We start from the raw sequence: 115343 nt of genomic DNA on the forward strand, positions 1-115343 counted from the left end.
ATTCGTGAACCGGAACAGATTCAATGACAGAAATGTATAGACCTTCTGCTTCTACGTCCGCTTTCAATTTTTCGATTCTTTCCAATGGCCACGGTTGACCAACCGGGATATCGTAGACTGCAGTCACGATTCCTTTCATGCCAGGAATTTGACGGATATTTTTCAAAGTAACAGGGTCCTCGTGACCGTACCATCTGAATGACATTTCCATTTCAAAAACACTTCCTCTTCTTTTTTTGTTTTTTATTTTTTAAAATCAAAGTATTCTACAGCGTTGTTGTAGCTGATGTTCGTGATCAGTTTTTCCAATAGCTTGGCATCATTCGGTATTTCTCCACGTTCCACGAGATCACCGATGAAATCGCAAAGGATACGGCGGAAATACTCATGACGCGTATAGGAGATGAAACTTCTTGAATCCGTCAGCATGCCGACGAAATTCATCAACAAACCTGCTTCGGATAAGGATTTCAATTGTTTCAGCATGCCGTACTTGGTGTCGTTGAACCACCAACCGGAACCCATCTGAACTTTGCTCTTGATGCCTTTATCGTTCGCTTGGAAGTTCGTGATTGCCGTTCCCACCAAGTCGAAATAAGTAGGGTCAAGGTTGTAAGCAATGAATTTAGGCAATTCATTCGTCAGGTCCATTGCACCAAGCAGGTTGTTCAAAGCATAGGATACGTTTGGTTGATCCTGGATGGAATCGAAGCCGGCATCCGCGCCTAATTTTGCAAACATGCGTTTGTTGTTGTTTCGGATAGCGCCGAAGTGCAATTGCATCACGAAGTCTTTGGCCGCATAGATTTTGCCCAGTTCCACCAACAAGCGTGTTTGGTATTTTGCGTATTCCGCTTCAGAAATGCTGTCACCAGCGATTGCTTTGGCGTAGATGGCTTCAATTTCTTCATCCGTGGCTTCAGCATAGTAGATTTGGGACAGGCCGTGGTCGGAAACGTTCGAACCATGATCCGCAAAATATTGGATCCGCTCTTCCATTCCTTCCAACAACTCAGCGAATGTCGCCATTTCCTTGCCGGTCGCCTCTTGCATTTTTCTGATGAACCCAGCAAACTTGGCTGCGTCCTGGATAGCGAAAGCTTCATCCGGACGGAAACCAGGAACGACTGCTACATCAAATGTCTCGTCTTCAGCGATTGCCTTGTGCCATTCCAACGTATCCGTAGGGTTGTCTGTCGTGCAAATGAAGGTGACTTTGGAATTTTTGATCAATTTACGCGCTGTAAGTTTTTCTTCCTTCAACACGCGGTTGCATTCCGCATAGATTTCCTTCCAGTTTGCGCTGGTAAGTGTTTCTTCTATATGGAAATACTTTTTCAATTCCAAGGCTGTCCAGTGGAACAACGGGTTCCCTACCGCATTTTCAGCCGTGTAGGCCCAAGCTTCAAATTTTTCTTCAGGGGAAGCACTACCGGTGATCTTTTCTTCCGGAATTCCCATTGCACGCATCGCGCGCCATTTATAATGATCTCCGCCCAACCATAGTTCGGTAATGTTTTCGAATTCATAATCTTCAGCGATCTGCTGTGGGACCAAATGGCAGTGGTAATCGAAGATGGGCATGTTTTCCGCATACTCGTGATAAAGTTTTTTGGCTGTTTCGGACTGTAACATAAAGTCGTCATGAATAAATGACATGTGAAGAAATCCCCTTCCGAGCTTTATTTTGAATATTATTGATTATTGCGCTTTGATTTCTGCCAAACGATCAGCAAATTCTTTAGCTGCAGCTGTTACACTGGCATAGCCGCCTTCTTTTAGGTTTCGTGTCAAGGCACTGCCGACACCGACTGACCAAGCTCCGTTTGCAATCCATTTGTCCATGTTCTCAATGCTTACGCCACCTGAAGGCATCACGTCAACCCAAGGAATAGGACCATGAACGTCTTTGATGAATCCAGGACCCAACAAACCACCCGGGAACAGCTTCACTACTTCGCAGCCAGTTTCCAAAGCCATCTGAATTTCTGTTACAGAACCGCATCCAGGCAAGTATGGAACAGTGTATAGGTTGCACATTCTTGAAATCTTTTCATTGAAGGAAGGGCTTACGATAAATTTTGCTCCGTTCATGATCGAAATTCTTGCAGCGACTTCATCCAAAACTGTACCTGCACCTACAACCATATCCGTACCTGCGAATTCATCGGACAGTTTACGCATAACGTTCTCAGCACCAGGTGTCGAAAAAGTCACCTCGATGTTCTTGATGCCTCCTTGATAAGCTGCTTTTGAAATCTCATAACCTGCTTCCTCGGAAGCTCCGCGCACTACTGCAAACAGGTAATTTTCTTGTAATTGAGCCAGGGTATCTCTCTTGACGCTCATTTGTCATCCTCCATTCGTGGTTTCGCATTGTGGAACTCAGTATCATAACTCGAGTTCATTATAGAATTTACCATCTTTTATGTCAACGAAATTCCATCAGAAATATAAAAATGAATGATAAATTGTGAAAAATTTGTGGCATACTGTTGAATACCTCCAAAAGAAAGAGAGTCTGACAAAAAAAACTCCCCATAAACCGCATTTATCATGCGTTTCGTGGGGAGTTCCGCTATATCGGCTTGAGATCGGAAAAGATCAAAAGTGACCGAGCAACTGTGAAATTTTTGTGGAATATTCCAAAATTTTTCCTGTATAGAATTCTTTATCAACCATGTCAGACAAGGGCAAGGATATGCTGATTGCACCTGCAGCAACTTCCCTAGCGCTCGAAAAGGCTGCAGCGATACAGACGATTCCTTCTTCAAACTCCTCATCATCGAGGGCATAACCATTCCTTCTGATTTCATCCAGTTCACTGATGAGATCTTCGTAAGTGGTAATCGTACGCCCGGTTTTTTGTTCCGGAACGATACTGTCCCAATATTCTCGGACGGCAGCGTTTTGACGGGTGCTCAAGAGCGCTTTCCCGACAGCGGTGCAATAAAGCGGCGCTTTTGTACCGATCTTTGATTGCATCCGTACACCGCGGGATTCACCATATTTATCGATATACAGCACTTCATCATTGTCCTCCACAACCAGATGCACGGTCTGCCTCGTATCATCCGACAATTGGCGGATCATGCTTTTAGCGACATTCAAGAAGTCGATGTTGTGGACACGCTTGTTTCCGAGATGGAACATCTTCAAGGAAATGCGATACTGTTTCGTATCAGGGTTGCGATCGATATAGCCGTTTTCCATTAAGGAATTCACCAAGCGATGCGTCGTTGCCTTGTGCAGATGGACTTTTTCGCTCAATTCCATCAGACTTAGACTAGGATGGTCTGCCAACGTTTCCAAAATAGCCAAAGCGCGGTCAATTGATTGTACTTTTGGACTTGTGTTTACTGCTTCTTTTTGTACCATTATTTTGCTCATCCTTTTCCGTTTTTAGTCTTATATTTCTTGAATTATTTGGATAATCATTCATTTTTATACGCTTTAGATCAAAAAAATACATTTTCATTCACCAAACGGGTAAACGTTTCACATTGTGATATTATAGCAAAAAAAATATAGCCTGATAACCCCCTTGAGCGGAATTATTTGTAAAATGTTTCCGTTTCCGCACTGAATCGAAACAATCCCCTGAATAAATCTCAAAAAAATAAAAATTCGTTTCATATTTGTTTACATTTCACTAAATCAAACATTTTTTTAATATTTACTCCACTCCTTTGACTTGTATACGTTTTCTGAATATACTAATATCAGATTACGAAAAGCAGTCTTACATTCTGATACATCACTCGCGCTATTATTTTCGTCCTTATGTTCAAAATATTAATTTTTTTTATGGGAGGTATCTTCTAAAAATGGCTAAGAATCATATAATCCACACAGCCAAACGTCCATTCGGATTCCGTGATATACTCGGATATTTTATGGGCGACTTCGGTTGCAACATGAGTTTCACGTTAATTTCCAGCTATATGTTCATTTTCTACACACAGTATATCGGGATTTCATTGGCTCACTACTCCATCATCATTCTGATTACGAAGATTTTTGATGGCATCAACGATCCAATTATCGGCGCTATCGTTGATCGGATGGGCGCAGATAAAAAGGGTGAAAAATTCAAACAATGGATTCTGCGAGGCTCTCCATTCCTTGCACTGGCAGCAACGGTCATCTTCATAGATGCGGCTGATTGGTCTTATGCCGCAAAACTCGGCTTGTGTATCGGTGGGTACATCTTATGGGATTTGACCTATACAGTCGTTAACGTACCTTACGGCGCTTTGAGTTCCGTCATGACTTCCAAGCCTTCCCAACGGGCTGCTTTATCCAACGCGCGTTCGTGGGGATACATCATCGCCGGCGTTCCACTAGGAATCCTGATTCCCTTGTTCGCCTATGAACAAGTCACGAAAAATGGTCAGACAGCCAGTATCTTTCGAGGCGAAAGAATGTTTCCGATCGCTATCATCCTGAGCATCATTTCGATTGTTGCCTTTGCGTTACTTTATCTGAATACGGAGGAACGTATCCAGCACACAGAAAGTGAAGGCGAAAAGGTTAAATTCAATTATTTCATAACATTAAAAGACTTTTTCCGCAATCGTGCGATTTTGGGTATTTCTCTTGCCTCTATCGCTCAGATCCTATTCATAATGGGCGGTAACCAATTGCATCAATTGACTTATCAGATGTACTTCCGAGACGGAACCTTGAGTTCTTACGCCATCCTGACTCAAATTATTCCACTATTCGTTGGTACAGCTCTCGGTGGATCTTTGGTAGGCAAACTGGGGAAAAAAGAATTGTCGACTTGGCCATTACTGGGAGCCATCGCTGTTTATGCCTTTCTTTATCTGGTCGAAATCAAAAACCCGATTCTTTGGATCACGATGCAGATCATCGCAAACAGCTTCGCCTTCGGTTTGGCGATCTACACTTGGGGGATGGTTGCGGATGCAATCGACTACCAAGAATGGAAGACCGGCATCCGAAATGAAGGTTCTGTGTACGCAACTTACTCTATGCTGCGTAAGATCGCACAGGGCTTCGGCCAGTCGTTCATTCCTGCAGCCATTGCTATCTTGATTCCGACACTGGATGTGAAAGATGCCTTCACCTGGACCTCAGAAAACGCGTTGGCCTTACGCGATATGGCTGTTCTATTCCCGTTGATCGGTTACATTATCATCTTCATCTGCTTCAAGTTCATCTTCAACTTGGACAGAAAAACAGTTGCAGAGATGCAAGTCGCTTTAGGCCGTGACGAAGAGTAATCACTCAGCAGCATTGCGCACGCAAAAAGAAGGTGAGCTATCTCCAATTTTGAGACAGCTCACCTTCTTTTTATTCGTATTCTGCAAAGATCTCTTCCGGTGTCTTCAGAACGCCACCGGTATTGGCTGATGTAACCAAAGCGGCGTAACGTGCCAACCAACCTGTCTTCACTTTCGATACAAAGCGTGTTTGCTTTTTCTTTCTTTCTTCAAGTACTTCGTCAGCAACGCTTACGTTGATCGTACGGTGCTCAAGATCAATGACGATTTCATCCCCGTCTTCAATCAAGCCGATCGGGCCGCCTGAAGCTGCTTCAGGAGAGATGTGTCCGATTGCGATACCGCGAGTGGCACCTGAGAAACGGCCATCCGTGATCAGTGCAACATCACGGCCTAAGCCGCGTCCTACGATGGAAGATGTCGGTGCCAGCATTTCCGGCATTCCGGGTCCACCTTTAGGTCCTTCATAGCGGATGACGACAACATGGCCTTTTTTGACGGTGCGGTTGTCGATTGCTTCCACCGCTTCATCATGGCTACTGAAGCAGATCGCTTTTCCGACGAATTTTTTGATGTCTGCATCCACGCCGCCGACTTTGATGACGCCGCCGAAAGGAGCGATATTACCGTTCAGGATGGACAACCCACCGACCGGAGAATAGGCATTTTCGTATTTATGGATGACTTCTTCGTTCTTGATTTCGTGTCCTGCGACATTTTCGCGGATCGTCTTGCTGGTGACAGTGATACGATCCGGATGCAGGTTGCCGTGTTTGATCAATTCATTCATGATTGCAGGGACACCGCCTGCTTCATGCACATCATGCATGGAGAAAGCAGATGATGGTGCGATTTTTGACAGGTACGGAGTTGTTTCCGCAATTTCGTTGATGCGGTTCATGTCATAGTCGATTCCGGCTTCTTTCGCCAAAGCCAATGTATGCAGCACTGTATTCGTCGAACCACCCATCGCCATATCCAAGGCGAAGGCATCATCGATTGCTTCAGCAGTGATGATGTCACGCGGTTTGATGTCTTTTTTGACTAAGTCCATCAATTTGAAAGCCGCTTCGCGGATCAGTTCTCTTCTCTCGTCACTGACTGCCAAAGCAGTACCGTTGTATGGCAATGCCAATCCCAATACTTCCATCAAACAGTTCATCGAGTTGGCGGTGAACATACCCGCACAAGAACCGCATGTTGGACAAGCATTGGCTTCCATATCGAAAAACTCTTCTTCTGTCATTTTGCCTTCTTTAAAAGTTCCGACCGCTTCAAACATGGATGACAATGTCAGAGCCTGTCCGGTAGCGGAAAGACCTGCCTTCATCGGGCCGCCTGAGCAGAAAATTGCTGGAACATTGGTACGGACAGCAGCCAACAGCATACCCGGTGTAATTTTATCGCAGTTTGGGATGTAGAAGACACCGTCGAACCAGTGTGCGTTGATGACCGTTTCAGCGGCATCAGCAATGATTTCGCGTGACGGCAACGAATAACGCATCCCGATGTGTCCCATCGCGATTCCGTCATCGACACCAATCGTGTTGAACTCAAAAGGAATCCCGCCGGCTTCACGGATCGCTTCTTTGGCGATATCGCCTAATTCTCTTAAATGCACGTGACCAGGCACGATATCTGTATAGGAATTGCAGACAGCTATGAACGGTTTGTCCATGTCTCCTTCTTCCCTGATTTGTCCGGTCGCTCGCAACAAGGAACGATGTGGCGCCTTATCTATTCCCTTTTTGATTTTATCACTACGCATTGCTGTCTCCCCTTTTTTCCGTATATTTATAAAAAAGAAGCCCTCATGTGATGTAGGGCTCCAGCTTACGTCGAGCCCTGATTCACTAAGAATAGGACTCAACTAATTGAATAGTTTGAATCCTAGGGCATAATAATGACTAATAAAGTGTTTACAGCATGGCAATCTGTTGTACGGTGCACGTTCATTCTTCTCATCATACTGCAACTCCTTCCATTATCTTTCTCTAAATATTAAATCCAAATTAGAAATAAGTCAATGATTTTATTTTCCTTTCATATTCCTGCCACTTTTCTCCCCACATCGTGTTACCGAAAGAGAGGAACCGGAGAGAAGTTTTCCGGAAAGTAAAGTTCCGCAGTGTCCGGATCGAGGGTTATTTTCATTTCAGATACCAACTCTTGCTGGTCCGCAGCCATGGATAGCTCATTGAATTGACTAAGAACCCCTTCATAAATGGGTATGCAGGGCAAAGCTTCCAAAACGTCCATCGGCCTCATCAGTGTCACGGGCTTATTGGACTGCATCACGCCTCCTTTAACTAATACAGATGACACAAAATGAGAACAGAAATAATAATTTTTCCTTTCCCACTCTTTATTGAACAGAGCAGGCACTAGGCCTAAAAGGTTATAACGATACTTTTCTTTGTCCTTTTCGAATGAAGAAACATACGCCCTCATTACCTTCGCCTGTTCCTCTGAAACCGTCAACGCATACACCGCACATTTTGCACGGCTGTAGAAATCGGATGTCACATCTTCGTGTATGAAGCCTCCTATAAAAGGATTATTGGCTTTTTTCCTGCCGAAACTGAAGGTATCCTCCAACACTGCATCAAACGCCAAGGATATGTGATTGTATTTTTTCCTCGTAAACAGTTTGATGGTCCGCGTCAAAATAGACCCTGTATCCGTCAACAATAAATAAATCTCCTGTTCTGACATCTTTGTACTCCTAAATTATTATTACAAAATCTGACTTTTACCCCTATCAGTACATTGAACGATAAGGCGGATCATACCGTTATGGAAAATGTAAAGTCGTTCTGCTTTCTATAGCTATCACTTGATTATACCAAAACAATCAGACTGCAAGTATTTTTTCAATAAATTATCTTTTGCTTCTTTCAGCACTCTCATGTGCACGCCCTCCCCTACCGACACTAGGATAGTCAGAGTATATCTGATAAAATAGAAGAAAAATCGAATAAAGGGAGCAAACCTATATGTACCATTGGTCTGAACTATCCAAAAACTATCCTGCATCCAGCATCCGAAAAATGGCAAAATTAGCCGCCCAATTCGATGACACGCTGATGCTGACGATGGGGGAACCGAATTTCGAAACACCGGAAGCCATCAAAAAAGCCGCACAGGATGCGATTGCCGCAAATCACACCCACTACGGACCGAATGTCGGCGAGCTTTCCTTCCAGCAAGCCGTAGCAAAAAAATATACGGATCAGACCGGTGTCCCCTTCAAACCGAATGAAGTCATGGCAACTTTCGGCGGAACGGAAGGTATCCTGCATGTGATGATGTCAATCCTGAATCCAGGCGATGAGGTGATCATCGCCGATCCGAGCTATCCGAATTATCTCGGCCAGATCATGCTGTTGGGTGCTAAAGTGGTCCCGGTACCCGTATACGAAGAAAATTCATTCAAGATGCAGGCTACAGACATCGAACACGTCCTCACCAACAAAACGCGTTTGATCATTTTGAATACCCCGAACAATCCGATGGGTTCTATTCTCGATCAGAGCGATATGGAGGCTATCGTGGCCTTGGCCGATCGCCATCAGGTTGCGATTCTGTCGGATGAAGTCTATGAAAGTCTTATTTATGACGGAAAAAAACATTTCAGCCTGTTCCAGATACCCGGCGCAAAAGAAAATCATTTCGTGGTGAACAGCTTATCCAAAACCTATGCGATGACGGGTTGGCGGATCGGCTACGTCGTAGGCAATCATGAAGCCATCGATCGCATGGCCGAGTTCAGGGAAGGTGTCGGATTCTGCGTACCTCCATTCATCCAAGAAGCCGCAATCGCTGCAATCACCGGACCGCAGGATGATGTTCAGTATTTTCTGGAACAATATGACCGTCGCCGCCATATCATCGTCGACGGATTGAACCAGATCCCTGGCTTCAAATGTCTGAGCACGGAAGGCGCCTTTTATGCCTTCCCGAACATCAAAGCATTCGGCAAATCTTCCTATGATTTTGCGATGGAAATCTTGACTGAAACCCATGTAGCACTTACGCCAGGCTCTGCTTTCGGGAAAATGGGTGAAGGCTACTTGAGGATTCCGTTTGCCGAATCCGAAGAAGTCCTTCAGGAAGCCGTAGATCGCATCAAAGCCTATGTCATAAAAGCTTATCCGCATTTATAGGAAAAGCTGAACGGGTTCGTTCAGCCCTGATTAAGGAAACACTGTGACCTAATCGGTCAAGTACTCTGATGTCACAGTGCGACATCAGAGGGCCTCACTGCGAGACCAGTTGGATGGCCTGATGACAGGAATAAGCGATTGAAATCGCAAGAGTCATGACAATTTAGGAAATCTGGCCTCGCAACGTTCCCTTCGGTCACCTTATACTGGGAGTCTAAGGGATGAATCCCTAAGTCTCCCATGCAAATGAGCATCGAAGAGCGCAATTGCTGAGAGACTTTCTGCGTCAGCAGATTAGTCGAACAGTATGTCTTGGCTCGCAGAGACAAGAGGTTCCTTATTCTTTTTTCCGAAGGGCTTACCCGTGAAGCTAGCCAACGCTATGGGATACATGGAACATTTTGAAACTCTGTAAAACACCTAAGGTGATGCACTTTTGAATACAATAAATTGTATCCTACACTACAAAAAAAACGACGAGTTTCCTCGTCGTTTTTTTGTTCATTGGTTATCGGTTTTAGCTGACTTATTTTTTTCCCATGCTTGCCAAACATGATAGGCATACTGGGAGAAAGTGAAAACAGCTAATCCCCCGACGAACAACTGCAGGTAGATCAATCCCGGCAGGCGGAACAAAGAAAGCAAGATCGTTGCAAAAATCAGAACGGTAGTGGCTTTTCCGAACACATTCGCCGGCACGATGATCTTCGGCTCGACATTCAGCAAAGCCACGCCCAGGAATATTTGCAGGCCATCTTTTATCAATACGATCAGGAAAAACCAGTTTTCGATATACCCGATGTCCATCAAAGTGTACAGAACCGAAAGCTGCATCACTTTATCCGCAAACGGGTCAGCCACCTGTCCGAATTTCGTGATGGCATCATATTTCCTGGCGATATAGCCATCGATGATGTCGGTAAGGCTGGCGACCAGAAAAATAATCATCGCCCACCGGACCGGATGCGCCGTATCGGAATAGAAGACCGTCAAATAAAATGGAATCAAAAATAGGCGAATCAGCGTCAAGATGTTCGGTACACGTTTCATATCATTTGCCTCCCAGCTACCATTGGCATTCTTCTTACCTATATTCTAATCTATAGCGGGTGCTTTAGCTATTTTTTAGCAGATTCGAACCCACACAAAAGTTCAAAAACCCAGCAACCGGATAGCTGCAGGGTTTTGAACAATACTTAATAATGCATCACGTTGTCTTGATAATGGATGCCTGTTCCCGCCAGGAAGACGATCTCATCAAAGAAATATTGCATTTTCTGGGAAGAGGCCAGCATAAACTCCGGATGCCACTGCACCGCGAAGATATTCTGGCTTCTTTCTTTTGCCTGGAAAGCCTCAATCAACCCGTCGGAGCTCCAAGCGATGGCCTCAAAAGGCTCCGCCAATTCTTTGACGCCTTGATGATGGAAAGAGTTGACGAGGTGTTTCTCCCCTAAAAAGGAACGCAAGAAATTATTCGGGGCAATCGAAATCGAATGGGAAGCATACTGGATGTTCGTTTTTTGGTCATGTTGGACATCATACTTTTCAAGCTGGCTGATATCCTGATGCAGGCTGCCACCAAAAGCAACATTGATCAACTGCATGCCGCGGCATACCGCAAAAATCGGTTTGCATTGATTGTATGCCTCTCTGGCCAATGCAATCTCAAAAGCATCCCTTGCCGGATGCGTGACACCCAAGCGATGTGTCGGTTCCTCATCATAAAGAATAGGAGATACGTCCTGACCGCCCGCCAAAATCAATCCATCCACGGCGTTTATATAGTGCTCTGCATCCATTGGATCGCTGATCGGAATCACAAGCGGAATTCCTCCTGCTACTTGTACACCATCAATAAATCCCTGCGGTGTATATGTTTTTTCCATCTGATTTCCGAGTTCAGTAGTCAGATGGTTGCCTCCAATTCCTATAATCGGTTTCACCCATTATTCCTCCCGTCACATTTTTTCTAATGAAGTGTGGCCATGCTTCACGGACACTTTCCAGGTACAAGCTTTCCTTTCCCGCAACATATATCTATATGATCATACAGCTGTAGATTCTTCTCATCCCACTGCTTATTTCATTACTTCCCAATACTTTTTTCATCAAATTCACATTTAAAAATAAATTAATGATATTGTAACGTGCTGTTGTCTCTCTGTCAATCGCGATTTGCGGCAGTTTTCAGTAGCCCTGTTCATTTTTATGCTCCGTTTATTATGATAAACCTTGATTTATCTTGCTTTTTGGTTATTTTTGCTCTAGGATTCAATATAGAAAATGAAATTAAAAAAAAATGAGAATGTCCGCATTTGCATGTAGCCTTATAAATAGGCAGCATTAAGAAGGGAGACCTACAAATAATTATGTTTAAGGCAAATAAACACCGCATCGAGAACCACATCGAGTCACTTGCACGTTTTACCTCAACTCCTGGGCACGGAACGACCAGACTTTCCTATAGTAAGGAAGATGCAGCAGCCCGCCATTACATCAAACAAGAAATGAATAACCTTGGCCTGGTTGTACGGGAAGATGCCGTCGGAAACATTTATGGAAGAATGGAAGGTGCCTTGAAAAATGCGCCTACGGTCATCATCGGTTCACATTTTGATAGTGTCCCGAATGGAGGCTCTTTCGATGGCCCTGCTGGCATCGTCACCGGACTCGAAGTAGCCGCTTTGTTCAGGGATTATGGCTTCGAACCTCAATACCCGCTCGAAGTCATTGCCATGATCGAAGAAGAAGGTTCTCGCTTCGGAGGCGGCGTGCTGGGTTCCCGCATGATAGCCGGCCAAATCACTCTTGCAGATTTGAACGAAATGAAGGACAATACCGGCCTTTCCGCAGCTGAAGCAATGGAAAAAATGGGTTTCAACGCTGCTGAAATCGGCTCGGCTCAGCGCACCGGAAAGGATGTAAAAGCCTTTCTGGAATTGCATATCGAACAGGGTCCTTTATTGGAAGCAGCAGCTCAGGATGTGGGTATCGTAGAGATGATTGTCGGTATGACCGAAATTCGCATCACAGTGACAGGGAAATCCGGCCATGCGGGAACGACTCCTATGGAAGGTCGTGCTGATGCCCTCGCGGGGGCGGTATCGATATTGAAGGAACTGCCGGGAATGGTATTGGATGAACCTGATAGGCCGGTTTTGACTGTCGGAAAACTGAACGTCCTCCCAAACGGAGCCAATGTCATCCCGAATCAGGTTACTTTTACGGTGGATATCCGTTCCGCCCATAGCGATACCATCCAGCGCATCCTGCAGAAAATCGAGCAGCTTGTGGCTGATGTGAAAATACCCGGCATCTCTTTCAGTACCGAGGAGTTACTCTATGCGGAGCCGGTCGAGATGTCAGCGGATATCCAAACCTTGCTGATCGAAAATTGCGAAAAAATGGGTCTGCGCTATCGGAAAATGGTCAGCGGTGCCGGTCATGACGCCATGATATTCGCGGATTTCACTGAAACAGGCTTGATTTTCGTTCCCAGCAAAGATGGCATCAGCCATACACCGGAAGAATGGACGGATTATGCGCAATTGCAAAAAGGGATTGAAGTTGCGTTCGAAACAATTGTACAATTGACGGAAGCAAAAGAAAAAAGCAGCAACACAGAAACGTACTAAAACACTATTAAAACAGCCAGGGATTGCAGTGTATTGATCCACCTAAAGTTAAGCACCCTGCCGAGGAGGAAATTATGGCAATTTGGTCAAATAATTATCACGGTTCCATGAATGAAAAGGCATTTGAATTCAATTCATCCATCGATGCGGATGCCCGTCTGGTCTATGCCGATATCGCCGGAAGTATCGCTCACGCAAAAATGTTGGGCAAAACCGAAATCATTCCCCGCGAAGAAGCGGATGCTCTCGTCAATGAACTGGGCAAAATGAATGATGAACTGCAGGATGGCGATCTGACCATCGATTTCTCGGAAGAAGATATCCACAGCTTCCTGGAAGCAGAACTGACGCGTCGCCTTGGCGCTATCGGCAAAAAAGTCCACACAGGAAGAAGCCGTAACGATCAAGTAGCGACTGCTTTGAAATTGTATTCTGTATCTGCGTTGGAGCACCTGTCCAGTCTTACTGCCAACGTTTCCCTCGCATTGAGCGAAAAAGCCGAAGAGCATCTGGAAACGATCATGCCAGGTTACACCCATCTGCAACGTGCACAACCGATCACTTTTGCCCATCACCTGATGGCATACACGGAGATGTTCCTGAGGGACAAGTCTCGTTTGGATGATGCCAAAGAACGGGTTCTGCATTATATGCCGCTGGGCAGTGCCGCGCTTGCGACTACAACTCTTCCGTTGGACCGCGCCTTCACTGCTGAAGCACTCGGATTCAAGGATTTTTCCCGGAATAGTTTGGATGGCGTATCCGATCGCGACCATTCCTTAGAAATGTTGGCGGATCTGTCGATCATCATGGTCCACATTTCCCGTCTGGCTGAAGAAGTCATCATCTGGTCATCACAGGAATTCGGCTTTGTGAAAATCCGGGATACGTTCTCTTCCGGCTCCAGCATCATGCCGCAGAAGAAAAATCCGGACATCGCGGAATTGTTGCGTGGAAAATCCGGCCGTGTCTTCGGCGATTTGATGGGCGTATTGACTTTGATGAAAGGTTTGCCGCTCGCATACAACAAAGACATGCAGGAAGAAAAAGAATTGCTGTTCGAAGCGATCGACACAGTGACCTTCTGTTTGGAAATCCTGCCTGCAATGTTGAACGATATGGACGTGATGGAAGCAGCCATGCTGACGGCTTCACAAAAAGGCTATCTGAATGCCACCGACTGCGCCGATTACCTTGTCGAAAAAGGTATCCCTTTCCGTGACGCTTACCAGATCACCGGAAACATCCTGAAAGAGTGTGAAGAACAGAACCTTACGCTGGAAAACTTCCCGTTGGAGATGTACAAAAAACACTCGGATGCTTTTGACGAAACCATCTATAAGAAGGTCGACCTGAAGGAATGCGTCATCCGCAGAAATGTAGCCGGCGGACCAGCACCGGAACGCGTGAAAGAGCATATCGAAGCAGTCAAGACAAAATTAGAAGACTACCAGATCATCTCGTGATCAATCATTGACAGAAAGAGGCAGCCTCGAAATGAGGCTGCCTCTTTCTGTGGTTTGGCGGTGGAATCTCTTAGTATAAATCCAATCCCAATACAAAAAACCGATCTACTCAGTGTTTTGCATTCAATCAGGTATGCGTTCGATTTTCATTAAATTGGTCGTGCCGCTTTCTCTTATCGGCGTCCCAGCAGTGATGACGATGGCGTCTCCAGGTTGCGCGAAGCCCTTTTCTTTCGCCAATGCGGTTACATTATTTAGCATATCGTCAACATTTTCAGGCTCTGCAATGACGAAAGCTTGCACACCCCAGACAAGCGTCAGCCCTCTCTGCACCCTTTCGCTGTAGGTTGCAGCCAAAATATTCGCTTTCGGGCGGTATTTTGAGATCATCCGGGCCGTATGCCCGGAGCTGGTTGCCGCTACGATGGTCTTGATGCCCAAATTCATGACCGTGCGGGCTGCAGCTTGGCTGATCGCTTCGGTAACGGAGGCCTTGTCGAACATAGACAATGCGGACAGGTTGCCGCCATTTGCCTCAAGAGCTTCTTCCGTCCGTTCCGCGATACGCGCCATCATCGCGACAGTTTCGACTGGGTACTGGCCGACAGCAGATTCGCCGGAAAGCATGACTGCGTCTGTTCCGTCAAATATGGCGTTCGCGACGTCGCTCGCTTCTGCCCTTGTCGGACGCGGATTCCATTGCATGGAGTCCAACATCTGCGTGGCGGTGATGACCTGTTTTCCTGCCAGATTGCATTTCCGGATCAGGTCTTTCTGTACGATTGGGACGTCGCCTCCGTTGATTTCCACACCCAAATCGCCGCGCGCCACCATCAGGCCGCTGCACACCTTGAGTATCTCTTCGGCATTCTGGACGCCTTCCTGGTTTTCGATTTTGGCGATGATCTGCGTGTCCGTCGCATCCATTTCTTCAAGGATTTCGATAATTTCCAGGATATCATCAGGTCTTCGGACAAAGCTTGCAGCGATGAAGTCCACTCCTTGCTGAACACCGAAGCGGATATCCGCAGCATCTTTTTCCGTCAGCCCCGGCATACTGAACTTGGCTTCCGGCACATTGATACCTTTTGAATTCTTCAGGGTACCGCCCACTTGGATAATCGCTATGATCTCTTTAGCTTCATAATCGATGTCCGTAACCTCCAGAACCAACAAGCCATCATCGATCAAAATATGCATGCCGATCGTCACATCATTGATCAGCTCAGGATAGGTGACAGAAAATTTTTCTTTTGTTCCCAGCACAGGTTTCATGCTGATGGTTACCGACTCCCCGGAAACCAAGGTAACGGCGTCATCGGTCATCTTATTTGTGCGGATTTTCTGGCCTTGGATATCCAGCATGATACCTATATTTTTGTTCGCCAATCGTGCAGCTTCCCTGACATTATTCAGGCTGATCATATGCGTATCGTGTGCACCGTGCGAAAAATTCAAACGTGCTACATTCATGCCGCTGTCCATCATCCTTACCAGCACATCGACGGAATCGCTGGCTGGTCCGATTGTGCAGACTATCTTCGTTTTTTTCACTATGATCCCCTCATTTCTGATTTGACCCTCTTCATAACCTGACATTTACCTATCTTCATTATAGAACAAATGCCTGTATTTAGAAATTATGACGCTATGGAATGCAAAAAACGTGATGCCAAAAAGCCTCACGTTTTCCTTGATATTCAGATATTCGGCTCGGTTTGGATAATCTCGCTTGCTTTTATCGGTTTTGTTTTCAACGTCAACAGGAATACGGTTGAAAGAATCAACACGATACCGACCAGATCCGTCCAGTGCAGACTGGTCCCTAACCAAAAAACGGAAAGGAACGTTGCAGAAAGCGGTTCGGCCGATGAAAGTAGGCTTCCGATTGTTGCGCCGATACGATGTACGCCCTCCAGATAGAGGCTGAAAGAAATCACCGTCCCAAAGATGATGATGACCAGCAATGCTGCAAATGCTGCAAGGTCCCAAGTACCGATGATCCGCCAAGGTTGATACACTAACGAAAGCAGAATGCCACCTATCAGCATCCCCCACCCCAACGACAGCAGCGTTCCATAAGTTTTGATGAGCCGGGCAGGCTGCAGATTGTAGATGACGACAGAAACAGCCGACAAGAGGCCGTAAATCAATGCCTCCTGTGATATGGCCAGACTATCAAATCGGCCATGTGTGGCCAACAGGAAAATGCCGGCGACCGCAAAGGTGATGGCTGTTAATTCAGCTGGCCGCGGTAATTTTCTGTTCTTGACGGAAAGGTAAATCATGATCAGAACCGGAGCCAAAAATTGCAGGACTGTAGCTGTTCCTGCGTTTGAATGACTGATTGTAGCAAAATACGTGTATTGGCAAAAGGACAGACCCAAAGACGCGAACAGGAACAAATCCCTGCGGTCCCGCTTATCTTTCCAGACCCGGAAGATAGCCTCTTTTTCTTTTTTGTAGCACAACATCAACAAAATCAAACCGGCCATCAGCATTCTGACAGCGACCAACCAGCCGGATGTCAACCCGCGCTGCTGCAGCAGAAACTGCCCACTGGTGCCCGAAATCCCCCACAACAAAGCACCCACAACGGTGAATAGCACCCCGGATTTATAGTGAGACATTCCATCCCTCCTTTCCTTTACTTTTTTTCAAATAACATCATTATATGCGATGGCCGGACAAATAGAAAGCTGATATTTTTACTTTGTCCGAAGAACGATTTTGTGGGATACTGATAAGCGTGAACGAAAACGGAGGTTGACAAAATTGATACGCATTAAAGAAGCCATTTTACACATTTTGGACATCAACACGAATGAACCGATTTTTTCCTATGCCGGCCTGGATACATCCGAACGCATGATGATCGAATATATCGAAGCCATGGTCGCAAAGGTCGAAGATTCAGACAGCATGAAGGACGGGATTTTGGAAGAGGACAATCAGATGACTGCCCTGATCAAGAATTGCCAAAGCGATTTCGTCGAAGGCACGAAAGCCTTGTCGGAAAAATTCTTCAATGTGACCAAATTGAATCCCGAAATCCCGCCCGCGGATCTGCTGATCGCGCATTTTGAATTGGATGAAGTGCCATGCCTTGGGGTATTCAAGCTGAATTACTCAGACAGCTATACGCACTTTGTTTCGTATGAAGGGGATATTCTGACCAACCAGATCATCCTGAACCGTGCCATCCTGCCTTCGCAAAGACAAGCTATCCAGGAAGGCCTTGTCGTGAATTTGGAGCAGATGGTATACCATGTCATCGAGAAAAAACACATGATCGCAGAACTCGGTGAAAAGGTGAACTACTTCACGGAAATGTTCCTGGAGGATACACCGAAACCGAGCCTGAAGGAGAACATCTCGATCATCAAAAAGGCTGTCCAAAAGACCAGCAAAGCCTTCAACGACGAAGAATTCCAAGTATTGGCCGAAACGAAGGAAGCCATCGTCACGAGCATGCAGGAAGATAATCTCATCGATAACGAAAAAATCGCTGAAGCCTTGTTCGGCGATAACTTCGCCAAGAAGCAGAAATATTTCGAGCAGGTCGAAGAATTGGGTTATGTCGATCGGGCCCCGGCGGAAGCTGCCGTCGCCGGCCCAAAATATTCCAAACAAAAATTCCGGCTCGATAACGGCATCGAGATCAGCATTCCACTGGAGCTTTACAAAGACCCGGATGTCGTGGAATTCATCAATAATCCTGATGGCACCACATCCGTCATCATCAAAAATATCGAGAAGATCAAAAATCTGTTTTAACCACAAAAGAACCGACAGCGCTCATTGAGAGGCCGTCGGTTCTTTGCTTATTTCGCTTTTCTGGATATGTTCAGGATGGACAGACCGTAAAGCAACAATGCGGTGGCGATCAGAATCAGCATACTGGTGAAGGGAGTCACTGCGGATTCCCCGAAGCGGATGGTATGGCCCATCATCAGTTTGAAGGCATCCAACGCTTCAACCGGAGCGCCTTCGAACGAGATTTTCAAAGGTTCCTCCATCATCACTTGCCTCATCAAAGAAGCCGAATAGGTCATCGGAAACAGTTTGATGATCGTCTGCACATTATCCGAGAACTGCCCAATCGGCACGTACACCCCGGCAAGGAAGCCGATGATGGTGCCAAGAATCGTGCTGGCAGTCGCGAAAGCGTTCTGGCTATTGAAGAAAGAGGTCAGAAAATAGACCATTGCACTACTCGTCAACACGGTGAGCAGGATCAGGCCGAGCATCTTCAGTATGGCGAGCGGAGCCAACAATTCCCCACCATTCAGGAAGATATAAGCTTCGGCCAACACGAACGTGACGAGACTCATGATGAAACCAACAACCACCGAACTCAGGATATAGGCTGCCGCCAATTTGCTCGAACGGATCGGTGATACCGTAAAATCCTTCAAAATTTTATTGGCCCGGTCATCGATCATGACGGCGAATGCCCCCATCGTCGTCGTCACACCGGAAACCGAGATGACACCGGACATGATCCAGCTATCCATGACGTACTGAGCACCTGGCGAATCCCCTAAACCACTAGTCAAATTCTTGCCCAGGAAAAAAACGTAGAGTCCGATGATGATCAGCACTGCCAACAAGGAAAAGAAGACATTCGCCTTGTCCCTGAAAAATATTTTGATGTTGCGTCCGACAATCGGTATCATTCCTGCACCTGCTTTCCTGTGATCGCAATGAAGGCATCATCCATCGAACCCGCCACCACTTCAAAATAAGTCAGATAAGTTTTGCATTGCTCCAGAATGGGTAACGCATCCAATGTTTTAGCTAATTTCACACGGAAAAGATCTTTTTGCAACTCATACTGCATCTGATGCGCATCCAAAATACGGCTCACTTCGGAAACTGTTCCGGTCCGCATCTTCAATACATCAGAGCTGTATCTTTCCCGCAACGCATCCGGAGTCCCTTCCGCGATGATTTCGCCTTCATCGATGATGACGACATAATCTGCGCTGGCCGCTTCCTCCATATAATGCGTCGTCAGAAAAATCGTCATCCCATGTTCCGCCTGGAGTTTCCGGATCGTATCCCAAACATTCTTACGGGTTTGGGGATCCAAGCCCGTCGTCGGTTCGTCCAAAAAGAGAATCTTTGGCGTGTTGATCAAAGCCCGCGCGATATCCGCTCGCCGCTTCTGCCCACCGGACAACTTTCCGTACGGCCTATCCAAAAACTCCGTTACTCCAGCAGCCTGAGTCGCTCGAAGAAAAGCCGGTTCCCATTCCGATTTGGACAGTCCGTAAAAACTCCCCCTCACCTCAAGGTTTTCCTTTACGGTCAACAGTTTATCCAATAAATTTGTTTGGAAAACGACGCCTATATCGGAGCGGATCGCAAAGTCATCCTTTCCCAAAGTATACCCGTTGATCCTGGCTTCCCCACTGTCGGCCTGCAGCAGTGTACAAATGACATCGATCGTCGTTGACTTGCCTGCTCCGTTCGGTCCCAAAAATGCAAAAAGCTGACCGGCATTCACATGGAAATCGATGTTCTTGACCGCCTGTACATCTCCGAAACGCTTTGATAAGCCTCTGACTTCTATGATTTTGTCCAACTGAAAACACCCTCTCTGATAGTGCAGCTATGTCCATCCAGAATATAAAAAAACTTCTTCATGTTCAGTGTATCAGAATGGGGAATGGAGACAAAATAATTGTGCGCAGGCATACGGAGTTTAGTGTTTTGCATGTGTACTCCGGTGAACGGAGGCTTCGCCGGAGTTCGGAAAACATTCTGTTTTTTTTCCTCCGATGGGAGAAGTTTGGCAGGAGGTGGGGCTGAAAGTTACCGGTATCCTCCGGCGGGTGGATCCTCGCCGGAGCTGAGGGTGCTTACCCAGAGGTTGTCCGATAATCCGACTGAATCGGACAACCAGAGCTCGCTATCATCGCTCTCCTCGCAAAAAGAGGGCTGGTCTCATATGAGACCAGCCCTCTCTTCTATTATTCGTCACGCGCTCTCGCAAATGCGTTCTGATTCCCAGAAATCTCCACCTAAGCTAATATTACGTCACGGCCAAAAAACGGCCGTTCTCGTAATATCCTCTTAGTGCTCGATTTCTACCCGGGATTTGTCATGGCTCTCGCGATTTTTAATCGCTTAGAGACATGATACACTTGGTCGCTCGCGACCACAGTGCATCCAAAGCTCTATCTGCTCTTCACAAGCAGATTGATTGCTTGTTGGACGCTTTCTTCTTTTGAGATGCCGTCCTTTTCCTGATCATTCACACAAGCGACGAGATTTTCCGCAACGATGATACCCATTGCGCGATCGATACTGGATCGGACTGCGGATAATTGGGTCACGACATCAGAACAGTCTTTGCCGTCCTCCATCATGGCGAGTATACCGCGCATTTGCCCTTCCGCACGCTTCATGCGATTGATTATATTTTTGTTGTATTGGTTCACACAACTTCACCCCTCCAGGCCGAAATGCCTCCCATTACGTTCGTTACTTTGTAGCCCTTTGAAGCAAGATATTGGCAAGCTGCAGTTGAGCGAGCACCGCTCAGGCACATAACATAGTAATTTTCGTCCTTATCCAGTTGGTCCGCAGTGTCTTCTAAACCGCTCAAAGGCATAGAGATGGCGCCATCAACGTGTGCATGTGCAAATTCGTCATCTTCACGTACGTCCACTAGTTTGACAGGAGTTTTTTTCCATAATTGTTCGAATTCCGGCATTGTAATTGATTGATACATTTTATTTTACCACCTTTTCTGGTCTGACGGTTGCATATAAGCTGAATGCACCATCTAAATTTTTGACTGTAAATCCATTTTGCTTCAAGATTCGTTCAGCGATATAGCTGCGCAGACCGCTGAGGCAGCTGACGATGATCGGTGTTTCTTTCGATAATTCCCCGATACGGGCACGCAAATCGTCGACAGGGATATTGATGGCCCCTTCCAAGGCACCGAGTCTGGCAATTTCGCTCTCGCCGCGGACGTCCAACAGTTGATAGCCTGCTTCCTGCAACTTTTCCAATTCATACCACTGGATGGATTCAGAAACGCCTTCGATGATGTTCATGGCTGCGTAGCCGGCCATATTGACTGGATCTTTGGCTGAACCGAACGGAGGTGCGTATGTGAATTCCAATTCTGGCAGATCGTGGACCGTTAAATTGCCTTTGATTGCTGTAGCGATGATGTCGATGCGTTTGTCTACGCCATCCGCACCGATAGCTTGCGCTCCGTAAATTTCACCGGTTGTCGGATGGAAAAGCAATTTCAGGACGATTGCTGATGCATTCGGATAGTAGCCGGCATGACTCTTTCCTTGGATGTGCACGACTGCATATTCTTTTCCTGACAGCTGCAATTGGCGTTCGTTCAGACCTGTGGAACCTCCGGCTAAGCCGAATACCCGGACGATTGCAGTTCCGATGCTGCCTTTATTTTTTCTGTTCAAGCCGCTGATGACATCGGCTACTTGGCGTCCTTGGCGGTTCGCAGGTGAAGCCAAAGCGATCATGGTGTCTTCACCGGTGATCTGTTGCTTCACGATGATTGCATCCCCGACTGCATAGATGTCTTTTTTGCTTGTTTCATAGTTCTCATCGACCAGGATACCGCCGCGCATGCCCGTTTCGATACCTGCAGCGATTGCCAGGCTGTTCTCAGGTTGGACGCCGACTGACATGATCGTCAAATCGCTTTCCAGTGTCACGCCATTTTCAAGAACAATCGTTTTACCTTCATTTTGGAAAGCCGTAGCGGCAACGCCTGTATACAGCGTAACACCATTTGCTCTCAACTCATCCGCCAGGTAGGCAGCCATTTCTTCATCGAAAGGAGGAAGGACATGCGGTGCTTTTTCGACGATTGTAACAGTCAAACCACGGTGGGCTAAGCTCTCAGCCATTTCAAGGCCTATAAATCCTGCTCCGATCACAACCGCTTTTTTCGGGTTATTTTCAAGGATGAATCCTGTGACAGCATCCACATCCGGTACATTGCGCATTGTAAAGACGTTTTTGGCCTCGGATAGGCCTTCTGCCGGTGGAACGAATGGTTTCGCACCTGGAGACAAAATGACTTTATCGTAAGCCAATTGATAATCGCCCTCTTTTGAACGCACTGTCACTTCTTTTTTATCCGCATCAATTGCGATTGCTTCGCTGAAAGGACGGACATCCAAGTCAAAACGTGCGCGCAGTTGTTCAGGAGTTTGAACCAAAAGATCGCTGCGTTCTTGGATATCACCCGAAATATAGTATGGTAAGCCGCAATTGGCAAAGGAAACGAAAGGTCCTTTTTCCAATACGATGATTTCTGCATCTTCATTCAATCTTCTCAACCGTGTTGCAGCGGACATCCCGCCCGCCACTCCACCGATAATAACAATTTTCATCATAGTTTTCCTCCTCTTGTAGGGCCTGACCATGCGGACATGCCGCCTTTGACATTGACTACATCGTAGCCTTTGGATTTTAAGATAGTCGCTGCACGTTTGCTGCGTGCACCTGATTGGCAGATTACGTACACCTTACCCTTGGGGGTATATGCCTCCATTTTTCTCAACGGAACATTTTTTGCTCCGGGAATATGTCCTCCGATGAATTCGTTCGGTTCACGCACATCGATTATTTGTGGTTTCTCGGTTAATTTAGCTTCCAATTCCTTAGTGGATATTGAAGGCAGACTGTTGAATAAATTAAATAGCATACTTGGCTCCTTTTTCGTAAGTAGTATCAATCGCTTATGGACCTATAATACCCCATAGGGTATATTTTGTAAACAGTTATTATTCAAAAATTTTGAAAATGTAAAAAAAGCCTGATACATGGCCATTCTTTCGATACTCAACAAAATAAACGCCTAAACCGCTCTCCCGCATAGTATAGAGAAAAAAGACCGCAAAAGTTGCGTACGAACGCAATTATGCAGTCTTTCTTCTTATTGGTTGCTTTTTTTCTCTGCACGTAGGCGTTCGATAAAGCTTTTTATATGTTCGAAAGCTTCTTTCAGCTCTTCGATTGAATAAGCGTAGGAAATACGGATGAAGCCCTCTCCGCTCTCTCCGAAGGCCGAGCCGGGCACAACAGCCACTTTCTCCTCAAGAACCAAACGGGTAGCGAATTCTTCCGAGCTCAATCCGAACTCGGTTATGTTCGGGAAGATATAAAAGGCACCATAAGGCACAAAACATGGCAATTCCAAATCTTTTAGGATTTTCATTAAGTAGCGGCGACGTTGATTGTAGCTTTCACGCATCTCCGCTACATTATCATCACAATTCCGCAACGCAACGATACCCGCGTATTGGCTTGTCGTCGGTGCAGCCATAATGGCAAATTGATGGATTTTGATCATCTGTTCCATGATGATCGGTGGAGCAGTTGCGTAGCCCAAACGCCAACCGGTCATCGCGTACCCTTTTGAGAAGCCGTTGATGTACACAGTCCGTTCCTTCATTCCCGGTAAGGATGCAATGCTGACGTGATGTCCATTGTAGGATAGTTCACTGTAGATTTCATCAGTGATGACGAAAAGATCGTGAGCGATGATGACTTCAGCGATTGCCTCCAAGTCCTCTTTGGACATAACGGCGCCGGTCGGATTATTGGGATAAGAAAGGATCAGTACTTTCGTTTTCGGAGTGATCGCTGCTTCCAGCTCTTCTTTCATCAAACGGAATTGGTTTTTCTCCTGCAGCGGGATGGCGACGGGAACCCCATCAGCCAGCACGATGCATGGCAGGTAGGAAACATAGCACGGTTCCGCATAGATGACTTCATCACCCGGATCCAACATGGCCCGTAAAGCCAAGTCGATGGCTTCGCTTCCGCCCACTGTAACAATGGTTTCATTCTCAGGAGAATAGTGAAGATTGTAGCGCCGTTCCAAATATCGGCAAATTTCCTGACGCAGTTCGGCCAAACCGGCATTGGCAGTATAAAAGGTGCGTCCTTTTTGAAGGGTGTACATGCCTTCATCACGCACAATCCAAGGGGTATCAAAGTCAGGCTCACCTACCCCCAACGAAATCACTCCGGGTATCTCATTCGCAATATCAAAAAATCTCCGGATGCCGGAAGGTTTGATTTCCCGCACCTTAGCATTTATCGGATTTCTCATGGAGTCAACACCATCCGTTTGTCGTCACCCTCATCCACGAACAACGTGCCATGATCTTTATAACGTTTCAATACGAAATGAGTAGTGGTTGATTGTACTTCGTCGATGACGGAAAGACGTTTCGCAACAAATAGTGCGATCTCTTTCATCGGAGCTTTCTTCAATTGCACCATAAAATCGAAGCCACCGGACATCAGGAAAACGGTCTCCACTTCTGGAAATTGGTAAACTTTTTCAGCGATACGGTCGAAGCCGGAGCCTCTTTGTGGGTTTACGCGTAACTCGATGATAGCAGAAACTTCGTCATCGCCCGTTTTGTCCCAATTGATCAAAGTATGGTAGCCGCAGATGATTTTGTCCGCTTCCAGTTCTTTCACAGCAATCGCCACTTCTTCTGTTTCAACACCTAGCATGACCGCCACTTCTTCATCAGTCAATTTGTTGTTCTTTTCGATAATCTTCAGAATCTTTTCCTTCAATTCGTTATTCATCGTGTTGCCTCCTCTGGCTTTACGCATTCGGGCCATTTTCAGGCTCTAGTATTCATTTTTGATAAATGAAATTTCTTTCATTTTATCACCCCTGACAAGCACTTGCAAATAAGTTTTCGGGAATGGTGATTGGCGGGATGGTGCATCAATACTGGAAAAAACGCAAAAAACTCCACAAGATCGCGTAGCGCGGACTTGTGAAGTTTTTTTCTTAACATATAGGGATTTATAAAATTTTTTCAACTCAAAAGTGCATCACCATACGTGTTTCACAAGTTTGTAACTTGTTTCATGCATCTAAAATGATGTCCAGCTTCACGGGTTAGCCCTTCGGAAATTAGATAAATCTGTCCTATTGCGCTCTTCGATGCTCAGTCGGACAGATTTCCTAAATTTCTTTCAGGGCTGAACGAACCCGTTCAGCTTTTCTTATCGGTTAATAGCGCGTATCTAAGAATCCGCAGAATGCATCAACTGGAGACACACCGGTGAATTCAGAACGACCGACCATTTTGTTGACAAGAGCTTGCAGTGTGAAGTCTTTTGAATCGTATGTATTGATGTATGTTTGTACTTGCGGCACGTCAGCCAAGTGATTCGGTGCTTGCACAGATACAAAGATTGTCGGGATCTCATGGACATAGAACGGAATGTCCGGTGTTCCTTTTGAAGCTGGCCATTGGATGCGTTGATCCGTATTCGGTTGTACCGAAGCTACGTTGATGACCAAATCGTAGGCCGCAATCAAATCTTTGATCGGACGTTTTTGAGCGTACACGTTCGCAACGGCAGCAGCTCTTTCTTCTTCCGGCAATTTGTTGATCCGCTCTTCCGTCGATTCCCAGATGGAGACTTCAAAGCCTTCAGCTTCCAAAATACCTTTCAATGTATCGACAGGACGAACAGCTTCTCCGCCGATCATTGCGCCGAAGCCGCCTTTATGGCCTTCAACGTTGACCAAAAGGACACGTTTCGTTTTATCCGGTGAGATCGGGAAGATGTTTTGGTTGTTTTTGACCAAAGTGATCGCTTTGTCGGCAACCTCAACTGCGATTGCTTTGTTTTCCGGCAAGCCGATTTTAGCCATCGCTTCTTCTTTGGACGGCAAGATTTCTGTTTTCGCTTTTTTGTGCAGACCTAAAGCAGCTTTTGTGCCCAAGATGCGCGTCAAAGCTTCTTCCAAACGCTCGTCCGTGATGACGCCGTTGTTGTATCCATCCAACATCCATTGGAAATCTTCGTCCGGATCGTTGAAGAACAAGAATAAGTCGGAACCTGCAGCGATAGCTGTCGGCAGCATATCTTGGCGTTTCATGGCGGAAGTCATCGCAACCATGTGGCTGGCATCGGTTACGACCAGGCCATTGAAGCCCATTTTGTCGCGCAACAGATCAGTCAGGATGTATTTGTTCAAAGTAGCCGGCATAATTTGTTCTTGTACGGTAGCTGCCGGGTTGAAGTATTTCACGTATTCAGGCAAGGAGATGTGACCAGCCATGATGGAAGGCAAACCAGCATCGAACAAAGTGCCGTACACTTTACCGAAAGTAGCATCCCATTCTTCAGTGGAATATGGGTTTACGCTGAATGACAAATGTTGGTCGCGTTCGTCGATTCCGTCCCCAGGGAAGTGTTTTGCAGCTGGTGCAATGCCGCTTTCCTGGATACCCTTCATGTATGCCAACGACATTGCGATGGTTTTGTCGACATCGCCGCTCCATGTACGGGTTGCGATGATCGGGTTGCGCCAGTTGCGGTTGATGTCCACGATCGGAGCGAAACTCCAGTTGCAGCCGATAGCAGCAGCTTCGACACCGGAAACGCGGCCCATTTCATAGGCGTACTTCGTGTCGTTCGTGGCAGCGATTTTCACTTCAACGCCGACATACGTACCGTCTTTACATGCGCCGTTGCCGCCTGCTTCGGTGTTGGCAGCGATCAATAACGGGATTTTGCTGTTTTCCTGCAGAATTTTGTTTTGTTCGTAAACTTCTTCCGCCATACCAGGATTGTAGCGGACTCCGCCGATGTGATAGTTGTTCAATACGCCAGTCAAATATTCCTCCGTGCGTTCTGAACCCATATTAATGAACAGTTGCCCGATTTTTTCTTCGACAGACATGCCTGCAATCGTATCTTTGACCCACTTGATTCCCTCGGCATCCAAGTTATAAGGTTTAGTAGTTAAATCGACTCTCATGATTTGTCCCCTCTCAAAATAGTTCTGGAACAGACAGTTGCACCGTCTTTCCTTCAAGAACAAGTATAGGCAGTTTATCAGAAAAATTGAAGGCACTTTCACCCTGTTTTGAAAGGTTCGGATTCTGTTCAAAATTGAATCATCGAACCATAACGGATAAAATAAGGCTTTCAAAACGCTTTGAAACCTCTCCATGAAGCCATTTCTTAAAATTATGAAATGATTCAGAAAGCCCCTGGACACTAAAAAGAAGCCTTGAAAATTTGTCACTTTTTTGTCACAGTATTCGTCCAAATAGAAAACGAGGCTGGGACAAAACCCCAGCCTCAAATTATATATCCGAATATTATTTGCCTAAACGTGCGCCAAAAAATCATTCGACAAACTCGCCTACGATCGGCAATCCCTCAAGTACCTGTTTGCCATGAGGCGAACTATTGATCTCCTCCGACAATTCATTGCCGGCAGTCAATCCCATTTGATGCTCCCCGTCTTTCCATGCTTCCACGTTTGTGACGTCATAAACTACCCCATCGACGGCAACATAACCAGGCTGGCCGTCCTTGCCGGTGTATTGGCTGAGTTCTTCAAGCGTGAAGGTTTGCATTTCCGCGGCCGAACTGCTGACCGATACGCTTTCGGAACTCGTTGTTTCGCTGTCTTCGACAGTGTCAGGCGCACATGCGACTAACAACAGGCCAGCTATCCCTGCTTGCAGCATCAGGCTCCATTTGCTTCTAGTCATTTTCGTTTCCTCCTTCATCATAAACCAAATGTTTCATAATGGATGCGATCTTTGGGAATACCTTTTTTAAGCAAAGCTGCTTCGACCGCATTCATGAATGGCGGTGGTCCGCACAACAAGTACTCGGCTGCCTCGTATCGGATTTCATTGTCCTTGAGTATCTTATCGATTTTTCCTTCATCGAGAAAGCCGCTCTCATTGGCAAAGAATGGCACCAAACGGAAATCCGGAAGCTTTTCCTTAAACGCCTGCAATTTTTCAGTGAAACCATACTCATTACGATCTTTCAGACTCCAGACCAGTACCGTCTTGTTCGGGAACTGAAGGTATGCACTGTTTTCCAATATCCCCAGCATCGGTGTGATCCCGATGCCTCCCGCAAACATGACCATACTCACCGTTTTATCGTGAATGCCTTCCTGGACATGCCACATACCGCCATGAGGGCCTTCAACCGACGCTTTGACTCCCGGTTGCAGCGTTTGGAAGCGGTGCGTGTAATCCCCGGAATCCTTGATGGCCAATGCGACCTTATCCCGATCCTGCGGAGCACTGATCAGCGAGAACGGATGCTCTTCCGGTGAATACTGTGGGTCATACAGGCGCAGAAAGACAAACTGCCCGGCTCGATAAGGGAATATTTCGCCACTATCCGGCTTCAGATGGACTTCCAGGACGTTGCCCTTTTCCGGTCTGGTGGCGGTGACGGTGTAAAGATTTTTTTTGAGTCTGATCGGCTTCAAGAATTTGTGGTTGATGTACAAGCTAAAAGCCAAAGCGAAGTAGCCTCCTAGGATGGCGGCGGCAAGATAGTCGCCCTGGACAATAATGGTCATGGTCAAGACATGGATAGCCAGAAAAGTGGCGGCGATTATGTTGAAATTATGGACGAATTTCATTTTCTCGTAGTTGGCGATGGGGTATTTTTTGAGGGTAGTTTTGGCCGTTTTGACGATTTTTTTTCGCCCGAACCAGTTCGTCATGACGAGAGCGGAAAGGACAGCGATGGTCAAAAAAAAGATGATGGCCAGGTCCCCGAAGATGGTCGAATAGCGGTATGCCCAGCCCCAGAGAAGCGTCACCCATAGTTTATGTGTGATTCCGATCGCCAGCGCAACGACGGCCATGATGGCGTGGAATCGATTCAGCTTGTCCAAGCTGAAGTAGTATTCAATGAACCTGGGACGGGATGCAATGATGACGCCCGTCAAAAGCCAAGTATAGGATACAATCCCAAGAAATGGCGGACCTGCGGAAAGGAAGCTCCTATTCCTGAGGGATACTGCGGCGATAAGCACAGGGAGAAGAATATAAGCGGCAACAATCAGCATGCGCATCAGTTTTCTGTTCATTGGCGAACCCTCTTTTCTTCTGCTGGTTTCGGCGGACAGATGCAAGCCGCATTCCTTTTCGGCAGAAATGCATCTCTTGTGTCCATTTTATAACGTTATGCAAACGGATACAAATCAGAACCCTCAGTCGAAAAATGCAAAAGCAATCGGAAGAAGCTTTCGAAGCCAAAAGCTGTGATACAATAAAAAAAATAATCCAAACAAGGAATGATGATATGAACCCTACAAAAAAAGAACTGTCATGCAACCAGACGCGGAACGTACGCACTGCTTTCGTGTCCTACAGCGAATTGAACGATAAAGATACCCTGTTTGGCGGCGAAATCATGTCGCACTTCGATTCAGCCTGCGGCAGGGCGGTGTTCAACTTCGTCAAGCGCCCTTCTTTCACCGCGACCGTAGATTTGATCGCTTTCATCCAGCCCGTCCAGAAAAATGAGGCCATCTATGTCGAGGCTTACGTTTCCGGCTGTGGAAACACATCCGTGGAAGCCTTCGCCAAACTTACTGCCACCGACGTCCGCACCAGTGAAAGCCGCATCTGCGCTTACGCCTTCCTGACATTCGTCATCACCGACAGCTCGGATCCGGACTTTGTGATGCCGCTGATCCAGCCCGAGTCGGAGGAAGAAAAGCTGATCTGTTCCGGATACGAGGAGCGCAGGACCAATAATCTGATCAAACGCAACCAGAACAGCCGCCTGCTTGCTGGCCTTTCAACCAAACAGATTTGGGATGCCCAGAAATAATCCAAAAAAGCTCCAAGCGCACCGATAAGGTAGGCTTGGAGCTTTTTGCATTTCAACTATTTAGATTACGTCGATGGAAACTTCGATTGTCTGTAATGGAACATCGTAGAATCTGTCTTCTCTGCGTCCAAGAAAGTCTTTTGCTTGTTGCGGGAACAAAGCGTACATCAAGACGTCTTCCGTGGATTTAGCGTATTGGCTGATCTCTTTTTCAAATTTAGGCATTTGCGGCAAGATCAGATCGGCAGGTCTCACAGTTGTGATGCCTTCGTTGCCGATGATTTTTTTCGTGATTTCTGCAGAAATCGCTACTGGCGGTTTGCCGTATTGACCTCTTACATATTCCTTGATTTCGTTAGGCACAAGTTTGTAGCGCTCGCCTGAGATGACGTTCATCAAGGCTTGCGTACCGACCATTTGCGATAACGGTGTAACCAATGGAGGATAGCCTAAGTCCGCACGCACTTTTGGAACTTCTGCCAATACAGCGTCGTATTTGTCCTGCAGGCCTTGTTCAGTCAGTTGGCTCAACAAGTTGGAAAGCATACCGCCTGGTACTTGATACAGCAATGTTTTCGGCTCGACGTCCTTCACTTTAGGGTTCAGGATGCCATCGTTGCGGAAACGATCCCGGATCGGTGCAAAGTGATCGGCGATTTCTGCAAGTTTGTTCCTATCAAGACCCGTGTTGTAACCCAGACCTTCCAACGCGATTGCGACGGATTCCGTAGCTGGTTGGCTTGTGCCGCCAGCAAATGGGGAAATGGCTGTGTCGATGATATCGGCACCGGCTTCAACAGCCTTCAGGTAGGTCATTTCAGCAATGCCGCTTGTCGCGTGTGTGTGGACTTCCAAAGGCAAATCAACGGCTGCTTTGATTTTGCTTACCAATTCGAAAGCGTCGGCTGGCGTCAAAACGCCGGCCATGTCCTTGATGCAGATGGAATCTGCGCCCATTTTAGCCATTTCCTTCGTCAAACCGACGAAATAGTCGACCGTGTGGAATTCGCTGGTTGTATAAGAGATGGCAGTTTGGCAATGTCCGCCAGCCTTTTTGGTGATATCGATGGCTGTCTTCAGGTTGCGCAGATCATTCAATGCATCGAAGACACGCACAACATCGATTCCGTTTTGGATCGATTTTTCGACGAATGCGCTGACGACATCATCGGAATAGTGTTTGTATCCCAATAAGTTTTGGCCACGCAAAAGCATCTGCAGTTTAGCATTTTTGACTTCTTTACGGATCGTACGCAGACGTTCCCAAGGATCCTCGTTCAAATAACGGATACAAGAATCAAAGGTAGCCCCTCCCCACATTTCGATGGAGTGGTAGCCGGCTTCATCCATGGTTTTGATGATCGGCAACATATCTGATAGTGGCATACGTGTTGCAATCAAACTTTGTTGACCATCACGCAAGACGGTTTCCATAAAACGGATTTCTTTAGTCATGTAATTGGTCACTTCCTTCTTGTATTATTTTAGAAATGGCATCTTGCATCTCTTCAATGGTGTGACGACGACTGCGTCCGCAATCTTTTGCATCACGATTGCAGATGAAGCAGCGTCTTGTATTCAGTCCTAACTCAGTCCGGCTGATGCTCTTCAGATCATTGCCTTCCATCCAAAGAACATCCAGGTCAAACAATCGGCCGAAAGGATGCGTTTCTTCAATCATCACCATTTTTTCCTTCAGTTGCGCAGGCGTCAATGGCGAAAGGATGTAATATTCCGCACCTGTCTTCAGATTCCGGTAAAGCGAAGCTTGCGGCAGATCATTGCCGAGCACTTCCTCTATGCGTTCCAGAACCGCAGTAAAGACAGCTTCCAACTGCTTATTGTTTTTTATCGGACCCGGAATATTCATGAGCGCCATCATGAGGCTGTCATCTTTCTGGCTGCTCAATAGTTCCCTTTGGATGGCGACACGTTTTTCACGCACCGCCAACATTTCTTCTAAATTAACGCGTTCTCCTTCGGTAAAAAGGGTTTGTTTAGACATTTTTTACCACATCGATTATCGTGCCATCACGGTATTCGATCAAGGCAACGACTTTGTCGCCGTATTCGATCGGATCAGGAGATCCAACGATGGAATACGCGATGTCCTTCAGTTGACCGATCGTGAATTGAGGCACATCCAATGTCTTGAAGTGTTTGATCAGGTCTTCTCTGGCAGGGTTGATGGCGATACCTAATTCGGTAACGACTACATCGACGCTTGAACCCGGTGTGACAACCGTATTGACCGTATCAACGATTGTAGGGATACGTCCACGGATCAGCGGGGAGATGACCAGGCTCATCTTGCAGGCAGCACTTGTATCGGAGTGACCGCCGGAAGCGCCACGGATGATGCCGTCGGAACCAGTGATAACGTTCACGTTGAAATCAGTATCAATTTCCAAAGCGGATAAGATAGCTGTATCCAATTGGTTGATGACAGAACCTTTGCTTAATGGAGAGGCGTACATTTCTGCATCGATTTCATAGTGGTTGGCATTTTTGCCTAATGAGATAGCGGATGGGTGGTCGAAATCCTGAACGTCAATGATTTTTTCGACAAGGCCTTCTTCAAGCAATTCGACCATTGCGTTCGTGATGCCGCCCAAAGCGAAGCTCGCTGTGATGCCGTCCTCAACCATGGCTTCCTTCAGGAAACGGGATACAGCCAATGAAGCACCACCAGTACCAGTTTGGAAAGAGAAACCTTGTTTGTAGTATGGCGAATTCGTGATCACTTTTGCTGCATATTCTGCAATCAAAAGCTCTTTAGGGTTTTTCGTGAAGCGGGTTGCTCCCTTAGCGATTCCTTCAGGGTCACCGATCGCATCAACTACAACCACATAATCCACATCCGTTTGAGGGATGCTGATCGGCGTGTTCGGGTAAGGCATCAATGAGTCAGTGATGACGACTACTTGATCCGCATACTTCGCATCCACCATTGCGTATCCCAATGATCCGCAAGCTGTTCTACCGTGGGAGCCGTTCACATTGCCGTATTCATCGGAACTTGGCGCGCCAAGGAAAGCGACGTCAATATGGATATCTCCGCGTACAATCGCTCTTGCGCGGCCGCCATGGGAACGGATGACAACAGGGTTGTCCAGAATGCCTTCAGAGATGGCAGCACCGACTTTGTCACGCAAACCACTTGATGTGATGTTTGTGACAACGCCTTTTTTGATGTGTCCGATCAACGGTTCGTGGATGTTGGCGATCGAACTTGGTGCAATCGTCAGGTTTTTGAAGCCCATTTTGGCGATTTCATCCATTACCATGTTGATGACGAAGTCGCCCTCACGGAAATGATGATGGAAAGAAATCGTCATGCCGTCTTTCAAGCCAGTTTTTTCGATTGCTTCGCGAAGGCTCCCAAGCAATTTTTTGTCGCGCGGTTTCACCGGATGGATTTTACGGGTGGATTCTTGGTAATCTTTGATGTTCGCTAATTCTCCATCGAAAACACCGTATTGCGCAGCATACATTTCAGGTATATCTTTACCAACTTTATTGACAGTCATGATTAAATATCCTCCTCGCTAATAAGTTTTGCGGCTTTAGCCAAAGCAATCACACGTTCAGCACGTTCAACGATCGGTTTATCGACCATCTTACCCTTCAAGGAAATGACGCCTGAACCTTTTTCTTCAGCTTCTCTGATAGCCCAAATAACTTCTTTAGCATGTTGAATTTCTTGTTCTGTTGGTGCATAGATATGGTTGACGATCGGAATTTGGCGTGGATTGATGACGGATTTTCCGTCGAAACCAAGCTGTTTGACAAGCTCAACTTCACGGGCGAATCCGCCCACATTCTCAACGTCAGAGTAGACCGTATCGATTGCTGCAATGCCGGCTGCACGGGCTGAATGGAGAATATAACTTCTTGCGAAGAACAATTCCTGACCGTCAGGGTAGCGTTTTGTTTTCATATTGGTTACGTAATCTTCCGCACCTAAAGCAATACCGATCAAGCGAGTGGACGCTTTAGCGATTTCCCGGGCGTTCAGTACGCCTTCAGCCGATTCGATGGCAGCCATCATTTTTGTTCTGCCGATTTCGATGCCGTATTTTGTTTCGACTTCAGTGATCGCTTCATCTACATCCACGATGTCTTGCGCTGTTTCCGTTTTTGGAAGACGGATAACATCCACGCCTGCCAAAACCATCGCTTCGATGTCCAATTTTCCGACTGTATCCAAGCTGTTGATACGTACGACTGTTTCTGATTTGCTGTAATCAAATGTTCTCAATGCGAAATGCACCAATGTACGGGCTGAATCTTTTTCTTTCAGAGAAACAGCATCCTCCAGGTCAAACATGATCGAATCAGCACCATATAGGGGTGCATCCCTAAGCATTGCAGCATTTGCGCCAGGGACAAACATCATAGTTCTTCTTAAACGTTCCATGTGTCCATCTCCTTCCAGTTGTAGTCGTCTTTTTCAGCAGCACGGTGAATGGCCGTTACTGTTCGTGCTTCAATCGTGCAATCCAAAGCACCTTTATCGACAGCGGATACTTTCGCGCTTGTGATGCCAAGATTTTTAAGTGTTGCGATGATGACTTCCTCGATACGATCGCCATATTGTTTTTCAACGCTTGAATTCAGTGTCACTGCAACTTCATTGTTATCGCTAGGTTCTACGACGATCATGATGTCACTTGATTCAGTCGTTCCAGCTACTGCATATTTTTTAATTTCCACTTTTTTCACCTCTAAATTTGTCTTTTCCATAATTTTCTGCCAAATAAATATAAGTTGTTGGTGGTACAAGTTTTTTAATTGTTTGAAAATCATCTTCTTTCAATGCTTTTCGTACACGTGTAGCACTGATGACCTGCCCATCCAGTTCGATCCGGGGAACGACTTTAAGGGCAAGCGTATCAGAAAAAATCTCACGCATACTCTCGTTATATACCTCTGTAACGGGGGATAATGGTTCTTCCCCTACAAAGCGCGTTTTGATTTGGAGAGCAGGCGCGATCCTCTCCTTGAACAAGGTTGCATCCAGCACAGCCTGTACGCGGGCTATGCTTTCTACCGCCTGATCCTTCAGAAAGTAGGATGGGAAAGTAGCGGATGACACTTGATAATCCCTTGTCGGGAGGATAACCACATTCGGAAGGTGCTGTGTGCCCGCCTCTACAAGCTTTGATCGCTCTTCCGTCGAAAATTCGGAGCGATCATCAGAGAGGACAAAAAGATAGAGAACATCAACTTGCGCAGCAGCCGTTTCGACTAAGTACAAATGACCTTTGGTGAATGGATTAGCATTCATTACGATGGCTCCCGCATGATCGGCATCCTTTTTGCGGCTCTCAAGCAAGGCCAAGTAATCCGAAAAATCGGGAGAACCTTGCTCCATAAAGAGAATCGTGTCTGTGCGGATGATTTCTTTGAAACCAAGAGATGCAAAGGAAACCGCCACGCAGGGCTTCGTATACAAAAAGAAGTGGATAATGCCCTCATCGTGAAGCTTGGAAGATAGAGCCATCACGATTTTTGTCAATAAATTTTCGCTTTGATACTCAGGATCGACAGCGACTAGTTTGATGATGTTTTGATAAGTCGATCCGGTAGCGACTAATTTGTTTCGGTCATAGAGACCTACTGTGTAGTCGACTTGCTCGTCCGGGACCAGTCCGCCTAAGACCAATAGATCTTCCCAAGCTTTTTTGTCCGCTGGAACACGCTTTATCCAGATTCTTTTTAGTTCGTACATAGGTGAGCCTTCTTTGTTTTATTTTTAGGCTGGAAAACGTTTGATCAACACAATCGATACAACATACAAAAGGAATAGCACCAGGAAGATGCCGCCCATACCGAAAATCATCAATTCAAATGCAATTTTTAAAGCTTCTGGATCAAAAACCATAATTATATCTCCTCTCAATGAACCTTCTTAGCTAAAGAAGGCAAGTACTAAACCACCAGCGATAACAGATGCAATTTGTCCGGATACGTTCGCACCGACAGCATACATCAAAATAAAGTTTTGAGGATCTTCGTCAGTAGCCATTTTTTGGATAACACGGCTTGACATTGGGAATGCGGAAATACCGGCACCACCGATCATCGGATTGATTTTTTCGGTTCTGAACAAGTTCAGCAATTTTGCGAACAATACGCCGCCGACTGTATCCATGATGAAGGCAACCAAACCGAAAGCGATGATCATCAATGTTTGCAGATTCAAGAACAGATCAGCCTGCATTTTGACGGAAATCGTAAGTCCCAACAGGATACTGATGATGTTGACCAATTCGTTTTGGGCAGTCAATGAAAGTCTGTCCAACACGCCACATTCGCGCAACAAGTTACCGAACATCAGGAAACCTACCAATGGAAGAGAAATTGGTGCGATAAAACCGGCAACGATCGTAATGATGATCGGGAAAAGAATTTTTGTCATTTTGGATACGCCTTCCGCTTTATAAGTCATGCGGATGCGACGTTCTGCTTTGGTTGTGACAGCTTTGATCGCGATCGGTTGGATGATCGGAACAAGCGCCATGTAAGAATAAGCGGCAACTGTGATCGGTCCCAGAAGATTAGGCGACAATTGGTTGGATACGAAGATGGCTGTCGGGCCATCAGCGGCACCGATGATACCGATTGAAGCAGCTTCTTTGATGTCGAATCCGAAGAAGATAGCGACTACGATTGTAAAGAAGATACCGAATTGAGCGGCTGCACCAAACAATAACATGAATGGGTTTTGCAATAGCGGTCCAAAATCGATCATGGCTCCGATACCGATGAAGATAAGCAATGGGAACAGCTCCGTGCTGATACCGGCTTTGAAGAGAACATCCAAAACACCCTCTGATTCAGATCCGTTGACCATTTGGGTCAGAACACCTGTCCCTGGGAAGTTGACCAAGATGGTACCCAGTCCCATAGGCACAAGTAATGTAGGTTCATACTCTTTTTTGATTCCTAAATATATCAGGACAGCCCCGATAAGCATCATTGCGATTTGGCCCATCGTAATGGATGTAATTCCTGCTAATAGTGTTTCCATTTATTCACTTCCTCCTAATAAAAAATTATGCGATGGTGATTAATGCATCGCCGGCATTTACGACTTGACCTTGGTTTACATGGATGCCAGCTACTTTACCAGCATGGTTTGCGACAACTTCATTTTCCATCTTCATTGCTTCAAGGATCATCAATGGTTGGTTTTCTTTTACTTCATCGCCGATGTTCACTAACACTTTCAGGATTGTTCCTGGCATCGGTGCTGTCATTGCGTCTCCTGAAGCTGCTGAAACTGGCGCTGCAACTGGTGCAGGTGCTGCTTGTTCTGCAGGTGCCGCTGCTGGTGCTGGTGCTGCCGGTGCTGCTGCAACTGGTGCTTGAACGGGCTGTTGTACGCCACCGATTTCTTCCATTTCCACTAAGTATTCTTTACCATCGATTGCAATCTTGAATTTTCTTAACATTTATAATTCCTCCTTATTATTTAACCTGACTTATTTTTTTTACGACAAATTTACTTTCAGGCATGGTGCCTGCCGCAATGCTTGCGGAAATCAGCGAAACAAGATGAGCCTCGGGATTACGCTTCATAATATTCTTTACCACAAACTGCGATTTAGGATGATCTCCTGCAGCGATTGCTGTCGCGATGACACTTACTAATTCATATTCATTCGGATCAGTGGGTACAAAAGCTGGAATTTCTATCAGATCATTCACGGGTGCATTTGCAGAGACAGTTGCTGATTGTACTGGCACTGGTACTATTGTGTCCTTCTTCCCAAAGAAACCTTTGAAAAAAAACATTTTCTCACGTCCTTTCTATGGATTTAATCCCATTATAGAAATTTCTCTCATTAAAAACAGACCATTACGCCTTTATTATTGTTTTTTTTATGTTCTCAAAAACCTTAAAACACCCAAAACGTTGCCAAATCAACGTTTTCACCCGTTTAAGACTTTTTTAATATTTGGTTAAGTCGCATTTAAGAAAGCGCTTCAAATAAGGTGTGTTTTTCGTGTTTTTTCAAAGTAACGGCTTTCAATTGACTTGCAAAGTAACTATTATTGCTCTTAGAGAGCCAGCCCTATCATATTTGGGATTTTTAAATTAGAAAAAATGTGAATAGGTTCACTTGATAGCATGAATACCGAAGTGATCGGGCCCTCTCAAAAAAACTTTTTTATAGTCGGAAGGAGAAAAAAATGTTACTTACAGTTTTATCTTATGCAATGATCGCGATCTTCATGTTCGTAATCATGAAAAAGAAATTGTCACCGTTTACCGCTTTAGTTATCATCCCGCTTGTTTTTACGCTCATCGCTATGGCAACGGGTGTTACCTCTGGAAATATCGGTGAATTTGTTTTGGAGGGTGTAACGACAACTTCTAAAACAGGTATCATGTTATTGTTTGCTATTCTTTACTTCTCTATCATGTTGGATACTGGTCTATTCGACCCTATCACTAAAAAAATGATTCACTTCGCTAAAGGCGATCCGATGAAGGTATTGATGGCAACTGCAGTCGTTGCAGCAACTGTATCTTTAAACGGTGATGGTACTACAACAACATTGATCTGCTGTTCAGCTTTTATTCCTATCTATAAGAAACTGAATATGAACTTGATGAACCTTGCTGTTTTGGTAATCCTGCAAAACACAATCATGAACTTGCTTCCATGGGGCGGTCCTACTGCTCGTGCAATGGCTGTTCTGGAAGTTGATGCAAGCATCCTTTCTTACCTTGCTCCTGGTATGGTATTGGCTTTACTGTATGTTACTTTCTGGGTTGCGCCGCACATGGGCCGCAAAGAACGCGCTCGCTTAGGTGTTAAAGTATTGACTGATGCAGAAATCGATGAAATGACTACTGTTACAGACCCTGAAACCCAAGAAATCCGTCGTCCGCAAAACTTCGTATTCAATGCCATCCTTACAGTCGGCCTGATCGCTTGGTTGGTTGCTGGATCATTTATCGAAGCTATCTCAATGCCACCATTGATGTTATTCTTGGTTGGTACATGTATCGCTTTGATGGTCAACTATCCTGCTCTTAAAGACCAATCTTCCCGTATCGGCGCAAACGGCGGCGACGCTGTTCAAGTAGTTATCCTAGTATTCGCAGCTGGCGTATTCATGGGCTTGTTCCAAGGTTCCGGAATGGCTACTGCCTTGGCAGAAAGCTTCGCAACAATCATTCCTAAACAATTGGCTGGTTTCTGGGGAATCATCATCGCCCTTATCTCTGCACCAGGTACTTTCTTCATCTCCAATGATGGCTTCTACTTCGGTGTCTTGCCTGTATTGGCGGAAGCTGGTCGCTCTTACGGATTCACAAACATGCAAATGGCTTTGGCTTCCCTGATGGGTCAAGCGTTCCACTTGTTGAGCCCATTGGTAGCATTCATCTACCTGTTGCTTCGTTTGACTGGATTGGATATGGGTGCTTGGCAGAAAGAATCTGCGAAATATGCACTAGGAATTTTCGTAATCTTCTTAGTGACAATCGTATTGTTCGGCCAAATGCCACTTTACATCCCGCAATAAAGACACGTATAATCCTTATAAGGACTGGAAGCCGGGCGACTCTGCTCGGCTTTTTAGTATAAAAGGAATCGTTCTCATTTAGAACTAACCAATAGTTAACCAAAAAATAATAGGATGAAGGGGAAAAAGATGAGCACTATAATCAAAGCAGTCAGCAAAAATTTAGACCTTAGCCAAAATATGCCGCTTAAAGACCTGATTTACGAGGCTTTCCGAAAAACTGTCATTTTGGGTGAAATTCCAGCTGGAGAACGCATCAATGAAAAAGAGTTCTCCGAGAACATGAACATCAGCCGCACACCTATCCGTTACGCTCTGAAAAAATTGACCGAAGAAGATTTAGTGAAACACGTCCCTGGAGTCGGCGTTGTCGTCAAAGGAATCAGCATCAAAGATGCGTACGAAATCTACGATATCCGCAAAGCGTTGGATACCCTTGCTACCACAACAGCCATGAAGCTGATGACAGCCGAAGATTTCAAAGCGATGCGCCTGCATTTGGAACATTGCGAAGTGCTGAATAAAGAGGATAAAGTAGAAGAATTGCAGCAGAAATTTTTGGAATTCAATGAATTCATATACGATAAAAGTCAGATGCAACGACTAAAATCCATCGTTTTGAAGCTTTCGGAATACTTGATGTACTTCAGGGACATCTCGATCAGTTCAAAAGAACGACGCGACTTTGCATTAGCAGAGCACTGGTTGATTTATCGTGGTATGAAGACGCAAGATGCCTTACAGATCCAACTCATAACGTATGAACATTTGGACCGCTCGCTGAAATTTATCGTCAAAGAAATGGAGAAACGTAAAATTGACTTTGAAACCAATGAATGAGTTGCTTATCGAAATTGCCGGACAAGCCGAGAAAGCACTCCTTTATGAAGTTGCATTGACTCCGAAACCCGGTCTGGTCGATCGCAACAACAACGGTGCCCACTCAGACATGGACTTCTTCACTTTTATGGACAGCATCGTCAGCCTGAGCCCTTACCTGTACCAATACGTAAAATTAGGCATGGAGCATGTAGGGACCGAAAAAGAGTTATTTCATAAAGTCCGCTCAATGGGTGTTCATGCTGAAAAAGCGATGCTGACCGCCACTAAAAACATCAACACGCACAAAGGGGCCAACTTCTCTTTCGCTGTACTTTTGGGGGCAACAGGTGCATGCATCGGTCGTGGTCTACAGCCTCCTTTCACACAAAATGATACACAAGAAGTGCTCTCCTATGCCAGAAAAATGAGTCGCGGCTTGGTTACGGATGATTTTGCCGATCTCGCTGCCAAAACCTCCTTGACCTATGGAGAAAAATTATACCTTAGCTATGGTATCACCGGCATCCGCGGCGAAGCCGAAGCCGGCTACCCTGCCTTGAGTGAACTGATTTTGCCTTTTTTAAGAGCAAATAAAGGTCAGCCCATTGAAACGCTGTTATTAAAGGCGCTGCTCCTGCTGATGAGTCAAGTCGAAGATGGCAATATCATCCACCGCGGAGGCATCAGCGCCTGGCAGACAGTCAAACTGGAAGCAAAACAACTCCTGCAAGATTCGCACGAGGGAAACCTGAAAGAGTTGCTGTACAGCTATGACCTGGTATTGATAGAAAGACACTTGAGCCCAGGCGGAGCTGCCGATCTTTTATCCTTAGGTATCTTCTTTGCAAAATTGGAGAATCTGTTCTGATTTCATTCGCCGTCCGGGCTGAATGTGTAGCCGATTCCCCAGACGGTCTTCAAATAACGCGGCTTTTTTGAGTCATCCTCGATTTTGTTGCGCAAGTAGCTGATGTATACCATGATCAGATTATTGTCTATTTCCCCATCATTCCAGACATTCGCATAAATCTGCTCCTTCGAAAAAACTTGATTCGGATTTTCCAGGAAAAACAGCATCAACTGGATTTCTTTGGATGACAGGGCGATATCCTGCCCCCTCTTCTGCAGTTGATACAAATTTTTGTCGAAAGTAAAATCGCCCACTTTGAGGACACGGCTGGTTGGATTTGTTTTTTGCGACTGGATGGTCTTCATTCTTTGCAACGTACTCAAGATTTGAGCCCGCAGAAGATTAGGCGAAAAAGGCTTCGTAATATAATAGTCCGCTCCCGTTTCGAGACCATTTATAATATCGGTCTCGCTTTTTTTGCCGCTTATAAATATAATAGGGGTCAACGGGTAGTCAGCGCGGATCAGTTGCGCCAGATGATAACCGTCGTTCTCATACTCCAGACTGATATCCAACAGAAAAAGATCAAAAGTCACACGGGTCATGATATCCAATGTTTTTTCGATGGAATCACTTTGGTAAATAAGAACGCCTGTTGATTGCAACGACTTCCAAATAAGGCGCCGGATTGAGATATCGTCATCAACGACGAGTATTTTTTGATTGTTCATATTTTTCCTCCTCAATGTTCTCTAGTTTCGCAAGCAGAACATTGTTTTGTCAAGTGGTTATTTTGCTACTATGCAGTTTTAAGAAAGGGCTTTTACGATGGAAAACAAACCGACGACCCGTATCATCAACATCATCCTGACAGGGTTATTCATCATCATCGCGATTACCTTGATCACGATCACGAGCAGCTTCTACACCGTGGAACAGAATGCCAAGAAAAGCGGTCAGGAACAACTGATGCAGACCTTGAATTATGTGACCAATAATCTGAAACTAGTCATCGAAAATCGTTCTTTATCGCTTCAGCAATTATCCCATGAGTTGGCTTCAGCAGACCAGCCGGAAACGCAGCTCGGCGAGTTCGACAAAAAAACACTCATCGCTGATTACTTGGGTTCTCATGAAGATCAAACAAATTTGTTGATCCAACTTGACAGCTTAGGCGCTTTCGCGAAAGCATGGCAAATCAAAGATGGCTTCGTTCAAGAGCTACCAGAAGATCGTGCTGAATCTTATCTGCAAGAGGACCCTTATATCGGATCTTTACGCGACAATGAGGCCTACATCCAAAACAGCAGTGAATATTTTTTGGAAAATCAATCCTTCGTCAATCTTTATTCTCCCGCCGTAGACTCAGATGGACAAGTCACGGGTTACTTCGTCTCACCCTTGAACCTGGAAAACATATTCAAGGCGGAAATATTCAGCGACACCAGCGACTATAGCGGCTATCCCTTGGTGAAGAATGCCGATATGAAAGTTGTCATCCATCCGGTCGAAAGCCAAGTCGGACTTGATATCATCTCCGACCGTCAGAAACAGTTTCCGGATCTGGATCTTTCCGATTTGAGGCGTCTGGAGGAAGCCCAACTCACTCAAGAAGAAGGAACACTCAGCTATTATTCCTACTGGTGGGATGAAGAAAATCCGACTAAGGTGCTGAAACTGGGTGCCTTTGAGTGGATCGACATCGGAGCAGCCCATTGGGTCATCGCCCTGAACTCGGATTTCTACGAGCACAACCGTGTTCCTATACAAAACAATTATATATTATTGAGCCTCTTATTACTGATTTCTTCTATAATTCTCATTTTCATTCTTCTGATCAGGGGCTACAACAAAAAGAATCAAGCCTACGAAGCAAGCCAACGTCTCATCGAAAAACAAAAATTTGAGAATGAGCGCCATCGATTGGAAAAGCGGATATTGAAAGAAAGTAAACTGGAAGCAATCGGGCTCTTGACAACGACCATCGTTCACGACATGAATAATTTCTTGACCCCTATCCTGGGAAATGCCCAGTTGCTGATGGAAGACTATGCCGAGAATGAAGAGTTAGTCAGCGAACTGAAAGAAATCTACCTTGCCGCGGAAAAAGGCAAGGATCTTTCCACGAACGTATTGCGTTTTTCCAAGGTCAGCGAAGGACAGCAAGATACTGTGCATGACCTTTCACAAGTGCTCAAAGACACCATTGCCGAAATCACGATCTTGACGCCGAAGAGCATCAAAGTCGTGAGTGACATCGATTCTGGCATCTTGGTTGAAGGCTTTGACAAGCAGGACTTGCAAGTGGTGCTGTATAACCTGCTCACAAATGCCTTCCAAGCGATCGACACGCGCCCAGGAAATGTCTCAATCAGGCTGAAAAAAGCGGATGCTGAATGCAATGCCGATTTGCAGAAGCGCTCGATTGTGACAAAAGAAAAAGAATATGTTGTCCTGTCCATCACAGACGATGGCCCTGGAATCGCGGAAGGTTTGGAAAGCAATAACCTGTTCGATCCCTTCTTCACCACAAAAGGCAACAACGGATCCGGATTAGGATTGTTTGTGGTTTCTTCCATCGCCGACAAATATGATTGGCAGGTCAGACTGGACAGATCCCAAAAAGGGTTGACCGTCCTCGTCAATATTCCCCTGCAGAAAATCTGACACGAAAACAAATAAAAACCAATAGCAATATTCCTGATTTGCATGGGAGTTGCTGTTGGTTTTTTCTTTTCATATAAAAGTACGCAATCGACCTGGCGGTATTTACAAAGATCGGACAATCTGATCGAATGCATGGATTGCTTCACCCGGAAGTGAAGAATCGGGATGTTCTTGGTTGAATGTCTGCAGGAACTCAATCCGCATCATCATCCGTTCTTTGACCAGCTTTTTGTAGCTCTCATCTTGCAATGGCGGTTCATAGCCCGGCACGTCCAAGTACGCCAAGCCGGTCCCGTCACCGAAAGGTTTGAATGTGGCTGTCTCTTCGACGATGCTCTCGATCACGCCGAGTGTGATGTCTTTGGTGATGTCCTTATTCAGGAAAGCGCCGGTGTTGATGATATAACAGTCAATCGCCTCTTTGCTCAGCAAGGCTTTAAAATCTTCGTAATCTTCGATCAACGGGTAGACGCGGAACGGATTGGCATAAGGCTCGATAACCAATCGGTCTCTGTCTTCACCCTTTCTTGCGGTTTCCGCAGTCGACCGTTTCGTCGCCAATGTTGCTCCGAAAGTGGCAGCAAGAATCGGATTTTCGATTTTGACGAGCGGCGGCAGAGAGTCATCTTTCATGATCCAGTAGATGCCCTCAATCGCCGAATGGAACTTGTCCACTCTGTCCGGCGTCACGTAACGGGACTTGACGGTACGGCCGTTGCCGTTGCGGATATCTTCCGTCACCAATACCCGTTTTCCGTCCACATCCTTCGTCACGCCTACGTTCTGTGCCGTCAGGAAATATTCCTGCTCCGGATGATCTGCTGGATAGTCTTGGGTCTTGTCGAAGTATGCCGGTTCCAATGCAATCGATGAACCGTCGAGCAGATCGATGATGAAGGCATCATCATGCAACACCTTCACTTTGTACTTTCCGTTGTGCTTCGAATGCGTCAGTGTCGACTTTCCTGAACCGGACAAGCCGAAGAAAGCAAAGACGCGCTTCTTGTCTTCCAACACAAATTTTTTCAGGCCGCCGTGGCAGGAAGCATAGCCGTTGCGATGCGCAGTACCCCAGGCAAGGGATAGCGTGCCTTTCTTGAATTCCCCAAAATACTGCATGCCCAAAATGCAGGCGACGTTATGATCGGGTTCAAAGTAGGCCAGACCCAGCGGATAATCGGGATGGCGCCAGTCGGGATCCGTATAGATATAAATATCCCCTTCTTCATATTTTTTTGAATGCGCGTACAATTCATTGTACGCGTCATTGGCCCACTGAAAATTCAACAACCAGGAGTAAAGATTGTTTTCGTTGCCTTCCGGAAATGCGATGTGCGCTTTGATGATGAATTCTTCATCCAAGCCGACATAGCCAGTAGTCTGGTGGTATTTCTTCGTGCGGTTCTGGTAGATGACGTCACGGACTATCGCAATCAATTGCTCGTCTTCCGCTCTGTCTTCGCCTACGATCCTTCTTGCTTTAGCGGTCCGTCCAACTATTTTGCCGCCGTTTTCGACAAGCACTTTGGCGTCTTCAGGCAGGCCCAACTTAGCAGTCTCTTTGATGGGAAGGTCGGTTACGATGACCCCTGGGGATGTTTTCGCCAATTCATAGGCTTCGGCAAGTGTCGTCACTTCATGCATATTGCTGCCGTAGAAAGCCGTTTCGACTGTTGTGCGTAATTTAGTTAACAATGGATTGGTTTTCTTCAATGCAGATCTTTGGTACGTTTCAATTGTTGCCATACTCGACCTCCGTAATTTTGATGACTTCATTATAGTATGCTTTTCTGTGTTTGTACCGAAATTGAGGTGTACTTATGATGTGCTTGATGTTTTGAACAACAAAAAAACACTTGCCTGATATATTAAGTTTTTCGTATCCGTTTAGTGTGTTTCCGCTGTACTATGTTTGGGAGTACACAAAAGAAACACCACATCCCGAAAACTTAATGCTACTATATAATCAACTAAACAAGTAACAACGGAGGGACAAAACATGCTTACCGTAGCCGAAGCAGTCAAAATACTCAGCAAAAAAAATATCACCCATTCAGAAGAAATGGTGCGCAGATGGATTCGCAAAGGGAAAATCAAGGATGCAGTGAAATTCAGCAATAAAGAGGGTTGGTTGATTCCTGAAGATTCATTGGAAGAAGTCATCGCTGCTAAAACTTACATGAACAGCGGCATCAAAGCGACTAAGGAATACCGCAAAGGATATCAGGATGCCTTGGCGTACATAAAGGAACGCGATTACGAACTCATCAAACAATCCCCTCCCGTTTATGAGAAGGAATTCACGATTTATCGGGATGATGCCTTGGACTTGGCGGAGAACATGCTGCCGGAAGAACAGTTGGTCAACCCTTTCAAAAAATTTGTGGATGATACGCTGTTCAAGTGCAGCCATGCAGAACCGCTGTCTTCCATCGTCGTGAAGGTATTGAACAATTGGGTGCTAGTGGAAGATACAAACGACATCTACAATATCGCAAAACTGCCGAATCTGAACGTGACATTTGAAGATCACCTGACGCGTGCCTTATTGCGTGATCAGTTCAACACATTCAAGAGAACGGGCATGGCGATCTGAGATTAGTTCCATTAGAATGTTGTCCGATAACCTATAAATATCGGACAACGCCAGTAGAACGCACCACAAAAAACCATGGAGCTGCCTCGAAAATGAGGCAGCTCCATGGTTTTTCTTATTATATTCTGTATCGCGACTCCGCGGAACCGACTGCATGATTACATTTCTGAAAGTCTGTCCTTCACGCTCTCGTATTCTTCCGGCGTGATGAGGCCTTCCGCCAATATTTCTTTTAAGCAGTTGATCTCCGCATCCAGATAATCCGGCAAAACGGGTTGCGAATTTGTTGAGGAGTTCTCTTTTTCATCCGGATGCAAGCCTTGGATTTTGTCCAGAACGACATGAAAGTGAGGCTCTTTTTTTGCGGCGGAGTGGGTGGACATTTCCACAAACCAGCCATCAAATTTCATCCTTAATTCCTCTTTTCGCATCTGCGTGTACTGGATGCTGAACACATCCTCTTTATGCTTGTCCTCAGCCTTGGCTTTGGATTTGATCAGATATATTTTTTCATCGGTCACCAATACATATTTTTTTGGATTCTCTTTCATCCCGAAATGAAGGTACTCCCCTTCAGAACAATACTGCTCAGCTAATTGCAGAATAACATCTTGGCACGTTACGGACACAATTGTCTTCTCACCAATTTTCACCATGTTACCACCCCTTCTGCTTAATCCCCCGGAAACATCCAATCACTCATTGGCTCGGCCTGTAGTCTACGCGAATCGGTATCTACGCCTGAAATCCTATACCTTTATTATCGCATCTGGGACAACAAAAGTGCTGTTCTTCCGGTGTGCTTCGCCAAAGTATTTCCGCCGCGGAACACTGCGCCATCCATCAAAAAAACAGCAGCGCAGAGGACCTGGAAAGGGCCTTCGCGCTGCTGTTCAATTTATAGTTTCTCATATCTGCATCGTTGGGGCTCACGATATGGAAAGACGATCGGCGCTTTCGCAGAACATCTTCCGCCGGTTCATTTCTGCTATGACCGCCGTCAAAAGATCCAAGCGTTGCACAATGGAATCCAGCTCCACATATTCGTGATCGGTATGGAAAGCGCCACCGATCAGACCGATGCTGCAGACCGTCGGAACACCGACACTGGTTGTGAAGTTGGCGTCGGATACGCCTCCCGATTTCTTGAACGAAACGAACGTGTCCATTTTCTTGCCGACTTCCTCGAAGACGCTCCGCAACGCTTTCGCACCCGGCACATCGACCATAGGCGGACGCTTGCCGATGACTTCGATGTTGATGCCGATCTCCATTTCGGTTGCATGACTCTGCAATTCCTCCAACATATCAAAGAAGGCCGTGACGTCCGCGGGATTTGAGTAACGGTAGTCCAATTCCATCTGGGCGTGCTCGGGGACGACATTCGGTACGCTGCCGCCTTGGATTGTGCCCGCATTGACAGACACACCGGCATCGTAATCAATCAAAGTATTCATGCGCACAATCCAATGAGCCAGTTCGTTGATGGCGCTGCGCCCTTCCTGGGGAGCGTCGCCGGCGTGGGAGGGCCGGCCCTTGAAATGGATCTTCAGTTTTTCGATGCCTTTCCTTTCCTTGATCATCGAACCGTCCGCTGAACTCGGCTCCATGACGAAGGCGAACTTGGACATTTTGGCTTTCTCGATGATCACTTCCCGGGAATAAAAGGAACTGATTTCCTCATCCGGATTGTGGATCACACAGATATTGAGGCTTTGCTTCAGTTTTCCAGGCAAGTTTTCAAGCAGATAGGCCGTCAACAGGCTGCAGCCTTTCATGTCATAGACGCCAGGCCCATAAAGCCGCTCTCCTTCTATCTTGAAAGGCCGTCTGCTCGCTTCGCCATCCAGGAACACAGTATCAGTGTGGCCGATGAAGAGCAGATCGATGGGTTCGTCTTGAGCATTCGTCGCCACCAATACCGGCCCCACCTCCGGACCGACCGAAACCAGCTCGGTCAGAAAACCTTGCTGTCTATATTTCTCTTCCAAAAACGCCGCCACTTCCCGTGTACCTGCAGGATTTCTGCTGCCACTGTCGATATTGACGATCGTCTCCAATTCACGTAAATACTGATTCCTATCAAAGCTCATGGCCATTCCCCCTTGGCGAAATTATAACATTCACTCCTGTCTAAAATATACCGTTTTTTAAAAGCGTTCTCAAATTAACCCTGACATCGATTGTCGCCATACATGACGAAACCAGATCCAATCGCATATTTGCAGACAAATTCCGGAATAATTCTTCCGTATCCCCTATCCATTTCTAAGCTATTTTGAATTTTCGAGCTATATCCTTTTACATCTGCCGCTGACTGCTCTAAACTGAATAATAGTAAACGTTATCATAACAGGAGGTTATTGAATGGCAAACAAAGATGTATTCACTTTTTATAATGGTGTGACGATTCCCTCCATCGGTTTCGGGACATGGCAAATCCCTAACGAAGAAGCCTACGCAGCGGTGACGATGGCTTTGAAGAATGGCTATACGCACATCGATACGGCGCATGCTTATCACAATGAGGAAAATGTCGGAAAAGCGATCCGCGACTTCGGGATTGCCCGCGAAGAAGTGTTCGTGACCAGCAAGCTGCCTGCGCAGGTAAAAGATTTCGAAGGCGCCTTGCAGCACTTTGAAGAAACCATGAATAATCTTGGCTTGGATTACCTAGATCTTTACTTAATCCATGCGCCATGGCCATGGGATGAGATCGGCAAGGATTGCACCGAAGGCAACATCCAAGTTTGGAAAGCCATGGAACAGCTCTATGACGAAGGCCGGATCCGCGCAATCGGGGTTTCGAACTTCTCCATCAAGGACTTGCAAGCGATCCTGGACAATTGCGACATCGTCCCGATGGCGAATCAGATTCCTTTCTACATCGGCCGCGACCAAAAAGGACTGCTCGCTTTCTGTCAAACACACAAAATCGTTGTCGAAGCCTATTCACCTTTAGCTACAGGTGCGATTCTGGATAGCCCGGAAATCAAGCAGATGGCTGAAAAATACGGCGTGACGTCGGCGCAATTATCCATCCGTTACTGTTTGGAGAAGGATACCTTGCCTTTACCGAAGTCCACGCACGAAGCGCGCATCATCGAGAATGCGCAGCTTGACTTTAACATTTCGCCGGAAGATGTGGCCGTTCTGGATGCCATGAAAGATGTACGCGCAAAATAAATCATCAAAAAAACCTTAAAATGGGTATAAACGCCCATTTTAAGGTTTTTTCTATTTTTACAGATGATAATTTTTACGAAAAATAGCAATCCATGCGAGTGCGCTGCTCCGGTGAGGCGCACACTCACCGAAGTTCTTCGGTAACTTCCAGCCGAAACTTCGGCGAGGCTGCGTTCATCGGATGATCCCAGCGGAATGTTGACCGATTTCCTGCGAAGGCACCGTTCACCGGAGTTAGAGTCGATGTATTCGATCATCAGCATACTTCTTCCCCCTAAATGATATTATCCTCCTTCTAAATCGTAGCGGTAAATATCCGAAAGTATACTAATCCGGACTGAAGCTGTTCAAAAGTACGCCTCTTTTGAACAGGTATCTCCTTTTGTACCAAAAATTCAGCACAAATTGTTCCAATTGTGTATTTACTATTGGAATATTAGTGGATTTTAGTAAAATTGAAAATAAATATTGTGAGAGTCGGTTTGGCCCTGTATAATTAAATGTAAGTTAACGTTTACATGATTTTATAAGCTTGAATTTACTTCCTTAAGACAAACAGCAATTTCCATATTTCATTTTCATTAATCAGTTTCAACACAATAAGATTGGGGGACACTTATGATACAGAAAAGACAGCCTACTATGAGTGGCGCAGAGGAACTCTCCGAGCGATTAAAATACGGTTTATTGGCCGGCTTCGCCTTATTGATGGGCGGAGTGGCTTTCTTATTCAACAGTCCAAGAGAAATTTATGAAGGCAACCTTACCATCTTGGCCTCTCCGGCTAACCTGTTGACGGACTATATGGCTTTGACGAACGTTGGATCGGCATTGTTCAACGTTTCACTCATGACGCTGCAAGCCATCTGGATCGTCCGAATGGCAGATGCAAAGATCAACGGTCCGGTCATAGCCGGTATTTTAACGATTGCGGGATTCGCTTTTTTTGGCAAAAACTTATTCAACTCCATGCCGATCAGCATCGGCGCTTTCACTTATGCAAGGGTCACAAAAGTACCGATACACAAATCTTTGCTGGCCGCCCTTTTCGGAACAGCCTTGGCACCGCTGGTCAGTGAGCTCTCCTTCAAACTAGGCATCGGTCAACCCTATGGTGTGTTTCTGGGGCTGGGCGCCGGTTTTGTTTCCGGCTTCCTGATTCCCCCACTGGCGCATCATTTTGTTACCTTCACAAGAGGATTCAGCCTCTATAACGTCGGCTTCACCTGCGGCATCATCGGAACGGTCTTCATCTCTATGATGCGCAATTTCGGCTTCGAAATCGAAACGGTAAATATCCTTGCCAGCGGCTATAACGGTCCATTTTCAGTGCTGTTGTATTCACTGTTCAGTTGCATGTTCCTGATTGGCCTGCAGATCAACGGATGGAGCTTCCATGGGCTGAAGCGCATCATGCGCCATTCGGGCCAATTGTCCACCGATTACCTGGAACTTGGCGGTTTAGGTGCGACGCTCATCAATATGGCATTGCTAGGATTCCTGGCTACGACTTATATTCTGTTGATGGGTGGAGAAATCAATGGTCCGGTCCTGGGTGGCATCTTTACTGTCATAGGCTTTGGCGCTTTCGGGAAAAACGTCAAGAATGTCCTGCCGATTCTGATCGGGGTCACTCTGATGGGCAGACTCAACTATCAGGACAATCAATCAACAATCGTCCTTATTTCAGCACTGTTCGGGACAACTTTGGCACCGTTGGCCGGCCGATACGGGAACATTGCGGGTATCATCGCCGGAGCCATGCATCTGACGTTAGTCATGAACATCGGTTATCTTCATGGTGGCGTAAACCTCTACAACAATGGATTTTCGGGTGGACTCGTCGCTTCGATACTGGTCCCCATCCTTGAAGCATTCCAACTTCACCGGACCAACCAACGCGCCTTGCGCAGACCAGTCGATCCGGCTGATGAAGTTGAAGTAGATCGCACTAATTAACAGAAATATCCAGTCAGATTTTTTAATCCAGAAAAAAGAGATACCTTACGAGGGGACTAAAGTCCATTCATAAGGTGTCTCTTTTTAAATGAACAGACGCATCGCCGCAATCGCGGTCATGATCATGATGATGCGCTTGTACCACACTTCGTTTATCTTCCGGACGAATCTGATGCCCATCCAACTCCCCAACGCGATAAAAGGAATCATCAGCAACATATACCGTAGTGTTCCCCAAGTGACGGTCCGCCACATAAAGATATGGAATGGCAACTTCACAATATTCATCAGCAGAAAAAACCAAGCCGTCGTTCCGATCATCTTATTCTTGGTGAGATCTTGTGAAAGCAAATAGACATTGAAAATGGGTCCTGCGGCATTGCCTACCATCGAAGAAAAACCGCTGACAGCCCCGACCATCCAATGGAAGATTGGATTTTTTGGAAGCGGCAAAACTCTTTTGGCGATCTCTCTGTAAATCAAAAGTCCTAAGCAAATCAATACAACTATGCCCAATAAGGCTTTGAACTGCTTGTCATCAAGATAATTACCCGTGATGGCGCCTATAGCGATACCCATTACGGCGGCAGGCAACAATTTCAGCACATCCCTGAATTTTCCCTGTTTGCCGTACTGAAATATGGCAATCAAATCCCCCAGCATCAGCATCGGCAACATGATTCCGGCTGACGCCTTCCCACCGAAAAGAATGGCAACGAGCGCCACCGCCGGAATTGTCGCGCCTTGTATGCCGGTTTTCGAAAAACCGATGATGATTGCCGCAATGATCAGTATCATCCATTCAATCCCATTTAAACCCAACATTCTGATATATGCCCCCTCCCGTGGTTCCTTTCATTTTACCGATTTTCTAATTAAATAACAATGACTCAGAGCCCACAATCCAGAAAACGCTTAACCTCTTGACCTCCTTGAAAAAAAGTGCGCGATATTTGGGTTAGGAGGTCATCCAAACCTCGCAATTGCCAGTGAAAAGTGTTAAAATATAACCAAAGACGTATGCCCGCAACGACTGATTCCCTCAACCATCGCTCTTTATTGAGCCCACCCTGTTTTAAACAACTATGTAAACGCATTCACCTCTAAGTTTCTGACTTCTATACAAGGTACTCCTGAGTCCAAGCGACTATCCGGAACACATTTTACCTTGCTCCAAAATAGCCCATCCTTGTATTTTTTTCAGATTCGTCATCTTTTTTTGCGCCCAAACCTCAAAAAAATCTGTAAAGGGTGTGACACACCATGATCGTCAACCGCAACACCATAAGGGAACAAAATGAGACCATCGTTTTGACAGCCATCATCAATCATCCCAATACTTCACGAGCGGCCATCTCTCATGATTCCGGACTCAACAAGGCAACCGTATCTGAAATTGTCAAAAAACTTCTTAAGGAAAAACTTGTCGTCGAACTCGGTACAGGTCAAAGTTCCATCGTTGGTGGGAGAAAACCGGTGTTGTTGAAGGTGAATGCAAATGGCGGATACGCGATGAGTTTGACCATTACACAAACAAAGATTTCTTCCCTCGTCTGCAATCTGCAAGGCAAGATCGTCGCCCAATATGATTTGGTCAGAAAAGTTGAGGCCAGCAATATCATCGACAGCATCGAAGAAGTCGTTCTCTATCATAGGAAGAACCTCAATAAAACACCGTTTCGCTTCGTAGGTATTGTAGTGTCAATCGACGGCTTCGTGCATGAAGATGAGATAGTAGCATCAACTAACAAAATGTTGGAGCATCTGACGGCCAAACATCTGGAAAGCGACGCTATCGACTGTCCGATCTATCTGGAAAATCAGAATAATCTGGCCGTAATTGCCGAAGCGGTATTCGCCCACTCTCCGGGGAACATCATCAGTATCGATCTGGACGAGGGCATCGGCTCCGGAATTTTGTTGCAGAACCGATTGTTCCGCAGCAAAAATAGTCTGGCCGGGAATCTGGGGCACACGATTCTCTATCCATTCGGAAAAGCTTGCGACTGCGGCAAACAGGGGTGCCTGAACCAATATTGCTCAACGGGAGCTTTGGTTGCGGAAATCAGAAACCTGAAGAACGATTCCTCACTGCATTTGACCGACCTGATTGCCCTGTACAAGACAGGCGATGAAGATGCCAAAAATGTTGTGGGACATCTCGTGCTGCATATGGGCGTCGCAATCAGCAATGTGGTCAGCCTGTTCGATCCTGAAAAAGTCTATCTGAATGGTGATCTATTCCGTGCATTACCGGAATGTGTGACAGAAATCCAAACGGAATTGAACCGAACATCCGGACATAACGTTCCGGTCAGTTTGTCCTCACTCGGAAAAAATGGAGCTCTTTTAGGCGGAATTGCATTAGCACTCCAGCATTTCTTCCAAGTTCCTCAGCTGCAGCTGCATTTTGATGAATGAAGTTTCGGATGAATGGAACGCAAATCAAAAAAGAATCAGCCTCTTTCTGACGTCACATCCTCACAGATGTGACGTTTTTTTTGACACACTATTGATTTTTGTTAATTATTAATATAACATTTTATATGTAGATACATGTATTCGGTTTCATGAAACGACAGTTCGTATTGTGGGATGCCTTTTCGTTATACGGAAATCTGACAAGAATCATCATTGACCTATTTGATGTAGAGAGGAATTATCATATGACCTTACGCCACTTTTTATCCTTCTTTTCTGCGGCCTTCTTGATCATGGCCATGTATATTGCCGGGAATGCCGTCGGTTTCTTCGTCGAGCCCATCACTTCGGAATTAGGCTTCACGCGCAGTGCCTTTTCGCTTTACATCAGCCTGTCGACTCTGACCGGCGTTTTCGTACTTCCTCTGATTGGACAATTTCTCCCTAAATTTGGGGCAAAGCGCTTGCTTATTGGAGGAGGACTCTGGGTTTCGCTTGGATTTGTGTGGCTGGCATTCGCCACTCGTTTATGGCAATTTTATCTGGGAGGCATCTTCCTCGGTTTGTTCATGATGCCGATCACTATGTTTCTGGCGATTTTGTTGATCAACAATTGGTTTACCGCCAAAAAAGGATTGATGATGGGCTTGTTGAATGCCTCTGGAGGACTTGCGGGAGCTATCATTTCGATGATCATGCCGACATTTCTGGATAACTTCGGTTGGCGCATGGGTTACTTTTTGATTGCAGGACTTTTCGCGCTTCTGACTGTCCCGAACGGACTCTTTTTGTTGGTGGAAAATCCCGGAACTGTAGGCCTGAACGCTTATGGTGACCAACTGCCCGCTTACAACGAAAGCAATCAACCTATACACGATCTATCCATCACTTATGAAGATGCCAGAAAGATGAAACCGTTTTATATCCTGTTCATCGGCATTTTCCTTTCAGCTTTCGGAGGCGGAATGATGCAACATTTACCAGCGCACTTCAGCGGGATGAACTTCACATCCGGACAGGTCGGCACATTGTTCTCGCTCGTCATGACCGGTATGATCATTGCCAACATTTCCGTCGGGGCCATCAATGACAAAATCGATTCGACCATCACGCTTACACTTATTGTTGTCTGCATGCTGATTGCCTTGTTTTTCCTTGCGACAACCCGATCGTTCCTGGCCTTGTCGATCGTCATGTTCATCCTCGCATTCGGGATAGGCGGGCCAGCGGTGTTGACCCCTTTGGTCGTGAGCGAAATCTTCGGTATCGCGGATTATCCGCGCATCTGGTCCATCCTCGGCATGGCGCCCTCCATCGGGATGTCCATCTCCGGCCCGCTTTGGGGAGCCGTTTACGACCTGACCGGTTCTTACGCAATCGGCATGTATGTGATGATGGGTCTGGCCATCCTTTACGGCATCTGCTATTTTTTCGCACTGAAAAGAGGCCCCTTAAAACAGCCTCTGAACATAACCAGCATCTAAAGTAATGTATGTAAGAAAAGCTGAACGGGTTCGTTCAGCCCTGAAAGAAATTTAGGAAATCTGTCCGCCTGAGCATCGAAGAGCGCAATAGGACAGATTTATCTAATTTCCGAAGGGCTAACCCGTAAAGCTGGACATCATTTTAGATGCATGAAACATTTTGCGAACTTGTGAAACACCTACGGTGATGCACTTTTGAGTTAAAAAAATTTTATAAATTCCTATCCCATTAAAAAACCGCACAGTCATGCGACTGTACGGTTTTTTTCTATTTTTTCAGTTACTTTCTCAACTGACTATTACTCTTCTTCAAATGGTCCGGTACTTCCTGGACTGCATTCAAATCAAGGTTACCTCTTCCCATGACATTTCCTACTGTCACTAAACGCAAACATACTTCGTTAGATGACGATCACGTTCCTCTGGTTATCTCCACCACACTTTGGGAAATGAAATAATACCCATACTCTCCCATGCGCTCCGGCGCGTCTTTCATACCATTCGTCACCCAAGAGTAGATCATCCCTTGATAGGCGAAGGCAACGGCTGTGATCCAGTGTTCATAAGGAATGACATTTTTTTTCGTCTGGACCTGTTGCTCCAGACGTCCTCTCAGATAGGTGTTGAATTTGAGCGGAAAGGAATAGCTGCTTCTTCCGTTGAAAAGAACGCTGAAGAAGCGTTCATTTTCTTTGATGTAACTGAAGATGTCCGTGAACGCTTCAACTGTTTTTTGTCTGAACTCCGTTTCCGTAGCATCGGACAAAGCCGTTTTCGTGATGGCTTTCCCTCTGTCCTGAAGTTCCTGGATCAGCGCATCGATATTTTTCTCCAATAAATCATGCTTGTCTTCATAGTGCAGATAAAAAGTTCCCCGATTCACTTTTGCACGTTTCGTAAGTTCCCTCACAGTCACTTCTTCGATGGATTTTTCTTCCAACAGTGTTATCAACGCATGCAAAAGATTTTTCTTTGTAGCTAAAACACGTTTGTCTTTAGATTGTTTATCAGGATTCATTATTAGCTCCTATTTTCAGAGTCTGGTCTGGAATTCTTTTCTGATATATACTTCCAAAATGCTAAGATTATTATAGTATAGCAACCCCAAGATAACAAGTGTAACGACTAGTCTCAAAAGGTTCATGGACCTAAAAAAACTGCTCCGGCCCGTTGAAATAGACCTAAGCAGTTTTTCAGGATGAAATTAGGACAATTAGCGTACCTAACGACTAATCGTCATTGTTTCCGCCACCGAAAAGCAAGAGCAGACGGAGCAGTTGCAAGAAACTCATGAAGGCAGCTGCGACATACGTCATGGCAGCTGCGACAAGAACTTTGCGTGCTTTCGGCACTTCTTGTGCATTCAGGATGCCACCATTCGAAAGAATTCTCAAAGCACGCCCGGATGCATTGAATTCGACTGGCAATGTGACCACTTGGAACAGGAAGCTGAACGAGAAGAAGAGGATCCCCAAATTGAGGAATGTCTGGTTCATGCCAGAGAAAACACCGATCATGATCATCGGCATGGAAAGTGTCTGACCAAAATTAGCGGCCGGAACCAGAGCGGCACGCAACCGCAACGGAATATAGTTTTTTTGGTCCTGGATTGCATGTCCGACTTCATGGGCAGCGACGCCGATGGCCGCGACCGAAGTCGAGTTGGCTGTCGTATCGGAAAGACGCAAAACTTTAGCGCGCGAGTCGTAGTGGTCCGTCAGATCTCCGCGGACGCGTTCGATCCGCACATCATGGATGCCCGATTGTTCGAGGATGAAGCGCGCTGCATCCGTAGCGGTGTATCCGTTTTGGCTTTTCACTTGGTTATAGGTATTGAAGGTACGCTTGACGAATCCCGAAGCAATCATGGAAACCGCGATGCCGAAGATGATCAATATATAGGTGCTATCGAAGAATGGATACAACATGTATCATCAACCTTTCTTTTTATTTATTCTACAGTATAGCATCCGATTGTGAAGAAAGGATGAAGGATGCTTACGTTGGGATAATTTTATAAAATTCTTTAGATATTATTGTTTGCAAAACCGGATTCCGCTTGGACGAAGTAAATCAGCTGAAGTGGGAGCAGCGCGCTGCTGTCCATGGGTTTCCACCAAAACTCTAGGGCTGCCTCGAAAAATCGAGACAGCCCTCAGTTTTTCTATTGATTTTGTGTCCGGTATTTTTTCATGACTGTTACCAAGCGCTCCATCGCTTCCATCAACGTTTTCGTAGGTGCCCCCAGACTGATCCGCTCATATCCTCGACCCTCGTCCCCGAAGATGTAGCCTTCATCCAGGAACACTTGCGCTTCCTGCTCCATGATTTCTTCCAACTGCTTGTGCGACAACCCAAAGGCACTGAAATCCGTCCATTGCAGGTAGGTGCCTTCCAGATCGAAGACAGTCACTTCCGGCAGTTCCTTCGCCAAGAACTTCTTCAGCGTCTCATGGTTGTGCCAGATCAAAGCTTTGAACGCCTCCAACCAGTCCTCGGCTGCCGTGTAGGCGATCTCTGTCGCCTTCAAGCCGATAACATTGGTTCCTCCGCCAATGCCGGTCATTTCCATATCCATCTTGAAAGCCGTGTGGAGCTCCGGATTCGAAATGATGACATTGGAATTGCGCAGGCCTGCGATATTGAAGGACTTGCTGGCGGCGGTTGCCGTGATGCAGATGTCCGCAGCTGATTCGGATATGGATGCCATCGGTGTGAAAACATGGCCGGGCATGATCAGATCATGGTGGATTTCATCCGCCAAAATCACAACATCATTGGCGGCACAGATGTCGACGACACGCTCCAATTCCGCTTTGGTCCAGACGCGGCCGACTGGATTATGCGGGTTGCTGAACAGCATCAGCTTTGTATTCGGTTCTTTGGCTTTCTCAGTCAAACCCTCAAAATCAATTTCATAACGATCACCGTTGCGGATCAAAGAATTGTTGATAAGCTTGCGTTTCGTATTTTTGATTGACTTCATGAACGGATAATAGACCGGCCCCATGTAAAGGACACCATCGCCTGGATCGGTATACGCCCGAATAGCGGAATAGAATGCCGCGATGATGCCTGGTGTACAGATGATCCATTCCTTCTTGATTTCCCAAGCATGGCGGTTTCCCATCCAATTGATGATTGCGCTGTAATAGTCTTCGGTCGGCAGATCATAGCCCATTACGGCTGTTTCAATGTATTCCTGCAAACCCTCGACGATCTCCGGCGCTGTCTTTATGTCCAAATCCGCAACAGAAAAAGGAAAAACATCCTTTCCCACATTCGGATTGCTTCTGTACATGGCTGCCCATTTTTCGGACCCTGTATTGCTCCGATTGACGGGTGTTTCGAAATCATACTTCATCTATTCATCCTCCCAACATTTTACTTACTTTTCATTTTATCACTCGTTTTCACAATTGCCACCCCTAATCAGATTTTAATCCAAAGAAAATGGAGAATCCATTTCGGAGATTCTCCATTTTTCTCACATACAATCAAAGACTCACCTTTTAGTTTTTTCTCTTCAGCATTATGAGGTAACTTTGATAATTTTTGTTGCCGCCTGAAAGGTTGTAGACTTCCTTGAAGCCTAAATTGATCAGGATATTCTGGGCGGCATTTCCGGTCACACCTTTGTTGCAGTAGGTAACTGTCGGGATATCTTTGGAAAGCTCACCGGCGCGTACGCGCAGTTCCCCTAACGGGACGTGGATCGCATCTTGGACGTGGCTCTTCTCGAAGTCTTTGGCGGAACGCGTGTCGATGACCTGGATAGATTCGCCTTTTTGCTGCATTTCAACCAGCCGGGCTGGCGTCATCAAAGGATTTCCGTGTAAGGCGTTATCCAATGCCATGCCTGTATAATGGATAGGGTCTTTTGTCGTTCCGAATGGCGGTGCATAGGCCAAATCCAGATGGAACAGGTCTTCCGCTTTCGCCTTGAAAGTGATGGCAGTGGCGAGGACATCGATCCGTTTGTCCACACCTTGCGATCCTAAAACTTGTGCGCCTAAGACTCGTCCGGTGGCTTTATCTGCCAATGCCTTGATGATCAGTTCCTTGCCGCCAAGGTATTCGGCGTGGTCCGGCTTGATATTGTATAGGACCTCCACGGCATAATCGGACGCCTTCGCTTCTTTTTCGGTCATGCCAGTCTGGCCAACATGCAGATCGAATACGCGGAAGATGCCGGTACCCAGCACCCCGCGATGTTCCAGATTTCCGCCTGTGATCACATCTCCGGCGATACGTCCCATCTTGTTGGCCGTAGAGCCTAATGGACGGTAAATCGGTTTGCCTGTAATGGCGGAGAAGCTTTCGGCCACATCACCGACCGCATATACATCCTGGATGTTCGTCTGCATTTTGCTGTTGACGGCAACCGCACCCGTCGCTCCGATCGTGACGCCGATTTCTTTAGCGAGCTCAGTGTTCGGTCGCACGCCGGCAGCCAGGATGACGATATCCGTTTCGATGGTGGCACCATATGTCGTCACTACTTTTTTGACGGTCCCCTTACCTTCGATGGTCTTGACCGTATCCCCGAGGTGCAAATGCACCCCGTTGGCCATCAGCACTTCTTCCACCCGGAAAGCCATATCCGCGTCCATCGGCGGCATCACTTGATTTTCCAGCTGCACGATAGTAACATCCCAGCCTTTATGCACGAGCTGTTCGGTCATTTCCAGACCGATGAACCCGGCACCGATGAGCAGCGCTTTTTTAGGTTGGTTCGTTTCCGAGTAACTTTCAATCTCACGAAGGTCCTGGATATTGCGGACGTGGAAGACATTATCGTATTCAGCCTGATCGAACGGTGGAGGCGTCAGCGGAGCCGCACCTGTCGCGAAAACCAACACATCATAAGCGTCCTCTTTGACTTCGCCGGTCTTCAGATCTTTAACTTGAATCTTTTTGGCTTCATGATCTACTTTCGTCACTCTGTGTTCTGTAAAGATGGAGACATCATATCTCTTTTTGAACCATTTCGCATCTCGTGGTGTCAGGCGATCCACTGAATCGACTTCCCCGCCAATTTTGTAGGGGATCCCGCAGACAGAATAGGAAATGTCCTTTCCTTGGTCATAGACGACAATCTCCGCTTCTTCTGTGTTTCTGCGCGCTTTGGCCGCAACGGAGGTACCCGCCGCTACCGAACCGATTACGATGATTTTCATAATTCATTCTCCTTTTCAGTTAAAAGATGGCTTATTTTACCGCCTTTACAGGATTCACTGCACTATTTTCTTTTTCCGGAAACCAATGTCTTGTTGAATTGGCGATTTTCACCAAAATCAGCATCACCGGCACTTCAGTCAAGACACCCACAACCGTCGCCAATGCTGCTGGAGAATCCATTCCGAACAACGCGATGGCAACCGCCACCGATAATTCAAAAAAGTTCGATGCGCCGATCATCCCGGCTGGCGCGGCGATTGCGTGTGGAAGCTTCAAGGCCTTGCTTGCAAAATAGGCAATGAAGAAAATCAGGAATGTCTGCAGGATCAAAGGTACTGCGATCATCAAAATGTGCAACGGGTTCTCCAGGATGACCTCTCCTTGGAAAGAGAACAATAAGACCAGCATCAACAACAACCCCGCTGTAGTTACGCCATCAAATTTCGAAAGAAAATCCTTCTCGAAATAAGTGACGCCTTTTTTCTTTGTGACGAAGATCCGCGTCAAAACACCACCGACCAACGGAATCACGACAAACAACACAACGGACAAAATCAAGGTATCCCAAGGCACCGTTACATTGCTGACGCCCAATAAAAATTTGACGATCGGAATGAAGGCAACCAGGATGATCAGATCATTGGTGGCTACTTGGACGACGGTGTACGCCGGATTGCCTTTTGTCAATTGACTCCAGACAAACACCATCGCTGTACAAGGTGCAGCTCCCAGCAGAATCGCACCGGCCAAATACTCCGTCGCCAACTCAGGCGTAATGAAATTCTTGAAGACGACAAAAAAGAAAAAAGCGGAAATGGCGTACATGCTGAACGGTTTGATCAACCAGTTCACTGCCCATGTGACATAGAGTCCTTTCGGATTTTTTCCGACATCCCGGACACTTTGGAAATCCACCTTCATCATCATCGGATAGATCATGACCCAGATCAACACGGCCGTCGGGATCGACACGTTCGCATATTCGAATTTACCGAAGAATTCAGGTATAGTCGGCAAATACTTGCCGATCAAAACCCCCACCACCATGCAACTGGCTACCCAGACGCTCAAATACTTATTGAAGAACGAAATGCTTGTTTGCTCTTTTCCACTCATTTTATTATACCCCCATTTATTGTTTTACGCTCTTTACAGCTCTATTTTTGCGTCACCTGATCAGCTCTTTTTTCTATTGCACACACCACTTTTGACCGTACAGGTTCGCAGATGCAGGCCGGTGTATCAGCCGTCAGTTCCGCTGTGTCCGTCTTGAATTTTTCAAAGGCGTTTTTATTCAGATCGTAATAATGCCACGTGCCGGATTTTTCCGTCGTCACCAATCCCGCCTTCACCAAAAGATTGATATGATGGGATAAAGTTGGCTGGGTAAAATCGAAATGTTCCAGTATGTCGCAGGCACACATGGCTCCGCAAGAAAGCATATCGACAATTTTGACGCGCTTCGGGTCGGCCAAAGCTTTTGCGACTTTTGCATAATTTTCATAATCCATGATTGCTGAATCCCCTTTTTACATAGAAGTTTTTCTATCTATCGTGGAAAAAGAAACTCGAGCCTAGGTAACCCGAGACACGAGTATTCTTTATTTTTGCTAGCAACAGCCGCCATTCCCACAACCGCACGAGCCCTTAGTTGCTTTTGCAGCTTCCTCATGTTTATGGTGATGATGGTGCCCCTGTCCACCGCAGCCACAGCCGCCTTTTTCGCCATGGCCACCGCAGCAACCGGATTCTTCTTTTTCTTCTTTTTCCGCTTCGGCAAATTCCTCCGAACCGCCACAACCACAGCCGCCGCAACCACATGAACCTTCCGTTTCTTCAATGAAGCGGACGCCGATGTAGCTTGTGATTTCATCGTTGGTCGGATAGTTGCCGCTTTTCACGATTGCTCCATCCACAACAGTGATCGGCAATACGCTATTGCCTTCCGCCTCGATTTTTTCTTTAACGGCCTTGTTGAGCGTGAATTGATCCGCATCATCGGTTAAATTAAAAAGCAATGCCTCGTAATTCTCCAGTCCCTCCAAGGCCTGCATTACTGCTGCAATGCGCATGGCATCCTGACTGCTGAACAAGCTGCTGCTTGTTTCCGGTTCAAAAATAGTGATGTTTGTCATTTTTCGTATCTCCTCATTCTCTTTCTATTTGAAGATGAATCTTGTATTGTTTTCATTTAAATATTGGTACTCTTATAATATAGATTTTCTTCTATCTATAGTCAATGCTGAATTCAACATGAAACAAAAAAAGTGCGGGGATAAATGTGTCTATTCCCGCACTTTTGGTAACTTGCTTATTTTTTCAACAATTCTGTAATTTCTTCCGTACTGGCGACTTTACCGTAGGAAACAACTTTTTCGTCGATGACCAATCCCGGAGTGCGCATGATGCCGTATTTTGCGATGTCCTTCATGTCGGTCACTTTTGTGATGGTTGCTTCCATCCCCAGTTCCTTCAATGCCTCTTCCGTGTTCTTAGCCAAATTCACGCAATTTTTGCAGCCTATACCCAAAATTTTGATTTCCATGATGATATTCCTCCTGTTTATTATTTTTTTGATCACATAAAAATAGGTCCCAAGAAATTGAACACATAGCCGATGATGATGATGCCGACTGCCACGATTCCGAAGAAAAGGCCCAACAATTTCGGTTTTACGACCTGTTTCAGCATGACCATCGACGGCAAGGACAATGCCGTCACGCCCATCATGAAGGAAAGTACGGTTCCCAATCCGACCCCTTTTGCGACAAGTGCTTCGGAAATGGGCAGCGTCCCGAAAATATCCGCATACATCGGAATCCCGACGAATGTTGCCACCAATACTGAATACCATTTATCCTGACCCAACAGAGCTGTGATGACGGATTCCGGAATCCAGTTGTGGATGGCCGCCCCGATACCGACCCCAAGGAGCACGTAAAGCCATACTTTTTGGACGACTTCCTTCACCTGATCAACTGCATAATCGACACGATCTCTCCTTGTCAACTCGGCTTCCTCAAGTTCAATTGTCGGGCTACCGAACACAAAGGATTCGACCTGGTCCTCCAGGTGCGCTTTCCCGATGAAAGTTCCGCCGACAACCGCAAGGATCAGTCCCACAACAACATAGGCGATGGCAATCTTCCAGTTGAAGATGCTGGCCAAGAGGATAATCGATGCCAAGTCAACAAGCGGTGAAGAAATCAGGAACGAAAACGTCACACCCAACGGCAGTCCCGAACCGGTGAAGCCGATGAAAAGCGGAATCGAAGAACAGGAACAGAATGGTGTGATCGTCCCCAGCAACGCCGCCAGAATATTGGCGGTGATCCCATCAAAACGTCCTAGAATTTTCTTCGTCCGCTCAGGCGGGAAAAAGCTTTGCACGTATGAAATCGAGAAAATCAGCACCGACAACAGAATGAAGATTTTGATGACGTCGTAGATGAAGAAATGGATGCTGCCGCCTACCCTACTGGCGAGGTCCAATCCGAAGACATCCCGGACAAGTATACCAACCAAATCGCTTAGCCACTGCATTTTTAATAACTGATCATTTAACCATTGAAAAATTCCCATAACGAATTGCACCTTCTAGTTTGTATTTTTACTACCCAAGACATTGATGTTTATCTATATATCAGTATACGCCCACACATAGATAAGTGTCAATGTGTTGTTTTTGGGTAGTGAAAGGCTTCAAAAAAGCTGCGATAATGCAGGAGCAGAACCCCAGTTTCGCAGCTTGTTCATTCAAGGATAGGCTTTTCTCTTTTTGTCACTTTTGCAACAGTTCTGCAATGTGTTTGGGCGTCAGGATACGCCCATATGAGACGACCTTTTCATTGATGACCAGCCCCGGAGTCTGCATAATGCCGTACTTTGCGATTTCTTTCGGGTCCTCAACTTTGATGATGGTTGCTTCCATGCCGATCTTTTTAAGCGCCTCGACTGCATTGACTTGCAATTTTTCGCAGTTCCGGCACCCCGGTCCCAATATTTTGATTTCCATTTCCATCCCCTGCTTTCGAATGAATTATACAGTGGTGTTTTGTTTTGCCATGGTCTGAAAAAAGTCCTTCAACTCATCCAACTTTTCATGATTCACGGAGTATTTGACCCAAATGCCGTCTTTCCTGCTGTCCACCAAGCCACAATCCTTCATCATTTTCATGTGATAGGATAAAGTCGGTTGTGTGATCGAAAACTGATCCAATAACGCACAGGCGCACATTTCCCCTTCCGACAGTAAATCCATGATTTCCAATCTTGTTTCGTCCGATAAGACTTTCAGGCATTTCGCGTAAATTTTGTATTCAATCGTCATATTCAGTTCCTCTTTTCCTGCTGTCTTTTGAGGCACTCCGGCCCGTTCTGTCGCCCTTAACGCCTTCATATAGACACCTATCTATATGAAGTATATACTCTCACGGTATGAATTGCAATTTCCTTCTTGAACAGAAAGAATCGAAATGAAAATACACCAAAATGAAAAATTAATTAAAAAAGGTTTGACTCATTCTTATTCGCTTGTTATTATATATATAAATTTCAAAATAAAATCACATTGAAAAGATAAGTACGGATGGACGAAATGCACAGAGAACCTCGGCAGTTGAGAAGAGGACAGGGATGCTATCCGGAAAATGGTCTTCGAGTGAGTGGACGGCGAACGCTCTTTTTAGAACCTTAGCTCTCCACGGGAATGCCCGTTACAGCATCACAGTATCCCGGAACAGCGATTTGTTGCGGCGTACTGGTTAAGGGGAAAATCGAGAGGTTTTTCTGAATCAAGGTGGTAACACGGTGAATCTTTCATACGTCCTTGCGCAGCACAGCGCAAGGACGTATTTTTTTACAAAAAAAACAAACGAGAGAAGGAAATTATCATGACAACCCAGACAACTTTAAACAGAACGAAAGCGCCTTTCCGCGCAGACCACGTAGGAAGTTTCTTGCGTCCCGAAAGCATCAAAAAAGCCCGCAAAGAGCTGGCTGAAGGCAAAATCACGAAGGAAGCCCTGCGCGAAATCGAAAATGTTGAAATCACGCGCATCGTCGACAAACAGATTGCGCTTGGCTACAAAGGCATCACCGACGGAGAGTTCCGACGCTCTTATTGGCATTTCGATTTCCTTGAGAACCTCTTGGGCTTTGAAGGTTACCTTGCGGCTCAAGGCAAACAATTCCACAACGTTGTGACCAGCGCCCACAGCGTCCGCAACATCGGCAAAATCGCCTTTAATCCGGAACATCCCTTCTTTGCGGACTATGCTTTCTTGGCTGAAGCAGTCGGCGATAGAGCCGTTGCGAAAGTATCGATCCCGAGCCCGAACCAATTGATCCGCCTCGGTTTCCGCAATGAAGAAATTTATCCTACATTGGAGGAGTATGCTGCCGATCTACAACAGGCATACCGCGACACCATCTTGCACTTCTACTCGTTGGGTAACCGTTACATCCAGATCGATGACACTTTCTGGGGCGACCTTTGCTCGGACAAAGCATTGGAAATCTTCGGTTCTCAGGAAACTTACGATGAATTGAAACGCGTCGCTACTGAAAACGTCAAAAATATCCAGATCGGTCTGCCTGAAGATCTGGTCGTCACGACGCATATCTGCCGCGGCAATTTCCGCTCGTCCTACTCGCAAGAAGGCGCTTATGAGCCTGTTGCGAAAGAATTGTTCGGCGAAACCGGCTTTGACGGCTTCTTTCTGGAATACGACACTGACCGTGCTGGTGGGTTCGAACCATTGCGCTACTACACAGGCGACGGCCAAATTATCCTAGGCTTGATCACTTCAAAAACACCGGAATTGGAAGATATCGCCGAAGTCAAAGCACGCATCACTGAAGCAACCAAGTATGTGCCGTTGGAGCAATTATGCCTGAGCCCGCAATGCGGCTTCGCTTCGACCGAAGAAGGAAACAATCTGACGGAAGAGCAACAGTGGGCGAAATTGGCTTTGGTCAAACAGATCGCTGACGAAGTCTGGGGCGACTGATAGTTCGCATAGTTTTTTTGGTCTAAGCACCCAAAAATCCCAATAGAAAAAAGGCATCGCCGCTCTGTAATTGAGCGGCGATGCCTTTTTTGCATTAATGTTTGTGCTCTTCTTTTTTATGAATCGGATGTTTTGGATTATACGCTTCTTCATGCGGCAGAACCAAGTTCAACGCAATACCGGTAATAGCGCTCAATGCTGTACCTGACAAGGTAACCACGCCTGCGATATCCAGAACCGCGCCGCCCAGTCCCAGCACTAGCATCGAGCTGGCGATGATCAGGTTGCGGACGTGGTTGAAATCGATTTGTTCTTCGATCAATACTTTCAGACCATTACTGGCGATGACACCATACAACAGAATGGACATCCCGCCCAATACAGATGTTGGGATGGTTGAAATCAGCGCAGTGAATTTTCCGAAGAAGCTCAAACCGATTGCGATGAAGGCAGCGTTACGGATGACGGAAACGGATGCGATGCGCGTCATCCCGATGACGCCGGTATTTTCACCGTAAGTCGTATTCGCCGGTCCACCGATGAAAGCTGAAACCGCAGTCGCTACACCATCGCCCATAAGCGTCCGGGAAAGACCCGGATCTTTCAGGAATTGACGGTTACAGATTTTGCCCAAAACAGTATGGTCACCGATATGTTCAGAAATCGTAACCAATGCGACTGGGATGATGGCCAATGTTTCCGGTCCGAAATACAGATCGTAAGAATTGAACCAAGGTGTTTCAAACGGTAGATAGAATCCCGGCAGTTCGAACCATTTCGCATCCAATACAGGTTGGAAATCGACCAGACCCATGAAAAGTGCGATTACGTATCCTCCGATGATTCCGATCAGGAAAGGTATGATTTTGAAAAAGCCTTTCCCTTTCGTGTTGATGAACGAAGTGATCAGGAACGTTGCAATCGCCACAATAATATGACGGATATCCCCATCCGCCACGAAGCCGGCATTGGTTACTGCAGACGAAGCCAGTCCCAATCCGATGACCATGATCATCGGTCCGATGACGATCGGAGGCAGCAATTTGTCGATCCATTTCGTACCCAGCATTTTGACAAGTCCAGCGATCAGGACGTAGACAAGCCCCACCATGATGACGCCTGTCTGTGCGGCCTTGATGTCCCCGCCCATTTGTTCAATGGCCACAGCCATTGCTGTAATGTAGGCGAACGAAGATCCCAGATAGACGGGAACTTTCGCTTTTGTTGCCACCTGATAAATCAGGGTGCCGATTCCGCTCGCGAACAAAGCGACCGAGACGGGCATCCCTAAAATTAACGGAACTAATATCGTTGCTCCGAACATTGCAAAAACGTGTTGAAAACTCAACAGAATGCCTTTCAGAACTTCCGGTTTTTCGTCCACGTCCAATAATAACGGTTTTTGGTTGATTGCCATACCTTTTCCTCCTAGTTTTTGGGCAAAAAAATACCCTTTTGACGTTTATTTGCAAAAGGACCTAAGGTATCAAATGTATGTGATTTGTTACCCTTCATGATCTCTCTGAATCATATTAAAGGACTTTGCTTTCACTATCTTATCAATTGTCAGTGGAATTTTCAATAGCAGTTTTCATGTGAATTTTCTCATTTGATACTATCCAAAATGTTAATCAGCTGTCATACTATATTCAGAGTATCACTGTATACTCTCTAGTTACTGAGAGAAACTACTCTTTTTCTTTGGATCTCCGAACCGGATCGGTGAAGCTGCAACTTCGCCGCCCACTTTCTAAAGAACTTTGTCCATCCAAGGACAGCAAAAAAACGCCATCCTAAAAGTGGCGTTTTTTTGCTATTCTGCTGTTTCCTTCCGGGCTTCCTTCCTATATATGGCGATCAGCTCGTCGCGGACCGCGATCCACTCGGGTCTGTGGTCTTTGAGATGGACCCGGTTCGAAAGCAGTATGAACGCTGTTTGCTGGTTCAGATCCAGTATCATAAACGTTCCGGTATAACCGGTGTGCCACAATACAAAATCTTCCCCTTCCTGAATCAGATTCCATCCCAAAGAGCGTGGCTGGCTCGGGACATTCCCCCAATCCCTCAGCAATGTACGGATACTCTCTTCACGCAAAATCCGTTGGCCTTCCCATTCCCCAAAATGCAGCATCATCCGGGAGAAGCGGATCAAATCTTTCATTGGTGCGAACAAGCCGGCACTCCCGCAATGTCCTTCCAAAGACAGCGCTTTGGGGTCATGCACAACGCCCCGGATTAAGCCTCTTGTCGGGTGGTTCTGCGTAGGAACACAGCGCATCGGATCGGTCGGATGGAAGGTACTTTCCGTCATGGCAAGAGGACGTTTGATGCGTTCTTCAAAATTTTTTTCCACCGATTTTCCGGTCAGCTTCTCGATGATGAAGCCCGCAAGGAGCAATCCGGTATCGGTATAGACCACATTTTTACCTAGGTTCTCTCCTGGCGTAAGGGCGATCAAGGCGGCAATGAGTTCATCGGCAGTCAACGCATCGCGGTTTTTGATATAGCCTTTCAGATCTGAAGTATGCGTCAGCAGATGGCGGATCGTCACCGCAGCAGAAGGGAACTCGGGCAGATACGCCTGCACCGGATCTTCGAAGTTGATTGCCCCTTCTTCTTGTAGCTGGAGCAGCAGCGTCGTCGTGACGATCACTTTTGTTAAAGATGCCACATCATAGAGCATGCCTTCCCGTAAGGATTCCCGTTCAGGCAGGATCGCCGCCGATCCGACCATTCGCGTTTCTGTTTTGTCCATGTCGATGAAGGTGTAGCTCACTCCTGGGAAAACATTGCCTTTCAGCATTTCAGCGATTTTCTTTTGGGTTTGTGGATACATCAGCAGACATCACCTTTCCGTTAGTATCGTTGTCTATCATTATAGCGCATCCCTAGCTTGATGCACGGCCGATTTCGAACGCTTTTTACAATTTTATGGAGAATTGGTGTGAGATTTGCGAAGCACTTTTCAAATTAAGAAAGAAACAGCTTTATCACCGGATCATGTGTTAGAATATTGTATACTAGTGAACTTATTGGGGGAATGTAATTCGATGGGGTATTTTAAGGAGCGTTTGTATCAGCAATATGTGATATTATTCATCTTCTACTTTATGTCCATGGCGGCTTTGTCATCATTGATCACCGTCTACATGCGCGACATAGGAAAAAACGGGTCGGAAATTTCATTCATCCTGATCCTTTCAAACATAATCGCACTCATCATCCAAGGACTGATCGGTTATTCAAACGAGCAATGGGGAACGCGTAAAACGGTGACCATCTACGTCCTGATCTCAGCCGTCATCAGCATGGGACTCTTTTTCTTCACAGGCAACTGGCTCTTTGGGCTCGTTTACGGATTGGCGAACGCCATCACCTTGGGACTCGCACCTCTGTTTGATGTGCTCGCGGCCAACAGTCCTTACAGATTCGGCCAAATTCGCCTCTGGGGAACAATCGGCTATGCGGCCGGGCAACAAATTTCAGGGATCATCTATGATTTTCTGTCTCCAAAATCCATTTTTATTCTCTATCTCGCCTGCTACTTCGCAAGCATCGTGTTCCTTTATACGTTGCCAAAACCGGAGCAACCGATTGTCTCTTCAGAACAGCCAGCCGAGAAGAAAGAAGAAATTTCCGGGGGGCATACAATCAGAAATATATTCCAGAACAAACTTTTCATCACTTATCTGCTTTTGGCGTTCATCATTTTCGGCACGAACACGGTCAACACCAGTTATCTTCCGCTGCTTTTGACCGATACGGGAGCCCCGGTCGCAATTGTCAGCACGACCTTGACCGTAGCCCTGTTTGCGGAAGTCATCGCGATGGCTTTTTCACACCGCTTCATGGACCATTTCACGAATAAACAGCTGCTTCTGGCCGTTTTGTTCCTTTCAGGAACGGAATATCTGATCAATTTCCTGTCGGATGACTTTTTAGTGCTTTCGATAGCGACCGTATTGACCAAGTTTTTCGCTTCCGGAACCTTCATCATGCTGAACCTCAAGATGGTCTCTACCTTGCTGAACCGGAAACTGATCGCTACAGGAACTGCAGTCGTCGCCATGCTTTCCAGGAACATCGGCACCATCTTCTTCCAATTGATGGCGGGTCCGGTAATCGATAATGTAGGGCTCAATTATCTCTACTTGATCCTTTTCGTCTTTACGGTTCTCGCTGCGGTGATTGCCTTGCTGTTCAAAGTACCGGCTCAGCCGAAAGAACGCCTTTTTTCTTGATGATAGCTTTAATCGCAAAAAACGACCAGGGAATCCAATTTCCCCGGCCGTTTTTTTTAATTTCAGGAATTCATCAGTTTCTGACTCGTTTGATGATCAGTTTCGTCGCTTCCATCAACGCGACGGCGGTCAAGGCCAGTCCTGCTGCTATCCCGAAATGCACCAAGCCGAAGTCGGCCGGTATCGAGAAGATGCCGCGCACCGCTGGCAACAAAGTCGCCGCATACAATGTGCTGCAGAAAGCTACAGCATAAAGGACATATTTATTCGAAAAGAAACCCGCTCCGATAGCGGTCTGGGAATTAGAACGCGCTGGAAACGTCTGTAAAGTACGCGCGATGATCAAAGTTGAGAAGGCCATCGCCACACTGATTTCGGCAGAATAAACCATACCGATGAATTGCGAAAGGATGACGGCTCCCCCGATCAGTATCCCTCGGTAGATGACAGAAACGAGCGTATCTCCGGAGAAAATGCCCTCGTTTGGATCCCTTGGTTTGCGACTCATCACATCAGGCTCGCCCTTCTCCATACCCAATGCAATCGCGGGAATCGAATCATTGACCAAGTTGATGAACAGCAGTTGCAGTGCTGTGAATGGATTTACCCAGTCCATCAGCAGCGCTGCGATGATGGCGATGATGGCCCCCAAGTTGCCCGAGAAGAGATAGGCGATGGCTTTCTTGATGTTGTCATAGACGTTGCGGCCTACTCCGACCGCGCTGACGATGGAAACGAAGTTATCGTCGGTCAGCACCATCGCTGCCGCCTCTTTGGCGACATCCGTTCCGCTGCCCATGGCGATGCCGATGTCTGCTTGCTTCAAAGCCGGAGCATCGTTCACCCCGTCACCCGTCATCGCAGTGACATGACCTTTCTTCTGCCACGCGCGGACAATCCGGATTTTGTTCTCAGGAGATACCCGAGCATAGACGGATACACGTTCCAAAACAGCATCCAATTCCGGATCGCTTAGGTTGTCCAGCTCCTGTCCGGTCAAAGCAAGGTCGTCCTCTCCCGAAATGCCGATATCGCGGGCAATCGCGCGCGCTGTCGTTTTATGGTCGCCAGTGATCATCACCGTTTTGATGCCTGCTTTCTTGGCTTCCGCAACAGCGCCATAAACCTCTTCGCGCGGTGGATCAATCATCGCCATAAGCCCGACCAGAATCAGATCATGCTCCGCATCGAAATCGAGCGCCTCTGCTGCCTCCATCGGCCGATAGGCGAAAGCCAATACGCGGAGGGCACGATCCGAAAAATGTTCATTCTTTTCCTTGATGTTTTCAAGGATTTCATTCGTCAACGGCACCACTTCTCCATCAATCAAAACTTTGGTACTGCGCCCGAAAACCACATCCGGGCCGCCTTTCGTCAGCAACAGATGCTCCCCGTTGATTGTGTGGACCGTCGACATCAGTTTGCGTTCCGAATCGAAAGGCAAGTCCGCCACACGCGGATAAGCTTTCCTTAGCTCATCGTATGGCTGATTCATTTTATTGCTGAAGGCGATCATGGCTACTTCCGTGGGGTCCCCCACCTCGTGTCCGTCCATATTGATGCTGGCATCATTAGCCAAGACGGCGACCTGCATCAAGCGCTGCTCATCGGATGACCAGGTCTGCGGATGAGCATTGAAACTACCGGATTGGCCGTTCACCAAATAATGGTCGACGATTGTCATCTTATTCTGGGTCAAAGTTCCTGTCTTATCGGTGGCTATGATGCTGGTCGATCCCAACGTTTCTACTGCAGACAATTTGCGGATGATCGCATGTTTCTTGGCCATCTTTTTCGTCCCGATCGAAAGGACAATCGTCACGATCGACTGCAGGGCTTCCGGAATCGCTGCAACCGCGACGGCGACAGCGAACATGAAGGCGCTCAGTACGCCGGACCCGATATCCGTCGTTCCCTCCGCCATCATACGGATGAACTGGATTCCGAAAATAAGTCCGGAAAGCATCAGGATGCCCACACCCAAATTTTTACTGAAATGCTCCAGATTCTTTTGCAGCGGCGTTTGCTTTGCCAACGCATTATCCAATAAGTTCGCCACCTTACCGATTTCGGTGTCGTTGGCGATGGCGGTGACGATGAATTCTCCCCGGCCGTACACAGCCAGCGTTCCGCTATGGACCATATTCGAGCGATCGCCCACCGGAACTGCTCCGTTGATATCCATCACTTCTTTATCGGCGGGGATGGACTCCCCGGTCAGCATCCCTTCATCCACCTTGAGCGAACTCGCTTCAAACAGTCGACCGTCTGCCGGGACATAATCACCAGCATCCAGGCTGACGATATCTCCGATGACCAATTCCCTAGCAGGAACGGTCAGCCTCATACCGGCCCTTTTAACTTTTGCCATCGGAGCGGACAAACTTTTCAATGCATCCAGCGAGCCTTCTGCTTTCCTTGTCTGGATGACGCTGACAATCGCATTGATCATCAGAACTGCAAAGATGATCAATGATTCTGCTGCATGCCCCATCACCATCTGAATGGTAGCAACAGCCAGCAACACCAGAACCATTGCATCCTTGAACGTCTCAACAAACAGCTTCAGGACCGAATCTCGTTCCTTCGTTTCCAATTCGTTGAACCCGTGCTCCGCTTGCTTCGTTTTGACGGACTGTTCATCGAGCCCTTCTTTAGTGCTGCCCGTTTCCGCAAAAATATTCTCCAAGCTTTTCTGGTATGCCGCCAAGGAATCCCCTCCAGGTTTGTTATTGTGCGGGTAGCCCGCATTCTTTTTTGCCGCTATCGTTTTCGTGGTTGTTCTTTCGTTTTCCATCTGAAATCCCCCTGTTATTGGATATCTATTTTTAACCAGCCGTTGCTCCCTTATCTGTTTCCTGCTTCAAGTTTTCGCCGCGCTTCCCTCCTTGTTTTCCGCAAATAACTAATAAAAAAGAGACTTATGCACTAACGTCTCTCTCAAGAAACGTTAGGCATAAGTCTCACTATTTAAGGCAACACCAGAAGACCCTCTCGGATCTACTTATTGTTGGCATTGCCACAGCAAAGCTGCTAGTTACTCCCTTACGGAAAAACTTTTATTCAGTTCTTAATCAATATAAACGGTAAGCCCGAAAAAAGCAAATCTTAAGCTTACACTTTTTCTATTTCTTTTTGCGGATCATATCGAAACGTTCAACCGCGAAAGGAACTTTCATCTTCACGATCATCATGGCATTGGGTGCACGGTCGATCGCTTCATCGTGTTCGTTCCAGATGGCTTCCACAGTCAGCTTATTGTGGCGCAGGCCGGGACCGTAAAATTCGATTTCGTCCCCGACACCGAAATTGTTCCGTTGCTGAATTGTGGCCATCTGCGTTTCCGGATCATATGCCATCACTTGGCCGACGAACCCGTAGCGCGGAATTTTGCGGCGTTGGCCGAAGAGCTGTTCATCCTCGGTAGGATCTTTGTAGAAGAAGCCGGTCGCCAATTCGCGTTGGGCGACTTTCCACAATTCATCCACCCATTCCTGCTTCAATTCGTAATGATCTGGATCGGCGCAATAAGCATCCACAGCTTTGCGGTAAACATTGACTACCGTAGACACGTAGTGGATCGATTTCATGCGCCCTTCTATCTTCAGGCTGTCTACGCCGCTCTCGATCAGGTCGGGCAGGTGTTCCAGCATCGACAGATCGACGGCACTCATGGAGAATTTCTCTTCGATGCCTTCTTCGCCGGCACCTACAGGGTTCTGTTGTCCCAACAACGGCATATCGAACAAGCCATATTTCCAACGGCAAGACTGCGCGCAGCCTCCGCGATTGGCATCACGGTTCGACATGTGGTTGGAGAGGACACAACGGCCCGAATAGGAGATGCACATCGCCCCGTGGACGAAGGCTTCGATTTCGACATCGGTCTTCTCATTCATTTCCTGGATTTCTGCCATCGATACTTCACGGGCCAAAACAACGCGTTCCAAGCCTTCGCTCGCCCAAAAATTGAGCGTCTGGTAATTGGTCGCGGAAGCCTGTGTCGACAAATGGATCGGCAAGCCGGGTGCATCGGTCACCGCAATTTCCATCAGTGCGGGATCCGAAATCAGCACCGCATCGATGCCGATATCGCGGATTGTGCGGAAGAATTCGCCTGCACCTTCCTCGTTGCCTTCATGGGTGACCATGTTCGCGGCGACATAGATCTTCGAACCGTGGCTATGTGCAAAAGCGACTGCTTCAGCCATTTCCTCATAGTCGAAATTGCCTGCGCGGCTGCGCAATCCATAAGCTTCTCCACCGATATAGACGGCATCAGCTCCGTAGTGGATGGCTGTCTTCAATTTTTCTAATGTTCCGCCCGGGGCCAAGACCTCGGGCTTCTTTGTTATTGTTCGCATGTGTGTGTACACTCTCTTTCTTTCAGTATCAAAGTATCAGACAACTTCGTTAGGATCCTTGGAATAGAATCCGCTATCCAGCTCACGGTTGGCGGGATGCAAAGCATGCAATTCGGCATCCAAACGTTCCGCCAATGCTTCCGTCCAGTTCCCTTCCGCCAAGGCTTCGCGCGCCTCAACGAACAGCTTCGCGATTGCGACAAAATTTTCTCCCGGTGTGAACAACCCGTCCAGCATCCATTGCGAGACACCGATAGCCGTCAGTTCGCCCAGATGAGGCATCAAATCAAGATCATTGTTGGCGAAGATGTGCGTTCCGTTGCGGTCCTGATAGATGGAATAATGGGAATCCACTTTTTTCGGCTCGGAAATGAACAACCCGCGCTCTTTGTTCACCGCTTCCTCTTTCTCGATGAAATTGAAGTAGTTTTCAAGCAAATTACGTTTTGATTGGTGGATGCAAGTAGCACCGTACACCAATACTTCGACCGGAACCAAAGCGCCCGGAATGAGTTTCTTCATTTCCTCGAAAGGCACTTCGCGGGCCAGCACGGAACCGACCGCTCCCCTTTTCGCCCAGAAATTGATCTGTCCGCTTGAAGTCACCATGACTTGTGCGTCATAACGGTAAGGGATGAACAAATCCTGTTCCCGCATGACCTGCACGACGCCGGGGTCGCCCAACGTGATGCTGTCGACTTCCGCTTCACGCAGGAAAGCCAGATATTCGGCCACCTGGTTGATCCGATCGTTATGGAAGATCGCGTTCACCGCGGCACTGACTTGCGCGCCTTTCTCATGCGCATAGGCAATGACCTCACGTTGTTCCTCTCTGGTGAAGGAATACGGCAAACGAAGGCCGTACTCATCCTCTCCTATATATAGTATATCTACACCGCAATCCACCAATTCCTTGGCTTGCGCTACTGACTCGGCTGTTGCAATCAGCTCGATCATCCTACATTCCTCCCTTATTCGAGTTCCTTGATAAGATTATCACATTACTTATAAAAAGTGAATGACTGTTTTCCCTAAGTTTTTAGAAATTTACTGTGCAAAAGTGCTGTGGCTTGTTAAGACAATCATTAGATTCCGCCTATATATAGCTATATCAGGCTCCCCGTATTCTTTCCAGCACTAAGAATGGTATAATAGCAAATGTGAAAATGGAATGACATCCATCAACGTTCAGGAGGAATATTTAATGAAAAAACTTGTCAACAGCCAACAGATGAAGAAAATCGACGCCTTTACGATCGATGAAATCGGCATCCCAGCCATGGTGCTGATGGAAAATGCAGCGAATGAGGTCGTCGCAGCCATGGAAGAACGCATATCAGGAGAGGATATCATCCTCGTGATCTGCGGTTCAGGCAACAACGGCGGCGACGGAATGGCGGCAGCCCGCATTTTGTTGAACCACGGCTTCCAGGTGGATGTATTCCTGATCGGTGAACGTGACAAATTATCGCCTGAGTCCAGAAAACAACTCGATATCATCGAAAACCTGGAAATGGTCATCTGGGATGACATCAGCGAAATCAATTTCAAAGGCTACACCGTCTTGGTCGATGCGATTTTCGGCATCGGGTTGGACAGGCCGGCAGAAGGAAAATACGCGGAGACGATCCAACTCATGAACGCGTTCCAAGGATATGTCTTTGCCGTCGACATCCCATCCGGCATCTCAGCCGACAATGGACAAGTGCTCGGGACCGCTGTCCGGGCGGATGTGACCATCACTTTCGGGATCGAAAAAATCGGCCAGCTGCTTTACCCAGGTTCTTTGCACACCGGAAAATTGATCGTCAGCGACATCGGTTTCCCGCCAAGCGCCATGGATGTCATTTCTTCGAATGTGCTGTTCTATGAAGAGAGCGATCTTTTTTCGCTTCCGAGACGCGCGGCCTATTCGAACAAAGGCACTTACGGCCGGGTCGTGATCATCGCCGGATCCGCAAACATGAGCGGGGCTGCCTTCTTGGCGGCAAAAGCCGCCTACCGTTCCGGCGCAGGTCTTGTCCAGATCATCACACCGGATGAGAACCGCGCCATCCTTCAGATGCAGCTGCCTGAAGCCATCCTGACGACTTACCAGCCGGATGGATTGGATCAGGAGAGCGAACGCCTGAAAATCATCGACGCAGTGTCCAGCGCCGATGCGATTGTTGTCGGACCTGGAATCGGGAGGTCCGATGCAGCCCGCACTGTAGTTGATTTGGTTCTCGAAAACAGCCAGATCCCTTTGATCATCGATGCGGATGCTTTGAATATCCTTTCCGATCGTTTCAACGACGCAGCTTTACCGGAGAACGATTCCCGTGCCCGTATCAGCGCAGTGGCGCAGGCCGTTCCAGCGGGGAGCATCCTTACCCCGCATTTGAAAGAACTGGCGCGTCTTTTGGCTGAGGACTTGGTGGAAATAAAAGCGGACCTCCTGGGGTCTGCGGCGTTCTGCACGGCTGATTCAGATTTGACCTTTGTCATGAAGGATGCCCGGACTGTGGTTGCCCATCAGGATGAGCATTACATCAACGCGAGCGGCAACAACGGCATGGCGACAGGCGGTTCTGGTGATGTCCTGACCGGCATCATCGCCGGCTTGTTGGCTCAAGGTTTGGCCCCTTCCGAGGCGGCTAAATTGGGCGTCTACATCCACGGTTTGGCAGGGGATATCGCAGCCCAAGAAAAATCCGAATACAGCTTGATGGCTTCCGATCTCATCGAAGCTTTGCCGGCGGTATTACGCTGATTTTTTAACTTGCTACAAGTAAAACGCACAATGATACCGGCCGTCTGTGGCTGGTGTCATTGTGCGTTTTTGATTTGATTCATGTGTGACTATTCTTTCGTGGGCTGTGGCCGGAGGAAAAACCTGGCCTTGGCCGCCTCCTTTATTCCGTTTTCTTCTTGGAATTGCCCGCTTCACCGGAAATACGGAATACTTTTTCACTGCGCTCGTATGGCACGTCAGGAACGCCTTTGCGGGCATTGGCGACCCGGGCCACGACAAACAGATAATCAGAAAGCCGGTTGATGAACTTCAGGACGAACGGATTCACTTCTTCCGGCTCTTGCTCCATGAAGGTGACGATCCGGCGTTCCGCGTCGCGGGTCGTCGTCCGCAAAATGTGGAACCAGCTGGCCAGTTCCGTTCCGCCCGGTATGATGAAGTACTGAGTCTCCTCCGGCTCTTCGCTGTAGCCATCGATTTTCTTCTCCAACCAGTCGATGTGATCCTGTGCGATCTTGTACTCCCGGTGCCCTTTAGGGATCGACAGATCTGAGGAACAATCGAACAGGAACTGTTGGATGAGCGCCATGTCCTCCTGGATGTCCTCGCCGCAATCATTTTTCGTACCGACTAGCCCGAACCATGAGTTCAGACCGTCCAGCGCGCCGAAAGCTTCGATCCTCTCGGCGTTTTTCGGAAGAGCTTTGCCACCTCCGATACGTGTGTTGCCTTTATCGCCTGTGCGTGTATAGATGCTGTATTTCATTTGTTGCCGTCCTCCTCTGGTGTTGTTTTTTGTTCTGTCATTTTAACACATTTCATTCCGGGACCACTCAAACGAGCAATCGTATGACAGAATTTCCCGGAAATAGGACCTTTGCAGTATGGATTTCAAAGGGAACTCTGGTAAACTAAAAATAGAAACCCGCTAAGCCGCTATACGGGCCAAATCCGGATACGGCATAAGAAAGGACAGCATATGCAAAAGAAAGAAACGAAAATAACAATACCCGAAGATACGCGCCTCATCTCCTTTTTGGGCGGCAAGACAATCATCTATATCCTGTCCGCCCTGATTCTGATCGGCATACTCATCTTCACGATGGATACCATCTCCTTCATCTTCAAACCGCTGCAGATCATGTTTTCAACAGTCGTAGCACCCGTGATTTTAGCAATCGTCTTCTATTATATCTTCAATCCGCTGGTGACCTTCCTCGAAAGAAGGAAAATCAACCGGGGAATGGCGACATCGCTCGTCTTCGTCCTCTTCATTTTTATGTTGGTCTACGGATTTGTGCTTTTGGTTCCGATTTTATCGAATCAGCTGACGAATCTGGTCAATGAATTTCCTACCTATATCGAACAGATGAATGCCTATTTCGACAGACTGCTCGCAAACAGCACCTTCAAGGATTATTATGAACAAGCGCAAAATTGGTTGGACAGCACCGTGGGCAGCATCCCTGAAATGATTCTGGCCTGGATCGGCAACTCAAGCGAAAAAATTATGAACATCTTTTCCACAATTTCGAGCGTAGTGGTCGTGACTGTCACTTTCCCGGTCATCCTTTTTTTCATGCTGAAGGACCAAGGGAAGTTCAAACCATTTGTCATGAAGAACGTCCCGCCTGTTTTCCGTGATGATGTCGAAAAAATATCCAGACAGATGTCGCTTCAGGTCGGATCCTATGTCCAAGGCCAGTTGCTAGTTGCCTTGAGTCTGGGCGCTTTGCTGATAGTCGGATACTTGATCATCGGTTTGGATTACGCCTTCGTCCTTGCCCTGATCGCTACCTTGACAGCGGTCATTCCTTTCATCGGCGCCACCATTGGCGTTATACCGGCCTTGTTCGTTGCAGCCTTCACCTCACCAGCCATGCTCCTGAAAATGGCCGTCGTCTGGGCATTGGCACAGTTCATCCAAGGCAACATCATCGAACCGAGCATCATGGGTCGAAATTTGAAAATGCATCCGTTGACGATCATCATCGTTTTGTTGATTATGGGCAATCTTCTGGGTTTAATCGGTATGATTCTGGGCGTGCCATTGTTCGCGATGCTGAAAATACTGCTAGAGCATGTACTCGAAAAGTTCAAGATTCGGTACAATCGTTATTTTGGTGAAGTGGCGGGTCCTTTCGAGCTGGAAGAGGAAGAGCCTGTCTTGGTGAACGGCTCCACCCCCGTTAAGGATTTCGCGACCGTTGCTGTGGTCCAGGATGCTCCTGATAATGATAACGAAAACGGTACAGAAGAACGATAACCAAAAAGGTTCGCGATCCCCGCGGGGATCGCGAACCTTTTTTCTATAGAAAATAGTTCCATATCAAATACACGAGATAGAAAAAAATCAAAATCCGCCCTTCTTTTCTGCTGATTACTTCCCGTTTATTGTTGTAGGAAAAGTACCCCAAAACTGCCAGGAGAATAGCCAAAGCCGGAAAATGGATCTGATAGAAATCCGAACTGACGACCATTCCTCCCGGTGTCAATCCTAATGCCACACCAAGAACGAACAAAGTATTCAACAGATTGGACCCCATGATGTTCCCCATCGCCAATGCGCCGTAGCCTTTTTTTACGGAAACAATCGTCGTACTTATTTCCGGCAGTCCGGTTCCGAAGGCAACGACCGTGGAAGCGATGACCGATTCAGGGATACCAATCCGGAAAGCTCCGATTTCAACCGTACTCACCAAAACAGAGGCACTCGCAATCACAAACCCCGCACTGATGAGCAATTTAATCAATTTGACCAGAATCGACAGGTCTTTCTCCTTGTCTTCTTCTATGATAGCCTCTTGATCCGACTTCTTTCCTTCCCGCACTGTCCAGTAGAAATAAACCGGAGTGAGCATAAGGAAAACTATGCCCAGCCACTGTGGTATCTTGCCTTGTCCATCCGCATGAAAAATCGGCAAGGAAGAGAGAATCAACAAGAGCGAAAGCGCCGACAAAACAGTATGTTTATATGCCGTCTTCCGGTTGACGGGTATGCTACCATAAAGCGCGCCGATCCCCAGAATGAAGCTGGTATTCACGATCGTCGAACCAATGACATTACCCAAAGAAAGAATCCCGTTGCCCTTCAAGGACGAAGAAATCGACACCGCTAATTCCGGTAGGGAGGTTCCCAAAGAAACAATCGTTGCGCCGATGACCAGTTCGGACATCCCCCACTCCAAAGACAATGAAATGGCCTCATCAACTAAAATATCCGTCGCCTTGGACAATACCAAAATACAGAGGACTAGTACTGCAACCAGCACATATCCGTTCATTTGTTCCAATAGCAGCTGCATAGTCCCCTCCTCCTTAACATGATAATCTGATCTTACCATCTAACTAATAAGTCACTTGCTGATAATCCGCTGGTATTTCAAAAGCATCCTCCGAAACATTATCTGACAATTCGAGAATTTCCATAATCGATTCAAAGGACTCATCAATCGTCTTGATTTTTTTCAGGTCGGAGCCATCAAAATAATAGAATATCTGAGTTCCGCCCTCAGTGCGGTATTCCTCGTACACCAGACCGTCTTCCTCACCGCTGCCGATGTACTCGATGTCATCCACCTCGACCGGCTCGCTTGATTCCGGCATTTCCGGTAGAGTCTCATCACCCTCAGCCGTTGTCTGGGGCATAACAATCACCGTTTTACTGACGTGGTCGATCATATAGATATTGCCGTCCATCATCACCATTGCAGTTTCGGTGTCTGCGGATTTTGATTGCATCGCGGTTCTGTCGCCCGAAACAGTCATCATCGTTTCGGATTCCATCATTTCACCTTCAAATGTTGTAGTGGAACGAAAAGCCATATAGTAATTGCCGCTTTCCATAATTTCTATGTAGCTTTTTGAAAGTTTACCCAAACGGTCGCCGATTTCAGTGGATTCTGCCGATGAGTTTTCCTTGTCGCTGCTCGTGGTATCTGCCGCCGAACTGCTCTGCGCTGTCGCTTGAGTTGAACTTTCGTCTTCAGCTGTTTCCTGTGTTTGGTTGCAACTTGCCAAAAAAAGACTGGCCAACAGTACTGCCCAATATTTTTTTCTATCTTTCAGCATCTTAAAACAACTCCTTCGAATAGTGTTGATCCTTTCGCTGCAATTCCGATTGGCGTGATGCTATTTCCTTTATCCTTATTATAGCTCATATCCTGCGCGTTTTGAAATTTGGCATAAGCGTTCGAGCATCCGACAAAAGACCTTACACAACGCGATTTTTCATTTCAGCCTAACGTTCGGTGCGTGTTATACTTGTGAAAACAAGATCATCTTACTGGGGGAATAACTATGTGTCTGATTTCGATACAACTCAGTCAACATGCGGTGTACAAATTGGTGCTCGTGGCCAATAGGGACGAGCAATATGACCGGCCTGCCTTGCCTGCGCACTTCTGGCTGGATCATCCCGATCTGTTGGCCGGGAAAGATTTGAGCGCTCGCGGCACTTGGCTTGGGATCACCAAACAAGGCAGAATAGCCGCCGTGACCAACAGTTATTTGATAACCACTCAGGAATCCGATCAAAAATTGTCCCGCGGCAACTTGGTGATGGATTACTTGACTGGCAACATTGGACCCGAGGGCTACCTGGAGCAGATCAGGCAACAGCGGACCGACTACAACGGCTTCAACCTGTTAATCGGTTCAAGCGACAGTCTTCATCATTACAACAATATTTTGGACGAAATCAGCATCATTCAAACAGGCAGCCATGCCGTCAGCAACGCTACGCTCGATACACCATGGCCAAAAGTCACCCTCACCAAAGCGGCAATGGCCGAACTGGCTTCTTCATCCGAGTTGGACGAAGAGGCAATCTTCCGCATCATGGCGGACCGGACGCCCCCGTCGGATGATCAACTGCCGGATTTGCCGCTGCCGTTGCCGATTTTGCGCGCCGTCTCCGCCAATTTCATCCAGACGGAACGCTACGGCACTCGCTCCACCACCTTGATACTCATCGACCATTGCGATCAGGTTACTTTTGTGGAAAGATCATATCTGCCGGACGGAACCAGCAGCGAGGTACGCTTCAGCTTTCAGTTGATGGCTGAAGAAAAATGATACAACAAAAGATGCGGCCGAGATTCCGATTCCTGGCCGCATCTTTTTTGTTAAAGATAGTATTTCCTGATAATCGTCAGGTCATCATTCAATTCATAGACCAACGGTTGCCCGGTAGGAATTTCCAAGGCCATGATCTCATCATCGGGTATTTCTTCGATATATTTGATCAAAGCCCGCAACGAGTTTCCGTGGGCCGCCACCAAAATCGTCTTGCGGTCCAATACCGCCGGAGCGATCTGGTCTTCCCAGAATGGGATGACGCGGTCCAAAGTGGTTTCCAGATTTTCCCCCATCGGAATGACCCGTTTCTGCAGATTGGCATAGCGGCGATCCCTGACCGGTGACAGCGGATTATCCGGATCCATCAGCGGCGGCAACGTATTGTAGGAGCGTCGCCATTTCAGGACTTGGTCTTCTCCATATTTTTCGGCCGTTTCCTGTTTGTTCAGTCCTTGCAGATCGCCATAGTGCCGTTCATTGAGCCGCCAACTCTTCACTTCCGGTATCCATAATTGATCCATTTCATCCAGAACAATATGGCACGTTTTGATCGCCCGCTGCAACACGGACGTGAACGCCATATCAAATTCAATCCCGGCTTCCTTGAGTTTCCGTCCGGCTTCTCTCGCTTCCCTAACGCCCTGTTCACTCAAATCGACATCCGTCCAGCCCGTAAACAGGTTCAATAAATTCCACTCGCTTGCGCCATGACGAATCAAAATGATTTTCCTCATCACCATCACTACTTTCCGCCTGTATTTTTCTTTCATTATACTGCTACAAGCGGTCTGGTTCACGTTTAAGGACTTCAGTTACCGCTGCGGATGGCCCCCACCATTTCCGCCACGAAGGCTCCGACCGGTTTGGGCGAATCCTTCCCGTACTGTTCCATGATGTTGATGATTGCGGAACCGATGATGACGCCATCACCGACTTCGCTCATGGCTTTGGCTTGTTGCGCGTTGGAAATCCCGAAGCCGATGGCGCAAGGGATGTCGCTGATTTTGCGGATTTCCGCCAAAATGCTGCCGATATCGGTCGTGATGTCGCTGCGGACACCGGTGACTCCTAAGGAAGAAACGACGTACAGGAAGCCTTCCGCTTCCTTTGCGATCATGGCGATCCGTTCCGCAGAGGAAGGTGCCACCATGGAAATGTAAGTGATGCCATGATCCCGGCAGGCTTCCTGGATGAAGCCCTTCTCCTCGAACGGAACGTCCGGGATGATGACGCCGTCGACGCCGGTCTCTTTGCAGCGCGCCATGAATTTATCGATGCCGTAGACGAACACCGGATTGATGTAGGTCATGAAGACGAAAGGCGTATCGATTTCGGTGCGCAATTCAGTCACCATTTGGAAAATATCGTCGGTATTGATGCCGTTCGCCAAAGCCCGCTCATCGGCTTTTTGGATGGCCGGGCCTTCCGCAACGGGATCGGAGAACGGGATGCCGATTTCGACGATGTCCGCTCCGTTCGCAACGATTTCCCTGATGATTGTTTTCGTGGTTTCCAAGTCTGGATCCCCTGCAGTAATGAAAGGGATGAATGCTTTATGCTTAAAGGCTGCTGTGATCTTATTCATGGATGTCAACTCCCTTGTATCTTGCGATTGCTGCAACGTCCTTATCGCCACGGCCCGACAAACAAATAACGATGATTTTTTCGGGATCCAGCGTCGGTGCCAAAACCATAGCGTGCGCGATTGCATGTGAACTTTCGATTGCCGGGATGATGCCTTCCATCCGCGCCAGGTATTCAAAGGCGGCGACAGCTTCGTCATCCGTCACTGAAACATACTCAGCGCGGCCCCGGTCATAGAGGTCCGCATGCTCAGGCCCGATGCCCGGATAGTCCAGTCCAGCCGATATCGAATAAACAGGAGCGATCTGACCGTATTCATCCTGGCAGAAATAGGATTTCATGCCGTGGAAAATGCCCGGCGTACCGGTCGCGATTGTCGCAGCCGTATCTTGGGTGTGGATGCCTCTGCCGGCAGCTTCGCAGCCGATCAAGCGCACGCTTTCGTCGCCGATGAAGTCATAGAAAGTCCCGATCGCATTCGAGCCACCGCCAACGCAAGCCATCACGACATCCGGCAGCTTGCCTTCCGCCTTGGCCATCTGAGTTTTTGTCTCTTCCCCGATGATTTTCTGGAAATCGCGGACCATGGTCGGGAATGGATGCGGCCCCATGACCGAGCCGATGCAGTAATGCGACTCTTCGAACGTTGAAGCCCAATCCTTCATCGCTTCGTTGACCGCGTCCTTAAGCGTGGCAGTGCCGCTTGTCACAGGAATCACTTTCGTGCCCAACAATTCCATTCGGAACACGTTCAAGGCTTGGCGCTGGGTGTCCTCTTCGCCCATGTAGACGACGCACTCCATGTCCAAAAGCGCAGCTGCTGTTGCCGTCGCCACGCCGTGCTGGCCGGCGCCGGTCTCAGCGATAATGCGTTTCTTGCCCATCTTTTTGGCCAACAATACTTGGCCGAGCGCATTGTTGATCTTATGCGAGCCCGTGTGGTTCAGGTCTTCGCGTTTCAGGTAGACTTTTGCTCCGCCGAGGTTCTTTGTCATCTTTTCCGCGTAATAGAGGCGGGATGGCCGGCCTGCGTAGGTGTCCAACAGATCGTTCAATTCTTTTTTGAAGTCCGGATCCTCTTTGAGTCGGAAAAAAGCCTCCGATAGTTCCAAACAAGCGTTCATCAAGGTTTCGGGAATGAACTGTCCCCCATGTGCTCCAAAATAACTTGTCATTTTTTTGACCTCCCAATGATTTCCATTACTGCTCTGATTTTTTCAAAATCCTTCACGCCGTCCGTTTCGACGCCGCTCGAGATGTCCACTGCGTATGGCTGCATCTGCTTGATGGCCCCCTCAAGATTGCCGGCGTGCAGGCCGCCCGCCAGGAAGAATGGCTGAGTTGCTTCCTTCAGCAAATCCCAGTTGAATGTCTTTCCGGTTCCACCTGCCACACCGCTTTGGTACGTGTCATAGAGGAGAAAATCGGCAGTGTATGCCTTCTTGACATCAGCGGCGTCCTTGACCGCAACCGCTTTGATGATCGGAAGTGTGATCCGCTTGCCCAACTCTTCTATATAAGCGTTATCCTCATCGCCGTGGAGCTGCACAATCTGGATTGCCCGGCTCTCCACGATTGCGACGATGTTTTCGATCGGTTCGTTGACGAAGACGCCGACTGCCGGAATGGCTTCGTCTAGGGCGGCCCTGATTTCCAGCGCCTGTTCCAACGAAACCTGGCGCTTGCTGGGAGCGAAGATGAAGCCTGCAAAATCCGGGCGTAGCTCGTTCAGCATTTCAGCATCCTCGACTCGTTTCAGACCGCAGATTTTTACTTTAACCATCAGCCGATTCCCCGAAGGCGATCGAGCATGCCTTTTTTGTCCGGCGAGACCATCATCGTTTCGCCGATCAGGATGGCATCGACATTGCCCTCTTCCAATTCGATGACTTGCTGTCTTTCCGAGATGCCGCTCTCGGCCACGAAAAGGATGTCATCAGGCACCAGTGCGCGCAGCCTGATGGACTGTTGGATATCCACTTTGAAGGTCTTCAAGTCCCTGTTGTTGACGCCGATCATTTTTGGGTTCGTCCGCAACGCTTTCAGGAGCTCTTCTTCGGTGTGGGCCTCCACCAGGGCCGAAAGCCCCAGTTCGCGGGCCAAGCGTTGGAAAGCATCCAACTCTTCTTCCGTCAGGATGGTCGCGATCAACAGTACGGCATCCGCGCCGATGACCTTCGCCTCATAGATCTGATAGGCATCGATGATGAAATCTTTGCGGATGATTGGAAGGGATACTGCCTGTTTTATTTCCGTCAGGAAGCGGTTTTCGCCTTGGAAAAAATCGGGCTCCGTCAATACCGAAATTGCGGATGCGCCTGCTGCTTCGTAGGCTTTGGCGATTTCGAGGTATGGGAAATCCTCCACGATCACGCCTTTCGAAGGGGATGCCTTTTTGCATTCGCAGATGAAGCGGATCCCTTCACCGGTCAGCGCCTGCTCGAATGGGAAATCCTGATTGATCGGCATCGCCAAGGCGGCTTGCTTCATTTCTTCCAATGGGATTGCCTGTTTGGCTTTTTCCACGCGTATTTTTGTCGCTGCTATGATCTCGTCCAATATCATTTTGTCGCCTCCTGTGATGCAGTGATGAATTGCTTTAATTTCCCCAGTGCCGCTCCGCTGTCGATGAGTTCGGCTGCACGTTTGATGCCGTCAGCGATCGTATAATCGTCGTTGGCCAGATAAATGGCCATGCCGGCGTTCAACAGCACTGTATCGCGCTTCGGTCCTTTTTCGCCACTTAGGATAGCCAAGGCGATTGCGGCATTTTCAGCCGGTTCCCCGCCAACCAGATCTTCGTTGGTGCAGTACTCGAAGCCGTAATCTTTCGGATCGAATGTGAAGTGGGTGACCTTGCCGTCGCGGAGCTCCGCTACTTCCGATGTTGTGGTCAAAGTTATTTCATCCAGACCGTCATTGCCACCGAACACCAAAGCTCTTTCCATCTGCAATTGGTTCAGCACTTCAGCCATCGTGTCCACCAGCGCGACATCATACACGCCGAGCAACTGCATATTCGCATTGGCTGGGTTCGCCAATGGCCCCAGGACGTTGAAGATTGTCCGGACACCCATTTCTTTCCTGACGGGTGCCGCGTGTTTCATTGAAGGATGGTATTTTTGGGCGTACATGAAGCACATCCCGATTTCTTCCAGCATCGCTTCGCTTCGCTGTGCGCTGGCTTCGATGTTCACACCTAATTCTTCCAGCACATCTGCGCTGCCGCATTTGCTTGAGGAGCTGCGGTTGCCGTGTTTCGCCACCGGAATCCCTGCGGCTGCGATGACAAAAGAAGAGACGGTTGAGATATTGAAAGTGAAGGCTTGATCGCCGCCGGTTCCGACGATGTCCAATGCCGTTGTTTTCGTCTGCACCTTATTTGAAAAATCACGCATCACTTCAGCGGAAGCACTGATTTCTCCGGCCGTCTCGCCTTTCATCCGCATAGCAGTCAGGTAAGATGCAATCTGGACCGGACTGGCTTGACCGCTCATAATCTGGTGCATGATGGTCTTCGTCAACTGCGGGGAAAGCTCTTCTTTTTTCACTAGTTTATCGATAGCGGCTTTCATGCTGTCTTGCGGGAGAATTTCTTCGGTCTGTTTCGTCTCTTTTATCTCTAGCATTTCATTCACCTCATCATTTTTTGTGTACAAAAAAAGCCCTTGTCCCCCTTTAAAGGGACAAGAGCTTGCATTCTCCTGCGATACCACCCAAATTGACGATAATAATCGCCCACTCGTTCACATACCAACATATGTGCCTGTCTGTTAACGGATCAGGTTCCCCGTTTGCCCCTACTCTTTTCAAGGCAACCCTCTCAAGTCCATTCGGCATCCCCTTCGCTATCGCACTCTCACTGGCGGCGACTCTCTGGAAACAAGGTATGATGCGTACTCCTCTTGATTATCGGTTTTATTAGATGGAAATGATTTTTCTAACGATTTCTTAATGTTGGGATTATTTTAACGCATCGCTATGCTTCCGTCAACTGTTTTATTTATATAACTTGGCAAGCTCGAATGTTTCCTGCTCCAGCACGGTTTTGGTAGAATGGATGCACAATAACCTTGAAAGGGTGTGTTCCGACTGAAACAATCCGACAAACTTTACTCGATGGCACCCGTCATCGATCCGGACGCCAAGGTCCTGATTCTGGGATCGATGCCCGGCGCGAAGTCGCTGGAAGCACAGCACTACTACGGGAATCCCAGGAACCATTTCTGGGAAATCATTTTCTCCCTGCTAGGGAAAGAGGATCCGGTCACCTACGAGGATCGCCTTTCGCTTCTGAAAAAGCATCATATCGCCCTTTGGGATGTCATCCACTCCTGTTACCGTGAAGGCAGCCTCGATTCGGCCATCAAAGAGGAACAGCCGAACGACTTGAAGACCCTGCTGCGCGAACATCCCCAGATCAAAGCCATCGCCTTCAACGGCGGAAAAGCTTACCGCAGCTACAAAAAGCACTTCGGACTGGATGAGCACTCCGGACTTGTTTACCTGCCGCTCCCCTCGACCAGCCCCATGCGCGGCAAGCATGTTAAATCGTTGCCGGAAAAATTGGAAGCTTGGTCGGTGCTGAATGAGTATCTTTGAGGCATACGGAATTCAGAAGATGTCCGATATCGCTGATGAATCGGACAACCGCCGTTTGGTTTGGGCACTCGTTGTCCGATTAATGTCCCCCAGAAAAAAGCCGGTCTGTCAGAATTTGGGTTCTGACAGACCGGCTTTCGCATGTTTTAGATTTGTTCGAAAGCTTGATCCAAGTCGGCGATGATGTCATCGGCATTTTCGATTCCGATGGACAGACGGATCATGTCTCCAGAAACACCCGCAGCAATGAGGTCTTCGTCGCTCAATTGCGCGTGGGTCGTGCTGGCCGGATGGATGACCAGCGATTTCGCATCGGCAACATTCGCAAGCAGCGAGAACAATTCCAACTTGTCGATCCACTCGATGCCGGCTTGCTTGCCGCCCTTGATGCCGAAAGTGAAGATCGAGCCGGCGCCTTTAGGGAAGTATTTGTCAGCAAGCGCCTTGTATTTGCTATCCGGCAGTTCCGGATAATTCACCCAGGAAACTTTCGGGTGGTTCGCCAGATAAGCGACAACCTTGCGGGTATTTTCGACATGGCGTTCGACGCGCAATGACAAAGTTTCGATTCCCTGCAGCAACAGGAAGGAATCGATCGGGCCGATACAGGCTCCCGTATCACGCAGCACTTGCACACGGATTTTGGTCGTGAACGCGCCCGGTCCCAGATCCGTATAGACCAATCCGTTGTAATGCGCATCCGGTGTTGTGAAGCCAGGGTATCTTCCGCTGGCCGCAAAATCGAATTTACCGGATTCGACGATGACACCGCCCATAGTTGTGCCATGCCCACCCAGGAATTTAGTGGCGGAGTGGACCACCACATCGGCACCGAATTCGAATGGACGGATCAGGTAAGGCGTGCCGAACGTGTTATCCACGATCAAGATGATGCCATGCTTATGCGCAATTTCAGCGACTTTTTCGATATCAATCAGATTGGTGCTTGGGTTTCCGATCGATTCGATGAAGATGGCTTTCGTCTTTTCCGTGATGGCTGCTTCGAAGTTAGCCGTATCTTCAGGATCAATGAAAGTAGTTTTGATGCCCAAATTTGGCAAAGTCGCGCTGAAAAGATTGTAGGTGCCGCCGTAAAGCGTGCTGGCAGCGACGATCTCGTCACCCGCATGCGCAACATTCAGGATAGCGTACGTGATCGCAGCAGAACCTGAAGCGACCGTAACCGCTGATGTTCCGCCCTCAAGCGCCGCAACGCGTGCATCCACGACTGCGGTCGTAGGATTCGTCAAACGGGTATAGACATTCCCGGCATCCGTCAAAGCGAAACGGCCGGCAGCCTGTTCGGCGCTATCAAAAACGAAAGCGGTAGTTTGGTAAATCGGCACTGCACGGGCTCCGGTAACGGGGTCCGGTACTTGGCCTGCATGTACTTGCAACGTTTCAAAACTGTAATTTTTCTCTGTCATTTGTCATCTTTCCCTTCTGGTTTTGGATATATTCTTGCATGGCAGTTGCTCTTCTGGGTCATTTCCGATTTGCCGAGGTTGCTTCTTCTGTTCATTTCTCTGATTTTGCAAAAAGTAAAAAAGCCCTCGTCCCTATATTCCAACTGATTGAAATACAGGGACGAAAGCTCTTCGTGTTACCACCCATGTTCGTAGGGACCTCGCGATCCATACCTTAAAAAGTACGCAAGCTCACGCTTGTTATACTCTTGTGCGCTATCGTGCACAAACCGAAACAACACTATCCGCATTGCTTTGCTCCGAGACCATCTTCGCTTTTTTCATCATACCCCTTTTCACCTACCGGGGCTCTCTGGAATGACGATCGAAAGGTACTCTTCTCTTCATCGCTCTTCTATTAAAATTTAATTAAATATAACATCCGATTCTCACCTTGTCAAACATTTTGTTGATATGAGCATATCCGATCTGATTCACGTTGTCATGCTCTATAATGAAAGGCAAGAGGTGATTTAAATTGAAATTGACATTCACAGAAAATGCCATACAACGACTGGAAAAATTGGGAATGATCGAGGACCTTTCTTTGCATATGAGTACCATCTACGGCTGCGGCGGACCGGACAGCAGCATGTTCACGATCCGAGCGTATGATGCGGAAAACCTGAACTATGACACTTTTCTGGACTCTAACTTTGGCAAGATAAAAGCCACCGAGGACAGCCTGCAACAACTGGATGAGGACAACATCATCGACTTCAACGACAGCAGCTTCTCTTTCGTCCTGAAAAGCAATCGCGGACTTCTGAACCCGCACATGAACTACGAAAATATGAAGTTGAAAGATTAAAAAAACGGCAACAGATTAAGTGCGCATTCCTTCTGGCAGAAATTCCCGGCGAATCCTGATTTCGCCGGGAATTTTTTGGATAAATCAAATCCAAAAAAACTGCCCCCACATTTTGGAGAGCAGTCTATGAAACTATTTAACTATTTTTGTGTCGGTTGTAGGCGGCCGGTACGTGCGGGAAACGTTTGTAAACATCGTCAAGATACTCTTCCTGAATCGCCATTTCCTTCAGTAAAGTTGGAAAATCAATTGCATCCACCATCTTATTAAGCAGTACCAGTCCTTCTTCTGCCATTCGGTCTCGTGTTTCAACATCAGGTATGGCAGAAGTTGCCATATGGTCCGAATGTTCCTTGAAATAATAACCGGTTGCTCCGGATTGAAAGGCTTGGGCACTCAGGTTACCGAAAACCGCTGGTGTCTGGGTAACCGGCTCTGCATAATCAGATGTCAGCAAAATATCATCCAAACGATTACGCAGCTTGTAAGCCCCAAGAATCATCTTATCCAAATTGAGCATCATCACTTTCGGATCTGAAAAGACACCGGATTTCTGCGCTGTTATCATGCCGTCGATATAGAGAATGGCGATCCCGGTTTCATCAAAGAAATCCCGGACAACTGGGTTTATTGAGATATGGGCTGGGCCATGCAAACTGATATAGATCTGTTTTTTGAAGCCTGACCGCAGTAAGGAATGTGCAAGACCTTGCAACATATCAGCACTTTCCCTAACGGTTAATTGGATGGTTCCCTTACCTGAAGCGGTTGCCCCAGAATAAACATACGGTACATGCGGAAGGACAAGTGAGTTTGTCCTTTGGGCCATCAATAAGGCCATCCCTTCAGCCAAGATCGTTTCGCAATCCAATGGTAGGCCGCCATGGAGTTCGGTTGGTCCAAAAGGCACGATGATAACATCGTTCTCCTTTAAGTAAGCCTCCACTTCATCATTGATCAATACATTTAATAAGTGACTTCTTAATTTCATCAGCGCACCCCTCTATTAAGCTTGTGACTCATCCTGTTTCTCAGCAAATTCATCAAGTCTTGCTTGACGAGCTGAAGTCATCTCCGCACGAGTTTCATCCGTAATGTTCCAAATGAATTTGAAGGAAGCCCATGATAATAAGGCACATACTGCAGGACCAATAAGATTCAATAGCATCAGTCCTTCAACCGTTTCAGCTGTTTGTGCTTGGCCGTTTTGAACTGCCTGTTGGCTATAACCAATCCAACCGATCATCAAGACAACAAGTGATTGCGCCAACATTTGACCAACACGTCTTGTCAGTGAGAAGTTCCCATAGATTGAACCTTCTGAACGTTTTCCTGTGATGTATTCGTTGTAGTCAATGGATTCTGAAACAAGACCCCATTGCAGTTGAACGGACATCATCATGAAAGCGATCCCTAAGCTGGCACCAATCATATAGAAGACTGGCGATAAGTCGCCAACTAATTTCCAAACGTACAAACCAACAAAAATAACAACACTCAGCAATAAATATGTACGGATTACCTTAACAGTCGATCCAATTAATGTTACCAATTTTGGAGCGATAAGCAACAACACTACTGGTAAACCCATACCGATTGCAGAAGCGGATGCCATCAAGCCCAGATCACCAAATACATCGCCGTAAATGTAAGGAAGTGTTGCATTGAATAGGTTTTGACCGAAAACGATTACAATGGAGTGCAAGCAAAGCGACAGGAAAGCTTTATTTTTGGCTAATGTAACAAAAATATCAGTAACTTTTGTCGGCTCGGCTTGTTCCTCTGCGGCAAGTTTTGCTGCAACATTCCGTTCCTCCGTTCCCCAATAGTGGAAGAAGACCAGCAAACCACCTAATACAGCTGCGAAGATACCTGCAACCATATAACCTGTTGTATTTTCGCCTAAACGCGCAAGAATCACCGGTAAAGCCATGGAACCGATCAGACCACCGAGCGTTGATCCCATACCACGAGCTGAAGATAAAGTCGTTCTCTCTTTATCATTTAAGGCCATCACCCCAAGAACGGATCCCATAGCAATATTCATCATGGTGTAACCTAACTCGTAAATAATTTTCAATAGAAAAATTGCTACCAAACGCATGGTTCCTTCAAACATTGAAGGTACAGAGAAGAATGCAATAAGGCCTATCACAATTAGCGGGATAGAGCGCAACATCCAAGGACGGAACTTATCTTTTTTGCCCTGTACCTTAGAGAAAGACTTATCCATAAAAGTCCCCATCATTGGATCGTTGACCATATCCCAAATATTCCAAACAAGCAACAATACAGATAGCGTCGCAAATGATACGCCCAATATATTTGTAATATATCGGTTCATGAACGTTCCGATCAGCACAAGGGTAACAACCCCACCGGCATCTCCGGCTCCATAAGCTAATCTATGCTTCAGGGTTAAGTTACTTTTCATATCGTTTGCTGGATTTTGCTGCTTAACAACTTTTTCTTCTGCCATAAGATTTTCCTCTTTTCTCTACAATGGTTAGTGAACTATTAAGAGAAGATGACCCCGATAGCTTATCATCATCATCTTCTCGGGCTTTATAATACAGTTATTTTTGTTATCCGGTGTAGGCCGGCTCCCTCCGTAACCGCTAACATTATTGTCCTTGCCTTGCTCAAAAATGAAAAATCGTAGCTTTAGTCATTTACTGCAGGGATTGCATTAGGGATCGCTTGAGGCATTTCTGCTTCATTATCGTGATCACTTGGGTCTGCTTGTTTCATTGCTGCAATTTTAATTTGAACACTTTCCATCGTTTCTTTATCCAATGGGTAGAATTTCATGAACATTAATGCAATAAGTGTACCGACTAAAGGCAAAACTGAAATCATTACAATACCAGCCAGGCGCAATTGTGGCGAAAGCGGTGTGTCAGCCGTTGGATAAGCTTGCGCAAATCCTACAGCGGCTAAGATCCACCCGATCGACATTGGAGCGAACGATGATGCTACAGAGTCAGTCAATGAGAACATGGTGCTCAACATACCGGAAACATAACGCCCGGAAACACTTGTTTCATAGTCAGAGACATCAGCTGCCATCGTCAAGGCCAAGCCTGATGGTGTGGATGTGAAACCTTTCGCACAGGCAAAAATGATTGTGAAGGCAACTGTCCATAACGTTACATTAGAGAAGCTTAAGTCTCCTGGATTTGCAAAGAAAAGCAAGCCGCCTAATAGGGCCAATGAAACAACGGCACCCTGCAAGTAACGAACGTAGGAGTAACGCAATCCTCTTTTTTGAGCAATGGTTGCCGCAAAGGTTGTGAATAAAAGGTTAGGCAAAATCAGCACTAACGAGATTGTTCCTGACAAACCAAAGTTACCGAAAATAATACCGAACAGGATCATCAATACAACTTGGTCTCCGAACATTTGTGCATTGAATTTCACAAAAGCTGCTGCCATGGTCAACATTTGCAAAGGTCTGTTGCCTTTGATGATTGCCCAGTAATCTTTGAATGATGTTTTGGTTGTTTTTTCACCGATACCGAAGTATTGTTTGTTGTCTTTTTCCGCAATACCAATGATTGCCAAAATTCCTAGAACAGCTGAAATGATCATGACTCCTGGAATAAATACTTTGAAGAATTCCGGAGTAAAACCGCCGTATTTCGGCACTAGGAAGTTTGCGACAACAATTTGACCACCCGTAAACAATAATGTCGTTACCCAACCATCAACGATATTGAAGATAGGACGCTGTTTCGGATCGCTTGTCAACGCTGCTTGGCCGGCTTTTGTAACCGTTGCTTGCAAGGAGTAGCCGATTTTATGCACGACTAATGCAAGTAAGAAAATCGGAATTTTCATTCCTTCGCCCAGACCATGAATATTAAATAATACCAAGAAGGAAATAACAGTAATAAGATTGCCCAAAACCATAATAGGACGATACTTGCCGAATTTAGTATCTGTTTTGTCAATCAAAACTCCAATAGCCGGATCGATTACACCATCAAAGATACGGATATACCCCATAATTTGACTGACGAACAACGCGGTTAAGCCTACAAGCCCTGTGGAATAGTAGACGACAAAACCAAAGGCGAACAAGTAAATATTTGTTGATGAGTTATTCAAAGTGAATAACACGATCTGCCATAGCTTGGCTCGATTGAGTTTCGTTTCGTTCAGAACCGTTGAATCCTTTTTTGACATATAATTCCCCTCCAAATTAAAAATCCAGAACTTATAAACAGGTTTTTATTATCACATTGTGAAACTTAGTTGCTTCAGAAAGAATTCGCAACGTATTTAATAAAACCTGGTTGTAAGACCTAAGGAAAGAATATCACCGAAAGGTAACCGGTTACAACTCTTTTATTATTAACAATTTGTGAACGCTATCATCCTTAATGGGATAAATGCGCAACGCGAGGATTCCTCAAAGGTTTAGACTCTTCTTGCGGATGCTCTCATTTCCATTTGGTGACTTTTCAATATTTTTTTTCATATCCGGTATTGACAAATCCGCTTTCACAATTATTCTTTGGCAAATGGACAAAAAAATAAAGAAGATGATCCCGATTGCGGCTTGGGATCATCTTCTTTAGACTGCATGATGCAGTTTTATTGTCATAATAGAGAACTTTTATAGAATCAAAAGTGCATCACCGTTGGTGTTTTATAGAGTTTCAAAATATTCTATGCATCCCAAAGCATTGGCTAGCTGCACGGGTTAGCCCTTCGGAAAAAAGAATAAGGAACCTCTTGTCTCTGCGAGCCAAGACATACTGTTCGACTAATCTGCTGACGCAGAAAGTCTCTCAGCAATTGCGCTCTACGATGCTCATTTGCATGGGACTCTTAGGGATTCATCCCTTAGAGTCCCAGTACAAGGTGACCGTAGGGAACGTTGCGAGGCCAGATTTCCTAAATTGTCATGACTCTTGCGATTTCAATCGCTTAGAGGCATGATACACTTGACCGATTAGGTCACAGTGTTTCCTTAATCAGGGCTGAGCGAACCCGTTTCGCTTTTCTTATACTTCTTCGCCTTCGTCGAATTGGCTGTTGTAGAGTTCGGCGTAGAAGCCGCCATTCGCCAGCAATTCTTCGTGGGTTCCTTGTTCGACGATGTCCCCGTTGTTCATGCAGAGGATCAGGTCGGCATTTTTGATGGTCGACAGACGATGCGCGATGATGAAGCTCGTCCTGCCGTGCATCAGCGTGTCCATCGCTTTCTGGATCAGCACTTCCGTCCGCGTATCGACCGAACTCGTCGCTTCATCCAGGATCATGATCTGCGGATCGGCAAGGATGGCGCGCGCGATCGTCAACAATTGCTTCTCTCCCTGAGAAACGTTGTTGGCTTCCTCGTTCAGGACCATGTCATAACCATCCGGCAATGTCCGGACAAAGTGATCCACTTGCGCAGCTTTCGCGGCAGCGATGACTTCCTCATCCGTCGCATCCAGTTTCCCGTAGCGGATGTTTTCCATAATGGTGCCGTTGTATAGCCATGTATCCTGCAGCACCATCCCGAATTCCGTCCGCAGATCGCTGCGCGTGAAATCGGTAAGTTTGTGGTTGTCGATGTAGATGGCTCCACCCGTCAAATCGTAGAAACGCATCAGCAATTTCACCATCGTCGTCTTGCCGGCACCGGTAGGACCAACGAGCGCGACTTTTTGTCCTTCTTTGATATCAGCGGAGAAGTCCTTGATGACCAGATGATCCGGTTCATAACCGAACTTGACATGCTCGAAACGGACATTCCCTTTCACATCAGCGGTCGCCATTTCGATTTTTGCTTCGGTCACTGTCTCTTCTTCCTCTTCCAGGAATTCGAAGATTCGTTCAGAGGCAGCCACCATCCGTTGCAATTGACTCCCCACTTGCGCGACTTGCGTCAAAGGTTGGGTGAAGTTGCGCACGTACTGTAGGAAGGCTTGGATATCCCCGATCGTCATATTTCCGGCAGCCGCCATCGCACCACCCATGATGCAGACTACGACATACCCAAGATTTCCGATCAGGCTCAACAAGGGCATCATCAAACCGGAAAGGAATTCAGCTTTGAATCCGGCTTCGATCAATTGATCATTCTCTTTATCGAAAGCGGCAACCGATTTTGCTTCCCCGTTGAAGGCTTTCATAACCACATGTCCGCCATACATCTCTTCAACATGGCCATTGACCGCACCCAAGTATTTTTGCTGATTAGCGAAGTGCTTCTGCGACTTCGACATGATCAGCATCAGGAGCATCATGGACACAATCAGCACGCCAAGGATGACAAGTGTCAGCGACCAACTGATCGTCAGCATCATGATGAAAACACCTACCAGTGTTGTGATCGACGTGATGATTTGGGTGAGGCTCTGGTTCAGACTGGTATTCAGCGTATCCACATCATTCGTGATCCTGGAAAGCACGTCCCCTTGGCTGTTCTTGTGGAAATAAGCCAGCGGCAATTTGTTGATTTTCTCCATGATGTCTTTGCGCAGTTTATAGGAAACTTTTGCGGAGACACCCGACATCAGAAACCCTTGCAGATAAGAGAAAGTGGCACTCAGCACGTACAAGCCCAAAAGCCCCAACAGTACGGTACCGATGTAATCGAAATCGATTTCGCCGGATCCGCCAGTGAATTTCAGCATGATGCCGGCGACCAATTTATCGATGGCCAAAGCCATGATTTTTGGTCCGACAATCCCGAATAGAGAGGACGAAATCGCCAAAATGAAGACAACTGCCATCAGCCATTTGAACGGCGACAGATACGCGGCCAATTTTTTGAATCCGCCTTTGAAGTCCTTCGCTTTCACCACCGGAGCGCTCATCCCACCCATGGGACCATGGCCTCCGCCCGGTCCGCCTTGCGTTCTTCTTTGTTTCATTTCGCTCATGCTAATTCCTCCTCCGAAAGCTGAGATTTAGCAATTTCTTGATAAGTCTCACAGTTTTTCATCAACGCATCGTGAGTCCCTATCCCAACGATCCTGCCTTTATCTAGAACGATGATCTGTTCCGCATCCATTATCGTGCTGATCCGCTGCGCCACGATCAGGACAGTTGCGTTATCCGTGTAGGCATCCAAAGCCGAACGTAAAGCCGCATCCGTTTTGAAGTCCAACGCCGAGAAACTATCGTCAAAAATATAGATCGGCGCTTTTTTAACCAATGCACGCGCAATGGACAAGCGCTGTTTCTGCCCACCGCTGACGTTGCCGCCGCCTTGTGCAATAGCCGTTTCGATGCCGTCTTCCATCTCAGAAACAAAGTTTTTCGCTTGGGCGACTTCGAGTGCTTTCATGATTTCATCCGTCGAAGCATCATCTTTTCCATACGCTATGTTGGATACAATATTCCCGGAGAAAAGCATCCCCTTCTGCGGGACATAGCCAATGTTAGCGCGCAGATCGGCTTGTGTCATTTTGCGGATGTCGATGCCGTCGATTTCGATGGCGCCGTCCGTCACATCATAGAAGCGCGGAATCAGATTGATCAATGTCGATTTACCAGAACCGGTCGAACCGATGATTGCCGTCGTTTCGCCTGGTCTAGCGGTAAAGGAAATGTTGTTCAACACGTTCTCGCTCGCCTTCGGATAATGATAAGAAACATCCTTGAAGGTGATGAGGCCTTCATTCTTTAAGCTCGGTTGCGCGTCGTTTGGATCCGTGATGCTCAAATCCGTATCCAACACTTCCCCGATCCGTGTTGCCGATACAGAAGCACGCGGCAAGAAGATGAACATCATTGAAATCATCAAGAAGGCCATGATGATCTGCATCACATATTGGATATAGGCCATCATATCCCCGATCTGCAGGGCAGAATCAGCGACTTGCTGGCTTCCGAACCAGATGATCAGCAGCGAAACACCGTTCATGACGAGCATCATGGCAGGCATCAACAGCGACATCAAACGCTGCACAAAGCGGTTTGTATAGGTGTAATCTTCATTGGCGTCGTTGAATCGGTTCTCTTCAAATGGTTCATTCCCGAAAGCGCGGATGACCATCATGCCGGAAAGATTCTCACGGCTGACCAGATTCAATCTGTCCGTCAAGCTTTGCAGCACTTTGAACTTCGGCATCGCGATCGACAGGATCGACATCATGATACCGATAAGGGCAATAACCGCAACGGCGATCGTCCACGCCAGCGAAACGCTCTTGTCTATTGCCATGATCAGACCACCAGTAGCCAAAATCGGTGCATAGCACAGCATGCGGATACCTATAGTGATCAGCTGCTGGATTTGCTGCACGTCATTGGTTGTGCGCGTAATCAAGGATGCTGTTGAAAAATTATCGAACTCAGTGTTGGAAAAACTTTCGACTTTGGCGAAGACATCCCTTCTCATCCGACCGGACACTTTCGCGGCGATACGCGAAGAGAAATACGCGACCGCTACGGAAGCAACAGACACCGCAACTGCGATGGCGAGCATCTGTGCGCCTTTCGTCATGATGTATTGGTTTTGGAGCGCATCCATATCCGCTCCTAGATCTTGATAGAATAGTTTCGTGAACAGGATCCCGATTTGGCTGTAGAGCATCGGCTCGGCAGCATCGGCAACATCCATCGATTCAGTGAACGCTTCCTGTGGCAGCTGTTGCAGTTGCGGCACCAACGCGTACAGTTGATCCAAATCGACATTCTCGAAGCCGCTCTCGGCATCGACTGCCGCGGTACCGCCTTGCTGTCCGCCCATTTCCTGCATAAACGTCACGAAGCTGTAGCTTGCCTTGCTGAAGATGCTCTCCAACGAGATCAGTTGTTCCGGATCGGTTTCATCCAGCACGTAGAAATCCGTTTCCTGGCTTTCCGGAAATTCTGCGTTGTAGGCCTCGGCTTCCGCCGATCCACCCTCGATCAGCTCATAGCTTTCCTGGAACGTTTCCTTATCCTCTTCATCCATGAACAATGTCATAAGCGCGAAACCTTCCGCCGGCAGTGCTTCAGGCGCTTCCTGTTCGACGCCTCCGTTCTGGATGCCCGTGTTGACGATGTCACTCATCAGATTCGGCAGGCTCAATTCGCCGATCGCCTGACCGAACAAAATCAGCAAGCTGACCAGTATCGTACCGGCAAAAGGTTTTAAGTACTTCATTATCACTTTCATATGCTTTCCCTATTCTTTCCTAAATTTAGTTGCTTTCTTTTTTATGCACATGCCCGTGTCCATGTCCATGTTGGTGGCTGCAGCCGCCTTCCAGGTTGTGCAGCATCCTTATGAAGCATTCTTCCAACACGTCCAGCTCCTCTTCATTAAAGCCTTCGAAAACTTTTTTATTGGCTTCATGCATAGCCCGCTTCATCTCTTCTGAGGCGGCGATGCTTTTTTCGGTCAGATGAATGCTCTTGGAGCGGGCATCCTTCGAACTGACCGTGCGTGTGACGAAACCCTTCGCTTCCAGCCGTTTGATGATTCCGGTCACGGTCGGATTAGTAAGATTGAAAGTCTCCTCGATGTCTTTTTGAATCACTTCCTCGTCACCACGGCTCTTCAGATAGAAAAGCACATGAATCTGGGAAGTGGTCAGATCGATTTTACCCACCAGGAGGTTCATCTGTTCCTTGAATTGGTTATGAAGCATCGGGATATAGGCCCCCATCATCTCGCGTGATATCAAAATGTCTCCTCCTTTCCGAACAGTTATACATAGCACGCTATCTATTATCGCATTATCCATCCATATGTCAATAGATTCGATCCGATGCGAGCCATTTTCGGAAAAATTGAATATAATGGAGATAGCATCAAATGAATTGGAAAGGAGATCAGCATGGAAGAAACAATTTCTGTCCGGGATCGGCTTATTGCCCTTTGCCAAGAACACGCGCATGTCATCGAAGATTATCCGTTCGGCGACTCAGAATGGACCGTCATGCGCCACGAAGGCAACCGGAAAACTTTCGCTTACATCTATGAACGGAACGGTGAAGTTTGGCTGAACGTAAAGAATACTCCCGAGCGGAACGACTTTCTGCGCGAGACGATTCCGGAAATCATGCCCGCCTATCATATGAACAAGACCCATTGGATCACCTTGCGGATCGTCTCCGAAGAACTCTTCCCGGTCGCTGACCGGATCATCACGGAAAGCTACCGGTTGACGCAGACCAAACCGAGGAAAAAAACAGGTGTACAGGATCTGCATTGAACATGAGTCAGCTTCTTCTTTCTTGTTTGCTGATATGATTGTCTGATCTTGGGTTCGCGTTTATGATTGTAAGCGAGATTCCCCGCCAAAATGGTTTTGATGGGGAGTCTCGTATTGTCCGCGGACGTTTTTCCCCGCCAAGGTTGTTTTGGCGGGTTTTCTGACTGTAGTTTGAGTTGTTTTCCCCCGCCTGACCGCTTTTGGCGGGTTATTACTGAGCAGTCATTCATTTCCCAAATAGAAGGGGCTGTATAAAACCAGAATAGTGCTTTCTGGTTTTATACAGCCCCTTGATTTGCCTTCTTTCTAGCGGAAATACGGCTTCAGTTGTTCCAATTCCGCTTCGTTGAGCGGCCGGTAGCTGCCCGGCGGAATCGATTCATCCAATTCGATCGGTCCCATCGTCAGGCGTTTCAGGTAAGTGACCTTTTTGCCGACCGAAAGAAACATCTTCTTCACTTGGTGGAATTTCCCTTCGCTGATGTCCAGCAGCACGCGGCTTTCGTCGTCTCCGTGGCTGAGGATGGTCAACCGGGCAGGTTTGCAGGTCGTCCCTCCGTGGAAGACGATTCCTTCAGCGAAGGCTTCCTGATCGGCGGTGGTCACGCGCTCGTTCACGACGACTTCATAGCGCTTCATCACTTTTTTATGCGGCAGCAACAGCTGATAGCCCAGCTGCCCATTGTCCGTGATCAGCAGTAGCCCTTCCGTGTCCTTGTCCAGCCGTCCCACAGGATAGAGACCCGGTCTGCGGTCGGACGGATCGATCAGATCGATGACGGTGCGGTTGCCTTCATCGGATACCGCCGTCACAACGCCAGCCGGTTTGTGCAGCATATAGTAGACATTGGTGCGATTCGTCAGCGTTTTCCCCGAAACAATGACCGTCTGTAGTTGCGGATCAACATTGCGGTTTTCCGCCAGCACGATTTCCCCGTCGATGCTGACTTGTTTGCTTCTGATCAATTTTTTCACTTGTCCTCGCGAACCGTAGCCGCATTCGCTGAGCAGTTTGTCCAATCGCATCCAGCCTCTTCCTTTCTGTCCTTATTGCAGTCCTTTTATTCTAAGCGGAAAAGATACTTGACGCAAGTTCTCGCAAAAAACCAGAACGTGAATCCATTATTCCCATATGCTCAGATTTTTTTCCACATTATTTTCTAATCTTTTCCTTACACTTTCCAGCCAGTTCTGCTATACTATCCACTATATAAAAATAAGCTGTATTTATTATAAATGAAAGAAGGTAGCGCCCATGTTCATCCAAGCCAGAAAATTATCGATTGCCCGCGGTTTCTCGGAAGCCGCTGTAAATAAATTCAAGACCAGTACCTTACTGCCTCAACAACCCGGTTTCGACAGCATTGAGACCTATGTCCGATCCGTCAACAAAGAGAGCGAAGAAGTGCTCGTCCTGATCAAATGGGGCACAAAAAAAGATTGGCAGAACTGGGAAAAGAGCGATGTCCATAAAGCCGGTCATCGCATTAAGAAAGAGCGTCCTGAGTATATCTTGGGTATGGAAATGAGCTACTACGAAAGTTTTTGACAATAGTCTTCAATACTTTCTTTTTTGAAATATTGCCTGTTGTACTTGCGTGTCGATTGCTTGTGGGTTGCTTGGAGGTTGTCCGTTTCTTCGCGGTTATTGGACAATCTCCAAGTCGCTTGCGCTCCGGTTGTCCGATTCTTCGTTGTTATCGGACAACCAGCAGATCAAACACTCATACGTAACAAGCCCCGCGCAAGTTTATTCTGCGCGGGGCTTGTTACGTATGGAATTCACATCATTTTCTCCTGCCAGCTCCGTCGGGATTTCCATCAACGCCGCGTTCAAAGGCTGCCAAATGCTTTTCGGATGCGGTCATCAAGCGTTCAAAGACGCTTCTGACATCATCCGGCAAATCTTCGGCCCCAAGAAATTGCCCATAAACAGAGATGTTTTCGATTTCACCGGCCACGCCTTTTTCAAAGCTTTCCGCCAAAGACGCAGGCAACTCAATTCGAGCTTCCGCTTCATTTTCCGGAACTTCAAATCCATAAGTTTCGAACAGTGGTAACAATAAGGAAATGTGTGTGCCTTCCGCTTTGGCGATGCTCGTGAATGGCTTGATTGTTCCGTATGCATCCATGATTGCAAGATAGGACGCTTCAGCCATGTATTCATCCTGGATGGCGTAAACCAACATTTCTTCTATTGTATACGTTTCGCCTTCGCTCACCGCTGCTGCCCCATATAACTCTTCGTCCTCGGATGCCATGACGCCGGTGCCGCTGAACAATAAGACTGCCAAAGTCCCGCCTACAATTCCGTTCCGCCATTTTTTCATTTTGATTCGCTCCCTTTTTTGTATGTTTCATGATCCTCTTTTCTACAGGTTCAGTATAGAAAAGAAGTATGTCGAAAGCATGGCAAAAGCGGGGCGAAAAGTGAGCGTTGTCATTTTCCCGAGAAGATGGACCAAGAAATCAATCCAACTCTTCTGAATTGGTGCTTTTGATTTCCCAATGGATGACGACCGTCAGCACGACCCGCAGGATGACGATGGCTGAGAGCACGATGAATTCGTCGATTGTCTGGATGATGACCGTCTTCAGTATTTCCGCGGCCAGTTTGAACTCCAGACTGAACGCCAGCGCTTTGGCCAACTCGAGTTTCGGTTGGTTGTTGCTCAGATTAAGCCTGTCAATTATGAACAGATACAACGACTTGACGCATCCATAGAGGATGATCAGGACACCGATGCCTTCGATCAGACTCGCCAATGTCGGGATGACTTCGGTTAAGACAGCATGCAAATTCATGAACATCCCTCCTTTTTCCATATTCAAATTTGGTAACAAATCCGTTCTTTTTATTTTTCTTATTTCTTTTTCTCCCTTGCTTCTTCGACCCGGAAGCGGACGATCCGGCGCACAAGCTCGTATGGGATAGGTTTCGTCAGCGGGAATTGGATGGCGCCTTTCGAGGTCTTGTATTCCGTCAATTCTTCTTTGAAAGCCGCAACGCCGCTTGGTGCCGGATAGAAACCGATATGATTTTTCTGCACAGCAAAATGCACCAGGTTCCCGTTCAGGTAGAAGGTTGGCATCTGATAGCTGATTTTTTCTGTCGCATCGGGTGCTTCTTCCTTTATCACCCGACGGAGCTCCTTCAGGATTGGCTGAACAACCTCATCATAGCTGCTGATGTATGCATCGATTGTTTCATTTTTTATAGTTGTTTCTCCCATTTTAAATCACCTCGGTAGTCTGGATTTTCCGTTGTTTATGTCCCTGCAAATAGTATATCATACACTGATGAAAGTGTTTGCAGGCTAAATGGACTGACGATCACTTTCATCGGGAATTCCGGGCATTTGAAGTGCTTTTTCTCTCCCTTTCACTTCTTTTACGGAAGTCATTTCTTTTTGAAAAAAATATGTTATGATATGGATTGAAAATTTGTACGGTAAAGAAAGGAAAGTAAAATGAATACACCTTCTATTTATGGATTGACTTTGGATCAGCTGGAAGCTTGGCTGTTGGAACAAGGCCAGAAAAAATTCCGCGCCCAACAGATCTGGGATTGGCTATATATCAAACGCGTCCTGGACTTTTCGGAAATGACAAACTTGTCAAAAGATTTGGTTGCCCTTCTCTCCGACACCTTCTTGCTGCAGCCCCTGAATCAAGTGGTCGTCCAAGAATCAGCGGACGGCACAACGAAATATCTTTTCCAACTGGAAGATAAACTGATGATCGAAACCGTTCTGATGCGTCAGGAATACGGCCTGTCCGTCTGCGTTACGACCCAAGTCGGCTGCGATATCGGCTGCACGTTCTGCGCAAGCGGCCTGAAACGCAAACAACGCGATCTGACTGCCGGCGAAATCGTTGCACAGATCATGCAGATCCAGCACTACTTGGATCAAAAAGGCAATGGCGAACGTGTCAGCCATATCGTCGTGATGGGCATCGGCGAACCGTTCGACAACTACGACAATGTCATCGCCTTCCTGAACATCGTCAACCACGCCAAAGGTTTGGCAATCGGCGCGCGCCACATCACCGTTTCCACCAGCGGATTGGCTCCGAAAATTCGCGAATTCGCAGAAAACGGACTGCAAGTCAACTTGGCTTTGTCCCTACACGCGCCGAACGACGAAATCCGCAGCCGCATGATGCGCATCAACCGTAAACATCCTCTGAAGGAAGTCATGGCTGCCATCGACGAATATCTGGAAAAGACTAACCGCCGCATCACTTTCGAATACATCATGATTTCTGGTGTGAACGACAGACCGGAGCAGGCGCACGAATTGGTTGCCTTGTTGAAGGACAAGCGTCACCTTTCCTACGTGAACCTGATCCCTTACAATCCGGTTGCCGAACACATCAAATACGAACGCAGCACCAAAAAGGATATTTTGGCATTCTATGATATCCTCAAAAAGAACAACATCAACTGCGTCATCCGCAAAGAGCACGGCACCGACATCGATGCTGCCTGCGGCCAACTACGCAGCAAGCATCTGGAAAAAGCAACCAAATAATTGACCTCAGCAGAGGCCGTCTCAAAATAAAATGAGCCGGCCTCTGTTTTTTTGCTCGTTTCTGATTTTATTGGTGTTGTTGACCTTAGCTTGGTGGGTGGTCGGGCTGATTTTTATTCCTCGTCAGGCGCGGTCTCCTGCACCCAACCTTTGAATCCGCAATGCGGGCAAGTCAACCGTTTGCCTTGCTTGCCTCCGTTCAAAGACAGCAGATCCTTCAGGAAGCTGATTTTGAATTTCCGGCGGCACTGAGGGCAGCTGTACGCATTCACGCGCGAATGGTAGTAGACAATCGCAAACAGAACTGCGATTCCCGCCAAAATCAGCAGCGCCGGATAGAAGCCGCCTGCTTTCTCGGCCGCGGGAAAGCCGATCACCAAGAACAACACATACCCCGCAACCGCAAGCATCGTAACGCGATCCGATTTCCGGTTTTTACCTCTCTTATCCATGCCTCATTCTTCCCTTCCTGGTTCTGATGCCATCATAACACTTTTTGGTCGGGCACTAAAAGTGTGGTATATTGGAACCAACAAATTAAGTCCATTGGCAATAATATATTTGACCATTGGAGACGGAGGAATAACATGAGCAGAGTAATCCTTACGACTGAAAGCGGCGCGGATATCCCTACTGAGTTGACAAAGAAACACACTATCCGGATTGTCCCGATGCACGTCATCATGGATGATGTCGATCATCTTGATGGCTCTTTTCCGGTCACAGATCTGTATGATTATTACGAGCGAACCAAAAAAACCCCTTCCACGACCGCAACCAATCCGAACGAATATACCGCCTTTTTCGAAAAAATCCGCTCTGAGCATCCCGAAAGCAGCATCGTGCATATCGGCTATACCTCCAAGGCGTCCTCCTCATTTCAGAGTGCTGTGTTGGCGGCGGAAGATTTCGAGAACATTTACCTCATCGATGCCCTGAACGTATCCGGCGGTTTGGCCGCGATCGTGCTTTATGCTGCCGATTTGCTTGAAAAGGAGCCGGATATAGCAGTCGAAAAACTGGTTGCCGCCATCGAAGCTGTAGTGCCGCGTACGCACTTCTCGTTCATGCCATCCGGCCTCGAGTTCCTGAGGGCAGGCGGCCGCGTCTCCAACACAGCCTATTTAGGCGCATCGCTCCTGAAGATAAAACCGACGATTGAATTGATCGACGGCAAATTGGTTTCCACAAAAAAATACCGCGGCAAGATGAGCCGCGTCGTTGTCGATTTTTTTGATGACTACCTGAAGGCTTACGCAATTGACGACAACAAGCTGTACCTCATCCATTCGCTCGGTTTGGATGAAGAAATCATGACCCAAATGGAAAACTACGCGAAGGAAAACGGCTTCCGGGATGTCACTTGGGTCCAGACCGGCGGCGTCATCACTTCCCATGGCGGTCCCGGCGCTTTCGGGATTGCTGGGATCGAAAAATCAGGAAATACTGAATAAGACAAAAAACTTCTGCCCTCGGAATAATTCCGTATGCAGAAGTTTTTTATCTAACTATTCTCTTCGATATCCTCCAGCAGGATCGTGAACAAGTCCGCGTCCTCATCTTCGGCCAAGCGGTTGCTTTGGTGCAGCTTCGCCTTCTCGAAGAGGCTCCTGGCTGTGCGGGCGTTGCCGAAATGGCTGTCGCGTGTTGTATAGGACTGCACGAACAGATTCTTCACTTTCTCCTGGGCTTCCTCCGTCAGCACAAAACCTTGCTGAGAGGCGGCCATGTGGAAAATTTCTGTCAGTTCTTCACTATCGTAATCCGGGAAATCGACCGTGTAGGCGATACGGCTGCGGATGCCGGAGTTCATACTGAGCATCTGCTCCATCTCGCTCGGATAGCCCGCCATGATGACGACCAATTTGTCGCGGTTGTCCTCCATCTCCTTGATCAAGGTGCTGATGGCTTCATAACCGAAGTCGTTTTCGGAAGCGGAATAAAGGGAATAGGCCTCATCGATGAACAAGACGCCGCCGTACGCTTCCTTGATTTTCTCCAATGTCTTCGGTCCGGTCTGGCCGACGTACTGTCCGACCAAATCTTCCCTCGTGACTTCGATCATGTGTCCGCGCTTCAGCACACCGATGGATTTCAGGATTTGGCTGATCAATCGCGCGATGGTCGTCTTACCTGTGCCGGGGTTGCCGGTGAAGACCATGTGCAAGGACAAATCGTTCATCGGATGCCCCATCTTTTCGCGGCGTTTCTCGGCGCGCACGTAGTTCATGATCGAGCTGACTTGTTTTTTGACATCCTTCAATCCGACCAGATTACGCAGCTGCGCCATCAAGTCTTCGATATTATCCCCGAACAGCTGGTTCGGGTCGATGCCGAAATCGAGCGGCTCAAGGATGATCAAATCATCCTTCGTCACGGACTTTTCGCTCAGACGGAAAGCCCGTTCGCGCATCGCTTCTTCCATGATGTTTCGGACGGCACGGGCATTGGCGAACTGCGGGACGACTTTTTCCTGATTGATTTTTACCTTGAAGGCCTGCTCCGCTTCCTCTGTCAGCGTATAATGGTTATCCTTGGCTTGCGCCTTGGCGATTTCCAGCAGTTCCTGGTCGGAAAAATCTTCGAAATCAATCTGCATATTGATCCGGCTCGACAGGCCAGGATTCGATTTCAGCAACTGCTTCATGCCGGTGTCATAACCCGCAAGGATCACGATAAAGTCATTGCGGTGATCTTCCATCGCTTTGATCAACGTATCGATGGCTTCAGATCCGTAATCGAGCGAATCGCTGTCCGAGGACGCCAAAGAATAGGCTTCATCGATGAACAGCACCCCGCCCATGGCCGATTCGATGACGGCTTTGGTCTTCTGGGCAGTCTGGCCGACGTAGCCGCCGACCAGGTCCGAGCGATCCACTTCCACCAATTGACCTGATTCGAGGATGCCCAAAGAATAGAAGATGTCCCCCAAAATCCTGGCTACCGTCGTTTTTCCTGTGCCCGGATTGCCGGAAAAGGCGAAATGATAGGAAGGCTGTTCATTTTTCTCGATCGACAGCATATAGGCCCGTTTTTTGTCGTATTCGACCAGCTTCACGATCCGGTTGATGGTCTCCTTCACTTCCGTCAGACCTATCAGATCACTCAGCTCGGCCAGGGACTCTTCCAAAGAAACTTTGACTTTTCGGTTGGAATGGGCGGCATCCATATGAAAGTAGTCGGCATGAGGGGCCCTTCTTGCCAGCCTGCTCGACTGCATGGTCGCGATCAGCTTGCCGACTTTTTCGGTGCTGTGCGAAAGCGGCCGCGTCCGTTCCAATTCCTTGTGGATACGGCGGCATTCGTCGAAACGGCCGTGGATATAGTAGGCATAAACGCGGTCGTATTCGATGGCATCGTCATAGCCGTATTTCTCGGATTCTTCGATGGATGCCAGAATCGTATCAAGCTCCTCTTCCTGCTGCAGGTAGACTTTCGATTTCAAGCGCAATGCCGCGAAAGATTTCGGCGTATGCTTGAGTACCTGATCGACGAGTTCCAACGCCCGCGGGAGGTCGTTCTTTTCGAAGGCCATTTTCGCCAGCACAAGTGCCGCTTCCCAATTGGCGGGGTTGCGGGCGAAGGCGGCTTGCGCATAGCTCTCCGCTGCCTTGTCATCGCCGTCCTCCGCATACAGCTTCGCCAGCAGTGTCAAATAGGCATCGCCGGTGCCATCCAATTCCACCGCCCGCAGTGCGTAGTGCATCGCTTTTTCGAGATTGCGGTTCTTGTAGTGGCTGAGCCCCAACAAGTAATTCACATGTGGATGATCTGGATGCGTCCGGATGGCTTCCATCAAGACCGGGACGCTGCTCAAGGACATGTTTTTCCTGATGTTGTTTTCAATTCCTTTTAGCCTCTCATCTATGTTTTCGTTAATGTTATCCTCTGTCATCCGAAGCTTCTTCCTTCCCGTTCGTATATTCTATTTATCTAAAATGGACCTTTTCACGATGCCCTTTATTTTAGCACAATTCCGTCCCTTTTCATGCGTTTACGCTCACCGATTTTCTCGTTCATAGCTGGGAGCCTGCGCAAAAAGGCTATCTTTTGAGTTTGCCTGCCGACAGGGTTATACTTTGGTTGAAAGCGAAAGAACTGCGTGCCATCCCAGACTGGAGGAATTATATATGATTTACACGATCACACTGAATCCGACCATCGATTATATCGTCACTGTCCCTCAATTGACTTTGGGCCATTCCCATCATATGCAGAATGAACTGATCACGCCCGGTGGGAAAGGCATCATGGTTTCGCGCGTCCTGAAAGCTCTCGGAATCCCTTCGATTGCGCTAGGATTCCGTGGCGGCTTCACCGGTGACTTTGTGCGCGACTACATGGAGGAACTGAATATCCTCAACCAGTTCACCGTGATCAAGGAGCGCACCCGCATCAATCTCGTCCTGAAGTCGGACCAGGATACCGAAATCAGCGACTACGGTCCCAGCGCAACCGATGAGGAAGTCGCCCGTTTCATGAAAGGTTTTGAGGACATCTCAACGCAGGACTTTGTAGTGATGTCGGGCAGCAAGCTCCCTTCCATGCCGAAGGATTTTTATGAACAGCTGATCCGCTCCCTTCATAAAGAAGGCGTGCCTTTTGCTTGCGACATCACTAAGGAGGAATTGCGGAACAGTCTGCAGTACCATCCCTTGGTTGTGAAACCCAACCAGAAGGAAGTAGGCGAATTATTCGGCCGGACTTTCGCCACTTGGCAAGAGGTTATTCCTTACGGCAAGCAATTGGTTGAATTGGGTGCCCAGCATGCCATCGTTTCACTCGGCGGCGACGGCGCACTGCTCTTCACACCGCAGGAAGTCATCTATGCGCCGCCGTTATCCGGTGAAGTCGCCAATCCGGTCGGCTCCGGGGATTCCATGGTGGCCGGGTTTGTAGGGACCTTTATCCGTACTGGGGACCCCTTGGAAGCTTTCCGGGTAGCCGTCGCTTGCGGGACTGCCACAGCCTTCTCACCCGATATCGCCACCGCCGATGAGATTGAAGTGCAGTTGGACCGCGTTATTTTGGAAAAAATCGAATAAGTCCACAATCTTAAAAAGCGTTGGATAATCCCGGTCTCCGGAGGTTATCCAACGCTTTTTCCCATTTTTCTTTATCAGCCTTCTGCTTCGGCCATTTCTTCCGCTAAGTTATGGTAGTCGATTTCTTTGTCCATAAAATCATCGGATTGGACGGCGAAGTGTTGTGTGATGCTTTCGATAGTTTGGATTTCGCATTTTGCTTCATCAACGATGTAATCAAGGATATGCCCACCGAACTTGCGGTCGTCACTGATGAAATGACAATGAAAGCCTCCTTTGGCGACTCCATCGAACAATTCCGGCGTATAGATGCCGATTGCTGTCCCCTGCATGTCATAGGTCTCGAACTCCGGCTGGACACGCGTCGCTTCGATCAAGCGCGGATAAGGCTTCTGTTGCTTCGGCACTGCCCGCGTATGCATATATTCGAAATGACCCGTTATTTTGACGACCGAGAACACATTCCGGCTGCGCACGCGCTTGACGATGTCCGAGCGTACTTTTCTCAACGTCATCGGCCTGTCGATAGCGTATTCGCGGTCCGGTTCGAAAAATGTCACCGCCGCATGCGGTGTTGTCTGGGATGGATCGACTTTCGAAATCGATCCGTCCGCCTTCGCTTGATAGGCGATGCCGTCAAGCAGGATCAGTTCCCCTTCAAAATCATGGAAAGTCCCGATGCCGATATCCCCATGCTTCAACAGTTCTTCGAATGTCAGAGTTCCGTCGAATACCCCCGCCATCAAATCACCCAGCGTCTGATGCTGATACAATGTACTTTCGCCCATCTGCTTCCGCCCTTCTGTGCCTTTGTGCAATCATTTATTTTTCTATCTGACCATGATAGCCCATTATATCATAGCCAGAAGGCGGCAAACAATCGCGTCTTCATGGGTATCAGGTGCTGGGCGACCAGAATAGGGCCGCCCCGAAAATCGGGACAGCCCTCCATTCATAATATATTACGCTAGTTTAGTCTCCAGGTAATCAACCAAAACATCTTTCGGATGGTACCCTGTCAGTTTCTCAACCGGTTGTCCGTCTTTGAACAACACCATTGTCGGAATGCTCATGATACCGAATTGAGAAGCTGTCATTTGGTTCTCGTCGATATTCAGTTTGACAATTTTCACTTTATTGTCCATCTCATCTTCGATTTCTTCCAAAACTGGTCCTAGCATGCGGCAAGGTCCGCACCAAGGCGCCCAAAAATCCATCAATGTCAAGCCTTCTTGTACTTCACTCTGCCATGTTGCGTCTGTTACTTGTGTGCTCATTTTTTATCTGTCCTTCCTTAAACTGTATATTTTTGCTTTATTTTCTTATCAACAAAACATATTATACCCCACCCGGTATTATTAGTAAATAAAAAAGATTTAAAAGTAAGCAAGATGATTGACAATCCATTGTAACAGGCATAATATAGTTAGGGCACGAACTATATGGGTGGTGAAAAATAATGAGCAATACAGACCTGCTGGGATTCCGGATCAGATCGCTTTGGCAACAAATAAAGCGTCTCATGAACAGGCATTTGAACGAAAATGATGGTTATGGCCTGACCGGCATGCAATTCGCGATCGTTTCCTTCATCGCTAAAGAATCCACAGAGCGAGACGTCTTTCAGAAAGATCTCGAGCAGAAATTCGACATCCGCAAATCGACCGTCACAGGCATCCTGAATACGATGGAAAGGGATGGCTTGCTGCTGCGGGAAACCGTTCCATACGACGCCAGACTGCGGAAAATGATACTGACGGATAAGGCTTTGCAAGCAAAAAAAAATTCAGAACAAGTGATTGATACCGTGGAGAACCAATTATCCAAAGGTTTAACTGAAGAAGAAATCGCCACTTTTTTGACGATTCTCGAAAAAATCTCGAAAAATGCAGAAGGCTGATTGTCTCATCCTTGAAAAAAAACACCCAATCACTATTTACGGAAAGGATTAACGTTATGCTAAAAAAACTTTTGGGCAGTATACGAGAGTATAAAAAGGATTCAATCCTCGCCCCTATATATGTCACCCTGGAAGTCGTCCTTGAAGTGCTCATACCATTTCTGATGTCTATGATCATCGACCGAGGCGTCGGCGAAGGAGATATGCCCTTCATTATCCGCATCGGACTTATTTTGATCGTCTCAACCCTCTTCTCACTAATTTTTGGAGCCCTATCAGGATTGCATGCGGCCAAAGCTTCCGCCGGATTCGCAAAAAATCTACGCAAGGATATGTACTATAATATCCAAGATTTCTCATTTTCGAATATCGATCAGTTTTCGACATCCAGTCTGATCACCCGTTTGACGACAGATATCACCAATGTCCAGAACTCTTACCAGATGATTATCAGGATCATGGTCCGAGCGCCGCTGATGCTCGTGTTCTCATTGATGATGGCTTTGAACATCAATAGTGAACTTGGGATGGTCTTCCTTGGAGCGATCCCGTTCCTTGGTATCGGTCTCTACCTGATCATGTCACAAGCCTTCCCGATTTTCCAGAGAGTGTTCCGGACCTATGACAAACTGAATCGTGTCGTCCAGGAAAATCTTTATGGCATCCGGGTCGTCAAGTCCTATGTCCGTGAAGAGCACGAAACTGAAAAATTCAAATCCGTCTCCAAGAAAATCTACACTGATTTCACAAAGGCTGAAAAAATATTGGCGTTCAACAGTCCTTTGATGCAGTTCACGATGTATGCAAGCATTTTGACATTGTCTCTACTCGGTGCGCGTATGATCGTCTCCGGTTCGATGACGACAGGCCAGTTGATGAGCCTCATCACTTACGCTTCCCAAATTCTGATGAGTCTGATGATGATTTCGATGGTATTCGTCATGGTCACGATTTCCCGTGCTTCAGCGGAACGGATTGTGGAAGTGCTGAGCGAAGAGAGCGATCTGAAAAACAGCGATAATCCTGTTATGGTCATTCCCGATGGATCTGTCTCCTTCGAAAATGTGAGTTTCAGTTATAGCAAAGATTCGAATAAGCTTGCTTTGAAGGATGTCAGTTTTTCCGTCAAAGCAGGAGAAACCATAGGCATCATCGGAGGGACCGGTAGTGCCAAAACCTCTATGGTCCACCTTATTCCGCGTCTGTATGATGCTACAGGCGGAACGGTTAAAGTCGGCGGTGTCGATGTGCGCGACTATGACATGCAGACATTGCGCGGCGAAGTCGCTATGGTGCTTCAAAAAAATATCCTCTTTTCGGGAACGATCAAAGACAATCTGCGTTGGGGAAACCCTTTCGCTACCGATGAAGAGCTGATGATTGCAGCCAGACAGGCACAAGCCGATGAATTCATCCAACGCCTACCGGATGGCTACGACACCTATATAGAAGAAGGTGGTACAAATGTTTCCGGCGGCCAAAGACAAAGGCTCTGTATTGCGCGTGCATTGGTGAAGCAACCGAAGATCCTGATTCTGGATGATTCGACCAGCGCAGTGGATACCCGAACGGATTCTTTGATCCGGACTGCTTTCAGGGAGGAACTCCCGAACACAACCAAATTCATCATTGCCCAACGCGTCTCTTCCGTGCAGGATGCCGACAAAATTATCGTGATGGAAAGCGGCAGTATCAACGGCATCGGAACGCATGACGAACTGCTTGCCTCGAACACCATTTACCAAGAAGTGTACGATTCACAAACAAAAGGAGGTCAACTTGCTGATGAAGCCTAATCAACCAAAACGGCGTGGGGCCAAAGATGCCAGCAAAACTACAAAACGCCTCCTGTCCTATATTTCCAAAGGTCATAAATTCACATTTAGTCTTGTATTGATCTGTATCATCATCAGCGCCCTCGCTAACGTAGCA

At 47.2% G+C, this 115343-nt stretch carries 105 protein-coding genes, 1 pseudogene and 1 other annotated feature (2 of these 107 running past the window's edge); of the genes and pseudogenes, 30 read left to right on the forward strand and 76 right to left on the reverse strand.

What is annotated here, in order from left to right:
• From uxuA to ACKPCD_RS13010, 4 genes are all read right to left on the reverse strand, one after another.
• A protein-coding gene (gene uxuA / locus ACKPCD_RS12995) for a mannonate dehydratase (protein ID WP_068559077.1) crosses the window boundary here: on the reverse strand, window positions 1-211 show its 5' portion. The gene continues 839 nt to the left of window position 1, outside the view; the window shows 211 of its 1050 coding nt (coding positions 1-211); its start codon is at window positions 209-211; its stop codon lies beyond the left edge, outside the window.
• A gap of 32 nt (window positions 212-243) precedes the next feature.
• On the reverse strand, window positions 244-1659 hold the full coding sequence (gene uxaC / locus ACKPCD_RS13000; RefSeq protein ID WP_321433451.1) for a glucuronate isomerase: 1416 nt from the start codon (window positions 1657-1659) through the stop codon (window positions 244-246).
• A gap of 42 nt (window positions 1660-1701) precedes the next feature.
• Window positions 1702-2349 carry a bifunctional 2-keto-4-hydroxyglutarate aldolase/2-keto-3-deoxy-6-phosphogluconate aldolase gene (locus tag ACKPCD_RS13005; RefSeq protein ID WP_068559081.1) on the reverse strand — a complete coding sequence of 216 codons (648 nt, stop codon included), beginning with the start codon at window positions 2347-2349 and terminating at the stop codon, window positions 1702-1704.
• A gap of 255 nt (window positions 2350-2604) precedes the next feature.
• Complete coding sequence (locus tag ACKPCD_RS13010) at window positions 2605-3378, reverse strand: IclR family transcriptional regulator (RefSeq protein ID WP_321433452.1); 774 nt, start codon at window positions 3376-3378, stop codon at window positions 2605-2607.
• A 449-nt stretch (window positions 3379-3827) separates the two neighbouring features.
• On the opposite strand from ACKPCD_RS13010, the gene ACKPCD_RS13015 reads away from it, so the two are divergent.
• Complete coding sequence (locus ACKPCD_RS13015; protein WP_321433453.1) at window positions 3828-5249, forward strand: MFS transporter; 1422 nt, start codon at window positions 3828-3830, stop codon at window positions 5247-5249.
• Between the two features lie 70 nt (window positions 5250-5319).
• On the opposite strand, the gene ilvD is transcribed toward ACKPCD_RS13015, so the two are convergent.
• Both ilvD and ACKPCD_RS13025 read right to left on the reverse strand, forming a co-directional pair.
• Complete coding sequence (gene ilvD, locus ACKPCD_RS13020; protein WP_068559086.1) at window positions 5320-7017, reverse strand: dihydroxy-acid dehydratase; 1698 nt, start codon at window positions 7015-7017, stop codon at window positions 5320-5322.
• A gap of 308 nt (window positions 7018-7325) precedes the next feature.
• Window positions 7326-7964 (reverse strand): hypothetical protein, encoded by a 639-nt coding sequence (locus ACKPCD_RS13025; protein ID WP_321433454.1) that lies wholly within the window; start codon window positions 7962-7964, stop codon window positions 7326-7328.
• A 281-nt stretch (window positions 7965-8245) separates the two neighbouring features.
• Here ACKPCD_RS13025 and ACKPCD_RS13030 point away from each other — a divergent pair, with 281 nt between their 5' ends.
• Window positions 8246-9415, forward strand: a complete 1170-nt coding sequence (locus ACKPCD_RS13030; protein ID WP_276640983.1) for a pyridoxal phosphate-dependent aminotransferase — start codon at window positions 8246-8248, stop codon at window positions 9413-9415.
• A gap of 501 nt (window positions 9416-9916) precedes the next feature.
• Here the strand turns inward: ACKPCD_RS13030 and ACKPCD_RS13035 are convergent.
• Both ACKPCD_RS13035 and ACKPCD_RS13040 read right to left on the reverse strand, forming a co-directional pair.
• On the reverse strand, window positions 9917-10465 hold the full coding sequence (locus ACKPCD_RS13035) for a CDP-alcohol phosphatidyltransferase family protein (protein ID WP_086987852.1): 549 nt from the start codon (window positions 10463-10465) through the stop codon (window positions 9917-9919).
• A 146-nt stretch (window positions 10466-10611) separates the two neighbouring features.
• Window positions 10612-11361 carry a gamma-glutamyl-gamma-aminobutyrate hydrolase family protein gene (locus ACKPCD_RS13040; protein ID WP_068559095.1) on the reverse strand — a complete coding sequence of 250 codons (750 nt, stop codon included), beginning with the start codon at window positions 11359-11361 and terminating at the stop codon, window positions 10612-10614.
• Between the two features lie 426 nt (window positions 11362-11787).
• On the opposite strand from ACKPCD_RS13040, the gene ACKPCD_RS13045 reads away from it, so the two are divergent.
• Both ACKPCD_RS13045 and argH read left to right on the forward strand, forming a co-directional pair.
• Window positions 11788-13053, forward strand: a complete 1266-nt coding sequence (locus ACKPCD_RS13045) for a Zn-dependent hydrolase (RefSeq protein WP_321433455.1) — start codon at window positions 11788-11790, stop codon at window positions 13051-13053.
• A 74-nt stretch (window positions 13054-13127) separates the two neighbouring features.
• Window positions 13128-14519, forward strand: coding sequence for an argininosuccinate lyase (gene argH, locus ACKPCD_RS13050; protein WP_086987848.1), 1392 nt, complete (start codon window positions 13128-13130; stop codon window positions 14517-14519).
• Window positions 14520-14651: 132 nt separating this feature from the next.
• On the opposite strand, the pseudogene pyk reads toward argH, so the two are convergent.
• A pseudogene (pyk, locus tag ACKPCD_RS13055) lies at window positions 14652-16073 on the reverse strand (pyruvate kinase); the annotation flags it as partial.
• 146 nt (window positions 16074-16219) lie between these two features.
• Complete coding sequence (locus tag ACKPCD_RS13060) at window positions 16220-17149, reverse strand: DMT family transporter (protein ID WP_321433456.1); 930 nt, start codon at window positions 17147-17149, stop codon at window positions 16220-16222.
• A gap of 145 nt (window positions 17150-17294) precedes the next feature.
• On the opposite strand from ACKPCD_RS13060, the gene ACKPCD_RS13065 reads away from it, so the two are divergent.
• On the forward strand, window positions 17295-18296 hold the full coding sequence (locus tag ACKPCD_RS13065; RefSeq protein ID WP_321433457.1) for a nucleoid-associated protein: 1002 nt from the start codon (window positions 17295-17297) through the stop codon (window positions 18294-18296).
• 47 nt (window positions 18297-18343) lie between these two features.
• On the opposite strand, the gene ACKPCD_RS13070 is transcribed toward ACKPCD_RS13065, so the two are convergent.
• The 11 genes from ACKPCD_RS13070 to ACKPCD_RS13120 form a co-directional block, all read right to left on the reverse strand.
• Window positions 18344-19198 (reverse strand): ABC transporter permease, encoded by an 855-nt coding sequence (locus tag ACKPCD_RS13070; protein WP_068559105.1) that lies wholly within the window; start codon window positions 19196-19198, stop codon window positions 18344-18346.
• Window positions 19195-20109: an ABC transporter ATP-binding protein gene (locus tag ACKPCD_RS13075; protein WP_321433458.1), complete on the reverse strand. Its 915-nt coding sequence runs from the start codon at window positions 20107-20109 to the stop codon at window positions 19195-19197. Before ACKPCD_RS13075 ends, ACKPCD_RS13070 begins: the two co-directional genes overlap by 4 nt.
• 595 nt (window positions 20110-20704) lie before the next feature.
• Complete coding sequence (locus ACKPCD_RS13080; protein ID WP_072763656.1) at window positions 20705-20968, reverse strand: metal-sensitive transcriptional regulator; 264 nt, start codon at window positions 20966-20968, stop codon at window positions 20705-20707.
• Window positions 20965-21261 carry a rhodanese-like domain-containing protein gene (locus tag ACKPCD_RS13085; RefSeq protein ID WP_068559109.1) on the reverse strand — a complete coding sequence of 99 codons (297 nt, stop codon included), beginning with the start codon at window positions 21259-21261 and terminating at the stop codon, window positions 20965-20967. Before ACKPCD_RS13085 ends, ACKPCD_RS13080 begins: the two co-directional genes overlap by 4 nt.
• A gap of 1 nt (window position 21262) precedes the next feature.
• Window positions 21263-22915 (reverse strand): FAD-dependent oxidoreductase, encoded by a 1653-nt coding sequence (locus tag ACKPCD_RS13090; RefSeq protein ID WP_321434576.1) that lies wholly within the window; start codon window positions 22913-22915, stop codon window positions 21263-21265.
• Window positions 22915-23229, reverse strand: a complete 315-nt coding sequence (locus ACKPCD_RS13095; protein ID WP_068559112.1) for a rhodanese-like domain-containing protein — start codon at window positions 23227-23229, stop codon at window positions 22915-22917. The genes ACKPCD_RS13090 and ACKPCD_RS13095 overlap by 1 nt, the downstream gene beginning before the upstream one ends.
• Before the next feature lie 231 nt (window positions 23230-23460).
• Window positions 23461-24642 carry an aminotransferase class I/II-fold pyridoxal phosphate-dependent enzyme gene (locus tag ACKPCD_RS13100; protein WP_321433459.1) on the reverse strand — a complete coding sequence of 394 codons (1182 nt, stop codon included), beginning with the start codon at window positions 24640-24642 and terminating at the stop codon, window positions 23461-23463.
• The gene (locus ACKPCD_RS13105) at window positions 24639-25133 is read right to left on the reverse strand and encodes an Lrp/AsnC family transcriptional regulator (protein ID WP_068559116.1); all 495 of its coding nucleotides are present in this window, start codon (window positions 25131-25133) and stop codon (window positions 24639-24641) included. Before ACKPCD_RS13105 ends, ACKPCD_RS13100 begins: the two co-directional genes overlap by 4 nt.
• A gap of 436 nt (window positions 25134-25569) precedes the next feature.
• The gene (locus tag ACKPCD_RS13110) at window positions 25570-27333 is read right to left on the reverse strand and encodes a glycoside hydrolase family 3 protein (protein WP_321433460.1); all 1764 of its coding nucleotides are present in this window, start codon (window positions 27331-27333) and stop codon (window positions 25570-25572) included.
• Window positions 27334-27706: 373 nt separating this feature from the next.
• Window positions 27707-27940: a cytochrome b5 domain-containing protein gene (locus ACKPCD_RS13115; RefSeq protein WP_319219831.1), complete on the reverse strand. Its 234-nt coding sequence runs from the start codon at window positions 27938-27940 to the stop codon at window positions 27707-27709.
• A gap of 155 nt (window positions 27941-28095) precedes the next feature.
• The gene (locus tag ACKPCD_RS13120; RefSeq protein ID WP_321433461.1) at window positions 28096-29430 is read right to left on the reverse strand and encodes a ferredoxin reductase family protein; all 1335 of its coding nucleotides are present in this window, start codon (window positions 29428-29430) and stop codon (window positions 28096-28098) included.
• Window positions 29431-29645: 215 nt separating this feature from the next.
• Here ACKPCD_RS13120 and ACKPCD_RS13125 point away from each other — a divergent pair, with 215 nt between their 5' ends.
• A complete protein-coding gene (locus tag ACKPCD_RS13125) occupies window positions 29646-30179 on the forward strand; it encodes an acyl-CoA thioesterase (RefSeq protein ID WP_321433462.1) in 534 nt (177 codons plus the stop codon).
• A 60-nt stretch (window positions 30180-30239) separates the two neighbouring features.
• Here ACKPCD_RS13125 and ACKPCD_RS13130 read toward each other — a convergent pair whose 3' ends face one another.
• The 10 genes from ACKPCD_RS13130 to ACKPCD_RS13175 are packed head-to-tail and all read right to left on the reverse strand — an operon-like array spanning window position 30240 to window position 37982.
• Window positions 30240-31634 carry an oxaloacetate decarboxylase subunit alpha gene (locus ACKPCD_RS13130; RefSeq protein WP_321433463.1) on the reverse strand — a complete coding sequence of 465 codons (1395 nt, stop codon included), beginning with the start codon at window positions 31632-31634 and terminating at the stop codon, window positions 30240-30242.
• Window positions 31627-32184 carry a citrate lyase holo-[acyl-carrier protein] synthase gene (gene citX, locus ACKPCD_RS13135; protein ID WP_321433464.1) on the reverse strand — a complete coding sequence of 186 codons (558 nt, stop codon included), beginning with the start codon at window positions 32182-32184 and terminating at the stop codon, window positions 31627-31629. The genes ACKPCD_RS13130 and citX overlap by 8 nt, the downstream gene beginning before the upstream one ends.
• A complete protein-coding gene (gene citF / locus ACKPCD_RS13140) occupies window positions 32177-33709 on the reverse strand; it encodes a citrate lyase subunit alpha (protein WP_321433465.1) in 1533 nt (510 codons plus the stop codon). The genes citX and citF overlap by 8 nt, the downstream gene beginning before the upstream one ends.
• A 2-nt stretch (window positions 33710-33711) precedes the next feature.
• Window positions 33712-34599 (reverse strand): citrate (pro-3S)-lyase subunit beta, encoded by an 888-nt coding sequence (citE, locus tag ACKPCD_RS13145; protein WP_321433466.1) that lies wholly within the window; start codon window positions 34597-34599, stop codon window positions 33712-33714.
• Window positions 34587-34895, reverse strand: a complete 309-nt coding sequence (gene citD, locus ACKPCD_RS13150; protein ID WP_086942136.1) for a citrate lyase acyl carrier protein — start codon at window positions 34893-34895, stop codon at window positions 34587-34589. Before citD ends, citE begins: the two co-directional genes overlap by 13 nt.
• Window positions 34885-35913, reverse strand: a complete 1029-nt coding sequence (gene citC, locus ACKPCD_RS13155; protein ID WP_321433467.1) for a [citrate (pro-3S)-lyase] ligase — start codon at window positions 35911-35913, stop codon at window positions 34885-34887. Before citC ends, citD begins: the two co-directional genes overlap by 11 nt.
• Window positions 35914-35937: 24 nt before the next feature.
• Window positions 35938-36066 carry an OadG-related small transporter subunit gene (locus tag ACKPCD_RS13160; RefSeq protein WP_086626833.1) on the reverse strand — a complete coding sequence of 43 codons (129 nt, stop codon included), beginning with the start codon at window positions 36064-36066 and terminating at the stop codon, window positions 35938-35940.
• 27 nt (window positions 36067-36093) lie between these two features.
• Window positions 36094-37215 carry a sodium ion-translocating decarboxylase subunit beta gene (locus tag ACKPCD_RS13165; RefSeq protein ID WP_321433468.1) on the reverse strand — a complete coding sequence of 374 codons (1122 nt, stop codon included), beginning with the start codon at window positions 37213-37215 and terminating at the stop codon, window positions 36094-36096.
• A gap of 25 nt (window positions 37216-37240) precedes the next feature.
• Window positions 37241-37639 (reverse strand): acetyl-CoA carboxylase biotin carboxyl carrier protein subunit, encoded by a 399-nt coding sequence (locus tag ACKPCD_RS13170; RefSeq protein ID WP_321433469.1) that lies wholly within the window; start codon window positions 37637-37639, stop codon window positions 37241-37243.
• Window positions 37640-37655: 16 nt separating this feature from the next.
• A complete protein-coding gene (locus ACKPCD_RS13175; protein WP_093234146.1) occupies window positions 37656-37982 on the reverse strand; it encodes a hypothetical protein in 327 nt (108 codons plus the stop codon).
• A gap of 399 nt (window positions 37983-38381) precedes the next feature.
• Between ACKPCD_RS13175 and ACKPCD_RS13180 the strand changes: the two genes are divergently transcribed.
• The 3 genes from ACKPCD_RS13180 to citG all read left to right on the forward strand — a co-directional run bounded on the left by ACKPCD_RS13180 (window position 38382) and on the right by citG (window position 41415).
• Window positions 38382-39725 (forward strand): CitMHS family transporter, encoded by a 1344-nt coding sequence (locus tag ACKPCD_RS13180; protein ID WP_086988844.1) that lies wholly within the window; start codon window positions 38382-38384, stop codon window positions 39723-39725.
• 129 nt (window positions 39726-39854) lie between these two features.
• Window positions 39855-40565, forward strand: coding sequence for a GntR family transcriptional regulator (locus tag ACKPCD_RS13185; protein ID WP_321433470.1), 711 nt, complete (start codon window positions 39855-39857; stop codon window positions 40563-40565).
• Window positions 40543-41415 (forward strand): triphosphoribosyl-dephospho-CoA synthase CitG, encoded by an 873-nt coding sequence (citG, locus tag ACKPCD_RS13190; RefSeq protein WP_321433471.1) that lies wholly within the window; start codon window positions 40543-40545, stop codon window positions 41413-41415. The genes ACKPCD_RS13185 and citG overlap by 23 nt, the downstream gene beginning before the upstream one ends.
• Before the next feature lie 2 nt (window positions 41416-41417).
• On the opposite strand, the gene ACKPCD_RS13195 is transcribed toward citG, so the two are convergent.
• Window positions 41418-42128, reverse strand: coding sequence for a response regulator transcription factor (locus ACKPCD_RS13195; RefSeq protein WP_086942129.1), 711 nt, complete (start codon window positions 42126-42128; stop codon window positions 41418-41420).
• Between the two features lie 97 nt (window positions 42129-42225).
• Between ACKPCD_RS13195 and ACKPCD_RS13200 the strand changes: the two genes are divergently transcribed.
• Complete coding sequence (locus ACKPCD_RS13200) at window positions 42226-44064, forward strand: sensor histidine kinase (RefSeq protein WP_321433472.1); 1839 nt, start codon at window positions 42226-42228, stop codon at window positions 44062-44064.
• Between the two features lie 102 nt (window positions 44065-44166).
• Here the strand turns inward: ACKPCD_RS13200 and ACKPCD_RS13205 are convergent, their stop codons facing one another.
• Window positions 44167-45810 (reverse strand): phosphoenolpyruvate carboxykinase (ATP), encoded by a 1644-nt coding sequence (locus tag ACKPCD_RS13205; protein WP_321433473.1) that lies wholly within the window; start codon window positions 45808-45810, stop codon window positions 44167-44169.
• Between the two features lie 253 nt (window positions 45811-46063).
• Here ACKPCD_RS13205 and ACKPCD_RS13210 point away from each other — a divergent pair, with 253 nt between their 5' ends.
• Window positions 46064-46660, forward strand: coding sequence for a helix-turn-helix domain-containing protein (locus tag ACKPCD_RS13210; protein ID WP_321433474.1), 597 nt, complete (start codon window positions 46064-46066; stop codon window positions 46658-46660).
• Window positions 46661-46818: 158 nt separating this feature from the next.
• Here ACKPCD_RS13210 and ACKPCD_RS13215 read toward each other — a convergent pair whose 3' ends face one another.
• Window positions 46819-47316: a hypothetical protein gene (locus ACKPCD_RS13215; protein WP_321433475.1), complete on the reverse strand. Its 498-nt coding sequence runs from the start codon at window positions 47314-47316 to the stop codon at window positions 46819-46821.
• A gap of 273 nt (window positions 47317-47589) precedes the next feature.
• Window positions 47590-48753: a M20 family metallopeptidase gene (locus tag ACKPCD_RS13220; protein ID WP_321433476.1), complete on the reverse strand. Its 1164-nt coding sequence runs from the start codon at window positions 48751-48753 to the stop codon at window positions 47590-47592.
• A gap of 274 nt (window positions 48754-49027) precedes the next feature.
• Here ACKPCD_RS13220 and ACKPCD_RS13225 point away from each other — a divergent pair, with 274 nt between their 5' ends.
• Entirely contained in the window at window positions 49028-49846 is an 819-nt protein-coding gene (locus ACKPCD_RS13225) for an aldo/keto reductase (protein WP_321433477.1), read from the forward strand.
• Between the two features lie 618 nt (window positions 49847-50464).
• Window positions 50465-51805: a DUF1576 domain-containing protein gene (locus ACKPCD_RS13230; protein WP_068559125.1), complete on the forward strand. Its 1341-nt coding sequence runs from the start codon at window positions 50465-50467 to the stop codon at window positions 51803-51805.
• 84 nt (window positions 51806-51889) lie between these two features.
• On the opposite strand, the gene ACKPCD_RS13235 is transcribed toward ACKPCD_RS13230, so the two are convergent.
• Window positions 51890-52630, reverse strand: a complete 741-nt coding sequence (locus tag ACKPCD_RS13235; RefSeq protein WP_321433478.1) for a sulfite exporter TauE/SafE family protein — start codon at window positions 52628-52630, stop codon at window positions 51890-51892.
• A gap of 438 nt (window positions 52631-53068) precedes the next feature.
• Between ACKPCD_RS13235 and ACKPCD_RS13240 the strand changes: the two genes are divergently transcribed.
• Window positions 53069-54226, forward strand: coding sequence for an ROK family transcriptional regulator (locus ACKPCD_RS13240; RefSeq protein WP_321433479.1), 1158 nt, complete (start codon window positions 53069-53071; stop codon window positions 54224-54226).
• A gap of 245 nt (window positions 54227-54471) precedes the next feature.
• Entirely contained in the window at window positions 54472-55710 is a 1239-nt protein-coding gene (locus ACKPCD_RS13245; protein ID WP_321433480.1) for an MFS transporter, read from the forward strand.
• Window positions 55711-56122: 412 nt separating this feature from the next.
• Here the strand turns inward: ACKPCD_RS13245 and ACKPCD_RS13250 are convergent, their stop codons facing one another.
• The 11 genes from ACKPCD_RS13250 to ACKPCD_RS13300 form a co-directional block, all read right to left on the reverse strand.
• A complete protein-coding gene (locus tag ACKPCD_RS13250; protein WP_068559138.1) occupies window positions 56123-56728 on the reverse strand; it encodes a TetR/AcrR family transcriptional regulator in 606 nt (201 codons plus the stop codon).
• Window positions 56729-56939: 211 nt separating this feature from the next.
• Window positions 56940-57638 carry a zinc metallopeptidase gene (locus ACKPCD_RS13255; protein ID WP_068559140.1) on the reverse strand — a complete coding sequence of 233 codons (699 nt, stop codon included), beginning with the start codon at window positions 57636-57638 and terminating at the stop codon, window positions 56940-56942.
• 236 nt (window positions 57639-57874) lie between these two features.
• Window positions 57875-59074, reverse strand: a complete 1200-nt coding sequence (locus ACKPCD_RS13260) for a MalY/PatB family protein (protein WP_321433481.1) — start codon at window positions 59072-59074, stop codon at window positions 57875-57877.
• A 148-nt stretch (window positions 59075-59222) separates the two neighbouring features.
• Complete coding sequence (locus ACKPCD_RS13265) at window positions 59223-60890, reverse strand: FAD-dependent oxidoreductase (RefSeq protein ID WP_321433482.1); 1668 nt, start codon at window positions 60888-60890, stop codon at window positions 59223-59225.
• A gap of 31 nt (window positions 60891-60921) precedes the next feature.
• On the reverse strand, window positions 60922-62007 hold the full coding sequence (arsB, locus tag ACKPCD_RS13270; protein ID WP_321433483.1) for an ACR3 family arsenite efflux transporter: 1086 nt from the start codon (window positions 62005-62007) through the stop codon (window positions 60922-60924).
• A 41-nt stretch (window positions 62008-62048) separates the two neighbouring features.
• Window positions 62049-62402 carry an ArsR/SmtB family transcription factor gene (locus ACKPCD_RS13275; RefSeq protein WP_068559148.1) on the reverse strand — a complete coding sequence of 118 codons (354 nt, stop codon included), beginning with the start codon at window positions 62400-62402 and terminating at the stop codon, window positions 62049-62051.
• Window positions 62403-62501: 99 nt separating this feature from the next.
• On the reverse strand, window positions 62502-63026 hold the full coding sequence (locus ACKPCD_RS13280; RefSeq protein WP_086988825.1) for an arsenic metallochaperone ArsD family protein: 525 nt from the start codon (window positions 63024-63026) through the stop codon (window positions 62502-62504).
• 176 nt (window positions 63027-63202) lie between these two features.
• Entirely contained in the window at window positions 63203-63436 is a 234-nt protein-coding gene (locus tag ACKPCD_RS13285) for a thioredoxin family protein (RefSeq protein ID WP_068559151.1), read from the reverse strand.
• A 32-nt stretch (window positions 63437-63468) separates the two neighbouring features.
• Complete coding sequence (locus ACKPCD_RS13290) at window positions 63469-64473, reverse strand: permease (protein WP_288925646.1); 1005 nt, start codon at window positions 64471-64473, stop codon at window positions 63469-63471.
• A 199-nt stretch (window positions 64474-64672) separates the two neighbouring features.
• Window positions 64673-64906, reverse strand: coding sequence for a thioredoxin family protein (locus tag ACKPCD_RS13295; RefSeq protein WP_276645475.1), 234 nt, complete (start codon window positions 64904-64906; stop codon window positions 64673-64675).
• 24 nt (window positions 64907-64930) lie between these two features.
• Entirely contained in the window at window positions 64931-65221 is a 291-nt protein-coding gene (locus ACKPCD_RS13300; protein ID WP_086988823.1) for an ArsR/SmtB family transcription factor, read from the reverse strand.
• Between the two features lie 562 nt (window positions 65222-65783).
• Here ACKPCD_RS13300 and ACKPCD_RS13305 point away from each other — a divergent pair.
• Window positions 65784-66902, forward strand: coding sequence for a 5-methyltetrahydropteroyltriglutamate--homocysteine S-methyltransferase (locus ACKPCD_RS13305; RefSeq protein WP_321433484.1), 1119 nt, complete (start codon window positions 65784-65786; stop codon window positions 66900-66902).
• Window positions 66903-66996: 94 nt separating this feature from the next.
• Here the strand turns inward: ACKPCD_RS13305 and ACKPCD_RS13310 are convergent, their stop codons facing one another.
• Both ACKPCD_RS13310 and ACKPCD_RS13315 read right to left on the reverse strand, forming a co-directional pair.
• Window positions 66997-68319: a uracil-xanthine permease family protein gene (locus tag ACKPCD_RS13310; protein ID WP_321433485.1), complete on the reverse strand. Its 1323-nt coding sequence runs from the start codon at window positions 68317-68319 to the stop codon at window positions 66997-66999.
• Between the two features lie 396 nt (window positions 68320-68715).
• On the reverse strand, window positions 68716-69738 hold the full coding sequence (locus ACKPCD_RS13315; protein WP_321433486.1) for a serine hydrolase domain-containing protein: 1023 nt from the start codon (window positions 69736-69738) through the stop codon (window positions 68716-68718).
• Between the two features lie 214 nt (window positions 69739-69952).
• Here ACKPCD_RS13315 and ACKPCD_RS13320 point away from each other — a divergent pair, with 214 nt between their 5' ends.
• Window positions 69953-71143, forward strand: a complete 1191-nt coding sequence (locus ACKPCD_RS13320; protein ID WP_068559162.1) for an MFS transporter — start codon at window positions 69953-69955, stop codon at window positions 71141-71143.
• A 73-nt stretch (window positions 71144-71216) separates the two neighbouring features.
• On the opposite strand, the gene ACKPCD_RS13325 is transcribed toward ACKPCD_RS13320, so the two are convergent.
• The 3 genes from ACKPCD_RS13325 to ACKPCD_RS13335 form a co-directional block, all read right to left on the reverse strand.
• Window positions 71217-73940: a cation-translocating P-type ATPase gene (locus ACKPCD_RS13325; RefSeq protein ID WP_321433487.1), complete on the reverse strand. Its 2724-nt coding sequence runs from the start codon at window positions 73938-73940 to the stop codon at window positions 71217-71219.
• A gap of 328 nt (window positions 73941-74268) precedes the next feature.
• Entirely contained in the window at window positions 74269-75507 is a 1239-nt protein-coding gene (locus tag ACKPCD_RS13330; RefSeq protein WP_068559164.1) for a peptidase U32 family protein, read from the reverse strand.
• Between the two features lie 36 nt (window positions 75508-75543).
• Window positions 75544-76464 (reverse strand): peptidase U32 family protein, encoded by a 921-nt coding sequence (locus ACKPCD_RS13335; protein WP_276646785.1) that lies wholly within the window; start codon window positions 76462-76464, stop codon window positions 75544-75546.
• A gap of 247 nt (window positions 76465-76711) precedes the next feature.
• Here ACKPCD_RS13335 and ACKPCD_RS13340 point away from each other — a divergent pair, with 247 nt between their 5' ends.
• Window positions 76712-78259: an NAD(P)H-hydrate dehydratase gene (locus ACKPCD_RS13340; RefSeq protein ID WP_321433488.1), complete on the forward strand. Its 1548-nt coding sequence runs from the start codon at window positions 76712-76714 to the stop codon at window positions 78257-78259.
• Between the two features lie 142 nt (window positions 78260-78401).
• On the opposite strand, the gene ACKPCD_RS13345 is transcribed toward ACKPCD_RS13340, so the two are convergent.
• The gene (locus ACKPCD_RS13345) at window positions 78402-79007 is read right to left on the reverse strand and encodes a cob(I)yrinic acid a,c-diamide adenosyltransferase (RefSeq protein WP_068559172.1); all 606 of its coding nucleotides are present in this window, start codon (window positions 79005-79007) and stop codon (window positions 78402-78404) included.
• Window positions 79008-79220: 213 nt separating this feature from the next.
• Here ACKPCD_RS13345 and ACKPCD_RS13350 point away from each other — a divergent pair, with 213 nt between their 5' ends.
• Complete coding sequence (locus ACKPCD_RS13350; protein ID WP_321433489.1) at window positions 79221-80507, forward strand: AI-2E family transporter; 1287 nt, start codon at window positions 79221-79223, stop codon at window positions 80505-80507.
• A gap of 43 nt (window positions 80508-80550) precedes the next feature.
• On the opposite strand, the gene ACKPCD_RS13355 is transcribed toward ACKPCD_RS13350, so the two are convergent.
• Both ACKPCD_RS13355 and ACKPCD_RS13360 read right to left on the reverse strand, forming a co-directional pair.
• A complete protein-coding gene (locus ACKPCD_RS13355; protein WP_321433490.1) occupies window positions 80551-81546 on the reverse strand; it encodes a sodium:calcium antiporter in 996 nt (331 codons plus the stop codon).
• Window positions 81547-81589: 43 nt separating this feature from the next.
• Complete coding sequence (locus ACKPCD_RS13360) at window positions 81590-82312, reverse strand: hypothetical protein (RefSeq protein WP_321433491.1); 723 nt, start codon at window positions 82310-82312, stop codon at window positions 81590-81592.
• A 228-nt stretch (window positions 82313-82540) separates the two neighbouring features.
• Here ACKPCD_RS13360 and ACKPCD_RS13365 point away from each other — a divergent pair, with 228 nt between their 5' ends.
• Entirely contained in the window at window positions 82541-83317 is a 777-nt protein-coding gene (locus tag ACKPCD_RS13365) for an NRDE family protein (protein WP_321433492.1), read from the forward strand.
• A gap of 50 nt (window positions 83318-83367) precedes the next feature.
• Here ACKPCD_RS13365 and gpmA read toward each other — a convergent pair whose 3' ends face one another.
• The 6 genes from gpmA to trpD form a co-directional block, all read right to left on the reverse strand.
• Entirely contained in the window at window positions 83368-84054 is a 687-nt protein-coding gene (gpmA, locus tag ACKPCD_RS13370; RefSeq protein WP_068559372.1) for a 2,3-diphosphoglycerate-dependent phosphoglycerate mutase, read from the reverse strand.
• Window positions 84055-84128: 74 nt separating this feature from the next.
• Complete coding sequence (gene trpA, locus ACKPCD_RS13375) at window positions 84129-84905, reverse strand: tryptophan synthase subunit alpha (RefSeq protein ID WP_068559179.1); 777 nt, start codon at window positions 84903-84905, stop codon at window positions 84129-84131.
• Window positions 84898-86079, reverse strand: coding sequence for a tryptophan synthase subunit beta (trpB, locus tag ACKPCD_RS13380; RefSeq protein WP_321433493.1), 1182 nt, complete (start codon window positions 86077-86079; stop codon window positions 84898-84900). Before trpB ends, trpA begins: the two co-directional genes overlap by 8 nt.
• The gene (locus ACKPCD_RS13385) at window positions 86076-86687 is read right to left on the reverse strand and encodes a phosphoribosylanthranilate isomerase (RefSeq protein WP_276646804.1); all 612 of its coding nucleotides are present in this window, start codon (window positions 86685-86687) and stop codon (window positions 86076-86078) included. Before ACKPCD_RS13385 ends, trpB begins: the two co-directional genes overlap by 4 nt.
• The gene (gene trpC / locus ACKPCD_RS13390; RefSeq protein WP_321433494.1) at window positions 86687-87469 is read right to left on the reverse strand and encodes an indole-3-glycerol phosphate synthase TrpC; all 783 of its coding nucleotides are present in this window, start codon (window positions 87467-87469) and stop codon (window positions 86687-86689) included. Before trpC ends, ACKPCD_RS13385 begins: the two co-directional genes overlap by 1 nt.
• Window positions 87466-88533 (reverse strand): anthranilate phosphoribosyltransferase, encoded by a 1068-nt coding sequence (gene trpD / locus ACKPCD_RS13395; RefSeq protein ID WP_288924972.1) that lies wholly within the window; start codon window positions 88531-88533, stop codon window positions 87466-87468. The genes trpC and trpD overlap by 4 nt, the downstream gene beginning before the upstream one ends.
• Before the next feature lie 50 nt (window positions 88534-88583).
• Window positions 88584-88826 (reverse strand) — a binding site (T-box leader).
• Window positions 88827-88987: 161 nt separating this feature from the next.
• Between trpD and ACKPCD_RS13400 the strand changes: the two genes are divergently transcribed.
• Window positions 88988-89506 carry a DNA-deoxyinosine glycosylase gene (locus ACKPCD_RS13400; RefSeq protein ID WP_321433495.1) on the forward strand — a complete coding sequence of 173 codons (519 nt, stop codon included), beginning with the start codon at window positions 88988-88990 and terminating at the stop codon, window positions 89504-89506.
• Window positions 89507-89652: 146 nt separating this feature from the next.
• Here the strand turns inward: ACKPCD_RS13400 and ACKPCD_RS13405 are convergent, their stop codons facing one another.
• Window positions 89653-90933 carry an O-acetylhomoserine aminocarboxypropyltransferase/cysteine synthase family protein gene (locus ACKPCD_RS13405; protein ID WP_086988811.1) on the reverse strand — a complete coding sequence of 427 codons (1281 nt, stop codon included), beginning with the start codon at window positions 90931-90933 and terminating at the stop codon, window positions 89653-89655.
• A gap of 517 nt (window positions 90934-91450) precedes the next feature.
• Between ACKPCD_RS13405 and ACKPCD_RS13410 the strand changes: the two genes are divergently transcribed.
• The gene (locus tag ACKPCD_RS13410; protein ID WP_276646416.1) at window positions 91451-91783 is read left to right on the forward strand and encodes an iron-sulfur cluster biosynthesis family protein; all 333 of its coding nucleotides are present in this window, start codon (window positions 91451-91453) and stop codon (window positions 91781-91783) included.
• Between the two features lie 136 nt (window positions 91784-91919).
• Here ACKPCD_RS13410 and ACKPCD_RS13415 read toward each other — a convergent pair whose 3' ends face one another.
• The 6 genes from ACKPCD_RS13415 to ACKPCD_RS13440 form a co-directional block, all read right to left on the reverse strand.
• A complete protein-coding gene (locus ACKPCD_RS13415; protein ID WP_321433496.1) occupies window positions 91920-92774 on the reverse strand; it encodes a creatininase family protein in 855 nt (284 codons plus the stop codon).
• 15 nt (window positions 92775-92789) lie between these two features.
• Complete coding sequence (locus ACKPCD_RS13420; protein WP_321433497.1) at window positions 92790-94262, reverse strand: MFS transporter; 1473 nt, start codon at window positions 94260-94262, stop codon at window positions 92790-92792.
• Window positions 94263-94447: 185 nt separating this feature from the next.
• Window positions 94448-95971 (reverse strand): MFS transporter, encoded by a 1524-nt coding sequence (locus ACKPCD_RS13425; RefSeq protein WP_321433498.1) that lies wholly within the window; start codon window positions 95969-95971, stop codon window positions 94448-94450.
• Window positions 95972-96795: 824 nt separating this feature from the next.
• Window positions 96796-98664 (reverse strand): ABC transporter ATP-binding protein, encoded by a 1869-nt coding sequence (locus tag ACKPCD_RS13430; RefSeq protein WP_068559200.1) that lies wholly within the window; start codon window positions 98662-98664, stop codon window positions 96796-96798.
• Complete coding sequence (locus ACKPCD_RS13435; RefSeq protein WP_321433499.1) at window positions 98661-100877, reverse strand: ABC transporter ATP-binding protein; 2217 nt, start codon at window positions 100875-100877, stop codon at window positions 98661-98663. The genes ACKPCD_RS13430 and ACKPCD_RS13435 overlap by 4 nt, the downstream gene beginning before the upstream one ends.
• 37 nt (window positions 100878-100914) lie before the next feature.
• Window positions 100915-101400 (reverse strand): MarR family winged helix-turn-helix transcriptional regulator, encoded by a 486-nt coding sequence (locus ACKPCD_RS13440; protein WP_321433500.1) that lies wholly within the window; start codon window positions 101398-101400, stop codon window positions 100915-100917.
• 153 nt (window positions 101401-101553) lie between these two features.
• Here ACKPCD_RS13440 and ACKPCD_RS13445 point away from each other — a divergent pair, with 153 nt between their 5' ends.
• Entirely contained in the window at window positions 101554-101931 is a 378-nt protein-coding gene (locus ACKPCD_RS13445; RefSeq protein ID WP_276645227.1) for an MmcQ/YjbR family DNA-binding protein, read from the forward strand.
• 306 nt (window positions 101932-102237) lie between these two features.
• On the opposite strand, the gene ACKPCD_RS13450 is transcribed toward ACKPCD_RS13445, so the two are convergent.
• The gene (locus ACKPCD_RS13450) at window positions 102238-102957 is read right to left on the reverse strand and encodes a 16S rRNA pseudouridine(516) synthase (protein WP_321433501.1); all 720 of its coding nucleotides are present in this window, start codon (window positions 102955-102957) and stop codon (window positions 102238-102240) included.
• A gap of 229 nt (window positions 102958-103186) precedes the next feature.
• Between ACKPCD_RS13450 and ACKPCD_RS13455 the strand changes: the two genes are divergently transcribed.
• Window positions 103187-103480: an antibiotic biosynthesis monooxygenase gene (locus ACKPCD_RS13455; protein ID WP_288925842.1), complete on the forward strand. Its 294-nt coding sequence runs from the start codon at window positions 103187-103189 to the stop codon at window positions 103478-103480.
• Window positions 103481-103718: 238 nt separating this feature from the next.
• Here the strand turns inward: ACKPCD_RS13455 and ACKPCD_RS13460 are convergent, their stop codons facing one another.
• The 3 genes from ACKPCD_RS13460 to ACKPCD_RS13470 all read right to left on the reverse strand — a co-directional run bounded on the left by ACKPCD_RS13460 (window position 103719) and on the right by ACKPCD_RS13470 (window position 105164).
• Window positions 103719-104261 (reverse strand): DUF2202 domain-containing protein, encoded by a 543-nt coding sequence (locus ACKPCD_RS13460; protein ID WP_321433502.1) that lies wholly within the window; start codon window positions 104259-104261, stop codon window positions 103719-103721.
• Between the two features lie 139 nt (window positions 104262-104400).
• Window positions 104401-104736, reverse strand: coding sequence for a DUF1622 domain-containing protein (locus ACKPCD_RS13465; RefSeq protein WP_086990422.1), 336 nt, complete (start codon window positions 104734-104736; stop codon window positions 104401-104403).
• Between the two features lie 59 nt (window positions 104737-104795).
• The gene (locus ACKPCD_RS13470) at window positions 104796-105164 is read right to left on the reverse strand and encodes an iron chaperone (protein WP_276641177.1); all 369 of its coding nucleotides are present in this window, start codon (window positions 105162-105164) and stop codon (window positions 104796-104798) included.
• 237 nt (window positions 105165-105401) lie between these two features.
• On the opposite strand from ACKPCD_RS13470, the gene rlmN reads away from it, so the two are divergent.
• On the forward strand, window positions 105402-106466 hold the full coding sequence (gene rlmN / locus ACKPCD_RS13475; RefSeq protein ID WP_068559217.1) for a dual-specificity RNA methyltransferase RlmN: 1065 nt from the start codon (window positions 105402-105404) through the stop codon (window positions 106464-106466).
• A 113-nt stretch (window positions 106467-106579) separates the two neighbouring features.
• Here the strand turns inward: rlmN and ACKPCD_RS13480 are convergent, their stop codons facing one another.
• A complete protein-coding gene (locus ACKPCD_RS13480; protein WP_086990416.1) occupies window positions 106580-106918 on the reverse strand; it encodes a hypothetical protein in 339 nt (112 codons plus the stop codon).
• Between the two features lie 135 nt (window positions 106919-107053).
• Here ACKPCD_RS13480 and ACKPCD_RS13485 point away from each other — a divergent pair, with 135 nt between their 5' ends.
• Window positions 107054-107920 carry a DegV family protein gene (locus ACKPCD_RS13485; RefSeq protein ID WP_321433503.1) on the forward strand — a complete coding sequence of 289 codons (867 nt, stop codon included), beginning with the start codon at window positions 107054-107056 and terminating at the stop codon, window positions 107918-107920.
• Window positions 107921-107970: 50 nt separating this feature from the next.
• Here ACKPCD_RS13485 and ACKPCD_RS13490 read toward each other — a convergent pair whose 3' ends face one another.
• Complete coding sequence (locus ACKPCD_RS13490; RefSeq protein WP_321433504.1) at window positions 107971-110361, reverse strand: AAA family ATPase; 2391 nt, start codon at window positions 110359-110361, stop codon at window positions 107971-107973.
• Window positions 110362-110596: 235 nt separating this feature from the next.
• Between ACKPCD_RS13490 and pfkB the strand changes: the two genes are divergently transcribed.
• Window positions 110597-111511 carry a 1-phosphofructokinase gene (pfkB, locus tag ACKPCD_RS13495; RefSeq protein ID WP_321433505.1) on the forward strand — a complete coding sequence of 305 codons (915 nt, stop codon included), beginning with the start codon at window positions 110597-110599 and terminating at the stop codon, window positions 111509-111511.
• 74 nt (window positions 111512-111585) lie between these two features.
• Here pfkB and budA read toward each other — a convergent pair whose 3' ends face one another.
• Both budA and trxA read right to left on the reverse strand, forming a co-directional pair.
• Window positions 111586-112299 (reverse strand): acetolactate decarboxylase, encoded by a 714-nt coding sequence (budA, locus tag ACKPCD_RS13500; RefSeq protein ID WP_321433506.1) that lies wholly within the window; start codon window positions 112297-112299, stop codon window positions 111586-111588.
• A 174-nt stretch (window positions 112300-112473) separates the two neighbouring features.
• The gene (gene trxA, locus ACKPCD_RS13505) at window positions 112474-112788 is read right to left on the reverse strand and encodes a thioredoxin (RefSeq protein WP_086990399.1); all 315 of its coding nucleotides are present in this window, start codon (window positions 112786-112788) and stop codon (window positions 112474-112476) included.
• 182 nt (window positions 112789-112970) lie between these two features.
• Between trxA and ACKPCD_RS13510 the strand changes: the two genes are divergently transcribed.
• The 3 genes in view from ACKPCD_RS13510 to ACKPCD_RS13520 are tightly spaced (at most 56 nt apart) and all read left to right on the forward strand, a layout consistent with a single transcriptional unit that may run on beyond the window.
• Entirely contained in the window at window positions 112971-113411 is a 441-nt protein-coding gene (locus ACKPCD_RS13510) for a MarR family winged helix-turn-helix transcriptional regulator (RefSeq protein ID WP_276641192.1), read from the forward strand.
• A 56-nt stretch (window positions 113412-113467) separates the two neighbouring features.
• Entirely contained in the window at window positions 113468-115207 is a 1740-nt protein-coding gene (locus tag ACKPCD_RS13515) for an ABC transporter ATP-binding protein (protein WP_321433507.1), read from the forward strand.
• On the forward strand, window positions 115197-115343 hold the beginning of the coding sequence (locus ACKPCD_RS13520) for an ABC transporter ATP-binding protein (RefSeq protein WP_321433508.1). It continues 1740 nt past the right edge of the window; the window shows 147 of its 1887 coding nt (coding positions 1-147); it begins with the start codon at window positions 115197-115199; its stop codon lies off the right edge, out of view. The genes ACKPCD_RS13515 and ACKPCD_RS13520 overlap by 11 nt, the downstream gene beginning before the upstream one ends.

Origin of the sequence: Trichococcus flocculiformis (assembly GCF_963662535.1) — a bacterium.
Classification (GTDB): Bacteria; Bacillota; Bacilli; order Lactobacillales; family Aerococcaceae; genus Trichococcus; species Trichococcus flocculiformis.

Bases quoted from the DNA above. Each gene is read 5' to 3' on its own strand.
- uxaC (WP_321433451.1), bottom strand. From the start codon at position 1,659: ATGTCATTTATTCATGACGACTTTATGTTACAGTCCGAAACAGCCAAA.
- ACKPCD_RS13005 (WP_068559081.1), bottom strand. From the start codon at position 2,349: ATGAGCGTCAAGAGAGATACCCTGGCTCAATTACAAGAAAATTACCTG.
- ACKPCD_RS13010 (WP_321433452.1), bottom strand. From the start codon at position 3,378: ATGGTACAAAAAGAAGCAGTAAACACAAGTCCAAAAGTACAATCAATT.
- ACKPCD_RS13015 (WP_321433453.1), top strand. From the start codon at position 3,828: ATGGCTAAGAATCATATAATCCACACAGCCAAACGTCCATTCGGATTC.
- ilvD (WP_068559086.1), bottom strand. From the start codon at position 7,017: ATGCGTAGTGATAAAATCAAAAAGGGAATAGATAAGGCGCCACATCGT.
- ACKPCD_RS13025 (WP_321433454.1), bottom strand. From the start codon at position 7,964: ATGTCAGAACAGGAGATTTATTTATTGTTGACGGATACAGGGTCTATT.
- ACKPCD_RS13030 (WP_276640983.1), top strand. From the start codon at position 8,246: ATGTACCATTGGTCTGAACTATCCAAAAACTATCCTGCATCCAGCATC.
- ACKPCD_RS13035 (WP_086987852.1), bottom strand. From the start codon at position 10,465: ATGAAACGTGTACCGAACATCTTGACGCTGATTCGCCTATTTTTGATT.
- ACKPCD_RS13045 (WP_321433455.1), top strand. From the start codon at position 11,788: ATGTTTAAGGCAAATAAACACCGCATCGAGAACCACATCGAGTCACTT.
- argH (WP_086987848.1), top strand. From the start codon at position 13,128: ATGGCAATTTGGTCAAATAATTATCACGGTTCCATGAATGAAAAGGCA.
- ACKPCD_RS13060 (WP_321433456.1), bottom strand. From the start codon at position 17,149: ATGTCTCACTATAAATCCGGGGTGCTATTCACCGTTGTGGGTGCTTTG.
- ACKPCD_RS13070 (WP_068559105.1), bottom strand. From the start codon at position 19,198: ATGATACCGATTGTCGGACGCAACATCAAAATATTTTTCAGGGACAAG.
- ACKPCD_RS13085 (WP_068559109.1), bottom strand. From the start codon at position 21,261: ATGTATCAATCAATTACAATGCCGGAATTCGAACAATTATGGAAAAAA.
- ACKPCD_RS13090 (WP_321434576.1), bottom strand. From the start codon at position 22,915: ATGAAAATTGTTATTATCGGTGGAGTGGCGGGCGGGATGTCCGCTGCA.
- ACKPCD_RS13095 (WP_068559112.1), bottom strand. From the start codon at position 23,229: ATGCTATTTAATTTATTCAACAGTCTGCCTTCAATATCCACTAAGGAA.
- ACKPCD_RS13100 (WP_321433459.1), bottom strand. From the start codon at position 24,642: ATGAGAAATCCGATAAATGCTAAGGTGCGGGAAATCAAACCTTCCGGC.
- ACKPCD_RS13105 (WP_068559116.1), bottom strand. From the start codon at position 25,133: ATGAATAACGAATTGAAGGAAAAGATTCTGAAGATTATCGAAAAGAAC.
- ACKPCD_RS13110 (WP_321433460.1), bottom strand. From the start codon at position 27,333: ATGAGAGTCGATTTAACTACTAAACCTTATAACTTGGATGCCGAGGGA.
- ACKPCD_RS13115 (WP_319219831.1), bottom strand. From the start codon at position 27,940: ATGCAAACCTTCACGCTTGAAGAACTCAGCCAATACACCGGCAAGGAC.
- ACKPCD_RS13120 (WP_321433461.1), bottom strand. From the start codon at position 29,430: ATGAACAGAAAACTGATGCGCATGCTGATTGTTGCCGCTTATATTCTT.
- ACKPCD_RS13125 (WP_321433462.1), top strand. From the start codon at position 29,646: ATGAACCCTACAAAAAAAGAACTGTCATGCAACCAGACGCGGAACGTA.
- ACKPCD_RS13130 (WP_321433463.1), bottom strand. From the start codon at position 31,634: ATGACTAAAGAAATCCGTTTTATGGAAACCGTCTTGCGTGATGGTCAA.
- citX (WP_321433464.1), bottom strand. From the start codon at position 32,184: ATGTCTAAACAAACCCTTTTTACCGAAGGAGAACGCGTTAATTTAGAA.
- citF (WP_321433465.1), bottom strand. From the start codon at position 33,709: ATGACTGTCAATAAAGTTGGTAAAGATATACCTGAAATGTATGCTGCG.
- citE (WP_321433466.1), bottom strand. From the start codon at position 34,599: ATGGAACGTTTAAGAAGAACTATGATGTTTGTCCCTGGCGCAAATGCT.
- citC (WP_321433467.1), bottom strand. From the start codon at position 35,913: ATGTACGAACTAAAAAGAATCTGGATAAAGCGTGTTCCAGCGGACAAA.
- ACKPCD_RS13160 (WP_086626833.1), bottom strand. From the start codon at position 36,066: ATGGTTTTTGATCCAGAAGCTTTAAAAATTGCATTTGAATTGATGATT.
- ACKPCD_RS13165 (WP_321433468.1), bottom strand. From the start codon at position 37,215: ATGGAAACACTATTAGCAGGAATTACATCCATTACGATGGGCCAAATC.
- ACKPCD_RS13170 (WP_321433469.1), bottom strand. From the start codon at position 37,639: ATGTTAAGAAAATTCAAGATTGCAATCGATGGTAAAGAATACTTAGTG.
- ACKPCD_RS13175 (WP_093234146.1), bottom strand. From the start codon at position 37,982: ATGTTTTTTTTCAAAGGTTTCTTTGGGAAGAAGGACACAATAGTACCA.
- ACKPCD_RS13180 (WP_086988844.1), top strand. From the start codon at position 38,382: ATGTTACTTACAGTTTTATCTTATGCAATGATCGCGATCTTCATGTTC.
- ACKPCD_RS13185 (WP_321433470.1), top strand. From the start codon at position 39,855: ATGAGCACTATAATCAAAGCAGTCAGCAAAAATTTAGACCTTAGCCAA.
- ACKPCD_RS13195 (WP_086942129.1), bottom strand. From the start codon at position 42,128: ATGAACAATCAAAAAATACTCGTCGTTGATGACGATATCTCAATCCGG.
- ACKPCD_RS13200 (WP_321433472.1), top strand. From the start codon at position 42,226: ATGGAAAACAAACCGACGACCCGTATCATCAACATCATCCTGACAGGG.
- ACKPCD_RS13205 (WP_321433473.1), bottom strand. From the start codon at position 45,810: ATGGCAACAATTGAAACGTACCAAAGATCTGCATTGAAGAAAACCAAT.
- ACKPCD_RS13210 (WP_321433474.1), top strand. From the start codon at position 46,064: ATGCTTACCGTAGCCGAAGCAGTCAAAATACTCAGCAAAAAAAATATC.
- ACKPCD_RS13215 (WP_321433475.1), bottom strand. From the start codon at position 47,316: ATGGTGAAAATTGGTGAGAAGACAATTGTGTCCGTAACGTGCCAAGAT.
- ACKPCD_RS13220 (WP_321433476.1), bottom strand. From the start codon at position 48,753: ATGAGCTTTGATAGGAATCAGTATTTACGTGAATTGGAGACGATCGTC.
- ACKPCD_RS13225 (WP_321433477.1), top strand. From the start codon at position 49,028: ATGGCAAACAAAGATGTATTCACTTTTTATAATGGTGTGACGATTCCC.
- ACKPCD_RS13230 (WP_068559125.1), top strand. From the start codon at position 50,465: ATGATACAGAAAAGACAGCCTACTATGAGTGGCGCAGAGGAACTCTCC.
- ACKPCD_RS13235 (WP_321433478.1), bottom strand. From the start codon at position 52,630: ATGTTGGGTTTAAATGGGATTGAATGGATGATACTGATCATTGCGGCA.
- ACKPCD_RS13240 (WP_321433479.1), top strand. From the start codon at position 53,069: ATGATCGTCAACCGCAACACCATAAGGGAACAAAATGAGACCATCGTT.
- ACKPCD_RS13245 (WP_321433480.1), top strand. From the start codon at position 54,472: ATGACCTTACGCCACTTTTTATCCTTCTTTTCTGCGGCCTTCTTGATC.
- ACKPCD_RS13250 (WP_068559138.1), bottom strand. From the start codon at position 56,728: ATGAATCCTGATAAACAATCTAAAGACAAACGTGTTTTAGCTACAAAG.
- ACKPCD_RS13255 (WP_068559140.1), bottom strand. From the start codon at position 57,638: ATGTTGTATCCATTCTTCGATAGCACCTATATATTGATCATCTTCGGC.
- ACKPCD_RS13260 (WP_321433481.1), bottom strand. From the start codon at position 59,074: ATGAAGTATGATTTCGAAACACCCGTCAATCGGAGCAATACAGGGTCC.
- ACKPCD_RS13265 (WP_321433482.1), bottom strand. From the start codon at position 60,890: ATGAAAATCATCGTAATCGGTTCGGTAGCGGCGGGTACCTCCGTTGCG.
- arsB (WP_321433483.1), bottom strand. From the start codon at position 62,007: ATGAGTGGAAAAGAGCAAACAAGCATTTCGTTCTTCAATAAGTATTTG.
- ACKPCD_RS13275 (WP_068559148.1), bottom strand. From the start codon at position 62,402: ATGGATTATGAAAATTATGCAAAAGTCGCAAAAGCTTTGGCCGACCCG.
- ACKPCD_RS13280 (WP_086988825.1), bottom strand. From the start codon at position 63,026: ATGACAAACATCACTATTTTTGAACCGGAAACAAGCAGCAGCTTGTTC.
- ACKPCD_RS13285 (WP_068559151.1), bottom strand. From the start codon at position 63,436: ATGGAAATCAAAATTTTGGGTATAGGCTGCAAAAATTGCGTGAATTTG.
- ACKPCD_RS13290 (WP_288925646.1), bottom strand. From the start codon at position 64,473: ATGGGAATTTTTCAATGGTTAAATGATCAGTTATTAAAAATGCAGTGG.
- ACKPCD_RS13295 (WP_276645475.1), bottom strand. From the start codon at position 64,906: ATGGAAATCAAAATATTGGGACCGGGGTGCCGGAACTGCGAAAAATTG.
- ACKPCD_RS13300 (WP_086988823.1), bottom strand. From the start codon at position 65,221: ATGACGATTGAATACAAAATTTACGCGAAATGCCTGAAAGTCTTATCG.
- ACKPCD_RS13305 (WP_321433484.1), top strand. From the start codon at position 65,784: ATGACAACCCAGACAACTTTAAACAGAACGAAAGCGCCTTTCCGCGCA.
- ACKPCD_RS13310 (WP_321433485.1), bottom strand. From the start codon at position 68,319: ATGGCAATCAACCAAAAACCGTTATTATTGGACGTGGACGAAAAACCG.
- ACKPCD_RS13315 (WP_321433486.1), bottom strand. From the start codon at position 69,738: ATGTATCCACAAACCCAAAAGAAAATCGCTGAAATGCTGAAAGGCAAT.
- ACKPCD_RS13320 (WP_068559162.1), top strand. From the start codon at position 69,953: ATGGGGTATTTTAAGGAGCGTTTGTATCAGCAATATGTGATATTATTC.
- ACKPCD_RS13325 (WP_321433487.1), bottom strand. From the start codon at position 73,940: ATGGAAAACGAAAGAACAACCACGAAAACGATAGCGGCAAAAAAGAAT.
- ACKPCD_RS13330 (WP_068559164.1), bottom strand. From the start codon at position 75,507: ATGCGAACAATAACAAAGAAGCCCGAGGTCTTGGCCCCGGGCGGAACA.
- ACKPCD_RS13335 (WP_276646785.1), bottom strand. From the start codon at position 76,464: ATGATCGAGCTGATTGCAACAGCCGAGTCAGTAGCGCAAGCCAAGGAA.
- ACKPCD_RS13340 (WP_321433488.1), top strand. From the start codon at position 76,712: ATGAAAAAACTTGTCAACAGCCAACAGATGAAGAAAATCGACGCCTTT.
- ACKPCD_RS13345 (WP_068559172.1), bottom strand. From the start codon at position 79,007: ATGAAATACAGCATCTATACACGCACAGGCGATAAAGGCAACACACGT.
- ACKPCD_RS13350 (WP_321433489.1), top strand. From the start codon at position 79,221: ATGCAAAAGAAAGAAACGAAAATAACAATACCCGAAGATACGCGCCTC.
- ACKPCD_RS13355 (WP_321433490.1), bottom strand. From the start codon at position 81,546: ATGCAGCTGCTATTGGAACAAATGAACGGATATGTGCTGGTTGCAGTA.
- ACKPCD_RS13360 (WP_321433491.1), bottom strand. From the start codon at position 82,312: ATGCTGAAAGATAGAAAAAAATATTGGGCAGTACTGTTGGCCAGTCTT.
- ACKPCD_RS13365 (WP_321433492.1), top strand. From the start codon at position 82,541: ATGTGTCTGATTTCGATACAACTCAGTCAACATGCGGTGTACAAATTG.
- gpmA (WP_068559372.1), bottom strand. From the start codon at position 84,054: ATGAGGAAAATCATTTTGATTCGTCATGGCGCAAGCGAGTGGAATTTA.
- trpA (WP_068559179.1), bottom strand. From the start codon at position 84,905: ATGAATAAGATCACAGCAGCCTTTAAGCATAAAGCATTCATCCCTTTC.
- trpB (WP_321433493.1), bottom strand. From the start codon at position 86,079: ATGACAAGTTATTTTGGAGCACATGGGGGACAGTTCATTCCCGAAACC.
- ACKPCD_RS13385 (WP_276646804.1), bottom strand. From the start codon at position 86,687: ATGGTTAAAGTAAAAATCTGCGGTCTGAAACGAGTCGAGGATGCTGAA.
- trpC (WP_321433494.1), bottom strand. From the start codon at position 87,469: ATGATATTGGACGAGATCATAGCAGCGACAAAAATACGCGTGGAAAAA.
- trpD (WP_288924972.1), bottom strand. From the start codon at position 88,533: ATGCTAGAGATAAAAGAGACGAAACAGACCGAAGAAATTCTCCCGCAA.
- ACKPCD_RS13405 (WP_086988811.1), bottom strand. From the start codon at position 90,933: ATGACAGAGAAAAATTACAGTTTTGAAACGTTGCAAGTACATGCAGGC.
- ACKPCD_RS13415 (WP_321433496.1), bottom strand. From the start codon at position 92,774: ATGAAATTAAGAAGTCACTTATTAAATGTATTGATCAATGATGAAGTG.
- ACKPCD_RS13420 (WP_321433497.1), bottom strand. From the start codon at position 94,262: ATGGCAGAAGAAAAAGTTGTTAAGCAGCAAAATCCAGCAAACGATATG.
- ACKPCD_RS13425 (WP_321433498.1), bottom strand. From the start codon at position 95,971: ATGTCAAAAAAGGATTCAACGGTTCTGAACGAAACGAAACTCAATCGA.
- ACKPCD_RS13430 (WP_068559200.1), bottom strand. From the start codon at position 98,664: ATGAGCGAAATGAAACAAAGAAGAACGCAAGGCGGACCGGGCGGAGGC.
- ACKPCD_RS13435 (WP_321433499.1), bottom strand. From the start codon at position 100,877: ATGAAGTACTTAAAACCTTTTGCCGGTACGATACTGGTCAGCTTGCTG.
- ACKPCD_RS13445 (WP_276645227.1), top strand. From the start codon at position 101,554: ATGGAAGAAACAATTTCTGTCCGGGATCGGCTTATTGCCCTTTGCCAA.
- ACKPCD_RS13450 (WP_321433501.1), bottom strand. From the start codon at position 102,957: ATGCGATTGGACAAACTGCTCAGCGAATGCGGCTACGGTTCGCGAGGA.
- ACKPCD_RS13455 (WP_288925842.1), top strand. From the start codon at position 103,187: ATGTTCATCCAAGCCAGAAAATTATCGATTGCCCGCGGTTTCTCGGAA.
- ACKPCD_RS13460 (WP_321433502.1), bottom strand. From the start codon at position 104,261: ATGAAAAAATGGCGGAACGGAATTGTAGGCGGGACTTTGGCAGTCTTA.
- ACKPCD_RS13465 (WP_086990422.1), bottom strand. From the start codon at position 104,736: ATGAATTTGCATGCTGTCTTAACCGAAGTCATCCCGACATTGGCGAGT.
- ACKPCD_RS13470 (WP_276641177.1), bottom strand. From the start codon at position 105,164: ATGGGAGAAACAACTATAAAAAATGAAACAATCGATGCATACATCAGC.
- rlmN (WP_068559217.1), top strand. From the start codon at position 105,402: ATGAATACACCTTCTATTTATGGATTGACTTTGGATCAGCTGGAAGCT.
- ACKPCD_RS13480 (WP_086990416.1), bottom strand. From the start codon at position 106,918: ATGGATAAGAGAGGTAAAAACCGGAAATCGGATCGCGTTACGATGCTT.
- ACKPCD_RS13485 (WP_321433503.1), top strand. From the start codon at position 107,054: ATGAGCAGAGTAATCCTTACGACTGAAAGCGGCGCGGATATCCCTACT.
- ACKPCD_RS13490 (WP_321433504.1), bottom strand. From the start codon at position 110,361: ATGACAGAGGATAACATTAACGAAAACATAGATGAGAGGCTAAAAGGA.
- pfkB (WP_321433505.1), top strand. From the start codon at position 110,597: ATGATTTACACGATCACACTGAATCCGACCATCGATTATATCGTCACT.
- budA (WP_321433506.1), bottom strand. From the start codon at position 112,299: ATGGGCGAAAGTACATTGTATCAGCATCAGACGCTGGGTGATTTGATG.
- trxA (WP_086990399.1), bottom strand. From the start codon at position 112,788: ATGAGCACACAAGTAACAGACGCAACATGGCAGAGTGAAGTACAAGAA.
- ACKPCD_RS13510 (WP_276641192.1), top strand. From the start codon at position 112,971: ATGAGCAATACAGACCTGCTGGGATTCCGGATCAGATCGCTTTGGCAA.
- ACKPCD_RS13515 (WP_321433507.1), top strand. From the start codon at position 113,468: ATGCTAAAAAAACTTTTGGGCAGTATACGAGAGTATAAAAAGGATTCA.